The organism is Aeromonas piscicola, assembly GCF_000820005.1.
In the GTDB taxonomy this organism is placed as follows: Bacteria; Pseudomonadota; Gammaproteobacteria; order Enterobacterales; family Aeromonadaceae; genus Aeromonas; species Aeromonas piscicola.
Map to the genome: position 1 here is coordinate 113,760 of NZ_CDBL01000007.1, position 111,342 is coordinate 225,101.

General features: G+C 56.9%; 100 protein-coding genes, 1 tRNA gene, 1 other RNA gene and 2 pseudogenes (1 of these 104 cut by a window edge). 64 read left to right on the plus strand and 40 right to left on the minus strand.

Annotated elements, in window-relative coordinates:
• The 4 genes in view from fliD to BN1128_RS01460 are tightly spaced (at most 25 nt apart) and all read left to right on the plus strand, a layout consistent with a single transcriptional unit that may run on beyond the window.
• Positions 1 to 321, plus strand: partial view of a flagellar filament capping protein FliD gene (fliD, locus tag BN1128_RS01445; RefSeq protein WP_042865813.1) — the final stretch only. 1,089 nt of this gene lie to the left of the window's left edge; 321 of the gene's 1,410 nt are visible here — the last part of the coding sequence; its start codon lies off the left edge, out of view; the stop codon is at positions 319 to 321.
• 25 nt (positions 322 to 346) lie between these two features.
• Positions 347 to 769: a flagellar export chaperone FliS gene (fliS, locus tag BN1128_RS01450; RefSeq protein ID WP_042865814.1), complete on the plus strand. Its 423-nt coding sequence runs from the start codon at positions 347 to 349 to the stop codon at positions 767 to 769.
• A complete protein-coding gene (locus tag BN1128_RS01455; RefSeq protein ID WP_042865815.1) occupies positions 766 to 1,065 on the plus strand; it encodes a hypothetical protein in 300 nt (99 codons plus the stop codon). Before fliS ends, BN1128_RS01455 begins: the two co-directional genes overlap by 4 nt.
• A 9-nt stretch (positions 1,066 to 1,074) precedes the next feature.
• Positions 1,075 to 3,159, plus strand: a complete 2,085-nt coding sequence (locus BN1128_RS01460; protein ID WP_042865816.1) for a motility associated factor glycosyltransferase family protein — start codon at positions 1,075 to 1,077, stop codon at positions 3,157 to 3,159.
• A 63-nt stretch (positions 3,160 to 3,222) separates the two neighbouring features.
• Here BN1128_RS01460 and BN1128_RS24260 read toward each other — a convergent pair.
• The 6 genes and pseudogenes from BN1128_RS24260 to pseF form a co-directional block, all read right to left on the minus strand.
• Positions 3,223 to 4,379 (minus strand): annotated as a pseudogene (locus tag BN1128_RS24260) (IS3 family transposase).
• Between the two features lie 214 nt (positions 4,380 to 4,593).
• Entirely contained in the window at positions 4,594 to 4,872 is a 279-nt protein-coding gene (locus BN1128_RS01470) for a hypothetical protein (protein WP_042865817.1), read from the minus strand.
• Positions 4,869 to 6,161: a motility associated factor glycosyltransferase family protein gene (locus BN1128_RS01475; protein WP_042865818.1), complete on the minus strand. Its 1,293-nt coding sequence runs from the start codon at positions 6,159 to 6,161 to the stop codon at positions 4,869 to 4,871. Before BN1128_RS01475 ends, BN1128_RS01470 begins: the two co-directional genes overlap by 4 nt.
• On the minus strand, positions 6,154 to 7,200 hold the full coding sequence (pseI, locus tag BN1128_RS01480) for a pseudaminic acid synthase (protein ID WP_042865819.1): 1,047 nt from the start codon (positions 7,198 to 7,200) through the stop codon (positions 6,154 to 6,156). The genes BN1128_RS01475 and pseI overlap by 8 nt, the downstream gene beginning before the upstream one ends.
• A 6-nt stretch (positions 7,201 to 7,206) precedes the next feature.
• Positions 7,207 to 8,463, minus strand: coding sequence for a UDP-2,4-diacetamido-2,4,6-trideoxy-beta-L-altropyranose hydrolase (gene pseG / locus BN1128_RS01485; RefSeq protein WP_042865820.1), 1,257 nt, complete (start codon positions 8,461 to 8,463; stop codon positions 7,207 to 7,209).
• The gene (gene pseF, locus BN1128_RS01490; protein WP_042865821.1) at positions 8,453 to 9,148 is read right to left on the minus strand and encodes a pseudaminic acid cytidylyltransferase; all 696 of its coding nucleotides are present in this window, start codon (positions 9,146 to 9,148) and stop codon (positions 8,453 to 8,455) included. Before pseF ends, pseG begins: the two co-directional genes overlap by 11 nt.
• A gap of 165 nt (positions 9,149 to 9,313) precedes the next feature.
• Between pseF and BN1128_RS01495 the strand changes: the two genes are divergently transcribed.
• From BN1128_RS01495 to BN1128_RS24280, 20 genes and pseudogenes are all read left to right on the plus strand, one after another.
• On the plus strand, positions 9,314 to 9,850 hold the full coding sequence (locus tag BN1128_RS01495) for a GNAT family N-acetyltransferase (RefSeq protein WP_156140059.1): 537 nt from the start codon (positions 9,314 to 9,316) through the stop codon (positions 9,848 to 9,850).
• Positions 9,847 to 10,080: a hypothetical protein gene (locus tag BN1128_RS01500; protein WP_042865824.1), complete on the plus strand. Its 234-nt coding sequence runs from the start codon at positions 9,847 to 9,849 to the stop codon at positions 10,078 to 10,080. The genes BN1128_RS01495 and BN1128_RS01500 overlap by 4 nt, the downstream gene beginning before the upstream one ends.
• Positions 10,080 to 10,829: an SDR family NAD(P)-dependent oxidoreductase gene (locus tag BN1128_RS01505; protein WP_042865826.1), complete on the plus strand. Its 750-nt coding sequence runs from the start codon at positions 10,080 to 10,082 to the stop codon at positions 10,827 to 10,829. The genes BN1128_RS01500 and BN1128_RS01505 overlap by 1 nt, the downstream gene beginning before the upstream one ends.
• Positions 10,829 to 12,199 (plus strand): AMP-binding protein, encoded by a 1,371-nt coding sequence (locus BN1128_RS01510; RefSeq protein WP_042865827.1) that lies wholly within the window; start codon positions 10,829 to 10,831, stop codon positions 12,197 to 12,199. Before BN1128_RS01505 ends, BN1128_RS01510 begins: the two co-directional genes overlap by 1 nt.
• Positions 12,199 to 13,257: a LuxE/PaaK family acyltransferase gene (locus tag BN1128_RS01515; protein ID WP_042865828.1), complete on the plus strand. Its 1,059-nt coding sequence runs from the start codon at positions 12,199 to 12,201 to the stop codon at positions 13,255 to 13,257. The genes BN1128_RS01510 and BN1128_RS01515 overlap by 1 nt, the downstream gene beginning before the upstream one ends.
• Positions 13,236 to 14,441 (plus strand): acyl-CoA reductase, encoded by a 1,206-nt coding sequence (locus tag BN1128_RS01520; protein ID WP_042865829.1) that lies wholly within the window; start codon positions 13,236 to 13,238, stop codon positions 14,439 to 14,441. The genes BN1128_RS01515 and BN1128_RS01520 overlap by 22 nt, the downstream gene beginning before the upstream one ends.
• A 171-nt stretch (positions 14,442 to 14,612) precedes the next feature.
• Positions 14,613 to 15,584, plus strand: a complete 972-nt coding sequence (locus BN1128_RS01525; protein WP_244464538.1) for a glycosyltransferase family 2 protein — start codon at positions 14,613 to 14,615, stop codon at positions 15,582 to 15,584.
• A pseudogene (gene glf / locus BN1128_RS26485) lies at positions 15,581 to 16,717 on the plus strand (UDP-galactopyranose mutase); the annotation flags it as partial. The gene BN1128_RS01525 and the pseudogene glf, both read left to right, overlap by 4 nt.
• A gap of 30 nt (positions 16,718 to 16,747) precedes the next feature.
• Positions 16,748 to 17,683: a glycosyltransferase family 2 protein gene (locus tag BN1128_RS26490; protein ID WP_338082121.1), complete on the plus strand. Its 936-nt coding sequence runs from the start codon at positions 16,748 to 16,750 to the stop codon at positions 17,681 to 17,683.
• 11 nt (positions 17,684 to 17,694) lie between these two features.
• Entirely contained in the window at positions 17,695 to 19,164 is a 1,470-nt protein-coding gene (locus BN1128_RS01535) for a glycosyltransferase (RefSeq protein ID WP_167335784.1), read from the plus strand.
• Positions 19,165 to 19,215: 51 nt separating this feature from the next.
• Positions 19,216 to 20,394, plus strand: a complete 1,179-nt coding sequence (locus tag BN1128_RS01540) for a glycosyltransferase family 2 protein (RefSeq protein WP_082030316.1) — start codon at positions 19,216 to 19,218, stop codon at positions 20,392 to 20,394.
• 31 nt (positions 20,395 to 20,425) lie between these two features.
• Entirely contained in the window at positions 20,426 to 21,817 is a 1,392-nt protein-coding gene (locus BN1128_RS25125; RefSeq protein WP_156140060.1) for a methyltransferase domain-containing protein, read from the plus strand.
• A gap of 62 nt (positions 21,818 to 21,879) precedes the next feature.
• Positions 21,880 to 23,886 (plus strand): hypothetical protein, encoded by a 2,007-nt coding sequence (locus tag BN1128_RS25130; protein WP_156140061.1) that lies wholly within the window; start codon positions 21,880 to 21,882, stop codon positions 23,884 to 23,886.
• Positions 23,887 to 23,954: 68 nt separating this feature from the next.
• A complete protein-coding gene (locus BN1128_RS25135) occupies positions 23,955 to 24,914 on the plus strand; it encodes a hypothetical protein (protein ID WP_156140062.1) in 960 nt (319 codons plus the stop codon).
• Positions 24,905 to 25,342: a hypothetical protein gene (locus BN1128_RS25140; RefSeq protein WP_156140063.1), complete on the plus strand. Its 438-nt coding sequence runs from the start codon at positions 24,905 to 24,907 to the stop codon at positions 25,340 to 25,342. The genes BN1128_RS25135 and BN1128_RS25140 overlap by 10 nt, the downstream gene beginning before the upstream one ends.
• A gap of 112 nt (positions 25,343 to 25,454) precedes the next feature.
• Positions 25,455 to 25,985, plus strand: a complete 531-nt coding sequence (locus BN1128_RS24270) for an adenylyl-sulfate kinase (protein WP_082030317.1) — start codon at positions 25,455 to 25,457, stop codon at positions 25,983 to 25,985.
• The gene (locus BN1128_RS01550) at positions 25,972 to 26,760 is read left to right on the plus strand and encodes a class I SAM-dependent methyltransferase (protein WP_042865834.1); all 789 of its coding nucleotides are present in this window, start codon (positions 25,972 to 25,974) and stop codon (positions 26,758 to 26,760) included. Before BN1128_RS24270 ends, BN1128_RS01550 begins: the two co-directional genes overlap by 14 nt.
• A 95-nt stretch (positions 26,761 to 26,855) precedes the next feature.
• The gene (locus tag BN1128_RS01555) at positions 26,856 to 29,180 is read left to right on the plus strand and encodes a PEP-utilizing enzyme (protein ID WP_042865835.1); all 2,325 of its coding nucleotides are present in this window, start codon (positions 26,856 to 26,858) and stop codon (positions 29,178 to 29,180) included.
• Positions 29,181 to 29,187: 7 nt separating this feature from the next.
• Positions 29,188 to 29,781, plus strand: a complete 594-nt coding sequence (locus BN1128_RS24275; protein WP_082030318.1) for a gamma-glutamyl-gamma-aminobutyrate hydrolase family protein — start codon at positions 29,188 to 29,190, stop codon at positions 29,779 to 29,781.
• A 1-nt stretch (position 29,782) separates the two neighbouring features.
• A complete protein-coding gene (locus tag BN1128_RS24280) occupies positions 29,783 to 30,499 on the plus strand; it encodes a phosphocholine cytidylyltransferase family protein (protein WP_082030319.1) in 717 nt (238 codons plus the stop codon).
• 31 nt (positions 30,500 to 30,530) lie between these two features.
• On the opposite strand, the gene pseC is transcribed toward BN1128_RS24280, so the two are convergent.
• From pseC to BN1128_RS01590, 7 genes are all read right to left on the minus strand, one after another.
• Positions 30,531 to 31,658 (minus strand): UDP-4-amino-4,6-dideoxy-N-acetyl-beta-L-altrosamine transaminase, encoded by a 1,128-nt coding sequence (gene pseC, locus BN1128_RS01560; RefSeq protein ID WP_042865836.1) that lies wholly within the window; start codon positions 31,656 to 31,658, stop codon positions 30,531 to 30,533.
• Positions 31,655 to 32,659 (minus strand): UDP-N-acetylglucosamine 4,6-dehydratase (inverting), encoded by a 1,005-nt coding sequence (pseB, locus tag BN1128_RS01565; RefSeq protein ID WP_042865837.1) that lies wholly within the window; start codon positions 32,657 to 32,659, stop codon positions 31,655 to 31,657. The genes pseC and pseB overlap by 4 nt, the downstream gene beginning before the upstream one ends.
• Before the next feature lie 122 nt (positions 32,660 to 32,781).
• Positions 32,782 to 33,630: a cobalamin-binding protein gene (locus tag BN1128_RS01570; protein ID WP_042865838.1), complete on the minus strand. Its 849-nt coding sequence runs from the start codon at positions 33,628 to 33,630 to the stop codon at positions 32,782 to 32,784.
• Positions 33,623 to 34,573: a cobalamin biosynthesis protein CobD/CbiB gene (locus tag BN1128_RS01575; protein ID WP_042865839.1), complete on the minus strand. Its 951-nt coding sequence runs from the start codon at positions 34,571 to 34,573 to the stop codon at positions 33,623 to 33,625. The genes BN1128_RS01570 and BN1128_RS01575 overlap by 8 nt, the downstream gene beginning before the upstream one ends.
• The gene (gene mtnN, locus BN1128_RS01580; RefSeq protein WP_042865840.1) at positions 34,570 to 35,262 is read right to left on the minus strand and encodes a 5'-methylthioadenosine/S-adenosylhomocysteine nucleosidase; all 693 of its coding nucleotides are present in this window, start codon (positions 35,260 to 35,262) and stop codon (positions 34,570 to 34,572) included. The genes BN1128_RS01575 and mtnN overlap by 4 nt, the downstream gene beginning before the upstream one ends.
• Before the next feature lie 140 nt (positions 35,263 to 35,402).
• Positions 35,403 to 36,161, minus strand: a complete 759-nt coding sequence (locus BN1128_RS01585) for a substrate-binding periplasmic protein (RefSeq protein ID WP_042865841.1) — start codon at positions 36,159 to 36,161, stop codon at positions 35,403 to 35,405.
• Between the two features lie 97 nt (positions 36,162 to 36,258).
• Complete coding sequence (locus tag BN1128_RS01590; protein WP_042865842.1) at positions 36,259 to 37,191, minus strand: ZIP family metal transporter; 933 nt, start codon at positions 37,189 to 37,191, stop codon at positions 36,259 to 36,261.
• A 367-nt stretch (positions 37,192 to 37,558) separates the two neighbouring features.
• On the opposite strand from BN1128_RS01590, the gene BN1128_RS01595 reads away from it, so the two are divergent.
• Positions 37,559 to 39,190 carry a methyl-accepting chemotaxis protein gene (locus BN1128_RS01595; protein WP_042865843.1) on the plus strand — a complete coding sequence of 544 codons (1,632 nt, stop codon included), beginning with the start codon at positions 37,559 to 37,561 and terminating at the stop codon, positions 39,188 to 39,190.
• Between the two features lie 377 nt (positions 39,191 to 39,567).
• On the opposite strand, the gene suhB is transcribed toward BN1128_RS01595, so the two are convergent.
• On the minus strand, positions 39,568 to 40,371 hold the full coding sequence (suhB, locus tag BN1128_RS01600) for an inositol-1-monophosphatase (RefSeq protein WP_005310327.1): 804 nt from the start codon (positions 40,369 to 40,371) through the stop codon (positions 39,568 to 39,570).
• 199 nt (positions 40,372 to 40,570) lie between these two features.
• Between suhB and BN1128_RS01605 the strand changes: the two genes are divergently transcribed.
• The 3 genes from BN1128_RS01605 to emrD all read left to right on the plus strand — a co-directional run bounded on the left by BN1128_RS01605 (position 40,571) and on the right by emrD (position 43,330).
• Positions 40,571 to 41,026, plus strand: coding sequence for a hypothetical protein (locus BN1128_RS01605; protein ID WP_042865844.1), 456 nt, complete (start codon positions 40,571 to 40,573; stop codon positions 41,024 to 41,026).
• A gap of 191 nt (positions 41,027 to 41,217) precedes the next feature.
• Positions 41,218 to 41,880, plus strand: coding sequence for a glutathione S-transferase family protein (locus BN1128_RS01610; protein ID WP_042865845.1), 663 nt, complete (start codon positions 41,218 to 41,220; stop codon positions 41,878 to 41,880).
• A gap of 250 nt (positions 41,881 to 42,130) precedes the next feature.
• Positions 42,131 to 43,330: a multidrug efflux MFS transporter EmrD gene (emrD, locus tag BN1128_RS01615; protein WP_042865846.1), complete on the plus strand. Its 1,200-nt coding sequence runs from the start codon at positions 42,131 to 42,133 to the stop codon at positions 43,328 to 43,330.
• Positions 43,331 to 43,507: 177 nt separating this feature from the next.
• Here emrD and ssrS read toward each other — a convergent pair.
• Positions 43,508 to 43,690: non-coding RNA, 6S RNA (gene ssrS / locus BN1128_RS24285), on the minus strand.
• Between the two features lie 16 nt (positions 43,691 to 43,706).
• Positions 43,707 to 44,039, minus strand: coding sequence for a cell division protein ZapA (zapA, locus tag BN1128_RS01620; protein WP_042865847.1), 333 nt, complete (start codon positions 44,037 to 44,039; stop codon positions 43,707 to 43,709).
• Between the two features lie 173 nt (positions 44,040 to 44,212).
• On the opposite strand from zapA, the gene BN1128_RS01625 reads away from it, so the two are divergent.
• The 6 genes from BN1128_RS01625 to gcvP all read left to right on the plus strand — a co-directional run bounded on the left by BN1128_RS01625 (position 44,213) and on the right by gcvP (position 52,706).
• Complete coding sequence (locus tag BN1128_RS01625) at positions 44,213 to 44,782, plus strand: UPF0149 family protein (RefSeq protein WP_042865848.1); 570 nt, start codon at positions 44,213 to 44,215, stop codon at positions 44,780 to 44,782.
• Between the two features lie 203 nt (positions 44,783 to 44,985).
• Positions 44,986 to 46,212, plus strand: coding sequence for a 2-octaprenyl-6-methoxyphenyl hydroxylase (gene ubiH, locus BN1128_RS01630; protein WP_042865849.1), 1,227 nt, complete (start codon positions 44,986 to 44,988; stop codon positions 46,210 to 46,212).
• 100 nt (positions 46,213 to 46,312) lie between these two features.
• Positions 46,313 to 47,548, plus strand: coding sequence for an FAD-dependent 2-octaprenylphenol hydroxylase (locus BN1128_RS01635; RefSeq protein ID WP_042865850.1), 1,236 nt, complete (start codon positions 46,313 to 46,315; stop codon positions 47,546 to 47,548).
• Positions 47,549 to 47,963: 415 nt separating this feature from the next.
• Entirely contained in the window at positions 47,964 to 49,061 is a 1,098-nt protein-coding gene (gene gcvT, locus BN1128_RS01640; RefSeq protein WP_042865851.1) for a glycine cleavage system aminomethyltransferase GcvT, read from the plus strand.
• A gap of 93 nt (positions 49,062 to 49,154) precedes the next feature.
• On the plus strand, positions 49,155 to 49,544 hold the full coding sequence (gcvH, locus tag BN1128_RS01645) for a glycine cleavage system protein GcvH (protein ID WP_042865852.1): 390 nt from the start codon (positions 49,155 to 49,157) through the stop codon (positions 49,542 to 49,544).
• Between the two features lie 285 nt (positions 49,545 to 49,829).
• Positions 49,830 to 52,706, plus strand: a complete 2,877-nt coding sequence (gene gcvP / locus BN1128_RS01650; RefSeq protein WP_042865853.1) for an aminomethyl-transferring glycine dehydrogenase — start codon at positions 49,830 to 49,832, stop codon at positions 52,704 to 52,706.
• 127 nt (positions 52,707 to 52,833) lie between these two features.
• Here the strand turns inward: gcvP and BN1128_RS01655 are convergent, their stop codons facing one another.
• Positions 52,834 to 53,079 carry a helix-turn-helix domain-containing protein gene (locus BN1128_RS01655; RefSeq protein ID WP_042865854.1) on the minus strand — a complete coding sequence of 82 codons (246 nt, stop codon included), beginning with the start codon at positions 53,077 to 53,079 and terminating at the stop codon, positions 52,834 to 52,836.
• Positions 53,080 to 53,209: 130 nt separating this feature from the next.
• Here BN1128_RS01655 and BN1128_RS01660 point away from each other — a divergent pair, with 130 nt between their 5' ends.
• Positions 53,210 to 54,502 (plus strand): MFS transporter, encoded by a 1,293-nt coding sequence (locus BN1128_RS01660; protein WP_042865855.1) that lies wholly within the window; start codon positions 53,210 to 53,212, stop codon positions 54,500 to 54,502.
• 67 nt (positions 54,503 to 54,569) lie between these two features.
• Here BN1128_RS01660 and ahpF read toward each other — a convergent pair whose 3' ends face one another.
• The 3 genes from ahpF to BN1128_RS01675 all read right to left on the minus strand — a co-directional run bounded on the left by ahpF (position 54,570) and on the right by BN1128_RS01675 (position 57,929).
• Positions 54,570 to 56,162 carry an alkyl hydroperoxide reductase subunit F gene (ahpF, locus tag BN1128_RS01665; protein ID WP_042865856.1) on the minus strand — a complete coding sequence of 531 codons (1,593 nt, stop codon included), beginning with the start codon at positions 56,160 to 56,162 and terminating at the stop codon, positions 54,570 to 54,572.
• Between the two features lie 93 nt (positions 56,163 to 56,255).
• Positions 56,256 to 56,822 (minus strand): alkyl hydroperoxide reductase subunit C, encoded by a 567-nt coding sequence (gene ahpC, locus BN1128_RS01670; protein ID WP_017411392.1) that lies wholly within the window; start codon positions 56,820 to 56,822, stop codon positions 56,256 to 56,258.
• A gap of 660 nt (positions 56,823 to 57,482) precedes the next feature.
• Positions 57,483 to 57,929, minus strand: coding sequence for a CBS domain-containing protein (locus tag BN1128_RS01675; protein WP_042865857.1), 447 nt, complete (start codon positions 57,927 to 57,929; stop codon positions 57,483 to 57,485).
• 211 nt (positions 57,930 to 58,140) lie between these two features.
• Between BN1128_RS01675 and queA the strand changes: the two genes are divergently transcribed.
• The 7 genes from queA to nlpI all read left to right on the plus strand — a co-directional run bounded on the left by queA (position 58,141) and on the right by nlpI (position 65,121).
• Positions 58,141 to 59,193 carry a tRNA preQ1(34) S-adenosylmethionine ribosyltransferase-isomerase QueA gene (queA, locus tag BN1128_RS01680; protein ID WP_042865858.1) on the plus strand — a complete coding sequence of 351 codons (1,053 nt, stop codon included), beginning with the start codon at positions 58,141 to 58,143 and terminating at the stop codon, positions 59,191 to 59,193.
• A gap of 70 nt (positions 59,194 to 59,263) precedes the next feature.
• Complete coding sequence (gene tgt, locus BN1128_RS01685) at positions 59,264 to 60,400, plus strand: tRNA guanosine(34) transglycosylase Tgt (RefSeq protein WP_042865859.1); 1,137 nt, start codon at positions 59,264 to 59,266, stop codon at positions 60,398 to 60,400.
• Between the two features lie 50 nt (positions 60,401 to 60,450).
• Positions 60,451 to 60,786, plus strand: coding sequence for a preprotein translocase subunit YajC (yajC, locus tag BN1128_RS01690; RefSeq protein WP_042640690.1), 336 nt, complete (start codon positions 60,451 to 60,453; stop codon positions 60,784 to 60,786).
• A gap of 18 nt (positions 60,787 to 60,804) precedes the next feature.
• Entirely contained in the window at positions 60,805 to 62,658 is a 1,854-nt protein-coding gene (secD, locus tag BN1128_RS01695) for a protein translocase subunit SecD (protein ID WP_042865860.1), read from the plus strand.
• Positions 62,659 to 62,667: 9 nt separating this feature from the next.
• Entirely contained in the window at positions 62,668 to 63,615 is a 948-nt protein-coding gene (secF, locus tag BN1128_RS01700) for a protein translocase subunit SecF (protein ID WP_042865861.1), read from the plus strand.
• A 99-nt stretch (positions 63,616 to 63,714) separates the two neighbouring features.
• Positions 63,715 to 64,083, plus strand: a complete 369-nt coding sequence (locus BN1128_RS01705; protein ID WP_042865862.1) for a rhodanese-like domain-containing protein — start codon at positions 63,715 to 63,717, stop codon at positions 64,081 to 64,083.
• A gap of 90 nt (positions 64,084 to 64,173) precedes the next feature.
• Positions 64,174 to 65,121: a lipoprotein NlpI gene (gene nlpI / locus BN1128_RS01710; RefSeq protein WP_280136097.1), complete on the plus strand. Its 948-nt coding sequence runs from the start codon at positions 64,174 to 64,176 to the stop codon at positions 65,119 to 65,121.
• A 76-nt stretch (positions 65,122 to 65,197) separates the two neighbouring features.
• Here nlpI and BN1128_RS01715 read toward each other — a convergent pair whose 3' ends face one another.
• Both BN1128_RS01715 and ubiU read right to left on the minus strand, forming a co-directional pair.
• A complete protein-coding gene (locus BN1128_RS01715; protein WP_042865863.1) occupies positions 65,198 to 66,070 on the minus strand; it encodes a U32 family peptidase in 873 nt (290 codons plus the stop codon).
• A gap of 14 nt (positions 66,071 to 66,084) precedes the next feature.
• A complete protein-coding gene (gene ubiU, locus BN1128_RS01720; RefSeq protein ID WP_042865864.1) occupies positions 66,085 to 67,080 on the minus strand; it encodes a ubiquinone anaerobic biosynthesis protein UbiU in 996 nt (331 codons plus the stop codon).
• Positions 67,081 to 67,269: 189 nt separating this feature from the next.
• Between ubiU and ubiT the strand changes: the two genes are divergently transcribed.
• On the plus strand, positions 67,270 to 67,809 hold the full coding sequence (gene ubiT, locus BN1128_RS01725) for a ubiquinone anaerobic biosynthesis accessory factor UbiT (RefSeq protein ID WP_042865907.1): 540 nt from the start codon (positions 67,270 to 67,272) through the stop codon (positions 67,807 to 67,809).
• On the opposite strand, the gene BN1128_RS01730 is transcribed toward ubiT, so the two are convergent.
• Entirely contained in the window at positions 67,756 to 68,172 is a 417-nt protein-coding gene (locus BN1128_RS01730; protein ID WP_042865908.1) for a hypothetical protein, read from the minus strand. The two genes, ubiT and BN1128_RS01730, sit on opposite strands and share 54 nt — an antisense overlap.
• Positions 68,173 to 68,352: 180 nt before the next feature.
• Here BN1128_RS01730 and trmJ point away from each other — a divergent pair, with 180 nt between their 5' ends.
• The 20 genes from trmJ (at position 68,353) to BN1128_RS01830 (ending at position 87,397) form a co-directional block, all read left to right on the plus strand.
• A complete protein-coding gene (trmJ, locus tag BN1128_RS01735) occupies positions 68,353 to 69,075 on the plus strand; it encodes a tRNA (cytosine(32)/uridine(32)-2'-O)-methyltransferase TrmJ (protein ID WP_042865865.1) in 723 nt (240 codons plus the stop codon).
• A gap of 93 nt (positions 69,076 to 69,168) precedes the next feature.
• Positions 69,169 to 69,672, plus strand: a complete 504-nt coding sequence (iscR, locus tag BN1128_RS01740; protein ID WP_042865866.1) for a Fe-S cluster assembly transcriptional regulator IscR — start codon at positions 69,169 to 69,171, stop codon at positions 69,670 to 69,672.
• A 57-nt stretch (positions 69,673 to 69,729) separates the two neighbouring features.
• The gene (locus tag BN1128_RS01745) at positions 69,730 to 70,944 is read left to right on the plus strand and encodes an IscS subfamily cysteine desulfurase (RefSeq protein ID WP_042865867.1); all 1,215 of its coding nucleotides are present in this window, start codon (positions 69,730 to 69,732) and stop codon (positions 70,942 to 70,944) included.
• 41 nt (positions 70,945 to 70,985) lie between these two features.
• A complete protein-coding gene (iscU, locus tag BN1128_RS01750; RefSeq protein ID WP_005310405.1) occupies positions 70,986 to 71,369 on the plus strand; it encodes a Fe-S cluster assembly scaffold IscU in 384 nt (127 codons plus the stop codon).
• 15 nt (positions 71,370 to 71,384) lie between these two features.
• Entirely contained in the window at positions 71,385 to 71,708 is a 324-nt protein-coding gene (iscA, locus tag BN1128_RS01755; RefSeq protein WP_042865868.1) for an iron-sulfur cluster assembly protein IscA, read from the plus strand.
• Positions 71,709 to 71,820: 112 nt separating this feature from the next.
• Positions 71,821 to 72,339, plus strand: a complete 519-nt coding sequence (gene hscB / locus BN1128_RS01760; RefSeq protein ID WP_042865869.1) for a co-chaperone HscB — start codon at positions 71,821 to 71,823, stop codon at positions 72,337 to 72,339.
• 28 nt (positions 72,340 to 72,367) lie between these two features.
• Positions 72,368 to 74,215 carry a Fe-S protein assembly chaperone HscA gene (gene hscA, locus BN1128_RS01765; protein ID WP_042865870.1) on the plus strand — a complete coding sequence of 616 codons (1,848 nt, stop codon included), beginning with the start codon at positions 72,368 to 72,370 and terminating at the stop codon, positions 74,213 to 74,215.
• A gap of 1 nt (position 74,216) precedes the next feature.
• A complete protein-coding gene (gene fdx / locus BN1128_RS01770) occupies positions 74,217 to 74,555 on the plus strand; it encodes an ISC system 2Fe-2S type ferredoxin (RefSeq protein WP_005310414.1) in 339 nt (112 codons plus the stop codon).
• Between the two features lie 158 nt (positions 74,556 to 74,713).
• Positions 74,714 to 76,018: an aminopeptidase PepB gene (pepB, locus tag BN1128_RS01775; protein WP_042865871.1), complete on the plus strand. Its 1,305-nt coding sequence runs from the start codon at positions 74,714 to 74,716 to the stop codon at positions 76,016 to 76,018.
• Between the two features lie 103 nt (positions 76,019 to 76,121).
• Positions 76,122 to 77,405 (plus strand): aminopeptidase PepB, encoded by a 1,284-nt coding sequence (pepB, locus tag BN1128_RS01780; RefSeq protein ID WP_042865872.1) that lies wholly within the window; start codon positions 76,122 to 76,124, stop codon positions 77,403 to 77,405.
• Positions 77,406 to 77,688: 283 nt separating this feature from the next.
• Positions 77,689 to 78,117, plus strand: a complete 429-nt coding sequence (ndk, locus tag BN1128_RS01785) for a nucleoside-diphosphate kinase (protein WP_042865873.1) — start codon at positions 77,689 to 77,691, stop codon at positions 78,115 to 78,117.
• A gap of 166 nt (positions 78,118 to 78,283) precedes the next feature.
• A complete protein-coding gene (gene rlmN, locus BN1128_RS01790) occupies positions 78,284 to 79,387 on the plus strand; it encodes a dual-specificity RNA methyltransferase RlmN (protein ID WP_042034400.1) in 1,104 nt (367 codons plus the stop codon).
• Between the two features lie 12 nt (positions 79,388 to 79,399).
• Positions 79,400 to 80,191, plus strand: coding sequence for a PilW family type IVa pilus biogenesis/stability lipoprotein TapF (gene tapF / locus BN1128_RS01795; protein ID WP_098984355.1), 792 nt, complete (start codon positions 79,400 to 79,402; stop codon positions 80,189 to 80,191).
• On the plus strand, positions 80,181 to 81,116 hold the full coding sequence (gene rodZ / locus BN1128_RS01800; RefSeq protein ID WP_042865875.1) for a cytoskeleton protein RodZ: 936 nt from the start codon (positions 80,181 to 80,183) through the stop codon (positions 81,114 to 81,116). The genes tapF and rodZ overlap by 11 nt, the downstream gene beginning before the upstream one ends.
• Before the next feature lie 10 nt (positions 81,117 to 81,126).
• Positions 81,127 to 82,242 carry a flavodoxin-dependent (E)-4-hydroxy-3-methylbut-2-enyl-diphosphate synthase gene (gene ispG / locus BN1128_RS01805; protein WP_042865876.1) on the plus strand — a complete coding sequence of 372 codons (1,116 nt, stop codon included), beginning with the start codon at positions 81,127 to 81,129 and terminating at the stop codon, positions 82,240 to 82,242.
• 139 nt (positions 82,243 to 82,381) lie between these two features.
• Positions 82,382 to 83,659: a histidine--tRNA ligase gene (gene hisS / locus BN1128_RS01810; RefSeq protein WP_042865877.1), complete on the plus strand. Its 1,278-nt coding sequence runs from the start codon at positions 82,382 to 82,384 to the stop codon at positions 83,657 to 83,659.
• Positions 83,660 to 83,662: 3 nt separating this feature from the next.
• A complete protein-coding gene (locus BN1128_RS01815) occupies positions 83,663 to 84,313 on the plus strand; it encodes a YfgM family protein (RefSeq protein ID WP_042865878.1) in 651 nt (216 codons plus the stop codon).
• On the plus strand, positions 84,306 to 85,490 hold the full coding sequence (bamB, locus tag BN1128_RS01820; RefSeq protein WP_042865879.1) for an outer membrane protein assembly factor BamB: 1,185 nt from the start codon (positions 84,306 to 84,308) through the stop codon (positions 85,488 to 85,490). Before BN1128_RS01815 ends, bamB begins: the two co-directional genes overlap by 8 nt.
• Before the next feature lie 74 nt (positions 85,491 to 85,564).
• On the plus strand, positions 85,565 to 87,064 hold the full coding sequence (der, locus tag BN1128_RS01825) for a ribosome biogenesis GTPase Der (RefSeq protein WP_042865880.1): 1,500 nt from the start codon (positions 85,565 to 85,567) through the stop codon (positions 87,062 to 87,064).
• A gap of 99 nt (positions 87,065 to 87,163) precedes the next feature.
• Complete coding sequence (locus BN1128_RS01830; protein WP_042865881.1) at positions 87,164 to 87,397, plus strand: zinc ribbon domain-containing protein; 234 nt, start codon at positions 87,164 to 87,166, stop codon at positions 87,395 to 87,397.
• A 354-nt stretch (positions 87,398 to 87,751) separates the two neighbouring features.
• Here BN1128_RS01830 and mltF read toward each other — a convergent pair whose 3' ends face one another.
• Entirely contained in the window at positions 87,752 to 89,239 is a 1,488-nt protein-coding gene (mltF, locus tag BN1128_RS01835) for a membrane-bound lytic murein transglycosylase MltF (protein WP_042865882.1), read from the minus strand.
• A 149-nt stretch (positions 89,240 to 89,388) separates the two neighbouring features.
• Between mltF and purL the strand changes: the two genes are divergently transcribed.
• A complete protein-coding gene (gene purL / locus BN1128_RS01840) occupies positions 89,389 to 93,306 on the plus strand; it encodes a phosphoribosylformylglycinamidine synthase (RefSeq protein WP_042865883.1) in 3,918 nt (1,305 codons plus the stop codon).
• Positions 93,307 to 93,571: 265 nt separating this feature from the next.
• Here the strand turns inward: purL and nuoN are convergent, their stop codons facing one another.
• The 16 genes from nuoN to BN1128_RS01920 form a co-directional block, all read right to left on the minus strand.
• Positions 93,572 to 95,035: an NADH-quinone oxidoreductase subunit NuoN gene (gene nuoN / locus BN1128_RS01845; protein ID WP_042865884.1), complete on the minus strand. Its 1,464-nt coding sequence runs from the start codon at positions 95,033 to 95,035 to the stop codon at positions 93,572 to 93,574.
• 61 nt (positions 95,036 to 95,096) lie between these two features.
• Entirely contained in the window at positions 95,097 to 96,617 is a 1,521-nt protein-coding gene (gene nuoM, locus BN1128_RS01850) for an NADH-quinone oxidoreductase subunit M (RefSeq protein ID WP_042865885.1), read from the minus strand.
• A gap of 78 nt (positions 96,618 to 96,695) precedes the next feature.
• Complete coding sequence (gene nuoL, locus BN1128_RS01855; protein ID WP_042865887.1) at positions 96,696 to 98,543, minus strand: NADH-quinone oxidoreductase subunit L; 1,848 nt, start codon at positions 98,541 to 98,543, stop codon at positions 96,696 to 96,698.
• Positions 98,540 to 98,848: an NADH-quinone oxidoreductase subunit NuoK gene (gene nuoK, locus BN1128_RS01860; RefSeq protein WP_042034381.1), complete on the minus strand. Its 309-nt coding sequence runs from the start codon at positions 98,846 to 98,848 to the stop codon at positions 98,540 to 98,542. The genes nuoL and nuoK overlap by 4 nt, the downstream gene beginning before the upstream one ends.
• On the minus strand, positions 98,845 to 99,408 hold the full coding sequence (nuoJ, locus tag BN1128_RS01865) for an NADH-quinone oxidoreductase subunit J (RefSeq protein WP_042865888.1): 564 nt from the start codon (positions 99,406 to 99,408) through the stop codon (positions 98,845 to 98,847). The genes nuoK and nuoJ overlap by 4 nt, the downstream gene beginning before the upstream one ends.
• 10 nt (positions 99,409 to 99,418) lie before the next feature.
• Positions 99,419 to 99,961, minus strand: coding sequence for an NADH-quinone oxidoreductase subunit NuoI (nuoI, locus tag BN1128_RS01870; protein WP_042865889.1), 543 nt, complete (start codon positions 99,959 to 99,961; stop codon positions 99,419 to 99,421).
• 128 nt (positions 99,962 to 100,089) lie between these two features.
• Positions 100,090 to 101,058, minus strand: coding sequence for an NADH-quinone oxidoreductase subunit NuoH (gene nuoH, locus BN1128_RS01875; protein ID WP_042865890.1), 969 nt, complete (start codon positions 101,056 to 101,058; stop codon positions 100,090 to 100,092).
• On the minus strand, positions 101,055 to 103,793 hold the full coding sequence (nuoG, locus tag BN1128_RS01880; RefSeq protein WP_042865891.1) for an NADH-quinone oxidoreductase subunit NuoG: 2,739 nt from the start codon (positions 103,791 to 103,793) through the stop codon (positions 101,055 to 101,057). Before nuoG ends, nuoH begins: the two co-directional genes overlap by 4 nt.
• Before the next feature lie 159 nt (positions 103,794 to 103,952).
• Complete coding sequence (gene nuoF, locus BN1128_RS01885) at positions 103,953 to 105,338, minus strand: NADH-quinone oxidoreductase subunit NuoF (RefSeq protein ID WP_042865909.1); 1,386 nt, start codon at positions 105,336 to 105,338, stop codon at positions 103,953 to 103,955.
• A gap of 67 nt (positions 105,339 to 105,405) precedes the next feature.
• On the minus strand, positions 105,406 to 105,948 hold the full coding sequence (gene nuoE, locus BN1128_RS01890; protein ID WP_082030320.1) for an NADH-quinone oxidoreductase subunit NuoE: 543 nt from the start codon (positions 105,946 to 105,948) through the stop codon (positions 105,406 to 105,408).
• Between the two features lie 62 nt (positions 105,949 to 106,010).
• Entirely contained in the window at positions 106,011 to 107,816 is a 1,806-nt protein-coding gene (nuoC, locus tag BN1128_RS01895) for an NADH-quinone oxidoreductase subunit C/D (RefSeq protein ID WP_042865892.1), read from the minus strand.
• 2 nt (positions 107,817 to 107,818) lie between these two features.
• Positions 107,819 to 108,493, minus strand: a complete 675-nt coding sequence (locus tag BN1128_RS01900) for a NuoB/complex I 20 kDa subunit family protein (RefSeq protein WP_042034369.1) — start codon at positions 108,491 to 108,493, stop codon at positions 107,819 to 107,821.
• Positions 108,494 to 108,522: 29 nt separating this feature from the next.
• Positions 108,523 to 108,927: an NADH-quinone oxidoreductase subunit A gene (locus BN1128_RS01905; RefSeq protein ID WP_042865893.1), complete on the minus strand. Its 405-nt coding sequence runs from the start codon at positions 108,925 to 108,927 to the stop codon at positions 108,523 to 108,525.
• A gap of 315 nt (positions 108,928 to 109,242) precedes the next feature.
• A complete protein-coding gene (locus tag BN1128_RS01910) occupies positions 109,243 to 110,121 on the minus strand; it encodes a flagellar motor protein MotB (RefSeq protein ID WP_042865894.1) in 879 nt (292 codons plus the stop codon).
• Entirely contained in the window at positions 110,096 to 110,854 is a 759-nt protein-coding gene (locus BN1128_RS01915; RefSeq protein WP_042865895.1) for a flagellar motor protein, read from the minus strand. Before BN1128_RS01915 ends, BN1128_RS01910 begins: the two co-directional genes overlap by 26 nt.
• A 322-nt stretch (positions 110,855 to 111,176) precedes the next feature.
• Positions 111,177 to 111,264, minus strand: a tRNA-Ser gene (locus BN1128_RS01920).
• Positions 111,265 to 111,342 lie beyond the last annotated feature (78 nt).

Below are 111,342 nucleotides of genomic sequence, written 5' to 3' on the forward strand. Positions count from 1 at the left end.
ATCGACGATACCAAGTTCAGCGAGGCTATCGACAAGAATTTCGATCAGGTAGTGGCGGTTTTTGGCGGCAAGGATGGGGTTGCAGGTCAGCTGGCCAACCAGCTGGAAACCTACTCCAAGACCGGTGGTTTACTTGCTAAACGGGAAGACTCGCTGAATTCCGATCTGCGCGAAGTGAGCCGCAAGGAGTCTGATGTTACCTCCCAGCTGACCAAGTATCAGGAGACCCTGCGTGCCCGCTATGGGAGTCTGGATACCATGCTGGCCAAGATGAACAAGTCGGCCTCATATTTGAATCTGCTCAACACCAAGAGCAGCTAATTTGTAGTCAGGATCGGTGTTTCATATGTATCGGAAAAATATCAAAGCTTATACCACCCAGAGTCTGCAATCCGAGCTGGCTGTAGCAGACCCTTATCGCGTCATCCAGCTGCTGATGCAGGGGTGTCTCGAACGCCTTGCTCAGGCGCGTGGTGCGATTGAACGCCGTGATTTTGAACAAAAATCGCAGGATATTTCTAAAACTTTGGCCATCATCAACGGGTTGCAGGACTCGCTGGATCTCTCCTATGGCAAGGTGCCAGAAGATCTCTTTGCGCTTTATGACTATATGAAGGTGCGGATGATGGATGCCAGCCGCGACATGGATATCGCCATCGTTGACGAAGTGATGGCCCTGATGTTGACCGTGAAAAGCGGGTGGGATGCGATTCCTGTTGAAGAGCGTGACAAGGCGCTAGCTCAGCAAAAAGTGGGCCGGCCGGAATGAGCAATGTCCCGCTATCCGGGCTGATTGAGCATGGTAACCAGCTGTTGGCCCTGCTGGAGCAGGGCGACATGCTTGCGTCAGACAAGCTGACGGCACATTACTTGAGCGCACTTGATGGTGTGTTTCAACACATTGAACTTGGAACTGCATTGAATGTGGAACAGCAACAAGCATTGCTGCAGTTTCAAACCATCCACGACTGGGTAGAAAAAGCGAAGCATCTGACAGAACAAGAGTTGCTGCAGTTTTCCAAGGCTGGTCGAGCCTCTGATCTTTACAAGCTGAATGCAGGTTAGGCATATATAATGGATTTTAATAAAAATATTACTCATGTCGAGAATGAATTATCCCGCCTCGAACTGCAAAAAAGGCAGGAAGCCGCCATGCTGGATGTGCTGCCAGCTCGTTATGAACGCAATATGGCGGCCTTCGAAAAATACATGCCTGGCATTCATGAATTTTTCAAAGATTACCAGCCTGTCAGGCCATTTCGCTTCTTCTGCAATGAGAATGGCATTCCCAACGTCTTGTGGCTTGATGAACAAGTGTCACTCTATGGGGAAGACCCACTTGTCGAGGTTCAAGCACAGATAACTGAGGTGATTGAACAGAGTGTGCTGCAATGTATCGATTTTACCCCTCAGTGGTATTTCGATGATCAAATCCATATAAAATATAATAACGCCATTTCCCAGCTGAAGGTATCCTCTAATCTAGAGGGGTTACCTCTGAGAGATTTGCTTACGGTAGATATACCTCTCTCGCTTATGTATGGGGTGGGATTAGGATACCAGCTTGGCTATCTTTATGAGCGCTGCACTGTACGAAACTTATTTGCATTCGAACCTGATGTCGATATCTTCTATGCATCTCTGTTTTGTTTCGATTGGCATTCTCTACTCGCTTACATGGATCAGGAATCACTTAGTCTACACCTTTTTGTCGGCGTCGATGAAAAACTGTTGGTTTCCGATATGATGGAGGCCTTACATCGTAAAGGGGCATTTTGGTCTGCCGCCTATTTTTCCTTTTGCCACTATCACTCTCCCAAGGTTCATGCCCTTATCGAACAAGTCGAACGCGAGTTTTATCTACTCAGAACTGGTTGGGGCTTTTTCGACGACAATATATTTGCACTGGCTCACAGCCATACTCATTTACAAGATGGTACGCCTTTTCTTAAAAAACATCGCGACACAGCTAGATTTTCCTCTACGCCGGTATTCATTGTTGGAAATGGGCCGTCATTGGATCAGAGTATCGAGTTCATCCGTCAGCATCAAAGTCAGGCTTTGATTATCGCTTGTGGCACTGCAGTGAGTGCCTTGTACAAGGCCAATATCAGGCCAGATATATATGTTGCCGTCGAACGAACTAAGAGTTCTGCGGATTTTTTGCGTATTCTTAATGCCAATGAGTTTCTCAAGGAGGCAGTTTTTCTTAGTGTCGACGTTATTCATCCTGAGTGCAAAGAGTTTTTTCGTAAGACTGGTATAGCATTTAAGCCTAATGAACCTATGTATCAGTTGCTCGGAACTTATTTTGGTCGTGCATTCGAATATGATGCCATCGAGTTCTCTAATCCATTTGTGGGAAATACAGGGCTGAACTACGCAGCTTTGTTAGGGCTCAAAGAAATGTATCTTTTTGGCATCGACAATGGTTATAAATCTGCTGATCAACATCACTCCAAGTTAAGCCTTTACTATAATGACAAGCAGGAAGCAAAATACCAGCAAGATCTGACGGAGACTTTTCCTGGCCGTGGTAATTTTGGTGGTGAGGTTAGAATTAACCATCTATTTGGACTGTCCATACACAATATGGAGCGTCTCTTGCAAGCCTATCCGGATGTACATTGTACCAATACCAGTGATGGATCTTATATCGAAGGTGCTGTGCCTAGTCCCATAGAAGCCATTGTGTCTGATTGGCCTGAATTGGATAAACGTAGTGTAATTGATGAGATCATGGCGCAATGCTTCCAGCCTTTCGATGTGTCTAGCATCGACTTCAAGGCGGCCATCAATGTACCTCTATGTCATGAGTTACTCGAAAAACTACATGATGACTGGATATTTGTACCGAAAACACATAACGATGTGTTGGCACTAATGCAGAAGCACCATGATTATCTTCTTTATGTTTTTATGAGTAATGAACGTCATCTCTATCGTGTTCTCATTGGTTCCATTAACTATTTTTATGCTAATATAATAAGTGTAATGATGTGCTCAACTAGATGTAAAAATGAATTGGAACAAAAAATTGAATCAGCTGTTACTATTCTGGAACAGTTTTTCATTGATGCAAAAAACATCTACGCTGACGCACTTGAACGCCATGATGAACTATATTTCACAGGGCTTGATGTTTTTAAAATAAATTAACGTCATAAGTAGAGGTGTAATTTATGCCTCTACTTAGTTTATTTATACTTGTCTGTGTAGTGGTCAACTAAATCCGGACACTTGGTTAGGCCGATCTTCAGCTTTTGCTGGCGGTATCCCGTCATTGTGTTGATGTGGGCGGCGCCAGTTGTAGTAATCCATCAGGTAATAACTGATATCCCGCTTCGCTTCCCGTAGGCTCATGTATCCCGTTACCGGGAGCCACTCTGACTTCAGGCTTCTGAACAACCGTTCCATCGGGGTGTTATCCCAGCAGTTACCACGATGACTCATGCTCTGGGTCATGCGATAGCGCCACAGTCGTTGCCGAAATGCCCGGCTTGCCATACTGGCTGCCCTGGTCAGAGTGAAACAGCACGCCGGATGGGCAACCCCGCTGCTGATACGCCATCTCCAGTGCTTTGGTTGCCAGCTCTGCATCGTGCTTGTTCGACATCGCCCAGCCCGCGACTCGGCGGGTATGGAGGTCAAGAACCACCACTAGGTAATGCCAACGAGCACCTGCCCAGACGTAGGTGATATCGCCACACCACACCTGATTGGGTTGCTGAACATCAAATTCTCGGGCCAGCAGATTGGGAATGTCCGGTCGTTCAGACCGTGCAACCTTATAACGGTGTGCACCCGGCTGTTTGGATGCCAGCCCGGCTTCCTTCATCAGACTATGTACTTTGAATCGGCCAATCTGACACCCCAACTCCCGCATCATAGACATCAAGGCGCGGCTGCCTGCTGAGCCCCGGCTCTCTTTAAACAACCGGCGCAACTCGCTGCGCATGTTGCATGCGCTCACGGTGAATCGCTCGCCTGCGAGCCAGAGAATCGTAAGAACAGGAAGTGGGAACATCGAAAGCACAGCAGACCGGGGGCCTGCTCCCTTAATCGGTCTATCAGCACGTACGTGTGAATTCGTCCGCCATCAAGAGAGCGGTAACGTTTTTTAGAATGTCCTTTTCGCGATCTAGCCGGTTGATGCAGGCTTCCAGCTCCTAGATTGTCTGCTACTCCGGAGTCAGTGCTTTGCGGATTGAGGTTGTGCTACTGCGTTCGGATTGAAGCTGCTGAACCCAGCGGTGAAGTACTGTTTCACCAACATCCAGTGAACGGCTGGCTTCGGGGACAGAATATCTCTGGTCAAGTACCAGGGATGCGGCTTCGAATTTGAATTCAGCAGTAAATGAGCGACGTAATCTTGTCATTGAACACCTCTGATTATGGTGGCGACTGTACCACCTAAAATGGTGTCCGGGATGATTAGACCACTACACTGTTATATTGCGTGATTCTAGCATCGCTATAAATATATTCCCCACCAAACTTTCCACCTGACATAGGTTTTAAACAAGAGTCTTGTTTATGACACGTTTAAAATGTACACCCTTCGACATCAAAATTAGACTCTTCCTGAATATGTTATAAGGTGCATTTTCCTTCATCATCAGCTTCTACGAAGCTGGGGGACTGAAGCAATGCTGTGAGCTCTCCTTCCAGCCAGTCGGCTAGCCCTAACCAGTCGTGGCGTTCCTGACAGGCCAGCAAGGCGCTGATTATGGTGACCACCTCATTATGATGCTCTGAGGGGATGGCTTGCAGCGCCTGTTCAATCAAAGTTGGCAGGAGCAGGGCACTCTCAACGTGATGACCAAGGCGAAAGTTGTGGGCAAGCGCTTTACACTCTTCTCTAATCTTCATTCTACGAACTCCGGGTGATTGCTGCAGCCAAGCAGTGCTGCACCGTCTCGGCTGCAGTTCCAGAACCGCACACCTGGATGCGCTGCGATATAACGCTCAAGTTCGATCTGGTAGGTAGTAAAATTGGGATTGGTGCTGACTCGTTTGCCATGTCCATCTAGCACCCAAGTCAGTGCTTGACTGGCAATAGGGCCGAGCGCTCCATCCTGCCAACCAGTGTGGGTTTGGTCACCGGGGAAAGCGAAATCACAGCCAAGCAAGATGACCTCTAGGCTACCCATCTTCACTGCTAAATCAACAGTTGGATGGATGACGCTTCCTCCCTGATGTAGTACCCCTCTGGGGTGGGATTGTCGTAACTTGGTATATATAGGGCTAGGAGAATAGGTTACAAGGCGGGGGCCAGGCCAGCTGGATAGAGTGTCATTGGGTACCATGGGAGCATAGACGAGAGGCACATTACCTATTTCCTGGCTGGCCATCTTGTCCGGGGTTAGAGCATCGTCAATACAGACCACTACATGGGGAGTGATACCATGCCGCCGAAGGGGGGCGAGTGCAGTGTCGACACTGAGTACGAGCCAGTCCGGATGGCGAGCGAGTTGCTTAGCCAGGGTTGGCAGATGCTGTGCCAGAGTTGGGCCACTGGCAATGACCAGAGCGGTAGAGTCAACTTGTGTTTTAAACAGGCTGGCGACATCCCCATCATGGTGAATATAAGGCAGGTTCTGCTCCAACCGTTCCTTGATCCGGGGTGAGTCCGGATTAAAGCGTTGACGAACATAACCGGCCATCACTTCGCTCACTAGACGGCCACGGATGCGATATGCGGTATCTTCAGCCAACTCCAGCTCGCTAGGTAGGGCAAAAAAGGGGAGGGAGATCTCTTGTTCATCCCCCGCCAGCTCCAGATGTACTCTAGGATCTTGCAGCCAGTCATCGTGCTCAAGCAGAGCAAGCACCAGAACAAAAAGAGAGCGATGCATAATATGTACATGTAGCCTTTTCAGATGCGGACGGGCGAGCAGGACACGCTGTAAGTCCCCGAGCCCAGTACCGTATATGTGCAATGTTTGCACTTCGGGAAGGCTCGCTGCCTGTAAATTGGCCTCCGCTACACGGTCATGACGGCTGGTCAGTTGTATGCCGTTAACCAGCAAGGTACTGCCAGTTCCCTCGCACAACTCCACCTGTAGATCGCCCAATTGCACCTCGGTAAGGATCGCCGCCAAGGCTGGCCAGCGCTGTTCAATTAGCGCTAGGTGATGGCGTAGCCGCTCTTCATTCATCTTGTTCAATCCACTCCCAGCTCAGCGGCTGATTGGCTGCCATGTCGCGACTGACCCGCTTGCCGATGATTCGATCGTAATCGGCGGGAGGCAGGCCAAGAGCGGGGCGCACCGATTTGATGTGATCTGCGGTGAGCGCCTCTCCGGCCGCAATATCTTTGACCAGATAGAGGGAGCGACGAAAGGCGCGGTTGCCCTGCTCGCTCTGGGTGAGCTGATAGTCGGCCACCCCGAGCGCCGCATGGGCGGTGTTGACCGAGGCAATGAGCTCGGTGAGCTCGACAGGCTCCATGGAGAAGGCGCAATCCGGTCCGCCGTCGGCGCGGGCTAGGGTGAAGTGCTTCTCGATGAGGGTCGCCCCGAGTGCTGTGGCGGCGATGGCGGTCGCCGACCCCAGAGTGTGATCGGAGAGCCCGACCTCGACGCCAAAGCGCTGGCGCAGCATGGGGATGGTGCGCAGGTTGTATTCGGCCGCGGGCGCCGGATAGCCGCTGACGCAGTGCAGCAGCGCCAGCTGGCCGCTGCCATGCTTGAGCGCCATCTCGACGGCGGCGGCGATCTCGGCCTCGTTGGCCATGCCGGTGGACATGATGAGCGGCTTGCCGGTCTGGGCGGCGTAGCGAATGAGGGGCAGATCCACCAGCTCGAAGGAGGCAATCTTGTAGGCCGGGCAGTCGAGAGATTCCAGCAGGTCCACTGCGCTGAAGTCGAACGGGCTGCTGAACACCGTCAGCCCCAGCTCGCGCCCCTTGGCAAACAGGGCCTGATGCCATTCCCACGGCGTGTGCGCCCACTCATAGAGGTCATACAGGCTGTGACCATCCCACAGGCCGCCGTGGATCTGGAACTCGGGCCTGTCGCTTTTGAGGGTGATGGTGTCGGGTCTGTAGGTCTGCAGTTTGACCGCACTGGCCCCGGCCGCCTTGGCGGCGGTCATGATGGCCAGCGCGCGTTCCAGGTTGCCGTTGTGGTTGGCCGAGAGCTCGGCGATCACGTAGGGCGCCTGCGCCGGGCCTATGGATTGATGGGCGATCTGCATCTGTGGTCAGGCTCCTGTGCCAAGTTGCCAGCCTTGCGGCGCCGGCTGCCAGGGGGCAGGGGGCGCTATCTTGGGTGGCTCGGCAAGATAGAGGGGAAATTGGGAGAAAATTATTTGCAAGCGATGTGCCAGCTCTTGCCATTGCTGTGGCGTGAGTGACGGATGAGCCTGCCATACCAGCTGCGGGCCGCACAGGGTCAGGGTAAGCAGATGTTTGTCATCTTGGTGGAACTGCCACTGCTGGCCGTCAGGTTGTAGCTGGTAATCGGCTTGGGGCAGCAGCCAGGCGGTGAGGCGATCCAGCCCCAGCCCATCCACCTGTTGCTGGCCGCGCTGGCGATAGTCATCAGCCTGTCGCTCCAGCCGCTGCAAGGCCTGCATGAGCCGCGCCGGCTCGGCCAGCTCGTCCAGCGTCAGCCGCTCGGCCAGCTGGAAGCGGGCTATCACTACATCGTTGAACTGCTGGTTGTCGACTATGGGCACTGCCAGGGTCGGCAGACCGAGACAGGCCCGCTCCCAGGTCATGCCGCCGGCGGCGCCGATGGTGAAGTCGTGCTGATTCATCAACTGCGCCATCTGATCGCTCTGGCGCAGCAGCGTGATCTTGAGTTCGGGCAACTCGGCCACCCTCTGCTCCAGCTCGGGCCAGAAGGGGTTGGCGCCGCCTGCCACCAGGGTCCACTGGATGGTTCGCGGCCAGGGCAAGCAGGCCAGACTGTTGAGGGTGGTGAGGCAGGCGCCGGCCGGGTCGGCGCCGCCGAAGCAGATGAGCCCTCCCTGCCACTGGCTGGTTTGTTGACGTGCCAGTTGGCGATAGGCGGGCCGCAGCAGGGCATAGTCGGTGCCAAGCAATAGTCGGCAATCGGCCGGGATCAGCGGTTGGTAATCGGCGGCTGTGCGCAGTGGTCCCTGATCCAGCAGCAACTGGCAGTAGTGCGGGCGATCGGCCAGATCGTCGATCACCAGCAGCTGGTCACAGTGGACCGCCAGTTCTTGTTCGACCACGTGGTCAATTTGGTAGTGATCGAACACCAGCCAATCGGGCTGCAAGCTGGGCAGCGGGCCGGCGTCGTCCTGTGTGGTCAGAGAGTGGTGGTGATGGGCATGCAGCAGCGGCAGCAGATGCGCGGGCAAGTCGTGGCAGAGGAAGTGGCACTCGGCCCCCGCCGCCCGTAGCCGATCGGCGATGGCCAGGCAGCGCATCAGGTGGCCCAGCCCGATTTCGGCGCCGGCATCGAGCCGGAAGGCGACGTTAAACGCCATCCTGGCTCAGCACCCGATAGAGCAGTTCGGCCAGGTGCCAGTCTTCCGGCGTATCTATGTCGACCACCCTGTGCCTTGGCAGAATATGGCCGATCCCTTCCCCACCCACCGGGCTGATCCCCCCCAGCCAGGCTGCGCGGCTGCCCCAGTAGAACTGGCCGGCATCCTGGTAGGCGGGCTCCAGATCCTGAGAGCGTTGCGCCATCTGCTCCGGCCAGAAGGGGCTGACTCTGCCCTGTGCGTCCATGCGCACCGCCCGCTGGATGGGGAAGCCGAATTCGGCCACCGTGTAGACGAAGGGCGCCTGGCTGGCGAGCAGGCGGTCGTGGGCGGCGCTCAGATCGCTGGCCTGAATGAGTGGCACTGTGGCATAGATGCAGCAGTAGTATTCCGCCTGAATGCCGAGATCGTCGAGTTGCCGGATTGCATCGATCACCACCGGGGTTGTGCCGGTATGATCGTCGGCCAGGCTGGCGGGGCGCAGGAAGGGCACCTCGGCGCCGAGTTGGCGGGCCAGGTCGGCGATCTCCTCATCATCGGTGGAGACCACAATTCGGCTGAAGCAGCCTGCCGCTCTGGCCGCTTGAATGGCGTAGGCGAGCATGGGCTGGCCGCAGAAGGGGCGGATATTCTTGCGGGGAATGCGCTTGCTGCTGCCCCGGGCCGGAATGATGGCGATGGCCATGGTGCTCTCTCCCTGAGGGACCCGGCATGGTTACCGGTATGATAATTGATGACAACTATTTGATTATTTTTGATATTATACTGTTTTGCCCTCTTATATTATCGCTTTTTTTACTACGGAATTATTCCTTGGTGGTCGATAACATGGGCAAGTGATGGGAAGTGGGTGGTATTGAGCATGAGTTATGGTGTCGAGCTGCGCCCGGTTCAGCCGTGGGACTTGCCCACACTGAGGCGCTGGCGCAATCAGGATGAGGTACGGCTGCAGATGGTCGAACAGGCGCTCATCTCTCCCCGCCAGCAGCGGCAGTGGTTTGCCAGCAGCCGTGAGCGGCCGGATCAGCAGCACTGGGTGCTCTGGTGTCGGGGTCAGCGGGCAGGCTACGTCAATCTGAAGGGGGAAGCGCGCCAGCCATTGCAAGGTCAGCCGGTGGCCGATGCGGGCCTCTATCTGGGCACCTCCAGCGTGCGCCATCCCATGCTGGCCGTTGCCGCCGCCCTGTCCCAGCTCGATCAGGGTTTCGATACCTTCGAGCTCGGCTGCATCCGCACCCTGGTGCGCACGGGCAACGGCGCCGCCCTGCGCCTGAACGAGCAGCTGGGTTATCGCCAACATGGGCAGGAGGGCGACTTTCTCGCCCTTGAACTGCAACCCGCCGATTATTATGCCGCCCGTGAACGGCTACGGAGATTTTTCAGATGACTACAGCGTTGGAACAGGTTTTTGCCGATGCCCTCGGCATAGACGTTGGCACCGTCAGCGACGGGCTGGCTTACAACAGCATTCCCCAGTGGGACTCCGTCGCCCACATGGGCCTGATCGCCCAGCTGGAGGATTGCTACTGCGTCCTGCTCGATACCGATGACATCATCGACATGAGCTCGGTCGCCAAGGCGCGGGAGATCCTCGCCAAATACGGGGTCGCCCTCTGATGCAGGGGCTGCTGCAGGGCAAGCGGGTACTGATCACGGGGGCCGGGCGCGGCATTGGCCTCGCCATCGCCCGCCAGTTTGCCGCGCAGGGGGCTGAGCTGTGGCTGGGGGGCCGCGATGAAGCGGCCATGAGTCAGCTGGCGGCCGCCCTCGGCGCCGAGTTCGGTGTCCCCTGCCAGCCGCTCTGTTTCGATGTGGCCGAGCCGCAGGCGGTCAAGCAGGCCTTTCAGCAGCTGTTTGCCCAGACCCGTCAGCTGGATGTGCTGGTCAACAATGCCGGTGTGCTGGAAGAGGCCCTGCTTGGCATGGTCAATCAGACGCAGTTGGAGATGACCTTCAGCCACAATACTTTCAGCGTTGTCTATTGCAGCCAGTATGCCGCCCGCCTGATGCATCGCAGCGGTGGTGGCAGCATCATCAATCTCGCTTCCCTGATGGGACGGGTGGGCGCCGCCGGGCTCAGCAGCTATGCCGGCAGCAAGGCGGCGGTGATCGGCATCACCCAGTCACTGGCCAAAGAGCTGGCAGCCAGCCAGATCCGGGTCAACGCCATCGCCCCCGGCTTCATCGATACCGAAATGGCGCGTGCCATCCCGGACCAGAAGTTCGCCGAGCGTCTCGCCAGCATCGCCATGGGGCGGATCGGCACGCCGGACGAGGTGGCCAAGGTAGCGCTGTTCCTCGCCTCCGACCTGTCGAGTTACGTGACCGGTCAGGTCATAGGTGTGGATGGAGGCATGTTGGTCTGATGAAGCAACTTCATCCTCTACTCGCTCATCTGCATGAGGATAACCCGGCGCCGGCCTGGCGGGATCTGCTGGATGGCTGGCTCTCCTACGGCGAGCTGGCACATCGGGTGACACAAGTGGCGGCGACTTACCCGAGTGAGCGCAGCCTCGTCTATCTGCCCTTCTTCACCCGTACCACCCATCTGCTGCATTATCTGGCCGCCCTCAGGCTGGGACATGCAGTTATGCTGGCGGATCCCGCCCTGCCATTGGTCCAGCATCAGACCTGCTGCCAGCAGTTCGCCGTGACCTGCCGGGTAAATGAAGAAGGAGAGTTGATCCGTCTCAGGGATACCAGCCCGCTGTTGCACCCCGAGCTGGCGGTGTTGCTGCCTACCTCGGGCAGCACGGGCAGTGCCAAGTGGGTGCGCCTCTCGGGCCGCAATCTGGCGGCCAACGCTGCTTCCATCGCCGACTATCTGGCGCTGACGACGACTGAACGAGCCATCACCAGCCTGCCGCTGTTCTACTCCTATGGCCTCTCGGTGCTCAACAGTCATCTGCTGGTGGGCGCCTCCCTGGTGCAAAGCGAGGGGAGCGTGCTGGATCGCACCTTCTGGCAGCAGGTCGAGCAGCATGGCGTGAGCAGTTTTGCCGGGGTGCCCTTTACCTATCAGATGCTGGCCCGGCTGCGCTTTGACTGGGCCCGGTATCCCTCCCTGCAGACCCTGACCCAGGCAGGGGGACGACTCGAACCCGTGCTGGCGCAGCAGTTTGCCGAACAGGCCCTGCGGCTGGGGCGCCGTTTCTTCGTCATGTATGGCCAGACAGAGGCGACGGCGCGCATGGCCTGGCTGGCGGCGCACGAGGTGGTCACCCATCCGGATGCCATCGGCCGGGCCATTCCCGGCGGCCACTTCTCCCTGCGCGAGCTGGAGGGTGGCAAACCCGGGGAGGGTGAGCTGGTCTATCGCGGTGACAACGTCATGCTGGGCTATGCCAGTGCCGCCGAGGATTTGGCGCAGGGAGCCCTGTTGCAAGAGCTGGCCACCGGCGATCTGGCCCGCAGTGACGAGGCGGGCCGTTACTACATCTGCGGTCGTCTCAGTCGTTTTCTCAAGTTGTTTGGCAAGCGTGTCAGTCTGGCGGAGGTCGAGAGCCAGCTTCATCGCTGGGGCTGGTCGGGAGCCTGCGGTGGGCGTGATGACTGCCTGCTGGTGGTCGTCGAACCCCATGGCGAACTGACGGCTGACGGGTTGCAGCGCGAGCTTGCGCAGTGGCTGCAGGCACCGCCACGAGCGGTGCGGGTGATGCAGATGGCACAGCTGCCGCGTACCGTCAACCACAAGATTGACTATGCTGCCCTGACCAGACTGGCGGAGGAGGCGTGATGGAAAGTTTGCTCGCCGCCCCCATCTTCGACCTGCCCCAGGCCGCCAAGCAGGCGCTGTTGCTGGCGCGGCTCAATGCCCTGACCCGTCACCATGTCGAGCACTGCGCCCCTTATGCCAATGTGCTGCATGCCTTCGGCTGGACGGCAGAGGCTGCCGATTATGGCGAGCTGCCCTATCTGGCGGCCCGGCTGTTCAAGCTGGCTCAGTGGCAGAGCGTGCCCGAGGCCGAGGTGTTCAAGGTGCTCACCTCGTCGGGCACCACGGGGGCGCCGTCACGGATAGTGCTGGATCGGGAGACCGCAGCGTTGCAGAGCAAGGTGCTGGTGAAGATACTGCAGGAGTTTGTCGGCAAGCAGCGTCTGCCCATGTTGCTGGTGGAGCAGCCCGCCCTCATCCAGAACCGCAACGGCTTTTCGGCGCGCGGCGCAGGTGCCCTGGGGCTCTCCTTCCTCGGCCGGGACCACACCTATGCCCTCGACGAGCAGATGCGGCCCAACTGGCCGGTGATAGAGGCGTTTTGCGACAAATACGCCGGTCAGCCTGTGTTGCTGTTCGGCTTTACCTTCATGGTCTGGCAATGCCTGCTGGAGCCCCTGCGCGAGCGCGGACTGCACCTGCCCTTTGAGCAGGGCATTTTGTTTCACAGCGGCGGCTGGAAGAAGCTGCAGCATCTGGCGGTGAACAATCCCGCCTTCAAGGCGCGCTGCCGCGAGCAGCTGGGGCTGGGTCGGGTACACAACTTCTATGGCATGGTGGAGCAGGTGGGCTCCATCTTCGTCGAGTGCGAGCAGGGGCATCTGCATGCCCCCGTGTTTGCCGATCTGCAGGTGTGCGATCCGCTCACCCATCAGCCGCTCGGGGTCGGTAGGTCCGGTTTGTTGCAGGTGCTCTCCGCCATTCCCGGCAGTTATCCTGGCCACAGCCTGCTGACCGAGGATCTCGGCGTGCTGCTGGGGGAGGATGACTGCCCCTGTGGCCGCCATGGCCGTTATTTTCAGGTATCAGGACGCCAGCAAGGCGCCGAGGTGAGGGGATGCAGCGACACCTTCCAGTGACGCCGCCTGCGGCGGCAGAGGGGCTTTGGCAGGCGGGCCCCGAGGTGAGCTTTGTATCACCGGCTGCCAGCTGGCAGACGTTCTGCCCGCAGCCGCTGCCCTGTTTTGCCCCCGTCATCTGCGACTTCGTGGCGGCCCTGTCGACACGCCTGCAGCAGGAGGGGCGGCGTCATCCCGATCTGGCTGCGTTCGGCTTCTGGCTGCGGCCGCGCCAGCTGGCCAGAGAGCGGCAGCGGCTGCAGGGACGGGGACCGATGGGGGTCACGTTTCACCTGGTGCCCTCCAACGTGCCAACTGTGGCCTTCTACTCCTGGTTGATGGCCCTGCTGATGGGCAATCCCTGCGTGGTGCGGCTGTCGTCACGCCGCGATCCGGTGCAGGAGGCCATGCTGGCCATCCTCAATGAACTCTTCAGCCTGAGTGAGTGGCAAGGGATCGCCGCCCGCACCCGCTTTATCCGTTATGACCACGACGAAGGCACCACAGGCTGGTTGTCGGCCCGCTGTCGGCTGCGCATCATCTGGGGTGGCGACGAGACCATTCGCCAGGTGCGGGCCATTCCTCTCTCCCCAAGTGCACAGGAAGTGGTATTTCCGGATCGCCGCTCCATGGCGGTGCTCGACAGCCACTGGCTGGCCGGGCTGGATGCTGTGGGCTGGCAACAAACCCTAGGGGCCCTGCAACAGGACTGTACCCGTTTCAATCAGCAGGCCTGCGCCTCCCCCACCACCCTCTGCTGGCTGGGCGAGCCCGACGACGAGTTGCGCCGCCGTCTGCTGGAGGCCCTGTTTGCGCCCTTTGCCGATGATCCTGCCTTGGTGATGGAGCGGCTCATCCACAGTCAACAAAATGCCGCCCTGGACGGTGAGATGCAGCTGAGCGCATTCCCGGGTGTCACCTTATTGACTCCGGCCGCCTCCCTGCGGCTCGCACACGTCGGAGGAGGTACAGTCGCCGAGTTTGTGGCCGATACCCTGAATGAGCTGCTGTTGCAGCCGTGGGATATGCAGACCTGTGTCTGGGTCGGTGCACACAAGGCGCAGCTTGAGGATGCCTTGCCGAATGCGCCCACCTCACGCATAGACAGGGTTGTGGCGCCGGGACAGGCGCTGGCATTCGAATGGCACTGGGATGGCATTGACATGCTGCAAGTTTGCAGCCGTGGTCTCGTCCAGCATGAATAATCGGGTGTGGCTCACATAAATCCCGCAGCTTCAATGGATTAGCTTGGTCAGGCATATCTCTTGCAGTAAAACCTGACAGAGAGGGGGGAAGGGTTGACAGGGACCGTGCGGTAGCCTTGCCCATTTTCTCTCATCCGCTTCTTTTCTACTCATCTTCTCTTGGATTTCCCTATGAAAGTCAGCGTATTGGTGCCTGTCTACAATCTGGCGCGCTTCATCGAACCCTGCCTGCTCAGCCTGCTCGAGCAGCACACAGATTTCGAGTTCGAGGTGATCGCCATCGATGACGGCTCGAGTGATGACTCCTGGACTATCTTGCAGCGGCTGGCGCGGCAGTGGCCGACACTGCGCATTCTGCAGAACGAACAGAACATGGGGCTGGCCAAGACCCAGAAGCGGCTGCTTGCAGAGGCAAAGGGTGACTATCTCGCCTATGTGGATGGGGATGATCTGGCCCTGCCGGACAAGCTGCAGCGCCAGGCCGAGTATCTGGATGCACACCCGGGTTGCACCCTCTGCTACCACGAAGCCGAGATGTTCGATGATGAGACAGGGGCACGGATCAAGTTGTTTACCCGTGACTACTACAACAGCCAGCATCTCGAACCCGTCATGACGCGAGAGGCCTTGATCCGGTTCGGGGTATTCGTCAATGCCAGCTCCATCATGTTTCGGCGTTATGAGGGGATGGAAAATGCCATCGACGAGGGATGCAAGATCATCCTCGATTACCCCTGGCATATTCTGAATCTCTCTCTCAACCCGGGAACCCTCGACTTTATCCCCGAGCTGCTGGGGCGCTATCGCTTCCACACCCTGAGCTTTGGCGGGCAGACCCGCAAATCGGCCGAGCGTCGTGAGCAGTCGCTGCGCGACCTGCTGCGGGCTTGTGACAATGCCGGTGACTTTGGCGCTGATCCTGTGACCATTGCCCAAGGGCGTGCCCATCACTACTACTCTGCCGCGCTCTATTTCTTGCGGCAGGGAGACTACGCCCGTTTTCTCAACCTGCTTGAGCAGTCGGTGAGCGAGGTGACCATGCTGGCACCGGGCTGGTTTTTCGACGAGCGGCATCAGCTGGCGTGGGAGGGGCGCACCAATCCGGCCAGCGTCGTGCAACAACTGTTTGGAGATGCAGCGTGAGTTATCAGGCGATTGTCATCGGAGCCGGGCTGTCCGGCGCCGTCATGGCGGAGCGAATGGCCAGCCAGCTTGGCTGGAAGGTGCTGTTGCTGGAACAGCGCGACCACATAGGTGGCAACTGCTTCGATGAGTATGACGAGCATGGGGTGCTGATCCATCGCTATGGGCCGCACCTGTTTCATACCGACAAGCAGGAAGTCTGGGATTACCTGTCGCAGTTTACCGCGTGGTTGCCTTACGAGCATCGCGTGCTGTCACGTATCGATGGACAACTGGTGCCCATCCCGTTCAACCTGACCAGCATAGAGCGTTGCTTCCCGGCCGAGAAGGCCGCGGCCATGATTGAGGCTCTTCAGGCCAGATTCGGTGAGGGGGCCAGAGTGCCCATCATGGCGCTGCGGCAGGAAGCTGAGCCTCTGCTGGCTGAGCTGGCTCAGTTCATCTATGAGCGTGCCTTCGTCAACTACACCAGCAAGCAGTGGGGTGTATCACCAGAGCAGGTCTCGCCGGAGGTCACTGCGCGAGTGCCGGTTGTCGTCAATCGTGATGACCGTTACTTCATCGATCCCTGGCAGGCGGTGCCCGAGCAGGGCTACACCGCCATGTTCGAACGCATGTTGGCGAACCCCTTGATTGAGGTCCGGCTATCCACCCCCATGGGAGCCCATGTCTGTCTGGATTGGCAACAGAAACGGATACTGCTGGATGGCATGCCATTTGCCGGACCGCTGGTCTATACCGGCATGCTGGATCAGTTGATACCGGAGGATCACTATGGTCTGCCGTATCGCTCGCTGCGCTTTGAGCACTGTCATCTGCCGCAAGCCCAATTTCAGCCGGTGACCACGGTCAATTACCCGAATGAAGAGGCCTATACCCGCATCACCGAATTCAAGCACCTGACAGGGCAGCAACATCCCGGCACCAGCATCGTTTATGAATATCCCTGTGCCTATGTGCCAGGGCAGGGGTTGGAACCTTACTACCCGTTGTTTACCGACGTGGCTAAACAGAATTATCAGGCCTGCCGCAATGAATTGGCCCAGTTCCCGCAGCTGATAGCCCTGGGTCGCCTTGCCGAGTATCGCTATTTCGATATGGATGATGCGGTTGTAAATGCGCTGTCGTACTTTTATGAATTTGAGAGGTTACGGCCGCCATTAATATCAGTTGTTATGCCAGTCTATAATTGTGAGGATTTTGTTGAAGAAGCAGTTAATAGTATTCTCTCGCAAACGTTCAAAGATTTTGAAATCATCATTATAGATGATGGCTCAACAGATAATACACGTGAAATTCTCCAATTACTTTCAAGACAAGATTCGCGTATAAGACTATACCATCAGAGTAACGAAGGTTTGGTATTCAGCCTGAATAAAGCGATTAAACTTGCACGAGGAAGGTTTATCGCTCGAATGGATGCAGATGACATATCTGTAACGGATAGATTTGAACGGCAAATTGAGTTCATGAACAATCATCCAGATGTATATATATTGGGCGGGTGGGCTAAACTTTTCGGTGAGATAAATGAAGTTTGGCATCACCGACAGGATGACAATTTCATAAAAAATCTGCTCATGTTTAGGACGTCGGGATTTCAACACTCTTCTGTTTTAATAAGAAGAACAGTCTTTGATAAATATGAGTATGAATCTCAATGGCCTCATCTTGAAGATGTTGCCTTGTGGTGCAAGATTGCCGCTAATGAAACATGGAAGTTTCATAACTTGAGGTGCATTCTTGTTCACTATCGAACACATTGCAAACAGGTGAGTGAAATATATCGTGAAACACAATCAGTTGGCTTCGCAAAGGTTAATTTTTCATATGTAAAACAGCTTGGCGGGGATATTCCCTCTCTTGAGTTATGGCGTAAGATAATAGAAGTCTCATCGATGGAGGCATCAGAAGTAGTGGCAGCAGGCGCGCTGTTGAGTGATATTAGGTCAAAGTTAAAATTACCTGATGAGTTTTTTGTAATTGAAGAGCGATGGTTAAAAATTTGCTTGGTAAATGAGGTGTTACGTCACCATTATCAAGCATTTGGACCATGTCGGAATGATTTTATATTCTTGGCTGAATCACAACTAGTTTGATGGATATAATTATGGAAAAAGTGATTGTCTTCGGTGCTGGCGGGCTATTTACAGTATTCTCACCATTTATAAAGTCTAAATACCATCTGGCAGCCATTTCAGATAATGACATAAAGCAACATGGTAGAATAATCGATGGAGTTGAAATAATATCACCCGATAATATTACCCACTTGGATTTTTCGCTTGTTATTGTGACTAGCATGTATTTCAAGGCGATAAAAGAAAAGCTAATAGCTCTTGGCATAGAAGATGATATTATCATTGATGTGTATGATGACCTTTTAATTCGAGAGAGCGTTGCACATCACTTAATTGAACATGATGAATTCATCATGGCAAAAAATAAAATATCATCACTCTCGTTAACGAAAAAAAAATTGATAGTGATGAACTCCTTAGGGAATGGAGGAGCGGAGAGAGCACTATTAAATTTAAGTCAGCGGCTTGAAAATAATAAAAACATATTCGTAGTTGTTATTGAGGGAGGTGGAGAATATTTTAATGACCTTAGTCACTTGGTTTCAACAATAGAGATTTTTTCATCCCCTGAAAACAGGCTGCTTTCTCGTTGTTTGTTTATGCATTTTTCTGCCAAGGAGATATGCTCTCGGTTATTTGGCCGAAACATATATGCTATTGCCATTGCATATATTGAGGGACTTTCTACCAATCTTGTCTCAGGAATCAATAGCAACTATAAAGTCGCTTGTATACATGCAAATTTACTTTCTCATCATGTTAGCGCTCCTTATTACACATCATTGAAAGCAGAGTATGATGCTTATGCTAATATGGACCAGATTATCTTTGTATCTAATTCTGTCAAGGATGGATTCAACAAGAGAATAGGATTGAAAGACTTTGAGTCAAGCATAATAGGAAATATCTTTGATATTGAGGCCATTAATAGCATGTCCAAAATGGATGATAGCTCTCAAGTATTATATCCATATATTATTGCTGTTGGGAGGCTAGTCGAAGTCAAAGGGTTTGATAAGTTGATTCGTGCCTTCACCAAGATTAAAATAAATACCCTAGAAGATCTCAAGCTTGTTATTATTGGGGATGGCCCCCTAAAGTCTGCCTTGGATGATCTAATCTCTTCATTGGGAATGAAAGATCATATATTTTTATTAGGGAAGAAAGAAAATCCATATCCATATATTAAGTCTGCTCAATGTTTAGTCTCGTCTTCAGTTAGTGAGGGACACCCACTATCCATTGGCGAGGCCATAATCCTTGGTGTACCAGTCATTGCAACTAATTGTGAAGGGAATGTAGGGATGCTAGCACATGGCCGTTATGGTTATTTGTGTGACAATTGTGAAAGTGGATTGGTGAGTGCATTAACATATTTTCTTAATTCCCCAATGCATCGGGCGGTATTGCAGTTTAAATCTGTTTGTGGACAAATTCTTTTATCGGGTAAAAACGAAGTCGAAAAATGGAATGAGATTATAAATAAATCAGTATGTTAGTCTGTATAGGATTTATAATCTATCCACAAAATCAATGATTTCGGTGAATATATGAATATGGTAAATAAAATAAATGTCCTTGTATTTGGTACAGGAAGTCTCTATAAGCTGAATAAGAAAGAACTGGTAGATAGATTTAATATCATATCTTTCGTTGATAACAATGTTCATTCTGATTCAAATGAGTTGGATGGTGTTCTTATAATAAGACCAGAAGAGATCATATCTCTTAGTTATGATCTTATAATAATCGCTAGCTCTTTCGAGAATGAAATATATGAACAGTTGCTGAACTTGTATGTACCAACTCAAAAAATAGTTTTGCTCAGATCAATAGTTAAGATTAACCAATCGAAAATAGTATCACATTCAGATAGTAGTAGACTGTTCTATAGGCCAACTGGTATCAATGGTGAAAATCTTGCCATTGTGATTTTATCCTATGGGCGAGTTGATATGACAGTTAGGCTGTTGACGTCAATAAAAGACAGAATGCCAGACTTTTCTGGAGAAGTAATTCTATTTGATAATGGCTCTAAACAAGATGAAATAATTAACTTGAAGAGCTACTTGGACGATTTCACCATAAAGCACAAAATAATATTAAACAATGAGAATTATGGTGTTGCAAAAGGTAGAAACTATGCTCTGCAACATGTCACGAAAGAATGGGCTTTTTTCGTTGATAACGATATTTTCTTTATCGACAATCCGCTTTACTCTATTTGCCAGACTATTATTGACTTTCAAACACCATATATAAATTTACCATTGTTAAATTGTGATGGGAATACAATATATTCATTTGGTGGAAATGTCGTCATTAACGGAGATGATGTCAGCGTTGCACCATTCATTCCTGGAGGATGCCATAGATTAATTGTGGAAAACACCATTGGTTCTGAGATTGTTTTTGGTTCATTCCTATTTGGTGGTTCTGCAATCTATCATGTTAATTCTTTTATTTCTCATGGGATGTTTGATGAAGATATGTTCATTGGTTTTGAAGATGTGATATTTTCAATATCTCTATTAAAAAAAGGCGTTAAGGTTGCAAACATATCTGATTTTTATATGATCCATGATCATGCCAGACCATCAGATGAGGAATACAATAACGTGAGGTACGATTTAAAAACCATAAAAAGTTCAGCTGATGCTGCTTTCTCTAAGTATGGTGTTCGAATGTACTCAGATGATGTTGAAAAGTGGCTTTTGAAGCGTAAGTAAAGTATTTTATTCATCATGGTAAGGATAAGGTATGTTTATTAATAACGGCGATTTTTTTTCTTTTATAGAAGGCAGGGGGGTGTATCTATCTCCATATAATGATCTTTCATTAAATTTAAAAGAGAGAATAGCAGAGCAGTATAATTGTATGTTTTCTGGTTATATTGATGCAAAGAAAGAAGGTTCTAATGTTTATCGTTCATCAGTTATCAGGAAGGATGATGTTGTTATTATCAGCAGTCCGGCATATTGGGGCGATATAGCGAACAGTATTTCACATGAAAACATGTATATTAATACTAAGCATGGTTTTGTAGAGTATCAAAAATATAAACAGGCAATTGCAAGTAAAAAATATAGTGAATTATGTATCAGATTTATCGATAAAAGTTCAGTATCATTTTTAAATGAAATTCTGAGGCTTTTAAAAAATAAATTCTATTCAATCGCGGTTATATCTAACGATATGCCCTTCCCTGAAGAGAGTTTTATTCGATGGGAAAACCATGACATCAATTATAGGGAGTGTTTTTTATCTCTATCTTTAGATAGCATAGTCCATGAGAGATCATTATGTAACCTGTCGGTCTTCTTTTCTGAAGAAATAAATGAAATACCGGTCGTTTTATCTATCGATGATAATGTATCCTATACAAATATAATATATTTCGATGGTGCTTATCCTTTTAGGAGTACGTTAACCGAAAATGAAAATATATATATTGGGCATTCATCCGTGGATGTACCGGTAGCAGCACAATTGATAGATAAAGATATTTCAATATTAACTAATGGTCCTTATATTAAATATGTAGATTTGATTGACTCATCAAAATATGGTATACCTTATAAGTATTTATCTCCAAAAAAATATTACCATTATAATGACCTTGAGGAGACAGATGCTTGGCAATTAGAAGTATATCTTTTTGCTTTAGGACTGATGGTAAAGAATGACTTTTCAAGTATAGCTGACATTGGATGTGGTTCCGCTTATAAACTTATAACTTATTTCAAAAATTATAACACGTTAGGTATAGAACTGCCGGAGAATGTTGCCGCTCTTCGCAATAAGTATCCCGATAGAACTTGGTTGGAAACTGACTTCATCCCCCGAAATCAGTTTAGCTGTGATATTATTATTTTTTCTGATGTTATCGAACACCTTCCTGATCCTGATGATGCTCTAGAGTATATAAAGCAACAAAACTTTAAATATCTAGTTCTATCTACACCAGCGAAAGATTTTCTATATGGAAATAATGATCCATTCTTTTATGGTCCCCCTAAAAATCCAGCACACCAACGGGAGTGGACCATGAGTGAGTTTAGCCATTATATAGGCAGCCACTTTAATATTATAGATCATAGACTTTCAAACTATAACCAGTCCACACAAATGCTAATATGTGAAAGAAATTAACTATAATTTCACGTATTCTGCCTGCCAATATAATATATAATTATGGATTGTTATTTCTCACTATGATAAATATTAAAGTTCAAGACATAAAAAGTGATAGTAATAACTTCAATGAAGGATTTATAGACTTATGCTCCTTAATTAATTATTGTGGGATAGGGAAGAATAGTTTTAAAAAAAATATAGATAACATCTTCGATAATCAATTAAATAAATTGATTGAGCTGTCAAAAGAAAGTAAATTAGTCGGTTTCAGATTATATCCAGCATCTTATACACACAAACTAATTGAACTGGTCCGTGAATTAAAAGAATATTCGTCGACACACGGTGTTATTGCATTTGTGATTATAGCGAAAGAAGAGTTTCTAAGTAATCCAACATGGTATATTGATAACTTATATGACTGTAAGGTCTTTCTGTGCCATGGGAGAGATTTCTCTAAACTAGATTTTTTATCTTCCGTTGTGATACAAGAGCATTATATGTGTTATTCATTTTTCTTGCCTAAAAGCATAAGAAAAATAGGAATTTCACATGGTGTTGACGTTGATGTTAATGTTTCTTTATATGAGTTTGGTGGTGCTTATGAGTTTGACACCCTACTTATTGGCTCTAAGAGGCAGAGTAAATTTGAAAAAAAGAAATATTTAAATGTATACACTAAAGAGGTTATGAAGCATACCTCTGATTCGGTAAAATTAATCCCCTTTGGAGTTCCAAAGTTAGATCGATTCATAAATAAAGCTACCAATAACCCAAAGGATATCATATATCATATATCCCACTTATCTGTAGAGGAGGAATGGGTATTATCCTCTATTGAGAGCACTATTGGTTATATTCTTGATACTTTCCCAAATAATAGACTAGTCTTTAGACCTTACCCTGATGATATATATCATCCAGCATTACAAAAAATATCAAAAATTCATTCAAATAATAAAAGCTTTATATATAGTGTGGCACCTGATTACGTTGATGACTATATAAATGCTGCGGTGATGATAACTCATTATGAGTATCGAGAGCATATATTCATGGCGTCAGGCGGTGTAAATATAATTTACTCTCCTTTTAATCGGATAAAAAACACACATACAGATACAAGGGATAAAACAAGAACTATTTTTGCATCTACCACATGTGAGTTAAAATCAGGCATCGAATATGCAATGGAAAATTCTATTAGTTTAACAAAGAATGAACGGATATTATTTGCTGAAAGCCATGGATATTATAATGTAGGGCGCTCTATATCTACTTTGGCAGAGGTTTTGTCAGGTAACAGTGTCAATATTATTGATAGTTACCCTCTGGAAAATATTGATTTTATATCACCTCAAGTACTTCTAAGATATTTCTCATTGAATAATGAAATACCATTTCATAAATTAATGCTTCTTCTCATAGATAAAAATGATAATGAGCATCGATATCTTATTTTCCTTGCAGAAGCCTGCCGCAGAGCACCTGAGTTTGCCGAAGAGTATTGGCAACTTGGGTTATCTGCTGTTTGTGACGTTCTCTGTAAGATTAATGATTCTATTGACTGTGATAAATTAACATATATGCTTGATATGTGGTGGGATAATGCTGGCGAGGAATTCTTTTCAAGAAGCATAACGACTTTTTTGGGAAGGGGTGGAGAAATTTCAGAACAAGTAGAGACGGTATCGTCTTTAATGACGAATAGGATGAAGCAATTTAACCCAATGCCTTGCTATTATTCTATTGAAAATGTCGACGATGGCCACAGTCTGAAAAGAGGGCGTGTATGCTTGTTTGGCTCTGGAGAAATTAGTAAAAGATTCATAAAATGGAACCGTAAACACAATAATGATTTTTTGATTGATTATGTCTTTGATTCATCGCCAGAAAGAATAGGGAAGCGTATTGGCAATCATCTGATCATGCCTACCAATGCTATCGATTTAAATAGTAGTATGGAGAGCATAATTATATGTTCATATTACTCGATGCTGGATATATATATTCATTTGCGAAAGGAATGTAATTTTAAGGGGGGGATATACGTATGGCATAATAACTACTTTAGCGTATATTAATTATTACAGATCTTCATTGTCATTGTCATTGTAAATAACGATGTTAAAAAATCCTTGATGAGTATTGTATGATATTCGACACGACTATCTTAAGTGGATATAGAGTCGGTACTGACTCTATATGTAAATTTATAAGTAAACATCCTAATTTATATTGTCCTGGTTATTATGGAACATCATTTTGTGTCGATAAGTATAATGATAAAAAATATATAGATTATCTTAAGTGTACACATAATGTATTTATCTGGCATGATCATAATGTCAGCCCATTATTCAATGGTAAGAGGCCTATAAGATACGATAGGCTTTTGCATCCAGTAAGACATCCATATGATCAAGCTAAAGCATGTTACAACGCATCACTACAACAATCTATTATCAAAGATGTGAGCCATCCTTGTATTGAGTCCTATATGTCTAATGCAGGTACTTTTGATTTTAATCATTCATTAAAATATTCTAGGTACTATGATTCATTTAATGACATTAAGATTGTTGAATTCTCTAGATTATCAAATAAATTTTTTATGGAAACAATGAATGATGTTTTGTCTTGGATCGGTGTAGAGCAAATACAAACAAAACTAGAGTTTAATCATGATTATAGGGATGTAGACTTTTTTATCGAAAATATTCCACTAGTTATAAAGGAAGGAGTGGATGGAATCTCCCTGTATTTGGTATGGAAAAATAAGACTATACCGCAAGGTGCATATCTTTTAGGAGAGGTTGTCGGCTGTAAATTTGGTGATCTATATGTTTATATTACAGTTGAAGAAATGTATTCCAAAAGAGGAGCTATAAATATAATAGGAATTGAAAAAATCAAAGGTATAATTGAGAGTAAGGTTGATGAATGGTCAGTATTAGTTTTGCTAAAGTTTGACTTTTATAACGAAAATAAGCTTCGTTATTTACCCGATTCGATAATTCAAAATTTAAATCTCATTTGTCGGCATGATTATCAGAATGTTATTAAAAAATATCCTGAAATAGAAACTATATGGGGTGATGAATGGAGGTAATCGTAAATAAATATTTCTTGGCTGCTTTTAATAGACATTATAACCAAGAGCATAATGATGAAATATATTCTACCGTAATGAAGATTTTTAACGAAATTCTTAATAAACTGCATTCATCAAATGGTGCTCCTGTTTATATGTTCGGTATTGGGCGAGGAGGGTATTCACTAATAACATCTGGGATATTTAACGGTTTGTTATCCGGCATCATTGACAATGACACTAGGAAGTGGGGGAAGGAAATAAATGGTATTTCAATTTTACCTCCAGATATTCTGGTAGAACATCCTGACGCATTAGTTTTTGTTATTAGTGAATGGTCTCATGAAATAGAGTTACAGCTATCTAAAATTGGAGTATCGAATACTATCAATATAATGGGTCTATATTCCGCTTACAAAAAGGCATTGGAGAATATGCCCATATAGGTTACGTTCTATCATATCCATTATATATCCTGAATATATGGTTGAGTACAGAACGATAATTTTTACATTCTAGAGATATTAGATAAGTATTTAATGTTGGGTGACTAATAGCATGGTGATATGGATTACTGGATTATCGGGTGCTGGAAAAACAACGGTGGGAAAGCATCTAGTAAAGAAGTTGAGAACAGAAGGGAAATGTGTTGTCCACTTGGATGGTGATGAACTCAGGCGTGCTCTTTTTTCCGATATTACTGGCGATCCCCACTCACCAATTAATAGATTGAGAATCGCTTATAAGTACTCTGCTCTTTGTGACATGTTGTCTAAGCAAGGTGTAACAGTTGTAATATCTACAATATCACTATTTCACGAAATACATAAATGGAATAGGGATAATATACTAGGATACTATGAAGTATATTTAGATGTTCCTTTGAATGTTCTTTCATCTAGGAATCAAAAAGGACTCTACAAAGACTATGCTGCTGGTCATATAGATAATATATGTGGACTTGATATCCAAAGTGAATTTCCAATGCATCCAGATTTAAAAATTGAATACTCAGAAGCAATTAGTGCAGAAGAAAATGCTGAGCATATATACAATAAAGTAAAGGTGGTTATGAATGAATGTAAATAAAGGTGACTTTACTGGTCTGGCTGAAAGATATTCAAAAAATCGCCCGGATTATAGTGTTTCTGTATTAAAGGCCCTGCTGTCTCTTGTTGATAAGCCTGTGCATGAGATCGATTTCGTTGATGTTGGTGCTGGCACAGGGATTTGGACTAGAATGGTCAGGGAGGCTGGCGTTAAGACTATTATTGCTATTGAGCCTAATGACGACATGAGAAGGTTTGGTATTTCTGATACACCTAATAATACTAAATTTCCCGATGTGATATGGAAGCCTGGCTCCGGTGAAAATACGGGGCTATTATCTGAAAGTTGTGACTTGATCTCTATGGCATCATCATTTCATTGGGCTGATTTTGATAAAGCGACAAAAGAGTTTCATCGGGTTTTAAAAGACAACGGCCGATTCATTGCATTATGGAATCCTCGCCTGATAGAAACCAACCCACTTTTAGTTGAAATAGAGAACTATTTAACTTTCTTAAAAAAGGATATAAACAGAGTATCATCTGGACGATCAGGTATCACTGATACTTTAATGGACAAATTAAACGACAGTCCATACTTTGATGATGTGATATACATAGAAGGACGTCACTCTGTGTACATGACACCAGAGCGTTATTTGGGGGCATGGCATTCAGTTAATGATCTTCAGGCTCAACTTGGTAGCAAGTTATTTGACGAATTTATTAAGTTTGTTGAGTCTAAGATTAAAGGCCTTGATTTTATTGAAGCTGATTACTTAACAAGAGCTTGGTCTGCTAGAAAAGTTGCCTAAACTTTTCTCATTAATGAGAGTTTACATAACTTAATTAAAATAAAAACAGTGGCCACTGTTAAGCTACCGTGGCCATATATTAAATATGGTGACTAATGATGCTTGAATTTGGTACTAAAGCGGAAACATTGGCTGCCTTAAATGGGGTCAGGCTAAGTGCAAACATTCCATTTTCTATATATTTCCCCTATAGAGAGTGGATTGATAATAACCATGCTATAATAAGCTCAGTACACGATAACATTCCTGGTCGATTAATTGTAAGATCTAGTTGTTTGGCAGAAGATAGCCATTTACATTCGAATGCAGGGGCATTTCTCTCTGTTGCGAATGTCGAAATTGATTTTTTGGAATCAGCTATCTCTCAAGTATTTTCATCGTATGGTGATCATCCTGACGATAATGAGCAGGTGTTAATACAGCCAATGTTGGAGCATGTAGTCTTATCTGGAGTCGCGTTTAGTCACGATCCAAGTACTTGCTCTCCTTATAGAGTGATTAACTGGCATGAAGGCGATAACACTGCTTTTATCACATCTGGATGTGGTGGGAAAATATGGATATCATCTAGCATTATCTCTGCGGATAAAATTGAAAACCCTTATATATCACAAGTTATAAAATTAATTGATGAGCTCTTGGTCTATTTTGGCGGTGTACCTGTCGACTGTGAGTTTGCTTTTACTAAGTCGAATGATGGTTTGACTATGTGGCTGTTACAAGCAAGGCCACTTATACTGAGATGTCGGACTGACTCTGATATCGAACACCATAAAAAATTAAAACAGATTTCTGATAAAATTGAATTAGGCATGAGAGAGCACCCATTCTTGATGGGAAAGAGAACGGTTTACGGTGTGATGCCAGATTGGAATCCTGCCGAAATAATTGGGTTAAGGCCAAAACCACTCGCTTTATCACTGTATCGTGAACTTATCACAGATAGCACATGGGCATACCAGCGCAACAATTATGGCTATCGTAATCTCAGAAGTTTTCCTTTAATGCTTCATTTTTATGGCATGCCATATATTGATGTTCGGCTGTCATTCAACTCATTTATCCCCGCTAACTTGCCAGATAATGTTGCTGGAAAATTGGTAGATGCTTATATAAATCGCTTGCTTGAGAAACCTTATTTACATGATAAGGTAGAATTCGAGATAGTCTATTCCTGTTATACGCTCGATCTTCATGAGCGACTGCAATCATTGAAAAATGAAGGTTTCTCTGAACGTGAGATAACGACTATTACTGAGCATCTTAAGGAGCTGACTAACAAGATCATCGATCCAGAGTTGGGGCTCTGGAAAGAGGATGCTAGCAAACTTGATATTCTTAAAGAGAGAAGGGAAAGGCTTCTGCAATCCGGTATCGGGACATTAGATACAATATACTGGTTAATCGAAGATACCAAACGCTATGGCACGTTACCTTTTGCTGGTTTGGCTCGTGCCGGGTTTATTGCGGTACAGTTTCTAAAATCTCTAGTTAGTGTTGGCGTGTTTACCCAACATGATTATGACGCATTCATAAATAGCTTGACCACCGTGAGTGGTCAGCTATCCCATGATAGAGGTATTTTAAGCAAAGAACTATTTTTAAATAAATATGGGCATTTGCGCCCGGGTACATATGATATAGAATCCCCGCGTTATGATGAGGCTCCTGACTTTTATTTTGATTGGAACTCTTCACCATCGAATTCAATATCGATGAATACTTCCTTTTCGTTGACTATTAATCAGATGAAGGCGATCTCTGCGTTGCTTAAAGAGCATGGATTGAAACCAGATGTAGTGGGCTTGTTCGATTTCTTGGAATCAGGTATTGAGTTAAGAGAATGGTCTAAATTTGAATTCACGAGAAATTTATCAGATATTATCACATTAGTCGGCTCCTATGGTGAGTCTTTAGGTTTTAGTAAGGATGACATGTCATACTGTGATATCTCTGTTTTCAAAGAGTTGCAAGTCGGAGCCATAGACCCTGTAGATGTTATCCGACGCTCTATTGATGTAGGAATGAGCAGGTATAAAGATAGTTTGAAAATAATCCTTCCCCCAGTGATTACATCTCCTGATGATGTTTGGGGTTTTGAACTGTCCGAAGCAGATCCTAATTTTATTACTCAAGGTATTACGACAGGGCATGTGGTAACTGATGCCAATAAAGATAATTTCTCTGGAGCGATTATATTTATTCAAAGTGCAGACCCTGGGTATGACTGGATATTTTCATATCCGATAGCAGGCTTGGTGACAGCTTGGGGGGGCGTGAACTCTCATATGGCCATTCGTGCTGGGGAATTGGACATTCCGGCAGTGATTGGTGCAGGTGAGGTTCTGTTTAAAAAGTGGTCATCAGTCAGCAGGATAACAATCAATTGTGCTGCTAAAAAAGTCGATATATTGAGTTGAACTAGACATGTTCAAAATAATAATTACTCAGCGCGTGGATTTTCTGAAGGAACGGAATGAGACTCGTGACGCCTTGGATCAGGATCTCTGTCGATGGGTGATGGCTGCGGGTGGGTTACCTTTCCCTGTGTCTAATGTGCTGGATGAGGTATCGCTTCTTCAATATCTTCATCAAATAAATCCTGATGCAGTTATTCTCTCTGGTGGGAATAATGTCGGTGATTTTCAGTGTAGGGATAATACGGAGACCCTGATATTAGATTGGGCTAATTTACATAAGATCCCTACCTTGGGGATTTGCCGTGGCATGCAGATGCTTGTTACCTGGTCTGGCGGGACATTGAATGAGGTGTCTGAGCATGTGGGGAAAAGGCATGATATATATGGTGATATTTCTGCTAATGTTAACAGCTTTCATCGCTATGGAGCCTCATCTGTTCCTGAAGAGTTCACTGTTATAGCAAGATCAGTAGAAGGCACTATTGAGGCGATTTCACATCGAGATTGGCCATGCGAAGGGTGGATGTGGCATCCGGAACGCGATTTGCCTTTCAGTCTAATATGGCTTGACCGGTTTTATAAATTAGTGACGAGAGGATAACATGACAAGAGCAATTATTTTAGCTGCCGGTCGAGGTAGCCGAATGAAAGAGATGACAGCTGCAAGACCCAAATGCCTTACCATGTTACATGGTAAACCTCTTCTAGAATATCAACTTGCAGCCTTAAAAGGGGCTGGTATTACAGATATCGCAGTTGTAACAGGTTATATGAAAGAGGCTCTCGCATCCTATGAATTAGTAGAATTCCATAATCCAAGATGGACTGAAACAAACATGGTTGCATCACTATGTTGCGCGCGCGAGTGGCTGATGAACAAAGAGTGTATTGTTTCATACTCTGATATATTTTATACCTCCGAAGCTGTAACTGCTTTGCTTAGTAATAATGATGACGTTGCAATTACTTTTGATCCAAACTGGTTGAGTTTATGGCGTCAACGTTTTTCTGATCCCTTATCTGATGCGGAAAGCTTTAAGCTTGATGATGAGCATTATCTTACCGAAATTGGTAATAAGACCACTGATGCTACTTTGATACAGGGTCAATATATGGGGCTCTTAAAGTTTTCACCCGTAGGTTGGGAACAGGTAGAGAAGTATCGTGCAAAGTTACCTATTTCGATGCAAGATAATATGCACATGACCGGAACCTTAAATGCCATGATTCAACAAAATCATATAAAAATTCGTGCTTTTCCTTATGAAGGACAGTGGGGGGAAATTGATTCACCAGAAGATCTAGCTTGTTACGAATAATCATGAGTTACCAGTAGGTAACTCATGATTATCAGAGATATTGTGTCTGATGGATAACCTCCATTAATGCTCCTTCTTGTTCCAATAAGGTAGGGTACAGTGGTAAAGTAATCAGTTGCTCGTAAAAGTATACCGCTTTCCTACAATTACCTGTGTGATAAGGATGACTCCCTATGGGGATATAGTGCACATTTACGCCTATGTCCTGTGCTCTGAGCTGTTCGAACTGCGTTTTACGATATTTAGCTGGAACTTTGATAACAAACAGGTGCCAAGCTGAGAGTCGGTTATTGCGGTCTGATAGGACTTCCAAGTCAAGATGTGGTAATTCAGTATGATAACGTGCGGCAATCTCCCTTCGTTTAGCCAAGAACTCCTCTAACCGAGACATTTGGCTCAACCCCAATGCTGCCTGGATATCTGTCATGCGGTAGTTGAAACCTAGCATTTGCTGCTCGTAGTACCAGGGACCGTCCGGTTCGTTGATGAAGTCTTCCGGTTCACGGGTGATGCCATGGCTGCGCAGCATGCGCATGGTTTTGGCTAGCGCGGGATCATTGGTCATGGCCATGCCGCCTTCGCCGGTGGTGATGATTTTCACCGGATGGAAGCTGAAGACTGTGATGTTGCTGTAGCGGCCATTGCCGGTCGGTTCGCCGTGATAGCGGGCGCCGAGGGCGTGGCAGGCATCTTCTATGATGCGAAAACCGTACTCCTGGCCCAGACGGTGGATCTCTTTCATATCGCAGGGCAAGCCTGCGAAGTGTACCGGAATGACCACCTTGGGCAGGCGTCCTTGCGCCTTGGCGACAGTCAGTTTGTGCTCCAGCTCCAGTGCGCACATGTTGCCGGTATCCGGTTCTATGTCGACGAAGTCGACCTGAGCACCGCAATAGAGTGCACAATTGGCCGAAGCGACGAAGCTAATGGGGGAGGTCCAGACCCAGTCCCCTGGGCCGACACCAAGAGCCAGACAAGCGATGTGCAGAGCGGCCGTACCCGAGTTCACTGCGACGCCAAAGCATGCGCCACAGTAATCGGCTACTGCTTGCTCGAAGCGGGGGACGACCGGGCCCTGAGTCAGAAAATCGGACCTAAGCACCTCGACTACGGCTTCGATATCCGCCTCGCTGATCGATTGTCTGCCGTACGGGATCATTCCATTACCACCTTGTCATTCAACTCTTTTAGCTGGGCTACCGTCAGGAAGTCGCTGTTGTTGCGGGAGTTATATTCGAAACCCTGTTCGACCATGAGACCCTTCTCGCCCACAGCTGTGACTGAGAAGTCATTGTTGCGATTATTGAAATTGATGGTTGGGCCGATGATAAAGAAGTCGTCGAACTCGAAGGTGTGATAGGAGTCGTCGGAAGGGCACATCACTTCATGCAACTTCTCACCGGGGCGAATACCGATAATTTCCTGTGCCAGCTGGGGCGCCATGGCGGTAGCCAGGTCGGTGATCCGTACCGAAGGCAGCTTGGGCACGAAGATCTCGCCCCCTTTCATGCGCGGGAAGTTGTTCATCACAAAATCCACCCCCTGCTGCAGGGTGATCCAGAAGCGGGTCATCTCGGCATGGGTGATGGGAAGCGTGCCGGCGCCCTGGTCGATCCGTTTCTGGAAGAAGGGAACGACTGATCCACGTGAACCCACCACATTGCCGTAGCGCACGACCGCGAAGCGTGTTGGATCCTGACCTGCAATATTGTTGGCCGCCACAAACAGCTTGTCGGAAGCCAGTTTGGTGGCGCCATACAGGTTGATGGGGTTGGCGGCCTTGTCGGTGGAGAGAGCGATCACCTTCTTGACCTGATTGAGCAGGGCGGCCTGGATGACGTTCTCCGCCCCATGGATGTTGGTCTTGATGCACTCCATGGGGTTGTACTCGGCGGCAGGTACCTGCTTGAGAGCGGCTGCATGCACGACGTAATCAACGCCACGCATCGCCATGTTCAGCCGGTTGGCATCCCGCACATCCCCGATGAAATAACGCATGCAGGGTTCGTTGAACACCTGCTGCATCTCGAACTGTTTGAGTTCATCGCGGGAGTAGATGATGAGCCGTTTCGGCTTGTAGCGTTCCAGCACTGTCTTGACCAGCATCTTGCCAAACGAGCCAGTGCCGCCAGTGATGAGTAACGTTTTATCATTGAACATTGCGAACATCTCGTTATGAAAACAGTAGATGAATCATATGCTAGCAAATAAAGTACCAGCATTTTATGCAAAGAGTGTGATCGGCTAATAAAAAGAGCACCAACTATGCCGCCACACTGTGTTCAGTAAGGGCTGGGTTTGTCAAAAGGTAATACTAATGTTTCGTGGCTTGTGGCGATGGCGTCACACACCTGCTGCACGGCATTGAGTGCCCTCGGGGTGAAGCGGTGCAGCTCGTCCGAGTTGATGAGTTGCAGGCGTTGGTGCTTGACCGCATCGATCATGGGCCAGTGCAGCCAGTGACGCAGGGCGCCGGGATCTTGACTCCCCGCCAGGATCAGCGCCGGATTGGCCTTGATCACCTGCTCCAGGCTGACCTGGGGGTAGGGAGTGCGGGCTTTCGCCATCACATTCTCTCCGCCGCACAGTTCGATGGCCTGAGCCGGCCAGGCTGAACCGCTGACGCTGGTCAGGGGGGGATCCCAGAGCTGATAAAACACCTTGATATGCTTGGGCTGGCCGTAGCGTTGCTTGAGTGCGGCCAATCTGGCGAGATAGGCATCAGCCTGGGCATTGGCCGCTTGCTCCAGTTCCAGCCGTTTTCCCAGCGCGCGTATTTCCGTGGCCAGGGAGGCGAAATCCGTGGGCTCGGAGTAGAACACCGGAATACCCAGCTGCTCTAGGGGAGCCAGCATGCGGGATTGGGCCGAGCGCCAGGCCACCACCAGATCCGGTTTCTGGGCCAGCAGGGCTTCCAGGTTGATGCTGCGGTAGTTGGCCACGTGCGGCCGTGCTGTCACCTCGGGTGGAAAGTCGGAGGCATCATCGGTGGCGACGATGCGATCGCCGGCACCGATGGCAAACAGCAGTTCGGTCAGATGGGGGGTGAGGCTGACGATGCGCATCGGCGCAGCCGCCAGCAGTATCTGTGGCCAGCAGAGCAGGCAGATCAGGGCGACATACCTAGCCATGCAGTTGCTCCAGCGCGGTGAAGAGGACGGCCAGTGCCAGCCAGCCCCAGCCAATTTGTTGCAACCGGTTGAGCAAGCGCAGTGCACTGCTGGCATCAGGGTCGCTCACCGCATCGAACACCGGGAAGCGAAACAGGGTGTCCTGGTAATAGCGTGGGCCGCCCAGCCGGATCCCCAGCGAGTGGGAAAGCAGCGTCAGCAAGGCGCCCATGGCAGGGTAGGGCCACCGTATGGCCGTGCGCAGGCGAGCCCCCAGTTGGCGCAACTGGGTCAGGCACAGGGGCAGCGCCAGCAGCAGGATGGCGGGGGTACAGAGCCCCTGGTAAAGCACGGCAGCAGCGCGGCCGAAGTGACTGAATGCCGCTTGCTTGGGGCTCCAGCCCTGATTCATCAATTGGGTGAGTCGCCACAGCAGGGCCCCCTGAACACCCGCCAGTGCAAACCCGAGCAGGGGACCAGCCCACTGTCCTGTCAATCGCAGCGCGCAGGTTTCGCTGACCGCCTTGGCTACCCCCATCACGGAGAGTTTGCCGGTATCGCGCCTGAGCCAGGGGGCGGCCTGCAGACGGGCAACCACCAGCGTCTCCTGACTTGCCAGCGAACGGGTGGCCTTGGCCAGCTCTCGCAGCGGGCGCGACTCTATCATCAGCAGCAGAAACAGCAGATCAAACAACGGTTCCGAGAGAGAGAGGTTGCGCACTGCCCAGAGTCCGGCGGCGCACGGCAGCCAGACGACCAGCAGTGCCAGCAGACCGGCCTGGAATTGCTGCCTGGGCGTGCCATCGGGTCTGTGTACCTTGTGACCGAGGCGGGTCAGCAGGGGCACCAGGGCGGAGAGCCTGAATTGGGCGGGCCAGGGCAGTATGGCTTCCAGCAGCGCGGCCCCGAGCAAAATGGCCGCCGGAGTGGCGGCCATGTGTTCCAGCGTGGCGAGGTCGATCACAGCTTGCCGAGCATCTTGATGATCATCTCGGCCGAATGCTGGCCCGCCACCTCGATGAAGGCGTCGAAGGATTCAACCTGTTCCTTGCCGGCGATGTCCGACATGGCGCGCACCACCAGGTAGGGGACCTTGAACATGTGGCACACCTGGCCGATGGCGGCCCCTTCCATCTCGACTGCCAGCATCTGCGGGAAATCGGCACGGGCCTTGGCGATGGCGTCCGGTTTGCACATGAACTGATCGCCGGTGCAGATGAGGCCAACTTTGGTCTGATGCTTGCCTTGCTCGGCGATACAATCCTGGGCCACCGCGATCAGCTTCTCGTCGCAGGGGAAGGCGGCGGGTTGTTGCGCCATCTGGCCCATCTCGTAGCCAAAAGCGGTTACATCTACGTCGTGGAAGCGCATTTCGCTGGCGATGACCACATCACCTATATGAAGATCCTGGGCGAAGCCGCCAGCGGAGCCGGTATTGATCACGTAATCCGGGGCAAACTTTTCCAGCAGCAGGCTGGTGGCGACGCTGGCGGCGACCTTACCGATGCCAGAGCGAGTCAGGATCACATCTTTGCCCGCCAGCGTTCCCTGATAGAACTCGCAACCGCCCAGTTGCAGGGTCGTTGGCTCGCTCATCTGGCTGCGCAGCAGGGCCACTTCCTGTTCCATGGCGCCGATAATACCTACTTTCATCACTCACCTCGTCTCGATGGCCGCATGGCCGAATAAGTTGTTGTGGATCATAACAAAAGTTGGCGATGGCGCCGAGCATTCCGAGATTGTCGCCAGGAGGAAGATAAAAGGGGAAAGAGGCGGAAGTGATGTGTCCCCGCTCAGCGGTATTGTTCCACCAGCCTGGTCAGCGCGCCGCTATCGGCCAGTTGCTGCAGCGTACTGGCAAACAGGGACAGCCGCGCGGGCGAGGTGTGTTGATGAAACAGTATGTAGAAAGGGGTCTCTTCCATGACGGTGGGGAGTATGCGCACCTGGCCGGTGAGCCTGTGCTGGCGAATATCGAATTCGAAGCCGGGTGAGCGGTAATAGATAAAGCGCCCCCGTTTCATCCGCAGCTTGTCGTAGTTGGCCGTGCTGTTAATCCCGCCGCTGTCGATGAAAAGTCCGCCGATGGCTTGCAGCCGTTCTATGGCTCCGCTGCCGTGGTTGATGAGGATGATGCCCTCCTTGCCGAGGGCCCTGACATCGTCCCAGTGACGAATATGGATGGGGTCGTCGCTGCGCACCGCCAGGTGGTAGCGCACCGTGAAGATGGGCGGTTGCAGATAGATGAAGTGGTTGCGGCGGGCCGGGTTGTCACCGACGCCGCAGATAAAATCGAGCTTGCCGTGCAGCACGCTCTTCTCCAGCCGTTTCAGCGGAAGGAAGACCTGATCGCCCTGGATGCGCAGGGCGGGCTCTCGCTGCTCCATGAGCCGAAACAGGTCGACGCAGATCCCGCCGACGCGTCCATCCGGGTTTTCAATGTATTTTGGAGCCGATTCTGGCTGCGCCGCCGTGTGATAGACCTCTATGGTACTGGCTGCCCATAGCGCAGGGGCAAACAGGAGAAGCAGTGAGGCCACCCAGGATCTCATCTCATGCAGGCCCTCGATGAAGGCTCGGGGAGATCCCGATGCCAGCTATGTCAGTATCGTCAACGAATGAGACATTAGGCTATTTATCAGCATCTTATCAACCCAATGCGGTGTCGAGCGTCATCATGAGGGCAAAGCCGGCCATTAGTCCCAGTGTGGCGTGGGTCTGGTGACCATTGCGGTGGGTCTGCGGGATCACCTCGTGTGAGACCACAAACAGCATGGCGCCTGCGGCCAGCCCCAGCCCTATAGGGTAGGCAATGGCCATGCCGCTGGAGAGGCCCACCCCGAGCAGGGCGCCGAGCGGTTCCAGCAGACCGCTGCCGATGGCGACCAGCACGGCGACCGAGGGTCGAAAGCCGGCGGCGCACATGGCCAGCGCCACCGCCAGCCCTTCAGGAATGTCCTGCAGAGCGATGGCTGTGGTCAACGGCAGCCCCACCGACATGTCCCCCTGGGAGAAACTGACGCCGATGGCCATGCCCTCTGGCAGGTTGTGCAGGGCGATGGCAAACACGAACAACCAGACCCGGGAGCAACTCTCATGGCCGGGGCCGCAGGGGCCCGTCTTGTCATGCTCATGGGGAGTGAACTGATCCAGCCCCAGCATCAGCAGCACCCCCAGCGTCATGCCGGCCACCACCACAGCGGCTGCAAGGAAGCCATCCCCGGTGATCCCTTCCGCTGCCTCGAGTCCCGGCAGCAGGAGGGAGAAGGCACTGGCGGCCAGCATCATGCCGGCGGCAAAACCCAGCATGCAGTCTTCCACCCGTTGCGGCACGGCGCGCAGGAAGAGGGCTGGCAGAGCACCGAGGGCGGTGGCGGCAAAGCCTGCCAGTCCACCGATGAGGCCATAACGGGCTCCCGGGCTGATGTCGCCAGCCGCCAGCATGATGAGACTCTGCAACAGCAGCAGCAACACGGCTGCCAGGGCGATGAGCAGGCCGATCGCAGTCAGCGGGCGAGCCTGCATCTGCTCGCGCAGCTGGATTGACCAGGAGGAAACCGGCAGCGCCGACGCATTATCCATAAACATGACCTCTCTACGGCAGATGAGGATGGCTTGTAACCATCCTGTGCATTACACCCAGCCTGACCTGCTTTGTCCATGCTCGCTCGTCGATTGTCCCCATCGGCTAACTATTTGAAATGATTTGGTCGCTATGAAAAATGCGTGATGAAAGTCTGGTTATGGGGGAAAACAACTTGCTTTCTCGCCGATAAATCCGGTGAAGGAGTGAGCGGTTTTATGGTAAAGTGCCGCCCTCGTGAAACCCGCCCTTCCCTTGGTCTTTCGCAACGCCCCACCTCCCGGCAGGAATGCCCGGGTATCAGCTCATACGGATGTGATCGCCACAGTGCACCTGCTTGTCAGCAGTTGAGGATCACCAGCCACCATGTTTTATAAAAATCTGTCTATCGGCAAAAAAATTGCCGTGGTTTTTGCGGTCATTGCCGCCGTCAATGTGATATTCGGTATTTTTCTTTCCAGCGAGTTGCGCGGCGTGCGCGACCGCGTGCTGAACTTTACCGACTCCACCCTGCCGAGCGTGCTCTCGGTAGAAAAATTGCTCTACGACGTTTCTTATGTGCGTCGTGCCCAGTTCGCCCTGTTGATGGTTGACGATGCCGCCGATCTGCAGGCCCGTCGTGGCCGCATCCAGGACAATGTCCAGAAGGTCGAACGTGCCTTTCGTGCCTACGAGGCAACGGTCGGCGCCGATCATGAGCGTCAGGTGTTCAACCGCGCCAAGCAGGACTGGCAGCAGTACCTGAACTCGGTCAATGCCGTTGATCAGATGCTGGTGCAAGGTCAGCCTGCCGAGGCCAAGGCATTGCTATTCCAGTCCAACGCCGCCTATGGCGCGCTGGAGCAGTCGGTCAACAACCTGGTGGAGGTGAACCTCGGCTTTGTGAAGGAGAACCGTGGCAGCCTGCTCGACAGCGTCAACATGGTGACTAGTTTTGCCATGGTGAGCATCGGCGGCTTGCTGCTGTTCATGATGGCCATGACCTGGTTCCTGACTCGCCAGATCTGCCTGCCACTGCAAGCCGTGGTAGCGCAGGCCAACGCCATCGCCGCCGGCGATCTGACCCATCAGCTGGATCGCCAGCACATAGGCCGCGATGAGCTTGGCATGCTGGCCAAGGCATCCCTCAAGATGCAGGACAACCTGCGTGGCCTGATCGAAGAGGTGGTTGCCGCAGTGACCCAGCTTGGCGCCGCCATCGAAGAGGTTAGCGCCGTTTCCGAACAGTCGGCGCAAGGGATCCAGAGCCAGCAGCAGGAGATCTCTCTGGTCGCTACCGCCATGACCCAGATGAAGGCGACCGTGGCCGACGTGGCCGGCAACACGGAGACCGCCTCCGAGTCCGCCAGCTCTGCCAATGCCCTGGCCCGTCGCGGCAATCAGGATGTGCAGAGCTCGCTGGTGGCCATTACCCGGGTCGCCGAGGAGATTGAACAGGCGGGGACCCTGGTCGCCGAGCTGGAGCGTGAATCAGCTCAGATCAACGTGGTGGTGGACGTGATCCGCGGCATCGCCGATCAGACTAACCTGCTGGCGCTTAACGCCGCCATCGAGGCTGCCCGTGCCGGTGAGCAGGGGCGTGGCTTCGCCGTGGTGGCCGATGAGGTACGCACTCTGGCGGGGCGTACCCAGGCATCCACCGGCGAGATAGTGGCCATCATAGAAACCCTGCAGGCGCGCGCCAACCAGGCGAAAGAGGTGACAGGTCAAAGCTGTGACATGATCCGCCAGTGCGTAGTGCAGAGCGAGCAGACCAGCAATGGCATCCAGCAGATCGAAGAGGCTGTCGCCCAGATTGCCGACATGGCCATTCAGATTGCCAGTGCCTGTGGCGAGCAGGATGCGGTCTCCGATGAGCTGGGTCGCAATGTGGAGCGGATCAATGAATCCTCCAACGAGGTTGCCATCGGCGCCGATCATACCGCTCGTGCCTGTCTGGAGCTGAGTCAGCTGGCCGCCGGTCTGAAGCAGACCATAGGTCGTTTCCGCCTGGCCTGATGAGAGGAGGGTAATGCCGACTTGGTCTAGGCTGAGCCGGCATTGCTTGCTAGATAAACAACAAAACCCGGCGCTTGCCGGGTTTTGTTGTTTTGCAGGGCGCCAGGGGAGGCGGATGCTCAGTGAATGAATCCTGATCTTCACGCTGGGTCTGCAACTGTTGTCGGATGGCAGCGGGCAAGGAATGATGTCGGCAGTGAGGTGTGGTGAAACCCGGTTGGCAGGAAAGGGGTATGAGGATTTGCTTTATGACGCTCATGCCTGCTGGGCGGCAAGGGATGCTCAGCAAGTTATGGAAGGGCCTGGCCTCGTTGCTGTAGCAATAAAAAAACCCGGCCTTGGCCGGGTTTTTTGTGCGTTCGCTGCGAGAGGCTGGCTTATTTGGCCAGGGACTCCGGCAGGTTTTCGCGGATCTTGCCGAGCATCTCTTTCAGGACGCGCGGGTTGGCAACCACTATGTTGCCGGAGTTTTCGTAGTTGTGACCACCCACGAAGTCGGTGACGATGGCACCGGACTCTTTGGCCAGCAGCTCACCGGCTGCGGTATCCCAGGGTTTGAGGCCGATTTCCCAGAAACCGTCGACGCGACCGGCGGCCACATAGGCCAGATCCAGTGCGGCAGAGCCGGAGCGACGGATGTCGGCACATTCGATGAACATGCTCTGGAACATTTTCAGGTACGGCTCTATGTGGTGCTTCTGCTTGAACGGGAAACCGGTGGCCAGTACTGTGCCAGCCAGCTCTTTGGCCTTGCCGACACGGATGCGGTAGCCGTTCAGCTGGGCGCCGTTACCACGGGTCGCGGTAAACAACTCGTCACGGATGGGATCGTAAACGACGGCCTGTTCGGTCTTGCCCTTGACGCGCAGGGCGATGGAAACGGCAAAGTGCGGAATGCCCTTGACGAGGTTGGTCGTGCCATCCAGTGGGTCAATGATCCATTGGTAGTCCGGATTGGTACCGGCAATCTCACCAGACTCTTCAGCTATGATGCTGTGTTCCGGGTAAGATTTTTTGATGGTATGAATGATGGCCGCTTCGGCGTCACGGTCAACGTTGGTCACGAAGTCATTGCTGCCTTTCTGGATGGCCTCGATGTTCTCGGGCTGGGAGAAGGCTTTTACTACTACTTGACCGGCGTTGCGCGCAGCGCGCACGGCGATATTCAGCATCGGATGCATAGGTTCACCACTGGATGTTAAAGAACGGGGATAAAAGGACGCGGTATAATACCAGTCTGTTCGATAATGGCAACCGTTATACGCCTTCTCCCTGACCTTGGCGACTGCCAGATCTGACGGCTCCAATATAGGCTTCTTTTGGTCTAGTCTTATGGCAGCAGCCGAATAACAGGCTGCATTGAGCATAGGGACGTGGATCATGAATTTGTCATTAGTCAGTCAAAAACCGTCGGCAGCGACCACTCAAGGGCTGCTGGCTGCCTTGAGAGCATCAACCGGATATGGCGACTACTTCAACGAGGTGAGTATTGCCCAGCCATCACAGTGGCAGCCGGGTAAAGAAGAGGCGGCCATACTACTGCTCGATGGCGATACCCCCTGGCCCGAGTTTGCCTGGCAGCGCAGCGGTGAGACGTTCGGTTTGCCGGTATTGCCGCTGCTGATGCGCGGCGGGGATGAGACCTTCACCATTCAGGGGCCGGATGTGCGGGATCCGCGTTTCTATTTTGTCTCCAATGGCATAGTGCTGGACGAATCCGAACTGGCCGATCCTGCCTGCAGCAGAGTGCTGTTGAGCAAGCTTGAGTCCTACTTCCCGCTATTGTCCCGCCTCATTTTGCTGCGTCAGCGCCAACCCATGGGGCTGTGCAGCTAGCGTTTCCCTTCCTGCTGTCGGGCTGTTCAAGCGGTGCAATATTTGTCATAACTGACCCGTATTGCGCCGCTTTGCCATGCCGGAGCCTGGGAAAATGTCCGCATGGCGTCTGTCCCGTTGTCTTTACCGATCTGGCATCAGCACAGCAGTGCTCGTCTCTGTGCCAATGTGTGGATCACAAGGAGTTCATGATGATCGATTTTTATACCGCAGCTACCCCCAATGGTTTCAAGGTGGCGATCGCCCTCGAAGAGTTGGGGCTTCCCTATCGGGTGATCCCGCTGGATTTGTCGGCGCTGGATCAGAAAAAGCCCGAGTTTCTGGCCATCAACCCCAACGGACGCATTCCGGCCATCGTCGATCGGGATAACGGCGATTTCGCCGTGTTCGAGTCCGGCGCCATCCTGCTCTATCTGGCAGAGAAGGCGGGCAAGTTGCTGCCGCAGGATCCCAAGCGTCGTTCCCAGGCCATCCAGTGGCTGATGTTCCAGATGGGCGGGGTCGGTCCCATGATGGGGCAGGCCAACGTCTTCTATCGCTACTTCCCGGAGAAGATCCCGGCCGCCATCGAGCGCTATCAGAAGGAGGGACGCCGCCTGTTCGAAGTGCTCGACAGCCACCTGGCACAGCACGAATACCTGGCCGATGAGTACAGCATCGCCGACATCGCCACCTGGCCCTGGGTGCGCATTCATGACTGGAGTGGCATCTCCATCGAGGGTCTGCCGCATCTGCAAGCCTGGATGGCGCGCATGGTAGAGAAACCCGCCTGCCAGAAGGGGATTACTATACCGCCACGCAACGAGACACCGGAGGATCTGGTCAAGCAGGCCCAGCAGATGGTAACACGTTGATTTTTATTGCTGACGGGGCAAATTGCCCCGTTACATTAGAAAAACTAGGGAAAGCTGATTACAAAGATTCGTTCGTTTTTCGTGATCTGAATCACTAAGATCACGCCAAGCCAAGGGAGTGTCCTGCTCCCGGCCGGTGCGGGTTCTCCGCCTTGTATTTTCACCTTTGATTGACTCTGTTTTTTTGGATCCCCTCTGCAGGTTTCTGCCAGGGGTGCGGCAGCTTTTTGATGATTTGCGGGACTGAGATATGTATCGGCACAGTTTTTACCCTCTGTTTTTTCTGACCATCCTGATGGTCGCCGTGGGCCAGATGACCCAGACCCTGTATGTGCCCTCCATTCCCATGATGGCGGGGGACTTCAACGTGGCCTCCGGCCAGTTGCAGGCGGTGATGGCCTGTTACCTCATTCCTTACGGGCTCTCCCAGTTTGTCTATGGCCCGCTGTCGGATCGCATAGGTCGTCGTCCTGTGCTGCTCATCGGCATGATGGTGTTTCTGGTGGGGACTCTGACCATTCAGCTGATCCCGAGCTTCACCGCGCTGCTGGTTGGCAGCCTGATCCAGGGGATGGGCACGGGTGCCGGCGGCGCCATGAGCCGTACCGTGATGCGCGATCGCTACAGCGGCGCCGAACTGAACCGGGCCAACAGCCTGGTGAGCATGGGGGTGATCTTCTCCCCGCTGCTGGCCCCCGTACTGGGTGGCTGGTTGACCGAGCTGTTCAATTGGCGAGCCGGTTACTGGTTCCTGTTCGGCTTTGGTGCCGTGACCACCCTGGCCCTGCTGGCCTGGTTTGGTGAAACCCTGCCGGTGGCGGCTCGTCAACAGCCGCTGCGGGTCGGCGCTGCCTACCGCCACGTGCTGGGCAATCCGCGCTTTCAGGGCAACCTGCTCTGCCTGATGGCGACCTTCGCCGGTCTGGCGGTGTTTGAAGCCGCGGCCGGCGTGCTGCTCGGCGATGTGCTCAAGCTGAGCGCCCGCACCGTGAGCGTGCTGTTCGTGTTGCCGCTGCCCGGCTATCTGTTCGGTGCCTGGCTCTCCGCCAAGCTGAGCTTTCGCCTGAGTCAGGGCAAGCTGATGCGCCTTGGCATCGTATTCCTGGCGCTGGGGTCACTGATCATACTGCTGCCAGGCTTGTTCGGGGTGGTGAGTGCGGCCTCTCTGGTGGGGGGCGCGGCCGTCTATTTCATCGGTAGCGGCATCCTCTATCCGACCGCCACCTCTTGCGCCATCGAGCCCTTCCCGGGTCAGGCGGGTACCGCCGGGGCCATCCTTGGCGGCATGCAGAACCTGGGGGCGGGGATAGTCACCCTGCTGGCGGCCTGCTTCCCGATGGAAGGCCAGGTGACCCTGGGCGTCATCATGACGCTCATGGTCCTGCTGGTGGCCCTGAGCTTTGCCTGGCTGCGGCACCACGGTTCGCCGCACGAGCAGATGGCCGTCTGATCGCCTCGCCACAGTGACAAGCCCGCCCTCGTCGGCGGGCTTTTTATTGGCTCGATTGGGAGCACAGGCTGGGGGGCGGGGTGAACCTGCGCAGACAAGGATGAGCTGTCGCGCTGGGCCTTTGTAAACGTGAGGCAAAGAAAAAGCCCGTCATCTGGATGACGGGCTTTTTGCTGTTGGTACCCCGGAGATGCCGTTGCCGGTTTGGGCCCTTGAACCGTAGGTTCAAGGCGGGAATCGAATCTGACCGCAGGCTTCTCGGTCGTGCCGAGCATGCGCAATAGGCAGAAGGCCGATCCCCTGGTGGGTATGATTATCGGCTCGGGGACTTGAACCGGCTGACAAACATCCCAGGGAATTTTAAAACGGTACGCGATTAGGGCTGCAGGCCCTCGCCGCTGGATTCGCCATACTGTCCGTGCTCGATCAAGGCCGCTTCTATGGTGCGTTGCAGCATCTTGATCCGCTTATCCATGGTCTCAGAGTATTGGTGATTCTTCTCTTTTTCAAGGCAGAGCTCATGACAAAAATTGAGCGCTGCCATGATCGCCAATTGCTCGTTGCTGGAGACCTTGGAACGTTGACGCAGCTCGATGAGTTTGTCAGTCAGCTGGTCGGCGGCCTGGCGCAGGGCATCCTGCTGTCCCAAGGGACAGGATACCTTGTAGGGACGTCCCAAAATGACGATTTCTACGGCCTCTGTGCTCATGCCTTCCTCAATACGGCGGTGCTGATTTCCGCCTTTATCCACGTGGACAACTGGGCGGGACTATATAGCGCAGATGCAGAAGTTTCAAGGCCTTGCTGGCTCTGGAAGGGGGAGAATGCTAGGATCCTGACCATTAATTTTGCATATTTGCCTGAACTTTGAGCGGATCTTCGATGAGCAAAACGAACCCCCTGAAATACACGGCCGTGGCCGACCTGATGGAACAGCATGAGCTGATGGCAACGGCGGTGGAGGCCCATGGCGTGATCTGCGGTCTCGTCTGTGGTGGCGTGGCACTGGATGACAAGAGCTGGTTGCCGCCCTTCAACGATCTGGTCAACGACGGTTTCGGCTTGCCGGCCCCGGTGCGCCAGGTGATGACAGATCTCTATCACGAGATAGTCGAGAGCCTGATGGCCCAGAAGGGCGTCGAGCTGCTGCTGCCAAGCGATGAGGCGCCGCTCGATGAGCGCATCGATTCGCTGGTGGACTGGTCACAGGCATTTCTGGCCGGGTTTGGCGTGGCACAGCAGGAGCTTTCCAGGGCGTCCGAAGAGTTGCAGGAGATGATCCAGGACATCGCCAGCATCACCCAGGTCTCTGCCGAGTTCGATCAGGAAGATGATGAGAACGAAGCCTCCTTCCTGGTGCTCTACGAGCATGTGCGTCTGGGGGTCATGATGACCTTCGAGGAGTTTGGCAAGCGTCCAGATACCCCGATCGCGCCGCCGACCCTGCACTGATCGCTCCTGCGACAGAAACAGCATAAAACAACGCAGAGCGCCCCGGTGGCGCTCTGCTTTTATCCGGCTGTATGGGGGAACCAGCTCAGCATTTTTTCAACCAGATCATGGCCGTGACGCCGTTTTTTGCCCGCGGCCTCGCATCCCGGCCCCCCGCTTTGTGATAGCATGAGGTCACGTTCCCAGCTTCTTCCTCTCATCTCATGTCTCAATCTGATCTGGTTCACGTCGACGTGGCTATCGTCGGCGGTGGAATGAGCGGCGCCGTGCTGGCGCTCTCTCTTGCCGCGTTGCGAGGTGCCGACGGCGAGCCCCTGCAGATCCTGCTGCTGGAGGCGAGCGCCCCCGAGCTCAATGCCCATCCCGGTTTCGATGCCCGCGCCATCGCGCTCTCTGCAGGCACCTGCGAGGCGCTTGCCCGCCACGGACTCTGGCCTCGCTTCGCCCCTCACTGCACCCCCATCACCCAAATCCATGTCTCGGATCGGGGTTACTGTGGCCAGGCCAGGTTGTTGGCGGTGGAATATGGTTTGCCCGCGCTCGGTCAGGTGATTGAGCTGTCGGCGGCCGGCATGGCACTGCAACAGGGGATGGCGGCCTGCCCTCACATCCATATGCTGTGCCCGGCCCAGCTCTCGACCATTGAGCCGCTTGAGGGGGGCGTGACCCTGACGCTGGCCAGTGGCGAACGTTACCAGACCCGACTGCTGGTGGCGGCCGATGGCGGCAACTCCTTCGTGCGCCAGCACTTCAAGATGGCGGTGACCCGCCACGACTTTGAGCAGAGCGCCATCATAGCTACCGTCAAGACCGCCGAGGATCCTGCCGGTCGGGCGTTCGAGCGTTTCACCCAGGGGGGGCCGCTGGCTTTGCTGCCGATGCAGGATGGGCTCTCCTCCCTGGTGTGGAGCGTCGGGCGGGATCAGGCGGATGAACTGATGGGGCTGGATGAGGCCGCCTTTCTCGCCCGGCTGCAGCAGGCGTTTGGCTGGCGGCTGGGGCGCTTCGAGCGGGCCGGTCAGCGCCACGTCTATCCGCTGGTGCAGACGGCCACCGACTACCCGCTGGCCCAGCGCACCGTGCTGGTGGGCAATGCCGCCCACCTGCTGCACCCCATAGCAGGGCAGGGCTTCAACCTCGGCATGCGCGATCTTGACCTGCTCACCCAGGCGGTCGCTGGCGCGCTCGCGGCGGCGGAGGACATAGGCAGCTTTGCGGTGCTGAACGGTTACTGGCAACTGCGCAAGGAGGATCAGGCCCGGACCATCTGGCTCACCTCCTCCCTGGCCCAGCTTTTTTCCAATGGCCACGATCCGCTGGTGGCGGGCCGCAACCTGGCGCTCTCCCTGATGGGGCGGCTGGCTTGCTTCAAGGCGCCGCTGGCCTCCCGTACCCTGGGGTTTGTGGCCGACCTGTGCCGTAGTAAATGAGGTGCGCCGCCCACCCGCGGCGGTCAATCGCGAATTGAAAGGGGCTATGCCAACGGGCGTCCCCTGCTGACCCGGCGGTCAGCCACGAAAGGAACAGATGATGCAGATGCAAAACGTGGATGTGGTGATTGTGGGGGGCGGCATGGTGGGCCTGGGGCTCGCCGCCGCGCTCAAGCAGAGTGGCCTCAAGCTCGCCATCGTGGAGGGGCAGTTGCCCGATCCTGCGCTTGGGGACGCGCCGGACAACCGGGTCAGTGCCCTGAGTCTGGCCAGCCAGCGCATATTGCAGCAGGTTGGCGCCTGGACCGGGATAGCGGCGCGCCGCCTGCAGCCCTACGAGAAGATGCAGGTGTGGGAGCAAGACAGCTTCGGCCAGATTGGCTTTGATGCCGCCGGTCTGCGCCAGGCGGCGCTCGGTCACATAGTCGAGAACCGGGTCATCCAGCTGGCGCTGCTGGAGGCGATTCTTGGTGGCAATGCAGGGGAGGCAGACAACATCCAGCTGCTGAGCCCGGCCCGGGCCGCCAGCCTGCAAAGTGGCGAGGCGGGGTCGCTCCTGCTGCTGGACGATGGCCGCGCGCTGTCGGCCAAGCTGGTGGTGGCCGCCGATGGCGCCCACTCATGGGTGCGCCGGCAGGCGGACATTCCGCTCACCAGCTGGGATTACGGCCATCACGCCCTGGTGGCGACGGTGCGCTGTGCCGAGCCCCATGAGGCGGTGGCCCGCCAGATCTTCACCCCGGAAGGCCCGCTCGCCTTCCTGCCCTTGTGGCAACCGGATCTCTGCTCCATCGTCTGGTCCGTGCCCGCCGCCCGTGCCGAGGCGCTATGTCAGTGCGACGACGAACAGTTCAACCGCCAGCTCACCACCGCCTTCGATGGCCGGCTGGGGCTGTGCAAGGTGGAAGGGGCGCGCAGCGCCATCCCGCTCACCGCTCGCTATGCCCGAGACTTCGCTCGCGAGCGGCTGGTGCTGGTGGGGGATGCGGCTCACACCATACATCCGCTGGCGGGGCAGGGGGTCAACCTGGGCCTGCTGGATGCGGCGGCGCTGGCGGAGCAGATTGTGCAAACGCATCGTGCCGGTAGGGACATAGGCCTGCTGGCCAACCTGCGCAGCTACGAGCGCTGGCGCAAGAGCGAGGCGGCCCGCATGCTGGCGGCGATGGAAGGGCTCAAGCGACTGTTCAGCGGGGCCAACCCCCTCAAGAAGCTGGTACGCGGGGTGGGATTGTGCGCCTTCGATGCGCTGGCGCCGTTCAAGCAGGGGGTGATCCGGGCCGCCATGGGGCTCGATGGCGAACTGCCTGCGCTGGCCAAGGGTGAAAAAATCTAATGCTACTCAGGTTTTTTTACAACAAAACTAATGTGATGAGGCTGATGACCCATTTTGGGCATCAGCCTTTAATCTGGGTGGTGGGCGAAACGTTTTTCTTCAAATTGTGACGAAACGGTAAAAATCAAAATTTAATCTCGTGTGAGTCGCTGTTCGACTGTTTTTATCACTGTTTTTACCTTAGTGTCTGGGGTCTGTTTACTGGCGGTGGATTAGTTTTTTTTGAGCGGCAGGCTCGCCCGCTTGTCATATAATCCGCTGCGTTCAAGGAATCACTCTTGCCCCGCGGGGCTGGAACGAGCACAGACTCCGACTGTCTCTTCTCTTTCTGTTGCACAGGCGATTGAATGTCCTGTTGGCTGTCAGGGGAGGGCGGATTGCGAGTGTTGTCGCGAACGCTTAAGGAAACACAGCGATGATCCAGACTACAGTACTGCATCCCAAGCACCTGGAAGCCGGCGCCAAAATGGTGGACTTCCACGGTTGGGAAATGCCCATCAACTACGGCTCCCAGCTGGAAGAGCACCATGCGGTGCGCACCGATGCCGGCATGTTCGACGTCTCCCACATGACCATAGTCGACTTGACCGGCGAACGGGTCAAAGCCTTCCTGCAACACCTGCTGGCCAACGACGTGGCCAAACTCACAGTCCCGGGCAAGGCCCTCTACAGCGGCATGCTCAACCCCGATGGTGGCGTCATTGATGACCTCATTACCTATTATCTGACCGATACCTTCTACCGTCTGGTGGTGAACTCCGCCACCCGCGAGAAGGATCTGGCCTGGATCCGCCACCACGCCATCGATTTTGCCGTGAGCGTGACCGAACGTCCCGAGCTCGCCATGATCGCGGTACAGGGCCCCAACGCCAAGGCCAAGGCGGCCAAGGTGTTCACCCCTGAGCAGAACGCGACAGTGGAAGGGATGAAGCCCTTCTTCGGCGTGCAGGCAGGGGATCTCTTTATCGCCACTACCGGTTACACAGGTGAAGACGGTTATGAAATCGTGGTGCCGCAAGAGAAGGCGTGCGACCTGTGGCAGGCGCTGCTGGATAACGGCGTGGCGCCGTGCGGACTGGGCGCGCGGGATACCCTGCGCCTCGAAGCCGGCATGAACCTCTACAGCCAGGATATGGACGAGAGCATCAGCCCGCTCGCCGCCAACATGGCCTGGACCCTGGCCTTCGAGCCGGCCTCCCGCCAGTTTATCGGTCGCGCCGCGCTGGAGGCACAAAAAGCGGCGGGTACCCAGCCCAAGCAGGTCGGTCTGGTGATGGAAGAGAAGGGCGTACTGCGTGCCGGCATGCCGGTCACCTTCACCACCGCCAGCGGCGAGAAACGGGAAGGTGTGATCACCTCCGGCTCTTTCTCGCCGACCCTGGGCTACAGTATTGCCCTGGCGCGAGTGCCTCGCGACATCGGCGAGCAGGCCGAGGTGGAGATCCGCAAGAAGCTGGTCACCGTCAAAGTCACCAAGCCCGCTTTCGTGCGTAACGGCCAGAAGCTGGTGTAACAACCCCATTGCGGCGAAGGGGCAGCCCTTCGCCAGTACCCCTTGTACGCGGTCCAGGTACAAGTGATCCAAGTGAATAAGAAGGAAGCACAAATGAGCCATATCCCGAGCGAACTGAAATATGCCACCTCCCACGAGTGGATCCGTGTTGAAGCCAACGGCGAGGCCGTGGTCGGTATCACCGAGCACGCCCAGGATCTGCTGGGAGACATGGTGTTTATCGACCTGCCGGAAGTGGGCAAGCAAATTGGCGCCGGCGATGACTGCGCCGTGGCCGAGTCGGTCAAGGCCGCCTCCGACATCTACAGTCCGGCGAGCGGCGAAATCATCGCCGTCAACGAAGAGCTGGAAGGCAGCCCGGAGCTGGTCAACTCAGACCCCTACGGCGCCGGCTGGCTGTTCCGCATCAAGCTGGATGACGCGGGCGAGCTCGCCAACCTGCTGGATGCCGAAGGCTACCAGAACGTGGTGGACGAAGAGTAATGCCCCCGGGCCCTGCCAACACGGCAGGGCCCGTTTGTATGACCGCAAGCCGGACACACGCCGGCTGGTGGAAGGGTGAAGTCGCCCGCGCCCGCCGTTTGTCAGCCTGGCCTTGCCAGGAGGCAAGCTGGCCGGTAAGCAACAAGGCGATCCCCTGTCGATGCTGCCGCAGCATCCGGTGCCGCACCCTGTCTGCGGGACCCAGAACATGAGTGGAGTCGGTATCAGCCGGCTATCAGGAACATCAGGTCTTGGTTATCAGGACTTAATACCAGGAATAGGGAAATGACCCAGTCACTGTTTGAACTCGAGCAAAAAACCGATTTCATCCGCCGCCACATAGGCCCGGGTGAGGAAGAAGTGCGCGCTCTGCTGGCCGTCGTGGGCGCAGAGAGCCTGGACGATCTGATTGAGCAGACGGTCCCCGCCGCCATTCGCCGGCCGGGCCCGCTCGGTATCGGCGCCTCCATGACCGAAGTGGAGGCACTGGCCAAGCTCAAGGGCTACGCCGCCCAGAACAAGATCGCCAAGAGCTACATCGGCATGGGCTATCACGACACCCATGTGCCCCATGTCATCCTGCGCAACGTGCTGGAGAACCCTGGCTGGTATACCGCCTATACCCCGTATCAGCCCGAGCTGGCTCAGGGCCGTCTCGAAGCCCTGCTCAACTTCCAGCAGCTCACGCTGGACTTGACCGGCATGGATCTGGCCAGTGCCTCCCTGCTGGATGAAGCCACCGCCGCTGCCGAAGCCATGGCGCTGGCCAAGCGCATGGCCAAGTCCAAGTCTCATCTCTTCTTCGTGGCCGATGACGTGCATCCCCAAGTGATCGACGTGGTCAAGGAGCGCGCCGTGCACTTTGGCTTCGACGTGGCCGTCGGCCCTGCCAGCGAGGCGGTGAGCGAAGAGGTGTTCGGTGCCCTGTTCCAGTACCCCACCACCACGGGGGAAGTGAAGGATGTACGGGCGCTGGTCGCCGCCGTGCAAGCCCAGAAGGGGCTGGCCTGCGTCAGCGCCGACCTGCTCTCCCTGTTGCTGCTCAAATCCCCGGGTGAACTGGGCGCCGACGTGGTGTTCGGCTCCGCCCAGCGCTTCGGTGTGCCCATGGGTTACGGTGGCCCTCACGCCGCCTTCTTCGCCACTCGCGATGCCTACAAGCGTTCCATGCCGGGCCGCATCATAGGCGTTTCCAAGGACGCCCGTGGCAAGAGTGCCCTGCGCATGGCGATGCAGACCCGCGAGCAACATATCCGCCGCGAGAAAGCGAACTCCAACATCTGTACCGCTCAGGTGCTGCTGGCCAACATGGCGAGCTTCTACGCCGTCTACCACGGCCCGGTAGGACTGAAAACCATCGCCTCTCGCGTGCATCGTCTCACCAGCATCCTGGCGCTGGGGCTTAAAACCAAGGGCGTGGCCCTCAAACACGCCAGCTGGTTCGATACGCTTACCGTGCTGACGGGCGACAAGGCGGCACTGATCGCCAAAGCAGAAGGGCTGGGCATCAACCTGCGCGCCGATCTCGATGGTGCCGTGGGTGTGTCGCTCTCCGAGACCACCACCCGCGCCGATGTGGCCGAACTGTTCGATCTCTTCCTCGGCAAGGGCCACGGCCTGGATGTGGAGGCGCTCGACAAGGCGGCCCAGACCCATCACGGCATACCGCAGGATCTGCTGCGCACCGACGCCGTGCTGACCCACGAGGTGTTCAACAAGTACCACTCCGAAACCGAGATGCTGCGCTACATCCACCGTCTCGAAGCGAAAGATCTGGCGCTCAACTACGCCATGATTTCGCTGGGTTCTTGTACCATGAAGCTCAACGCCACCGCCGAGATGATCCCGGTGACCTGGCCCGAGTTCGGCAAGCTGCACCCCTTCGCCCCGCTGGCCCAGGCCAAGGGCTACCAGCTGCTGCTGGCAGACCTCGAAGACTGGCTGGTGAAGGTGACAGGTTACGATGCGGTCTGCATGCAGCCGAACTCTGGCGCCCAGGGTGAATACGCGGGCCTCCTGGCCATCAAGAAGTACCACGAGTCCCGTGGCGACGGTCATCGCGATATCTGCCTCATTCCGGCCTCTGCTCACGGTACCAACCCGGCCTCAGCCCAGATGGCGGGTCTGCGGGTCATAGTCACAGCCTGTGACAAGTCCGGCAACGTGGATCTCGACGACCTGCGCGCTAAGGCCTCCGAGGCGGGGGAGAAGCTTAGCTGTCTGATGGTGACTTATCCCTCCACCCACGGGGTGTACGAGGAGACCATCAAGGAGGTGTGCGACATCGTTCACCAGCACGGTGGTCAGGTCTATCTGGACGGCGCCAACATGAACGCGCAAGTTGGCCTCACTGCGCCGGGCTTTATCGGCGCGGACGTCTCCCACCTCAACCTGCACAAGACCTTCGCCATCCCTCACGGCGGTGGCGGTCCGGGCATGGGCCCCATAGGCGTGAAGAAACACCTGGCACCCTTCGTGGCCGGTCATGCCGTGGTCAAGACCGACAAGGAGAGCCGCAACAACGGCGCCGTGTCGGCGGCACCGTTCGGTTCGGCCAGCATATTGCCCATCAGCTGGATGTACATCGCCATGCTGGGCGACGAAGGGCTGAAGAAATCCACTCAGGTGGCCATCCTCAACGCCAACTATCTGGCCAAGAAGCTGGGTGAATCCTTCCCCGTACTCTACTCGGGTCGCAACGGCCGGGTGGCTCACGAATGCATCCTGGATATACGCCCGCTGAAAGAGGCGTCCGGCATCAGCGAGATGGACGTGGCCAAGCGGCTGATGGACTACGGCTTCCACGCACCGACCATGAGCTTCCCGGTGGCGGGCACCCTGATGGTCGAGCCGACGGAATCCGAATCCAAGCGCGAGCTGGATCGCTTCGTCGAGGCAATGACAGCCATCCGTGCCGAGATTGCCAAGGTGCAGGACGGTCACTGGAGCCTCACCGACAACCCGCTGGTCAACGCGCCCCATACCCAGGATGACGTGATGGACAGCGAGTGGGCTCGTGGCTACAGCCGCGCCGAGGCGGTCTTCCCGTCCGACGCCGTGCGCGCCGCCAAGTTGTGGCCCTCAGTCAACCGCATCGACGACGTCTACGGTGATCGCAACCTGTTCTGCGCCTGCATCCCGACCGAGGATTACGCCAAGTAATCGCGGTGCAGAGTGAATGAGGGTTAGCTACCCGATAAAACCAAGGCCACCCCAGCGGGTGGCCTTGTTGTTTGTGGCGCATATCTGACATGACATCACGCCGGAGTCTTCGCAGCCTCGGGCTGCGTCAGGACTTGGCCGGTGCAAGCAGGGCCAGTGCTTTGGCCAGGGCATCGACGGATTCCTGATGCTTGCCCGCCTTGTGCAGGGTTTCCCCTTCGGCGCGCAGCCTTTTCACCTCGGCCAGTTGCTCTGCACTGAGGGCCGGGCCTTTGGCGAGGGCGTCATCGATGCTCTTCATGTCTGCAGGGCAGTGAAAGGCGAGGGCGTTGCCGGCAAAGAGCAGGCCGATCATCAGCAGTTTGGTTTTCATGTTTGTTACCTCAAGGAGGGGGCTCATCAAGGATAGCGCGCCCCTTGCAGGGCCGGTTGGGTTGATGTGGGCAGGAAGCAAGCGGTACCATAACTGTTTAGCTCATTAATGAGCCACACAGGGAGACTCAATGTCACTCACAAGGTTGCTGTCACCCTTGGCCAGTCTGGTGATTTTTATCCTGGGCCACGGCATGTTCAATACCCTGCTGACGGTGCGCCTCTCGGCCGAGCAGGTGTCGGTGCAAGCCATAGGCCTGGTGTCGGCCGCCTATTTTGGCGGTCTGGTGCTGGGCGCTTTCGTCAATGCGCGCCTCATCATACGGGTCGGCCATATCCGGGCTTATGCGGCCTACGCCTCCCTGCTCTGTTTTCTGTTTCTGCTGCACGGCATGGTGGTGGAACCCGTCAGCTGGGCGGCGCTGCGGCTGGTGGGGGGCTTTGCCACCGGCGGCCTGTTCGTGGTGCTGGAGTCCTGGATGCTGGTCTCTAGTTCCCCGGCCAATCGGGGGCGGCTGATGTCGCTCTACATGATCCTGCTCTACGGATCACTGGCCATGGGCCAATTGGTGCTCAAGTGGGTGGATCCCATGGTGCTGACACCGTTTGCCCTGTGTGCCATGGCGGCCACCCTGTCGGTGGTGCCGCTTGCGCTCTCCCGGGTGGCGACACCGGCCATGGTGGCGCCCCAACCTGTCGGGGTGATCGAGCTGGTGCGGCTCACCCCGGCGGGCATGGGCAGCAGTTTCACCTCCGGTCTTATCCTCGGCGCCATCTACGGTCTGTTGCCGCTTTATTTTACCGATAGCGGTGCTTCGCTTTCGCGGGTGGCGGACATGATGGCGCTGGTGATCCTGGGGGGCATGTGCCTGCAGTATCCCATTGGCCGGGTCTCTGATCGCTATGACCGGCGGCTGGTGATCCTGCTGCTCAGTGCCGTGCTGACCCTGCTCGCTTTGCTGATGGTGTTGTTGCCCGAGGATTGGCGCGAGCCGATCGCCGGCGTCTTGGTGTTCTTGCTGGGGGGGATGGCGTTCTCCATTTATCCCCTGAGTCTGAGCCATGCCTGCGATGAGCTGCGCCCGGATCAGGTGCTGGGGGCCAATCAGGGATTGCTGCTCGCCTACAGTTTGGGCGCCATGATAGGGCCATTGCTGGCGCCTTTTGTCATGATGCAGTTCGGGCCACAGGGGCTGTTTGTCTACTTTGCCCTGTGCGGCGCCTTGCTGACGGCTTATCTGGGCTGGCGCAAGCGGCAGCGGGCCCCCATTCCGCTGGCCGAGCATCAGGTGTTCATGCCGGTACCGCCCAATACCCCCATGACAGCGGAGCTGGAGCCGAGAACGGATCTGGCGGGGGAGGCTGTCCCTGCCAGTTATGCCACGCCTGAGTCGTCCGGGCCGCAGGATATGAAGGCCAGCTAGCGGTCACTGAATCACGTGGATAAAAAGCCGACTCCAGGGAGTCGGCTTTTTATTTGCAACGGGACTATCAGGCGGTCACGGCATCGGCCTTGGCGGATGTCTCGGTGGCGTCCGGCGCCGCATTGCGGATGAGGTAATCAAATGCCCCCAGCGCTGCGGTCGCCCCTGCGCCCATGGAGATGATGATCTGCTTGAACGGCACCGTAGTGGCGTCACCGGCAGCATAGACCCCGGGCAGGGAAGTGGCGCCCTTGGTGTCGATCTCGATCTCGCCGAAGCGGGTCAGTGCCACCTCGCTCCCCTTGAGGAACTCGGTGTTCGGCACCAGACCGATCTGGACGAAGATACCGGCGACCGCCAGGTGCTTGATCTCACCCGTGGTGCGGTCCTCGTAATCCATACCCACCACCTTGCTGCCGTCACCGATCACTTCCGTGGTGCGGGCGCTCATGATGATGTCGATGTTGCCCATGGAGCGGGCTTTCTTCTGCAGCACCTCGTCGGCGCGCAGGGTATCGGCAAATTCCACCACTGTGACGTGCTCGACGATGCCGGCGAGATCGATGGCTGCTTCGATACCGGAGTTACCGCCACCGATCACTGCCACCCGCTTGCCCTTGAAGAAGGGACCGTCGCAGTGGGGGCAGTAGGCTACGCCCTTGGTGCGGTATTCGAGTTCGCCAGGCACGTTCAGGTCACGCCAGCGGGCACCGGTCGCCAGGATCACGGCGCGGCTCTTCAGCGTGGCACCAGAGGCCAGCGCCACATTCACATAGCCGTCCTTGCTGATGGCTGCGGCACGCTGCTCGGTGATCACTTCCACACCGTACTGCTTGACGTGCTGCTCCAGGCTTGCAGCCAGCTTGGGACCTTCGGTGTAGGGCACGGAGATGAAGTTCTCGATGCCGACCGTGTCCATCACCTGACCACCAAAACGCTCTGCGACGATGGCGGTACGAATGCCTTTACGGGCGGCATAGATGGCTGCTGCGGCACCAGCCGGGCCACCACCCACTACCAGCACATCGTAAGGCGCTTTTTCATTGAGCTCTTCAGCCTTGCGTTCTGCGGCGCCGGTGTCGAGCTTGGCAATGATCTCTTCCAGCGAGATACGGCCCTGGCTGAACGGCTGACCGTTCATGTAGACGTTCGGCACCGCCATGATCTGGCGCTCGTTCACTTCGTCCTGGAACAGGGCACCGTCGATCATGGTGTGGGTGATACCGGGATTCAGGGTCGCCATCAGGTTCAGCGCCTGTACCACGTCCGGGCAGTTGTGGCAGGAGAGGGAGATATAGGTCTCGAAGTGAAATTCGCCCTTCAGCTGCTTGATCTGCTCCAGCACGGCCGGATCTGTCTTGGAAGGGTGGCCGCCGCTTTGCAGCAAGGCGAGCACCAGAGAGGTAAATTCATGACCCATGGGGATGCCGGCAAAATGAACGCGCGGGGCTTGGCCCTGTGGTGCAACGCTCATGGAAGGCTTGCGGGCATTGCTGCCATCAGTCATGGCAATTTTGGGGGACATCTCGCTGATCTCGGTGGCCAATGCCAGCAGCTCTGCGGATTTGTCACTGTCGTTGCCGGACACGCTGATCTCGATGGGATTGACGATGTACTGCAGATAGGTGTTCAGCTGTTGTTTGAGGTTGGTATCCAACATCTTCGAATTCCTTCTTAATGATTGCGGGTCGGCGTTTTGTCAGGCCAGAAAGCAGACCGGCCCTTGAATGGGCCGGTCTTGGAAGCGGGAGGCTTAGATTTTGCCTACCAGATCCAGGGACGGGGCCAGGGTGGCATCGCCTTCTTTCCACTTGGCCGGGCACACTTCACCCGGGTGGGAAGCAACGTACTGGGCCGCTTTGACTTTGCGCAGCAGTTCCAGCGCGTCACGGCCGATACCGCCAGCGTTGATCTCAACGATCTGGATGATGCCCTGCGGGTCGATGACGAAGGTACCGCGGTCAGCCAGACCGGCTTCTTCGATCATGACGCCGAAGTTGCGGGTGATGGCGCCAGTCGGGTCACCAATCATCGGATACTGGATCTTCTGGATGGTGTCGGAGGTGTCGTGCCATGCCTTGTGGGTGAAGTGGGTGTCGGTAGAGACAGAGTAGATCTCGACGCCCAGTTTCTTGAATTCGGCGTAGTTGTCAGCCAGGTCACCCAGCTCGGTCGGGCAAACGAAGGTGAAGTCAGCCGGGTAGAAGAACACCACGGACCACTTGCCTTTCAGGTCAGCGTCAGACACCTGAACGAATTTGCCATTGTGGTAGGCGGTAGCATTGAACGGCTTGATTTCAGTGTTGATGTAGGTAGACATGTATTAGCTCCTTGGTGATGTACATATGCCTGTCTGGTATTGAAGAGTCTGTCCGGACCAGGCGTTTAACGTTCAATGGATTCATCATAGGGGCTTCTCCTAATCGGTTAAAGCCGCAATTTTGAATCACTTCAATCTATCTATTAGATAGCCTGCCGCTGCTGTACCTAACATGAATATTTCTGACGTGCAGAGGTAACCCCTTGTCGAGATTCAACATCTGTGCGGCTCCCTGGTTTTTCAAGGGTCGAATGGGCATCTTTCTCAGGGGGGATTGGGCGTGGCGGTGGCGTGCTGCGTGGAACACGTAAAAAGAGGGGGCCCTGGGACAGGGCAGGATAGTGCAGATAAAAAAATCCCGGCGCTGTCGTGAGGACAAGGCCGGGTCATCAAACAAGGAATGGCTATATAAACAAAAGCTTTACAGCAAAGACTAACTACGGGGTGTGCAAACTTGCAGACATATGAGAGGAAGAGGCTGGGTGCACAATCCCTCGTCTCCCCCTCGGCAACTATTGCATGGGGAGATAATAGTGTGATGCAGATCACAAAGCAAGGTTGTGATGTAAATTTTCAATCAAAATGAAAGTATTTCAGCTTTATTGCCGATTTCATGTGCTGAAAACGCTTTTATTGTAATTTTATTACATGATTTCAAGATCAGAAATCGCTGGGCGGCTCCTGTTCTTCCATCAGTTCGAGCAGGTTGATGGCAACCGCAATGAAATCCGACTCCGTGACTATGCCTATCAGCTTGCGCCCCTTGAGCACCGGCAGACAGCCATATTTGTGCCGCTGCAGGTAGAGGGCCGCCTCCTTGATACCCGCGTGGGGATCCACGCTCGCCACCTGGCGGGTCATGATCTCGTCGAGCTGGACGCTGTCGGTGAATTCCGCTTCCCGCTCCGGGTTGATGAGCAGCAGTTTGGACTCGCGGGTGGCCAGGATGTCGGTGAGGGTGACCAGACCCAGCAGATGATGGTGTTCGTCGACGATGGGAATATGGCGGATCCGCTCCTGCTGCATCAGATCCATCGCCTGCTTGACGCTGTTTTCCGGACCCAGGGTGAAGGGATGTTCTGTCATGATATCGGATAAGGTCATCATGGTGGGCCTCCTTGTGTATCTGCTTTCACCCTAGCCCAGCCCCCGCAGGCAAAACATGATCAGGGTCAATACAGACCATTAAAGAATCATTAACGCGCAAGCGTTCACAAAAACGAGCGCTATCCCTTGTCTCTCTTGGGTTTTTGGTCTTTTGGGTTGCCTTGGAAGAGGGGGATAACTAGACTAGCCGCCGATTCCCCCGAGGTGAAAGATGCAAGTATCCGATTTTCATTTTGATCTGCCAGACGAGCTGATTGCCCGCTATCCGATGGCAGAGCGTACCGCCAGCCGCCTGTTGCAGCTCGATGGTCAAAGCGGCGCCCTGCGCCATGGTCAATTTGTGGACGTGCTGGACCAGCTCAACCCCGGCGATCTGCTGGTATTCAACAACACCCGTGTCATTCCGGCGCGCATGTTTGGCCAGAAGGCCAGCGGCGGCAAGCTGGAGGTACTGGTGGAGCGCATCCTGGACGAGCACAGCGTGCTGGCTCACGTGCGGGCCTCCAAGGCGCCCAAGCCGGGCACCCGGATGATCATGGATGGTGGGGTGGAAGCCGAGATGCGGGCCCGCCACGATGCCCTGTTCGAGATCCATTTTCTCGACCCGCGCCCGGTGCTGGAGATTCTGGAAGCCATAGGCCACATGCCGCTGCCGCCTTATATCGACCGTCCCGATGAGGACGCCGACAAGGAGCGCTACCAGACCGTTTACAATCAGAAGCCGGGTGCCGTGGCGGCGCCGACCGCCGGCCTGCACTTCGATGAGCCGCTGCTGGCAAAGATCCGCGCCAAGGGGGTTGAAACGGCCTTCGTCACCCTGCATGTAGGGGCGGGGACCTTCCAGCCGGTGCGGGTGGACAAGATTGAAGATCACCACATGCACTCCGAGTATGCCGAAGTGCCTCAGGAGGTGGTGGATGCCATAGCTGCAACTCGCGCCCGGGGTGGCCGGGTGATTGCGGTGGGGACCACCTCGGTACGCTCCCTGGAGAGCGCCGCCAAGGTGACCCTGGCCCAGGGCAAGCCGTTGGCGCCGTTTTTCAGCGACACCGACATCTTCATCTTCCCAGGCTACGAGTTCCAGATTGTCGATGCCATGGTCACCAACTTCCACCTGCCCGAATCCACCCTGATCATGCTGGTCAGCGCCTTCGCCGGGTACGATCAGGTGATGGCGGCTTATCAGGCGGCTGTGACCGAGAATTACCGTTTCTTCAGCTACGGGGACGCCATGTTCGTCACCCGTCGCCGGGCAGTGGCATAAGCCTCGCCCTTTATACCGGGCCTTTGGGCTCTCTATTGTCAGACTGTTTATCTGACGCAACGAGGTAGCAATGAAATTTGAACTGAAAACCACCGACGGCCGTGCCCGTCGCGGTCAACTGGTATTTGAGCGCGGCACAGTGCAGACCCCAGCCTTTATGCCGGTCGGTACCTATGGCACCGTCAAGGGGATGACGCCGGAAGAAGTGCGCGAGACCGGTGCCCAGATCCTGCTTGGCAACACCTTCCACCTCTGGCTGCGGCCGGGGCAGGAAGTGATGCGCGCTCACGGCGATCTGCATGACTTCATGAACTGGCAGGGCCCGATCCTGACCGACTCGGGTGGTTTCCAGGTGTTCAGCCTGGGACACATTCGCAAGATCACCGAGGCGGGCGTGCACTTCCGTCACCCCATCAATGGCGAGAAAATCTTCCTCGACCCCGAGAAATCCATGGAGATCCAGTACGATCTGGGCTCCGACATCGTGATGATCTTTGACGAGTGCACCCCGTACCCGGCCACTTACGAAGAAGCGCGCAAGTCCATGGAGATGTCCCTGCGCTGGGGCAAGCGCTCGCGCGACAAGTTTGATGCCTTGGGCAACAAGAACGCCCTGTTCGGTATCATTCAGGGTTCCGTGTATGAAGAGTTGCGGGATGTGTCCCTCAACGGCCTGCTGGAGATCGGCTTCGACGGTTATGCGGTTGGCGGTCTGGCGGTGGGTGAGCCCAAGGAAGACATGCACAGGATCCTCGAGCATGTCTGCCCGAAAATTCCGGCTGACAAGCCGCGCTACCTGATGGGCGTGGGCAAACCGGAAGATCTGGTGGAAGGGGTGCGCCGCGGGGTCGACATGTTCGACTGCGTGATGCCGACCCGCAATGCCCGCAACGGCCATCTGTTCACCACGGACGGGGTGGTCAAGATCCGCAACGCCAAGTATCGCAGCGACACCAGCACTCTGGATGCCGATTGCGATTGCTACACCTGCAAGAACTACACCCGCAGCTATTTGTACCATCTGGACAAGTGCAACGAGATCCTCGGTGCCCGTCTGAACACCATTCACAACCTGCGTTATTACCAGCGTGTGATGCAGGGTTTGCGGGACGCGATCGAGCAGGGTAAATTAGACGACTTTGTAGCTGAGTTTTACCGTCGGCAAGGGAAGCCTGTGCCTCCGTTAGCTGAAAATGACGTGAAATAACAACGATATATAAGCTAGTTATCAAATCTACATCAATAAGAGGTTGTTAAATGAGCATTATCTCCAAGGCGTATGCAGAAGGCGCAGTTCCGGGTGCACAGGGTGGTGGTATGGAAATGATCATCATGCTGGCCGTGTTCGGCCTTATCTTCTACTTCATGATCTATCGTCCCCAGGCCAAGCGCGCCAAGACTCATCGTGACCTGATGAGCTCCCTGGCCAAGGGTGATGAAGTGCTCACTTCCGGTGGCCTGGTTGGCAAGATCGCCAAGGTGTCCGCCGATAGCGAATACATAGTGCTGGCCCTGAATGATCAGACTCAAGTCACCATCAAACGTGATTTCGTCTCTGCCGTTCTGCCCAAGGGTTCTATTCAGTCCCTTTAATCTCCCGAGGAGCACAGCGTGTTAAATCGCTATCCGCTGTGGAAATACCTGATGGTGGTCTTCGTGATCGCCATCGGTTTTCTATATGCAGCCCCCAATCTTTACGGCGAAGACCCGGCCTTGCAGATCTCTGCCAGCCGGGGTGCCGAAGTCAAGCTAGAGACGCTTGATCTGGTGAAAGAGACGCTCGAAGCGGCTCAGATCCCGGTCAAGCATGCTGCGTTCGAGCACGGTTTCATTCTGATCCGTTTCAAGAACACCGAAGAACAGCTCAAGGCGCGCGATGTCGTCGCCAACAAGCTGGGCGACAACTTTATTACCGCCCTCAACCTGGCGCCCTCCACACCTGCCTGGCTCGAAGCCATTGGTGCCAACCCGCTCAAGCTGGGTCTTGACCTGCGCGGCGGTGTGCACTTCCTGATGGAAGTGGACATGGCCGAGGCGCTGACCAAGCAGCAAGAGCAGATGGTGCAGGATTTCCGCGCCGAGCTGCGTACCCAGAAGATCCGTTATTCCGGCGTGCGTCGGGCCGGTGATCAGGTACAGGTGCTGTTCCGCGATGAAGCGGATCAGGCCAAGGCGGTGTCTCACCTGCGTCGTCAGAACCCTGATCTGACCTTCACCACAGAGCAGAAGGGGGATGAGTTCATCCTGCTGGCGAGCCTGAGTGAAGCCAAGATCAAGGAAGTGAAGAAGTACGCCCTCGAGCAGAACATCACCATCATCCGTAACCGGGTGAACGAGCTGGGAGTGGCCGAGCCGCTGGTACAACAGCAGGGTGCCGAGCGCATCGTGGTGGAGCTGCCCGGTATTCAGGACACGGCCCGAGCCAAGGAGATCCTGGGCGCGACCGCGACCCTGGAATTCCACATGGTCGATGAGACTGCCGACATCCAGGCCGCTGCCGATGGCCGCGTGCCGCCGAGCTCCAAGGTTTACAACGATCGCAACGGCCGTCCCGTGGTGCTGCAAAAGCGCATCATACTGACCGGCGACCACATAGTGGGTGCCCAGTCCGGTTTCGATGAATACAGCCGTCCCCAGGTCAACATCAAGCTTGATGGCCAGGGTGGCAACAAGATGGCCAACTTTACCAAGGACAACGTCGGTAAAGGCATGGCCACCGTGTTCATCGAGTACAAGCCGGTCGGTCAGCCGGGTCCGGACGGCAAGCGCAAGTTCCGCAAGCAGGAGGAGGTGATCAACGTCGCCACCATCCAGTCGCGCCTTGGCAGCCAGTTCCGCATCACAGGTATCGACAACGCCAACGAAGCCCATAACCTGGCGCTGCTGTTGCGTGCCGGTGCCCTGATAGCCCCGATCCAGATCGTCGAAGAGCGCACCATAGGCCCGAGCCTGGGTCAGCAGAACATCGACAGCGGTATGGAAGCCATCGGCTGGGCCATGCTGGTGATCGTGCTGTTCATGGGGATCTACTACCGTGCATTCGGTTGGGTGGCCAACCTTGCCCTCACCATGAACCTGGTGCTGATTGTCGGCATCATGTCGATGATCCCCGGGGCCACCATGACACTGCCGGGCATTGCCGGTATCGTCCTGACGCTGGGCATGGCGGTGGATGCCAACGTGCTGATCTACGAGCGTATTCGTGAAGAGATCCGCAACGGCCGCGGAGTGCAGCAAGCCATCCATCTGGGCTTCGACCGCGCCTTCTCGACCATAGCCGACTCCAACGTGACCTCGCTCATCACCTGTGTGATCCTGTTCGGTATCGGTACCGGCGCCATCAAGGGCTTCGCCCTGACGCTGGGCATTGGTCTGAGTGCCTCCATGTTTACGGCCATCACGGTATCCCGCGCCATTATCAACCTGGCCTGGGGTGGACGGCGCATCGACAAGCTGCCGATCTAAGGAAGAGACATGTTTCAGATTCTACATTTTGAAAAGCCGATCCCCTTCATGCGCTTCGCCAAGTCGGGAATGGTGTTCTCTGCCCTGCTGACGATGCTTGCCCTGTTCTGCCTGTTCGATCGGGGTCTGAACTGGGGTCTGGACTTCACCGGTGGTACCACCATAGAGGTGGGGTTCCAGCAGTCGGTGAGCCTGGACAGGATGCATGAGGCGCTGGATGAGCAGAAGATTGAAGGGGCGACCCTGCAATTCTTCGGCTCCAGCCGCGACGTGCTGGTGCGCATGACCCCGAAAGAGGGGGTCAAGGTGGAGCAACAGGGTAACGAAGTGCTGGCAGCGGCCAAGCTGATCGATCAGGGCGCCGTGCTCAAGCGCGTCGAATTCGTCGGCCCCTCCGTGGGTGACGAGCTGGCGACAGACGGTGCCCTGGCCATGCTGGCCTCCATCCTCTGTATCCTGGCCTACGTGGCGGTGCGCTTCGAGTGGCGTCTGGCCATGGGGGGCATACTCTCCCTGGCGCACGATGTCATCATCACCCTTGGTATCTTCGCCTACTTCCAGTACGAGTTTGACTTGACCGTGCTGGCGGCCTTGATGACGTTGGTGGGTTACTCCTTGAACGACACCATAGTGGTGTTCGACCGTTTGCGGGAGAACTTCCGCAAGGTGCGCAAGGGAAATACCAGCGAAATCATGGATCTCTCCATGACCGAGACCCTGAGCCGTACCATCATTACTTCGGGGTTGACCTTCGTGGTGGTGGTGGCGCTGCTGCTCAAGGGCGGTCCGTTGATCCACGGTTTTGCCATCGCCATGGTGATCGGGGTGGCCTTCGGCACCTACTCCTCCATCTATGTGGCGAGTGCCTCTGCCATGTTCTTCGGGGTCAAGCGGGAGCACATGCTGCCGACCCAGGTGGAAAAAGAGGGCGCGGATCAGCAAGAGATCCTGCCGTAAACGACAAGGGCGCCGCGAGGCGCCCTTTCTCTTATGGCCCGGGTGAGTCATTATGCTCCCCGTTACCCATCTCCTATCATCCAAGGCAAGGAGCAAGCCATGCAACACAATCCCCGTTTTCTGGCGCTGGTAGAGGCCGTTCGCACTCAGGTGCAAGAGACAGACGTGCATCAGATCAAACGCTGGCAGGATGAGGGGCGCGCCTTTTATCTGATCGACGTGCGCGAAGAGAGCGAGTGGGCAAGGGGTCATCTGCCGGGGGCGAGTTATCTCGGCCGTGGCGTGATCGAGCGCGACATCGAGACTCGCTATCCGGATCCAGCCACCGAGCTCTACCTCTATTGTGGTGGGGGATTTCGCTCCATCCTGGTGGCGGATAACCTGCAGAAGATGGGTTATAGCCGGGTTGTCAGCGTAGATGGTGGCTTTCGGGGCTGGTGTGATGCCGGATACCCTGTCGAATCCTGATTTATTTGAGGGAGAGAGGATCAGCCACATGACAAAGTGTCGGTTGACCTTTACCATATGCGGGGTCAAGCGTAAGCGTCGGAGTGTTCATTGAACGTCAGGAAAGGGATTGGATACCTCCTTGGTATCCTGTTGCTGCTCCCCATGTGGGGTTGCAGCAGTAGCAGTCAGGTTGAAGCGCCTCAAGTTCCCAAGCCGCAACCCGCTTCACTGGTATTGGCGACCCCCCTGCAGGTCTCTTACCAGAGCGAGTTGGCGTTGGCGCGACTCGGGCAGATGCTCGGTGAGATGGAATTGACCACCGAGCAACGGGCTGAACTGTTTTATGAGCGTGCAGTGGTGTTTGACCGGGTCGGCTTGCGCTCCTTGGCGAGGCTGGATTTCAACCGGGCCTTGCGGGAGAAACCGGATTTTGCCGAAGCCTACAATTTCATCGGCGTTTATCTGGTGCAGCAGCAGAATTATGACGAAGCCTACGAGGCATTTGATTCCGCCCTCGAGCTGGCTCCCGATTATGACTATGCCTATCTCAACCGTGGCATAGCGCTCTATTACGGCAATCGTCCCGAGCTGGCCGCAGCCGATATGAAACGCTTCTATGAAGCGCAGCCGGAAGATCCCTATCGGGTGATCTGGCTCTATCTGGCCGAGCAGAAGCTCAATGCACCGGCCGCTATGAGCCGGATGCGCGAGCGTCTAAACAAGTATGACGACGACGCTTGGAACTGGGATCTGGTTCGCCTCTACACAGGCGAGCTCAATGCGACCCAGTTGATGGGCAACGTGGTGAAAGGGGTGAAGGACAATCGGGAGCTTGCCGAGCGCCTGTGTGAAACCTACTTCTACCTCGGCAAGTTTGAACTGGCCAAGGGCAACCGCAAGGAAGCCATCAGCTACTTCAAGTTGGCACTCGCCAACAACGTGTATGACTTCATCGAGCACAGATATGCCTTGCTCGAGCTGGAGCTGATGGCGCGCAAACCCTTGCCGCCGGGTGCCCAGAGCGCACAGGGCAAGAGCAGCAAGCAGGCCTCCTGAATGCTGGTTCTCGCGATGTAAAAAAGGCCTCATTGTGAGGCCTTTTTGCTGTCTGCACTCTGGCATGGGTGTGGCGTTATTCCACCAGACTCATACCGGGGATCTGGCGCCAGTAACCGTTGCAGTCCCGCTCCCGTTGCAGGGACAGGGGGGCCTGACCTTGCTGGTTGGCCTTGAAGCGATCCAGCATCTCAAGGGTGCCCAGTCCCTCGGGGGAGAGGCGCACTACGTCCACCAGACCGTCCATGCCGCTGATCTCGTTGCCCAGGTTGTAACAATAACCCGACTGGGTCTGGATACCGTTGAGATTGAACACCTTCTGCCCCTCGCGGCTGCTGGCCAGCCGGCCTGTGGGGTAGTGGATGCAGGCGAGTTCGCAGTTGTCCTTGGGCTTGTCGAGGGAGCGGGCGGTGAAGCAGCGCGCCGAGTAGGCAAGCGGCAGGTGGCCGTAGGCGAACACCTCCACTTCGAACTGCTGGCGAGCGCTGCCCAGATCCTGATTGAGCTGCACCAACCAGTCGCGCGACAGCTCCACCGGCATCACCCAGCGTGTCATCCCCTGTTTGAGCAGCATGCGCAGCACGTCGGCGTTGTAGGCATTGATGGCCGGGCCGCAGACAAACGGGATCCTCGCTTCCCAGGCAAGTTGCACTGTGCCGAGATCGTTGGCCTCGACCATGAGATCGCCATTGTCGACCAGCCGTTTCACCTCCTTGAGCTCGGAGGGGGCCGAGATCAGCGCCAGGGTGGAGAGCACAACCTGCTTGCCCGAGGTCGCCACCTGGCGGGCGAGGGAGATCCAGTCATCTACTTTCAGTTCGCGGCGCTTGCTGCAGACGGTTTCCCCCAGATAGATGATGTCCGCCTGGCTCTGTGCTGCGGTGTCGTAAAAGGCCTGGGTGTCGGCCTTGGGCCAGTAGAAGAGCAGAGGCCCGAGAGAGAATTGCATGTGGTTGAGCTCCTTTATTGCCACTGACGATGATAGGCACCCAGGGTAGTCTGACTCCCCTCGGAGACGCGGGCGAGCTGGGCATCCCACTCGGCTTTGACGCTATAGCCCTCGGGATTGGCTTGGTAGGCGTCGATGGCGGCGCGCCAGACCCGGGTGACCTGCTCCACGTAGGCGGGGCTGCGCTGGCGCCCCTCGATCTTGACCGACTGGATCCCGGTCTGGAACAGTTCTGGCAAGAGCCCTAGGGTGTTGAGGCTGGTCGGCTCCTCCAGGGCATGGTAGGTCTGGCCATCCACCTCGAAGCGGCCCTTGCACAGGGTCGGGTAGCCGGCATTTTCACCCGGTCCGTAACGGTCGATCAGCACCTCGTTGAGGCGGGACTCGAGGCCCGCCGGCGTCTCCTCCCAGCGCACAAACTTGGCCGGTGAGCAGGCACCCACGGTATTGGGACTCTCGCCGGTCATGTAGGAGGATAAGTAGCAACGCCCCTCCGCCATGATGCAGAGGCTGCCGAAGGCGAACACCTCGAGACCGACGTCGGTCTCGCGGGCTAGCTGTCTGACCTGATGCATGGAGAGCACCCGTGGCAGCACCACACGGCCGACTTTGAAATGCTGCTGATAGAAGCGGATGGCGGCGGCATTGGTGGCGCTGGCCTGCACCGAGACATGCAGTTCCATGTCCGGATGGTGGCGGCTGGCGTAATCGAGCACGGCGAGATCGGCGATGATAAGGGCGTCGGCACCGAGCGCCACACCCCGGTCCACCGCCTGCTTCCATCTGGTATCCGAGCCCGGGTGGGCGAAGGTATTGATGGCGATATGCAGCTTGCGGCCATGCTGGTGCACGTAGTCCACTGCCTTTTCCAGCTTGCTGTCGGTGAAGTTGAGACCGGCAAAGTGGCGGGCATTGGTGTCATCCTTGAAACCGATGTAAACCGCATCGGCCCCATTATCCACGGCTGTTTTCAGTGCCGGCAAACTGCCTGCTGGACAGAGTAATTCCATCGGGTACGCTCCGAGAGGGCAAAAATGCAAAAGTGGCCCGATTGTATTCATCGATGCCTTCCTACTTTTTGACCTGAGGCAGCTTTGTGTGGCTTTACCCTTCTTGAGGTAAGTCGGCACAAGTTTGATTTCCAACAGGATCCGGAGTCTGGCCCTGTGTTTGAATGCGCAAAAAACTGGGAGTTTATCGTGTTTCAACAACTGCAATGTCGCCTGGTCGAACAGGCTCCCCGCTTTCTGCGCCACCCCCTCAAGCTGGTGCCGTTTGCGCTGCAGCAGAACTTGATGGAGCGCCTGCTGGCGCGAGTGTTCAAGGAAGCCATCCAGGATGGTGACTTCGAGTTTCTGGCCGGCAAATGGCTCAAGGTCGAGGTATTGGATCTCGAGCTGTGCTGGTTCATCAGCGAACAGGCTGGAAAACTGGTGGTGGCCTGCCATTGTGAGCGGGCGGATGTCTGCTTCAGCGGCACCACCAACGACCTCATACTGATCGCCGGTCGCAAGGAAGATCCCGATTCCCTCTTCTTTCAGCGCAAGCTGAAGATTGAAGGGGATACCGAGCTGGGACTGGAGGTGAAGAACCTGATGGACAGCCTGGATCTGGATGGTTTGCCGAGCCTGATGCGCTACCCGCTGATGGATCTTGCCACCTTCATCGAACGGGCGCGCACCGCGTCAGCGCAGGAGCCGCACTCTGCGCCGACGAGCGGTGTCCCGTCTCAGGTGTGATGTCAGGCCACCGGCATGGTGGCGGTAGTGACTGCGCGCCCACAGGCAGCGACAGGCCCAGACACAAGGGATCAAGGCCAGCAGGGCAGTAGCGTTGGGGAGTCGGGAAAGCAACAGACCCAGCGCCAGCCAGACGAAGGGCTGCGCCTCGTACAGCCACTCCGGCTGGAACCAGCGTTTGGTCGGAAAGATGACCAGATCGGTGCGCCGATAGCTGGAGCGCATCATCCAGATGACGGCGCCTGCGACAAACAACAGGCTGCCTGCCAGCCAGAGCAAGGGGGTCTGGGTAAGCGTGAGCGTGCCGACCGCGGTCAGCAGATAGCAGACTGGTAACCTCTCATAAAGCCAGCGCGGGCACATGTTGCCTCCGTTCATAGATCCACTCATCCTCCAAGTTTAGCCTGCGGTCAGCCTCTGCTCATGATGCTTTGTTCTACACAATGATGGTTTTGTTGTGAAATGGCGCGCCTTTTACGGTGCCAAAATAGCGATTGGCTATGTTACAATTGCGCGCCATTTTTGACTGAAGATTGACTGGGCATGTTGGATCAGATTCGTATCGTGTTGGTAAACACTTCTCACACCGGCAACATGGGCTCTGCGGCGCGCGCCATGAAGACTATGGGACTGACTCAACTGGTGTTGGTTGATCCACAGGCCCTGCCAGATGACAACGCCATGGCCCTGGCGGCAGGGGCCAGCGATGTCCTGGCCAATGCCCGCATAGTGTCGACGCTGGATGAAGCCATTGCCGATTGTGGTCTGGTCATAGGCACCAGCGCCCGTTCCCGGACCTTAAGCTGGCCCATGCTGGATCCTCGCGAAGCGGGGGAGAAGGCGGTGGTGGAGGGTGTGAAGCATCCGGTTGCCCTGGTGTTTGGCCGTGAACGCACTGGCCTCACCAACGACGAGCTGCAGAAGTGCCACTACCACGTTGCCATTGCGGCCAACCCCGAATACAGCTCCCTCAATCTGGCCATGGCGGTGCAGACCATCTGTTACGAAGTGCGGATGCACTGGTTGCAGGGTCAGGCTCCCGAGGTGGAGAGCGAGGCGGATTATCCCAGTGCCGAGCAGCTGGAAGGCTTCTATCAGCACCTGGAGCAGACCCTGCTCAAAACGGGTTTCATCGCCGATGACCATCCGGGGCAGGTGATGAGCAAGCTGCGTCGCCTGTTCAATCGAGCCCGTCCGGAAACGGTGGAACTCAACATTCTGCGCGGCATTTTGACCTCGGTACAGAAGCCGAAACCGCAGGATTAAACCTGACTGTATTACTCAACCATATACTTGACTGTTTTAGTCGGGTATGTGACCATATGCCCATATTGATTGGTTCGCAAGACGGTAAGGCATATGAGACTGACCTCAAAAGGACGTTACGCTGTGACTGCCATGCTCGACGTGGCGTTGCATGCAGAGCAGGGGCCCGTGCCTCTGGCTGATATTTCAGAACGCCAGGGCATCTCCTTGTCCTATCTGGAACAACTGTTTGCCCGCCTGCGCAAGCATGGTCTGGTGAGCAGCGTACGTGGCCCGGGTGGCGGCTATCGCCTCGGTCTGGCCCCTGACGCCATCTCGGTCGGTCAGGTGATCACCGCGGTCGACGAGTCGGTGGATGCCACCAAGTGCCTCGGCAAAGGCGGCTGCCACGGCGGCACTCAGTGCCTCACTCACTCCCTGTGGCGTGATCTCAGCGAGCGCATTTCCAGTTTCCTGGGTGATATCACCTTGGCGGAGCTGGTGGGTCAGGCGGATGTGCGCCGGATCGCCGGCAAGCAAGACGAACAAATGAAAACCGTGTTGTCCCTGGTTGATCGGGCAGAACGCGGCGATGTGAGCTTGAAAGTCCAACTATAAACAAACGTGCTTTCCACAGTCGGTCGATGTGTGACCCTGGCTGTAACGGAGAAAAACATGAAACTGCCTATTTACCTTGATTATTCGGCAACCTGTCCGGTGGACCCGCGTGTCGCAGAAAAAATGATGCAGTGTCTCACCATGGATGGCCTGTTCGGCAATCCAGCATCCCGTTCCCACCGCTTTGGCTGGCAAGCCGAAGAGGCGGTCGACCTGGCCCGTAATCAAGTGGCAGAGCTGATCGGTGCCGACCCGCGCGAGATCGTCTTCACCTCCGGCGCGACCGAATCCAACAACCTGGCCATCAAGGGCGTTGCCCATTTCTATGCTGGCAAGGGCAAACACATCATCACCTCCAAGACAGAGCACAAGGCGGTACTCGATACTTGCCGCCAGCTGGAGCGTGAAGGCTATGAGGTGACCTACCTCGAGCCGATGCCGAACGGCTTGTTCACTCTGGAGCAGATTGAAGGTGCCCTGCGCGATGACACCATTCTGGTCAGCATCATGCATGTGAACAACGAGATCGGCGTGGTGCAGAACATTGCCGCCATCGGCGATCTGTGCCGCTCCCGCAAGATCCTGCTGCACGTGGACGCAGTCCAGAGCGTGGGCAAGATCCCGGTGGATGTGGAAGCGCTGAAAGTTGACTTGCTCTCTGTTTCTGCGCACAAGGTATACGGCCCGAAAGGGATCGGTGCCCTGTTTGTGCGCCGTAAGCCCCGCGTTCGTCTGGAAGCCCAGATGCACGGCGGTGGTCATGAGCGTGGCATGCGTTCCGGCACCCTGCCGACCCACCAGATCGTCGGCATGGGCGAAGCCTTCCGCATCGCCAGGGAAGAGATGGTGAGTGAAGGTCAACGCATCATGGCCCTGCGTCAGCGTCTGTGGGATGGCATCAAGGACATCGAAGCTGTTTACATCAACGGTGACCTGGAACAGCGTGTGCCGGGCAACCTGAACGTCAGCTTCGCCTATGTGGAAGGGGAATCCCTGATCATGGCGCTGAAGGATCTGGCGGTCTCTTCCGGCTCTGCCTGCACCTCGGCCAGCCTGGAGCCCTCCTATGTGCTGCGTGCACTGGGTCTGAACGACGAGCTGGCGCACAGCTCCATCCGTTTCAGTCTGGGTCGCTTCACCACAGAAGAAGAGATTGATTACGCAATCAAGCTTATCCGTGACTCCATCGGTCGTCTGCGCGAGATGTCTCCCCTGTGGGAGATGTACAAAGACGGCGTCGATCTGAACACGGTCGAATGGGCTCATCACTGATCCACAGGATCAGTGATCAACGGAATTAGCAGGAGTTAGATATGGCTTACAGTGAAAAAGTAATCGACCACTACGAGAATCCCCGCAACGTAGGTGGCTTCGACAAGAACGATCCCAACATTGCGACCGGCATGGTTGGCGCCCCGGCTTGTGGCGACGTGATGAAGCTGCAGTTGAAGATCAGCGACGACGGCATCATCGAAGATGCCAAGTTCAAGACCTATGGCTGTGGTTCCGCCATTGCCTCCAGCTCTCTGGTGACCGAGTGGGTCAAGGGCAAGACCCTGGACGAAGCCGCCGGTATCAAGAACACCGACATCGCCGAAGAGCTGGCCCTGCCACCGGTGAAGATCCACTGCTCCATTCTGGCTGAGGACGCCATCAAGGCCGCCATCGCCGATTACAAGCAGAAGAAAGGTCTCTAAGGTCAGGAGCGCAGTATGGCCATTACCATGACAGATGCCGCAGCGGCACGGGTTTCCTCTTTTCTGACCAACCGGGGCAAGGGCATTGGCCTGCGCCTCGGCGTCAAGACCACCGGCTGTTCGGGTCTTGCCTATGTGCTCGAGTTTGTCGATGAGCTGGCGGATGAAGATCAGGTGTTTGAGCAAAACGGTGTCAAAGTCATCGTCGATGCCAAGAGCTTGATCCATCTGGATGGCACCGAGCTGGACTTCGTCAAGGAGGGGCTCAACGAGGGCTTCCAGTTCAACAACCCCAACGCCAAGGGCGAGTGTGGTTGTGGCGAAAGTTTCAGTGTCTAACCGATTTGACGTACGGCATGGCTTGCCGCTTGAACTGGCCGGAAACGGCCAGTTCAACATCGCCAGCGCCAAGGGCGAGTGTGGTGGTGGCGAACGTGTCTAAGAGGCTTGCATGAATCATTTCGAGCTGTTTGGGCTGGTTGAAGGCTTCGAGCTCGATACCCGTCAGCTGGCGGATACTTACCGTCAGTTGCAAACCCAGTTCCACCCTGATCGTTTTGCCACGGCTCCCGAGCGGGAGCAACTGGTTGCGGTGCAACGTGCCGCCCAGATCAACGATGCATTCACCACCCTCAAGGCGCCCCTGCGCCGAGCCGAGTATCTGCTCTCCCTGCGCGGAACCGAACTTCGTGGCGAGCAGCAAACCCTGCAAGACACTCCCTTCCTGATGCAGCAACTGGAGTGGCGTGAGCGGCTGGCCGACCTGAAAGGGGAGCCCGAGCCTGAGCGCGCCATCAAGGATTTTCGCCACGAAATCAGGCATGATCACCAGTTGTTGATGCAACGCCTGACTCAGGATCTCGCCGCTGGCAATGATGTGAGCGCGGCTGATTGCGTTCGCAAACTCAAGTTTGTCGACAAGCTCCTCGAAGAGCTGGAACGATTCGAAGACTCGCTGTTCGAGTCTTGATCCTTTAACGCTGGAATTTTGATTACCCATGGCATTACTGCAAATCGCCGAGCCCGGCCAGAGCGCCGCACCTCATCAGCATAAACGTGCCGTTGGCATCGATCTTGGCACCACCAATTCTCTGGTCGCGGCAGTGCGCAGCGGCCACGCCGATACCCTCTGCGACGAGCAGGGTCGGGATCTGCTGCCCTCCGTGGTGCACTATCAGGTTGATGCTATCCGTGTCGGCTTTGACGCCAAGCGTGAAGCCTCACTTGATCCGCACAACACCATCGTCTCCGCCAAGCGGATGATGGGCAAGGCGCTGGCCGATATCGATACCCGCCAGCAGCCTTATGAGTTCGTGGCCGCTGACAACGGCATGCCCCAGTTGCAGACCCGTCAGGGGCTGGTCAACCCGGTGCAGGTCTCAGCCGAAATCTTGAAGAAATTGGCTGAGCGTGGCGCCGCGGCACTGGGCGGCGAGCTGGATGGCGTTGTCATTACAGTGCCCGCCTATTTCGATGACGCCCAGCGTCAGGGCACCAAGGACGCGGCCCGTCTGGCCGGTCTGCACGTGCTGCGCCTGCTCAACGAACCCACTGCGGCTGCGATTGCCTACGGCCTCGACTCCGGCCAGGAAGGGGTGATAGCGGTCTACGATCTCGGTGGCGGTACCTTCGACATCTCCATCCTGCGGCTGCATCGCGGCGTGTTCGAGGTGATGGCCACTGGCGGTGACTCGGCGCTGGGGGGCGATGATTTCGATCACCTGCTGGCGGACTGGATCAAGGCGCAGGCCGGTCTTGAAGGTCAGCTGGATGCCAGCACCCAGCGCGAATTGCTAGATGTGGCCGCCACCGTCAAACACGGCCTGACCGATGCCGATCTGGTGCCCTGTGCCTTTGCCGGTTGGCAGAGGGAGGTGAGCCGTCACTTGTTTGAGGAACTCATCACACCGCTGGTCAAGCGTACCTTGCTGGCCTGTCGCCGAGCCTTGCGTGATGCGGGGCTGGAGCAGGTAGAAGTGCTGGAGGTGGTGATGGTCGGTGGCTCTACCCGGGTGCCGCTGGTACGCGAGCGAGTGGGGGAATTCTTCCAGCGTACGCCGCTGACCAGTATCGACCCGGACAAGGTAGTCGCCATTGGCGCCGCCATCCAGGCCGATATCCTGGTGGGCAACAAGCCTGATGCCGAGATGCTGCTGCTGGACGTGATCCCGCTCTCCCTTGGTCTTGAGACCATGGGTGGCCTCGCCGAGAAGGTGATCCCGCGCAATACCACGATTCCGGTGGCCCGTGCCCAGGAGTTCACCACTTTCAAGGATGGCCAGACCGCGATGGCAATCCACGTGGTGCAAGGGGAGCGTGAACTGGTGGCCGATTGCCGTTCCCTGGCCCGTTTCACCCTGACCGGCATTCCACCGATGGCTGCGGGTGCCGCCCACATTCGCGTCACCTTCCAGGTGGATGCGGATGGTCTGCTGTCGGTCAGTGCCATGGAGAAATCCTCCGGCGTGCAGGCCGAGATCCAGGTCAAACCTTCCTACGGGCTGGGGGAGGAGGACATACTCACCATGCTGAGTGCCTCCATCGCCAATGCCCAGCAAGACATGGATGCCCGCATGCTGGCAGAGCAGCAGGTGGAGGCCGACCGTGTGGTCGAAAGTCTCAATGCTGCCCTGGCCGCCGATGGCGATGCGCTGCTGAGCACCGCCGAGCGTGCTGCCATCGACAGTGCGATCACCCATCTGCTGTCCGTGCGCGCCGCAGGGACAACCAATCAAATCAAAGATGCCATCGAGGCGGCGGACGCTGTCAGTGGTGAATTTGCAGCCCGCCGGATGGACGCCTCCATCCGCAAGGTGCTGACCGGACAAAACGTCAACAAGGTGTAATATGCCAAAACTGATTATTCTGCCCCATCCCGAGCTCTGTCCGGACGGTGCCGCGCTCGAAGGCAAGAGTGGAGAGACCATCCTGGATGTGGCGCTGCGCAATGGCATCGAGATCGAGCACGCCTGCGAGAAGTCCTGCGCCTGCACCACCTGTCATTGCGTGGTGCGAGAAGGGTTTGACTCCCTCGAGCCGAGCGATGAGCTGGAAGATGACATGCTGGACAAGGCATGGGGACTGGAGCCGGAATCACGCCTCAGTTGCCAGGCCAGACTGGCAGACGAGGATCTGGTGGTGGAACTGCCCAAGTACACCATCAACCTCGCCTCAGAACGCCATTGATGGCACCTTAATTACACATGAGTGAATTGAGCGTGCAGCATCCCATGGTGCAGTAATGATATGGTGAAGGCCGTGACCCTCGAGGGGAACGGCCTTTTTTGTGCTCGTTATTTCCCTATTCATTAATGAAAGTGCCAATAAAAAGGAAGCAAGTGAAGATGGCTGACATGATGAAGGTAGTGTTGTCCACCCAGGCCGCGGCCGCCCAGTGGGGCGAAGGCGCCCTGCTCAGTTTCAACGGTGACGAGGCCCACATTCATTTGGGCTCTATCGCCCAGGAAAATGACGCCTTGCGCACCATACAGCGTGCGGCCCGCCGTATCGAGTCCAGCGGCATCAAGCGGGTGAAGCTGGTCGGTGATGATTGGGATCTGGAACGCCGTTACGCCTTCGCCCAGGGCTTCTACGCCGCCAAGGGCGTGCGTGAACTGGACCTCGGTGAGCAGAGTGTTTCTGATGCCCGCGAGCTGGATGCGCTGATCAAGGCGAGCCGCTGGGTGCGCGAGGTGACCAACGGTTGCCCGGAAGCCATTTATCCCATGAGCCTGGCGGAGTCCGCCCTGCTGCTCATTCGTGGCCTGGGTGGCGATCAGGTGACTGCCCGTATCACGGCTGGCGAGGCGCTGCGTGAGGCGGGTCATATCGGGATCTGGTCGGTGGGCCGTGGCAGCGAGCGCGAACCCGTGCTGCTGGAGCTCGACTACAACCCGACCGGGGATCGCAACGCTCCCGTGGTGGCCGCCCTGGTGGGCAAGGGCATCACCTTCGACTCCGGTGGCTACTCCATGAAGTCTTCTGACAACATGCTGCCGATGAAGTCCGATATGGGCGGCGCCGCCATGGTGACCGGTGCCCTGGCGCTTGCCATCAGTCGCGGCCTCAAGCACAGGGTCAAGCTCATCCTCTGCTGCGCCGAAAACCTGGTCTCCGGCCATGCCTTCAAACTCGGCGACATCCTCACCTACAAGAACGGCATCTCGGTCGAGATCCAGAATACCGATGCCGAAGGGCGTCTGGTGCTGGCCGACGGCCTGATGGCCGCATCCGACAGTGGTGCCGCCTATATTCTCGATGCTGCCACCTTGACCGGCGCCGCCAAGACGGCGCTGGGTCGCGACTACAACGCCGTGTTTGCCCTCGATGAGACCGAGCAGCAACGCACCCTGGCGGCCGCCAAAGCCGAACAGGAGAAGGCCTGGGCCCTGCCGCTGGAACCCTGGCATGTGGGCCAGCTCACCTCCGCGTTTGCCGAGCTGGGCAACGTGGCCTCCGCCGAAGGCACGGCCGGAGCGACCACGGCGGCCGCCTTCCTGTCCCGTTTTGTGCGTGACGATGGCAAGGGCTGGGTACACCTGGATCTGGCTGCCTCCTATCAGAAATCGGGCAACGATCTGTGGGCGACCGGTGCCAAGGGCCACGGCCTGCGCACGATCGCTCGCTGGCTGCAGGAGGTGACTGAATGAGTGTCTGGCTGAATCAAGAATTTGGTGATGGTTTGGGACAACCGGCGCAAAAAGCCACGGCCTGCTTACTATCGGTAGCCCGCAGGCTGCAGGAGGAGACAGCATGAACGTCTGGTTAAGTCGCGAGTTTGCGCCGGCCGAGTGGGGAGAGGGGGCGCTGCTCTCTCACCGCGCCGATGGCATGGTGATCCACCTGGTCACCGCCACGCCGCTGCTCGATATCCAGCAGGCGGCGCGTCGACTGTGCAGCCAGGGGATCCAGAAAGTGGCCCTGGCCGGTCATTGGGAGCGCGAGCAGCAGTGGGCCTTCGCCCAGGGGCTGCAGACCCCCAAGGCCGAAGTCGAGCTGCAGTGGGCCACCTCGTCCGAAGAGGACAGGGAGGAGCTGGAGGCGCGCTGGCTGTGCGGACGCTGGGTCCGCGAGATGACCAATGCCACCCCGGAGCAACTGGGGCCGCTGGAGCTGGCGGTGGAGGCGGCGGCCTTCATCACCGAGCTGGCGCCGGACAGGATCAGTCATCGCATCCTGAAAGGAGAGGCGTTGCAACAGGCAGGCTGGGTCGGTCTCTATCAGGTTGGCCGTGGCAGCGATCGCGAGCCCGTGCTGCTGGAGCTGGACTACAACCCGACCGGGGATCGCAACGCCCCGGTGGCGGCGGCCCTGGTGGGCAAAGGCATCACCTTCGACTCCGGTGGCTACTCCATGAAAACCTCCCAGGGCATGCTCACCATGAAGCATGACATGGGGGGGGCGGCCATAGTGACCGGTGCCCTGGCGCTGGCCATACTGCGCGGCCTCGACAAGCGGGTGAAGCTCATCCTCTGCTGCGCCGAGAACCTGGTCTCCGGCCATGCCTACAAGCTGGGTGATATCCTTACCTACAAGAACGGCACTACGGTCGAGATCGTCAACACGGATGCCGAGGGGCGCCTGGTGCTGGCCGACGGCCTGCAACTGGCAAGCGACAGCGGGGCGCCGCTTATCATAGATGCAGCCACCCTGACGGGCGCCGCCGTCATGGCGCTGGGGGGGCGTTACAACGCCCTGTTTGGACTGGACAAGGGACTGGTGAGCCGCGCCATGGTTTACGCCGATGCCGAGCAGGAGCCCGCCTGGCCACTGCCGCTGGAGCCCTGGCACCGCCAGCAGTGCCCGTCTCACTATGCCGACACGGCCAACAGCCGCCCTGTGCCGGGCGGTGGCCCGGGCGGCGCCTCCAACGCGGCGGGCTTCCTCTCCCGCTTCGTCGGCAATGAAGGACGGGGTTGGTTGCACGTCGATCTGGCCGCATGTTTCAGCGACAACGGTGACAGCCTGTGGGCGCCGGGCGCCAACACCCAGGGTATGCGCACCATAGCGCATACCCTGCTGGCGGAAGCGCGCTGAGCAGGATGGCAATCGTCAAGGAAGGGCACCTGAGGGTGCCCTTTTCAGCAGTGCTGCATTAGTGAGCAATAGGCAGGGTTTCAGGGGCTTAACACGGCTATCGTGCACAAGCGCACATTTTTTCTTGCCGCACTGGACCAAGATGAGTGGTGATGTTGTTTTAAGGACGTGTTTGTTTAATAAGAAGTTGCTTTTTTGTGTGTTATTTCGGTTTTTGTTTACGTATAATCGCCGCCGAACATGGATTCTAACAATAAAACTCTGTAGTTAAGGAAAGATCTCAATGGCCATCGAACGTACCTTTTCTATCGTCAAGCCGGATGCAGTCAGCAAAAACTTGATCGGTGCCATCTATAACCGCTTCGAGAGCGCGGGTCTGAAAGTCATCGCCGCCAAGATGCTGCATCTGAGCAGCGAGCAAGCCGCCGGTTTCTACGCAGAACACCAGGGCAAGCCTTTCTATGACGGATTGGTCAGCTTCATGACCTCTGGCCCTGTGATGGTACAGGTGCTGGAAGGGGAAGAGGCCATCCGCCGTCACCGTGAAATCATGGGGGCGACCAACCCGAAAGAGGCCCTGGCCGGTACCCTGCGTGCCTGCTACGCCGAGAGCATCGACCGCAACGCGGTACACGGCTCCGACGCTCCGGCCTCTGCCGCCCGTGAAATTGCCTACTTCTTCTCCGACGACGAGATCTGCCCGCGCGGCTGATCTTGCCCTGAGATGATCAAGGGAGCCTCGGCTCCCTTTTGTTTTTTGGCCTTTTGGTCAATATCCTCTTATTCTCCAGCTGGAAAGCCGGACCCATTATTTGTACAATGCCGCCCCCTGACTTCGTCAGCCAATAATTTATGTAGTTTGTGGACTGAGGCCTTTGATGAGCGAAATAAAAACCAACCTGCTGGATCTTGATCGGGATGCCATGCGTGCCTTCTTCGTCGAACTGGGCGAGAAGCCATTCCGGGCAGATCAGATCATGAAGTGGATCTATCACTTCGGTTGTGATGATTTCGATCAGATGAACAACGTCAACAAGGTACTGCGCGAGCGCCTGAAGGCGATCGCCGAGATCCGCGCGCCGGAAGTTAGCCGTGAACAGCGTTCCGCGGACGGCACCATCAAGTGGGCGCTGCAGGTCGGCGGTCAGGAAGTGGAGACCGTCTACATCCCGGAAGAAGACCGAGCCACCCTGTGCGTCTCTTCTCAGGTAGGTTGTGCGCTGGCGTGCAAGTTCTGCTCCACGGCCCAGCAGGGCTTTAACCGTAATCTGAAAGTGTCCGAGATCATCGGCCAGGTATGGCGCGCCGCCAAGATAGTCGGTGGCAAGCGCCCTATCACCAACGTGGTGATGATGGGCATGGGGGAGCCGCTGCTCAACCTCGCCAACGTGGTGCCGGCCATGCGTCTGATGATGGATGACTTCGGCTACGGTATCTCCAAGCGCCGCGTGACCATCTCCACCTCGGGTGTGGTGCCGGCGCTGGATATCCTCGGCGATCAAATTGACGTGGCCCTGGCCATTTCCCTGCATGCGCCGAACGACAAGCTGCGTTCCGAGATCATGCCGATCAACGACAAGTACAACATCGAGGATTTCCTCGCCGGTGTGCGCCGTTATCTGGCCAAGTCCAATGCCAATGGCGGCCGCGTGACGGTGGAGTATGTGCTGCTCGATCATATCAATGACGACATGCAGCATGCCCACGAGCTGGCCAAGGTGCTCAAAGACACCCCGAGCAAGATCAACCTGATCCCGTTCAACCCCTTCCCGGGCAACCCCTATGGCAAGCCGAGCAACAGCCGCATCGACCGTTTCTCCAAGGTGCTGATGGAATATGGCTTCACCGTCATCGTCCGCAAGACCCGTGGTGACGACATCGACGCCGCCTGCGGTCAGCTGGTGGGAGAGGTGATAGATCGCACCAAACGCACCATGAAAAATCGGATGCAACAGGATGGGATTTCCGTCAAAATGGTTTAAATTGCTAAGCCATTGTATAGTCAGGGAATGGATACACGTACATTGATCGTAGTGGCAGCGCTCTGTGCGCTGCCAGGCTGTGTTACCGAGACCACTTACGCTGGCCAGAATTCGACCCAGCGTGAAGTGGGTCCCGACCTCAAGGCGGCTGCCCAGACCCGTCTGGACTTAGGTATTCAATATCTGCGACAGGGCAATGCCGAACAGGCCAAGTTCAACCTTGATCGCGCCCTCCAGTACGACCCCGACAACCCTCAGGTCTATATCGGCTTCGCTTACTTCTACCAGCAGGTAGAGGATTACAAGGCGGCCGAGGAGAGCTACAAGAAAGCCCTCGCCATGGATCCGTCCAATGCTGACGCAATGAACAACTACGGTGCCTTCCTGTGCAACCGTGGTCGCTTTGATGAGGCGGAGAAGGCATTCCTGCAGGCGATCAGCCAACCCAATTACATCAAGATTGCCGATACCTATGAAAATGCGGCACTTTGCGCCGCGCAAAATCGCAGAAATGATAAAGCAAGCGAGTACTATCGCTTGGCCTTGGGGTATAATCCCCGCAATCCAAGGTTATTGCTGGACATGGCTGAGCTTTCCATGAAAGATGGCAAGCTGCCTGATGTACAGGCCTATCTCGCTCGTTTCGCCGATGCGTCAGACGAGAACGAGAGCAGTCTCTGGTTGAGATTGCGGCTGGCTCAGGCCATGGACAAACCGGCACTCCTTCACCAATTCGGGACTGAGCTGGTAAGGCAATATCCCTCTTCGCAACAAGCCAAGCGTTACTTAGCCAATGACTACTGAACAGCCACACGATTTTCAAGACGACTCCCAGGCAGCAGGCCCAGGCCAGCTGCTGCGCAACGCCCGTGAACAGCTTGGCTGGACACGAGAACAGGTTGCGTCCCGCATTCACCTTCGTCTGACCCTGATTGCTGCGATCGAATCAGATACGTATGACAAGCACACTTCCCATACCTTTATCCGGGGCTACCTGCGTACCTACGCCAAGCTGGTCGGCATCCCGGATGAAACCATTCTGGCCGCCTACGACAAGCTGGGGTTGACGCCTCCCGACAACATCGACATGCAGAGCTTTTCCCGTCGCTCGCGCCAGCAGGCAAACGACAGCCGGCTCAAGGTGGTGACCTGGCTGGTGATCCTGGTGCTGATCGCGCTCTCCGTCGCCTGGTGGTGGCAGAGCACGGCGCGCCGCTCCGCCGGTGACGAAGCGTTAGCGGCCACTGAAATGAGTGCAACCGCCAACCCGCAGGGCGCGACCCTCTCTTCTGCGACGGATGTGGTTGACCCAGTGGTTATGCCAGCCGCCTCCGATGCGATGGCAACGGCCGCAGAGCCGATCGTGAGCAGCGCTGCTGCCACGGCGCCGCAGGCTGAGGCCAGCAGTGCCGCCGTGGCGACTGTGACCTCTGCGAGTGTGGCGACGCTGCCGGTCGCTGACGATGCGACCACGGATCCCGCCAAGGCGCCTCAGCTCAAGATGAGTTTCACCGCCGACTGTTGGCTGGACGTCAAGGACGCCAAGGGCAAGACACTGTTCAGCGGCCTGAAGAAGGCAAATGATCAACTGGTATTGGAAGGACCCGAGCCGCTCAAGTTCATCATTGGCGCGCCCATGGCGGTCAATATCGAATATCAGGGCAAGTCCATCGACATGAGCCGTTACAACAACGGCCGGACTGCTCGCCTCTCACTGCCGCAGGAGTAATCTGTCCGCCATGTCCGCTCACGAATCTCCCATCATTCGTCGTAAATCCAGGCAGATCATGGTCGGTAACGTACCGGTTGGGGGCGACGCCCCCATCACGGTTCAGACCATGACCAACACCAAGACCACGGACGTGGCCGCCACCGTCGAGCAGATCCGGCGGATAGAGCGGGTTGGTGCCGACATAGTCCGGGTCTCGGTACCCACCATGGAAGCGGCGGAAGCCTTCAAGCTCATCAAGCAGCAGACTCGTATCCCCATCGTTGCCGACATCCACTTCGACTACCGCATCGCCCTGAAAGTGGCCGAGTACGGCGCCGACTGCCTGCGTATCAACCCGGGCAACATCGGCAACGAAGAGCGGGTGCGCGCCGTGGTCGATTGCGCGCGCCACTACAACATCCCGATCCGTATCGGCGTCAACGGCGGCTCTCTTGAGAAAGACATTCAGGAGAAGTACGGCGAGCCGACCCCGGAGGCACTGCTCGAGTCGGCCATGCGCCACGTGGATTACCTGGATCGTCTCAACTTCGACAACTTCAAGGTGAGCGTCAAGGCGTCTGACGTCTTCCTGGCCATCGGGGCCTATCGCCTGCTGGCCAAGCAGATCGAGCAGCCGCTGCACCTTGGCATCACGGAAGCGGGCGGTTTTCGCGCTGGCGCGGTGAAATCCGCCGTCGGGCTCGGCATGCTGCTGGCCGATGGCATAGGCGATACCATCCGTATCTCGCTGGCGGCCGATCCGGTGGAAGAGATCAAGGTAGGCTTTGATATCCTCAAATCCCTGCGCATCCGTTCCCGCGGCATCAACTTCATCGCCTGTCCCTCCTGCTCCCGTCAGGAGTTCGATGTGATCGCCACCGTCAATGCCCTGGAAGAGCGACTGGAAGACATCATCACCCCCATGGATGTCTCCATTATCGGCTGTGTGGTGAACGGCCCGGGCGAGGCGCTGGTCTCCGATCTGGGGCTGGCGGGTGCGGCCAACAAGAGCGCCTTCTACGAGGGCGGTCAGCGGGTCGACCGGCTGGACAACAAGGATCTCATCCCGATCCTGGAGCGCCGTATTCGCGCCCGGGCGGCCATGCTGGATCCGGCCAACCAGATCCAGGTGGACGAGGGTTGAGCCAGTGCGGGGCCACCTAGGGTGGCCCTGTCTTTAGGTTGCTGATTTTAAATCCCGTATTGGAGCGCCCTGATTTTACCTCGGGGTCGAAAATCCCTATAATGCGGCCAAATTTCACGTCTTTTTCTCGAGTATCAACGTGGCAAAACAGATCCAAGCTATTCGCGGTATGAACGATTGCCTGCCGGAGCAGAGCCCGGTATGGCAGAAAGTAGAACAGATACTGCGCCAAGTGGTCGCCAGCTATGGCTACAGCGAAGTGCGCATGCCGATCGTCGAGCAGACTCATCTGTTCAAGCGTGCCATCGGTGAAGTGACCGACGTGGTCGAAAAAGAGATGTACAGCTTCGAAGACCGCAACGGTGACAGCCTGAGCCTGCGTCCGGAAGGGACTGCCAGCTGCGTCCGTGCCGGTATCGAGCACGGTCTGCTCTACAACCAGGAACGCCGGATGTGGTACATGGGTCCCATGTTCCGCCACGAGCGTCCCCAGAAGGGCCGTTACCGCCAGTTCCATCAGTTCGGGGTCGAGCTGTTTGGCATCAACGGGCCGGATATTGACGCCGAACTCATCATGCTGACCCACCGTCTGTGGCGTCTGTTCGGCATCAGCGATCACGTCACCCTGCAGCTCAACACCCTGGGCCAGAGTGCCGAGCGCGCCGCCTATCGCGATGCGCTGGTGGCTTACCTCGAGCAGTACAAGGATCAGCTTGACGAAGAGAGCCAGCGCCGCATGTACAGCAACCCGCTGCGGGTGCTCGACTCCAAGGATGCCAAGGTACAGGCCATTCTGGTGGATGCCCCGCGCCTGTTCGATCACCTGGGTGAAGAGAGCCTGGCTCACTTCGAGGGGCTCAAGCGCCTGCTCACCTCCGCCGGTATCCAGTTCGAGGTGAACGAGCGTCTGGTGCGCGGCCTTGACTATTACAACCTGACCGTGTTCGAGTGGGTCACCAGCAGCCTGGGTGCCCAGGGCACCGTTTGTGCCGGTGGCCGTTACGACGGCCTGGTGGAGCAGCTTGGCGGTCAAGCGACCCCGGCCGTGGGCTTTGCCATGGGCATGGAGCGCCTGGTGCTGATGCTGGAGACCCTGGAGCTTAATGCCGATATCCGCCCTGCGGTGGACGTCTATCTGGCCATGGTGGGCGAGGGGACCGAGCAGGCTGGCTTCGCGCTTGCCGAGCGTCTGCGTGATGCCCTGCCAGACCTGCGCCTGATGAGCCACTGCGGTGGCGGCAACTTCAAGAAACAACTCAAGCGTGCCGACAAGTGCGGCGCGGCCATTGCCCTGATCCTTGGTGAAACCGAGGTGCAAAACGGGGAGATCACCATCAAATATCTGCGTGGCCAGGCCGAGCAACAGACCGTCACGGTCGACGCCGCCATTGCCCTGCTGGCAGCCAAAGGAGAGTAAGCAGTGGAAGTTTATACCACCGAAGAACAACAGGTTGAGGTCATCAAGAGCTGGTGGAAAGAGAACGGAACCTCGGTGCTCGCAGGAACTGTTATCGGTCTGGTTGGACTCTTTGGCTGGCGTTATTACAACGAGCGTCAGCAGACCAACCAGGAAGCCGCTTCCCAGGCTTACAACGAGATCTCGGCCCAGCTGGCCAAGGGGGATGCCGCCGCCTTCGAACAGGTACAAGGCTTCATCAGTGCCCACCAGGGTGACTCTTATGCCGAGCTGGCCGCCCTGCAACTGGCTGCCGCTGCCGTCAAGGCAAACAAGCTGGACTTGGCTGCCGAGCAGCTGACCCAGGTGGCAAACAATGGTGACGAGAGCATTCGTCCCATCGCCGCCCTGCGTCTGGCCCGGGTCCTGAACGATCAGGGCAAGGCTGACGAGGCCCTGGCCCAGCTTGGCAAGATCAGCAATGACGCCTTCAAGGCCCAGGTGGCGGAAGTGCGTGGCGACATCCTGCTCAAACAGGGCAAGGCCGAAGAGGCGCGCGATGCCTATCAGGCGGCGGCCGATGCCGGCGGCCTGCAGGGCAGCGCCGAGCTCAAGCTGAAGATGGACGATCTGGCGCTGCCAGCCGTGACCACGGGTGGAGCTCCGGATGCGTAATCTGTTCAAGATGGTGGCGTTGGGGGCGGCAGTCTCCTTCGCCCTGCAGGGGTGCTCCCTGTTCAGCTCGGAAGAAGATCTCAATCCCATGGCGCCTTTGCCCGTGGTTGAATCTGCCTTCAGCGCCGACACGGCCTGGTCCTCTCCCGTCGGGGATGGCATAGGCGACTTTTACTCCCAGCTCAAGCCGGCGGTAGAAGAGGAGCGCATCTATGCCGCGGCCCGCGATGGCGATGTGACTGCCTTCGATCGTGCCAGCGGCAAGGAGCTGTGGAGCGTGGACTTGGCTGACCTGCCTATCAACGCCGACAAGCGCAGCGCCCGCCTCTCCGGCGGTCTGGTTTCTCGCTACGGCAAGCTGTTCCTCGGCTCCGAGAACGGGGTTGTCTACGCCCTGAACGAAGAGAACGGGGAAGTGCTGTGGCAGACCACGGTACCGGGTGAAGTGGTGGCAAGCCCCGCCGTCGAAGACGGTCGTGTGGTGGTGTTGACCACCTCGGGGCGCCTGGTGGCGCTCGATACCGATGAAGGCAAGCTGCAGTGGACCCTGGCGGAAGAGCAGCCGCCGCTGACCTTGCGCAGTGCCGGTGCCCCCATCATCACCAACGGCGCCGTGCTCTATGGCCGTGCCGATGGCAAGGTGGGCATAGCCCTGCTGAGCAATGGTCAGCCTGTACGCCAGTCCAAGGTGGCCGATCCGCGCGGTGCGACCGAGCTGGATCGCATGGTGGACGTGGATGCGACGCCGCTGATCGCTGGCGATGAGCTCTATGCCATCGCCTACAATGGTCAGCTGATGGCACGCAAGCTGATGACCGGTGACGAGGTGTGGAAGCGCAAGTATTCCGGCTACCGCGACATGGCGGTGACCGGCAATGCCATCGTGCTGACCGACAGCCGCAGCCATCTGTTTGCCGTTGACAGGCGCAACGGGCTTGAGCTGTGGTCCAATACCCAGCTGGAAAACCGCACCGTGACTGCCCCCGTCATCCTGGGTGACTATGTGGTGGTCGGCGATGTGGAAGGTTACCTGTATTGGCTGGATCGTACCGACGGTTCCATCAAGGCCATGCAGCAGCTCGACAGCAGTGGTCTCTACGCGGCCCCTCTGGTGGACGGTGACACCCTGTATGTGCAGAGCCGTGGCGGCAAGTTGTACGCTATCAAGCGTCCCTGATCGTCCGATAATGTGAATATCCGGCTCCTGGTCTTCGGACCCGGAGCCTTTGTCGTCTTGAGAATGAGGCTTTTATGACTCCTGTAGTAGCCCTGGTGGGCCGCCCCAACGTGGGGAAATCCACCCTGTTTAACCGCTTGACCCGTACCCGGGATGCCCTGGTGGCCGACTTCCCCGGTTTGACCCGGGACCGTAAATACGGTCAGGCGAAGTTGGGCGAGCTGGAATTTATCGTGGTGGATACCGGCGGTATCGATGGTACCGAAGAGGGGATCGAGCTGAAGATGGCCGAGCAGTCCCTGCTGGCCATCGAAGAAGCTGATGTGGTGCTGTTCATGGTGGATGCCCGTGCTGGTCTGACCGCTGCGGATCAGGCCATCGCCGAGCACCTGCGCAAGACCCACAAGACGGTGTTTCTGGTGGCCAACAAGACAGACGGCATCGACGGTGACTCCGCCGTGTCCGAGTTCTACGGTCTGGCGCTGGGAGAGGTCTACCAGATCGCTGCCGCCCACGGCCGTGGCGTGCTGAGCCTGCTGGAACTGGCGCTGGCACCCCATCTGGAAACCCTGGTCGAAGCCGCTGCCGAAGAAGATGCGCAGGATGAAGAAGAGGAGGACTTCGACGAAGAAGCCCTGCTGCGCATGGTAGCCGCCGGTGATCTCGATACCCGGGAAGACACCAAGGAGACCCCGTTCGCCGACTTGCCCATCAAGTTCGCCATCGTCGGTCGCCCCAACGTCGGCAAATCGACCCTGACCAACCGCATGCTGGGTGAAGACCGCGTCATCGTCTATGACATGCCGGGCACCACCCGCGACTCCGTCTATGTGCCGATGGAGCGTGACGAGCAGAAGTACGTCATCATCGACACCGCCGGTGTGCGTCGTCGTGGCAAGGTGCATGAGACGGTGGAGAAGTTCTCCGTCATCAAGACGCTCAAGGCTATTGAAGATGCCAACGTCTGCCTGCTGGTGATCGATGCCCAGGAGACCATCACGGATCAGGACTTGAGCATCCTCGGCTTCGTGCTCCACTCAGGCCGCTCCGTGGTGCTGGTGGTGAACAAGTGGGACGGCCTGGACCAGAAGGTGAAAGAGGACGTCAAGAACGAGCTGGACAGACGCCTGGGCTTCATCGATTTTGCCCGTGTTCACTTCATCTCCGCCCTGCACGGCAGCGGTGTCGGCCACCTGTTCGAATCCATTCAGGAGGCGTACCAGTCCGCCACCCGCCGTACCAGCACCGCCATGCTGACCCGCATCATGCAGATGGCGCAGGAAGATCACCAGCCGCCCATGGTGAACGGTCGCCGCGTCAAGCTCAAATATGCCCACGCCGGTGGTTACAACCCACCGCGCATCGTGATCCACGGCAACCAGTTGAACGACCTGCCGGATTCGTACAAGCGGTATCTGATCAACTACTTCCGCAAGTCGCTCAAGATCATGGGCTCCCCGATCCGGGTCGAGTTCCAGGAGTCGGCCAACCCGTTCGAGGGTCGGAAGAACACCATGACCCTGAGCCAGGAGCGTCAACGCAAGCGCCTGCTCAAGGCCAAAACCAAGAAATAAGGCCCAGCGGCTGCCCTCACCGGCAGCCGTTTTTTCTTGGGGCGAGGGGCATCTGCTGTGGGGCGGCCCACAGCACATTCACTTTGAGAGGAGTCGAGTATGAGCACCCTGATATGCCCGGCCTGCAGCGCCGAGCTGGACAGCCGCAGTCCCGAGATCGGCTGTGGCCAGTGCCAGGCCCGTTATCGCATCCGGGCCCTGTGTCCGACCTGCCAGCAGGAGCTGGAGCGGCTCAAGGCCTGCGGCGCCGTGGATTACTTCTGCAACCACTGCAACAGCCTGGTGTCAAAGCGCGCGGTGCGCTTTGAGGTGAGCCCGGCAGGGCAGGCGTGAGGCAATAAAAAACCCGGCAAATGCCGGGTTTATTCTGTGTGTTCTGCTATCAGCAAGGTGTAGGAGCGGTTTCTGCGCCATATCTTGCGTTTGATGTCATTGAGCTTGAGTTTGCGTCTGGGGCTCCAGGCGCACTTTGCTTTTCTGACCAGTGTCGTTCTTCTACGAGCTCGCATCTTGGTCTCCTCCCATTGGATGGCCATCCCGGCCTCGATGAATGGAGCCCATCTGAAAATGCTGTCATCCAGCTGACAAGCTGCTGAAATCAGGCGATAAAAACAGTTTCGGACAGGCCCCGGCACATCCGGATGGTAACAGAGAACCTACCGGTAAAACAAACTTGTCAACAAGGGCTCAACGCAGGGTGATCTGTTTGACCACTTCGGCGATGACGGTGGGGGGTTCAGCACTCTGTGGCTCGCTGCTGTCGTCATCCAGTTCCTCGCGGCGGTGGGCCTTCTGCTGCTCGTTGTCGAGCCAGAGCAGGCTCTGGTAATACTGACGCACGTTGTTGACGTAGTTGCGCGCCTCGCCGCCCCGGGCATAGCCGTAGCGCGCCTTGCGGTGCCAGCGCGCCTGCTGCAGCAGGGGCAGCACCTCTTTCACGTCGCTCCAGGCATCGGGGTTCTTGCCGAGCTCCTTGGTCAGGCGGCGGGCATCCATCATGTGGCCGTAGCCGATGTTGTAGGCGGTGAGGGCAAACCACACCTTCTCGTCATCGGGCACGGAGGCGGGTACCTTCTCCATCATCTGCTGCAGATAGCGGGCGCCGCCCTTGATACTCTCCTCCGGATGCAGCCGGTTGTTGACCCCCATCGCCTTGGCGGTGGGTTCGGTCAGCATCATCATGCCGCGCACGCCCGTGTAGGAACGCGCCTCCGGATCCCAGTGGGACTCCTGATAGCTGATAGCGGCCAGCAGGCGCCAATCCACCACGCTGGCGTGGGTCTTGAACAGATCCTGATACTTGGGCAGCAGGCTCTTGGCCCGCTGCAGGAAGGTGCGGGTGTCGACGAAGTCGAAGTTCTGTACGTGGCCGAAGTACTTCTCATCCAGCTTGGCGATGGCGCCATCCATGAAGCGCTGGCCGAAGAAGTCGATGATGCTGGCGTAGAGGCTGTCATCGGGCAGCTTGGTCATGGCCCAGGCCACCGTCTGGTTCTTGGAGAGGGTCAGCCCCTCGGTGAGCTCGGGGTAGTAACGCTGGGTACGGGCCAGCACAGTATCCTGCACCACTGTGTAATCAATCTTGCCGTCGGCCACCTGTTTGAGCAGCTCTTCCACGTCAGCGTCCCGGTTGGTACTCCACTTCAGGTTGGGGTGCTGTTTGCTGAGCTCCTTGAGCAGGTCTTCCCCGGTGGAGCCGGCAGGCACCACTATCGAGCCCTTTAGATCACCTATCCCCTTGGGCTTGGGCGAGCCGTTGCGATAGACCAACTTGGGGGATACCTGATAAAAACCGGGGCCGAAGCGAAACAGGGCACGTCGCTCCGGGGTGACCACGATGGCGGCGGCGGCGAGATCCAGCTTGCCCTTCTTGAGCAGCTCGACCAGTTCGGCGGTGGAGTAGACGGGGACTATGGTGAGCTTGACGCCCAGCCAGTCGGCATAGCTTTTCGCCAGCTCGTAATCGAAGCCCTGGGCGGTCTCGTCACGCTGGTAATAGGAGGTGGGGCCATAGATGGTGCCAACCCGGATCTCGCCCCGTTGGCGGATCTGTTCCAGCTGGCTGGAGGGGGTGTAGAAGTCACAACCGACCAGGGTCAGCAGCAACATCAGCCCGATAAACAGTCGAAAAATGCAGCGCAAGTAGGTGAGTACCCTTGTTGAAAAAATCGGCATTTGTCAAAAAAGAGGGACCTTTATACCAGAGAGTGTGCACCGAGTCACACTTGGCAAATCAAGAAAAACGTTTGTCCGGCGTCAGCCTGATCCCTATAATACGCGCGTCTCAATTCCCCCCCACTTTAACACTTGGTGAGAAAGGTCATATGGATATCTTGCGTGGTGCCCCAGCACTGTCTGATTTTCGTGTCCAAAAACTGCTGCAACGCTTCGCACAGATGAGAAAGGAGAGTGGAGTAGAGAGCGGAGTAGAGATAGAGGATGTCTATGCCGAATATGTGCACTTCGCCGAGCTCTCGAGCCCGCTGTCACCGCCCGAGCGAGCGACATTGGGCCAGCTTCTGCACTACGGCCCGACCATCCCCGAACACACCCCCAGCGGTCAGCTGTTTCTCGTTACCCCTCGCCCCGGCACTATCTCCCCCTGGTCTTCCAAAGCAACCGACATAGCCCACAACTGCGGCCTGACCCAGGTCAAGCGGCTGGAGCGTGGCATCGCCTATTACGTGCAGGCCAAGGGCGAATTGACCCAGGCCCAGTGCGCTGACGTTGCCGCCGTGCTCCATGACCGCATGATGGAAGTGGTGTTTGCCGAGATGAGCCAGGCGAGTGCCCTGTTTGCCCACCAGGCGCCGCGCCCCTTTACCCAGGTGGATGTGCTGGCCGGTGGCCGCAGCGCCTTGGCCTCGGCCAACGTGGCGCTGGGGCTGGCCTTGGCCGATGACGAAATCGACTATCTGGTGGAGAACTTCACCCGGCTGGGTCGCAACCCCAACGACATCGAGCTCTACATGTTTGCCCAGGCGAACTCCGAGCACTGTCGTCACAAGATCTTCAACGCCGACTGGACCATAGACGGCGAGCAGCAGCCCAAGTCGCTGTTCAAGATGATCAAGAACACCTTTGAGCAGACGCCGGATCATGTCCTGTCTGCCTATAAAGACAACGCCGCCGTGATGGAAGGGAGCCAGGGTGGTCGATTCTTCCCGAGCCCCGCCAGCGGTGAGTACCAGTATCATCAGGAACGTGTCGACATCCTGATGAAGGTGGAGACCCACAACCACCCGACCGCCATCTCCCCCTTCCCGGGGGCAGCCACCGGCTCCGGTGGTGAAATCCGCGACGAGGGCGCAACCGGCCGTGGTGCCAAGCCCAAGGCGGGTCTGGTGGGCTTTACCGTCTCCAACCTGCGGATTCCTGGTTTCGAGCAGCCCTGGGAGCAGGACTTCGGCAAGCCGAGCCGCATCGTCAGTGCCTTTGACATCATGCAAGAGGGGCCGCTCGGCGGCGCCGCCTTCAACAACGAATTCGGTCGCCCGGCCATTCTCGGTTACTTCCGTACCTTCGAAGAGGAGGTGCCGAGCCACAACGGCATCGAGGTGCGTGGCTATCACAAGCCCATCATGCTGGCGGGCGGCATCGGCAACATCCGCACCGATCATGTCCAGAAAGGGGAGATCCCGGTCGGGGCCGCCCTGATAGTGCTGGGTGGTCCGGCCATGAACATAGGTCTGGGTGGCGGCGCAGCCTCTTCCATGGCCTCCGGCCAGTCTGCCGAAGATCTCGACTTTGCCTCGGTCCAGCGTGACAACCCCGAGATGGAGCGCCGTTGCCAGGAGGTGATCGATCGCTGCTGGCAGCTGGGGGACGACAACCCCATCGTCTTCATCCATGACGTGGGGGCCGGTGGCCTCTCCAACGCCATGCCGGAGCTGGTCAATGACGGTGAGCGTGGTGGTCGCTTCGATTTGCGCGCCATCCAGAGCGACGAGCCGGGCATGAGCCCGCTGGAGATCTGGTGCAACGAATCCCAGGAGCGTTACGTGCTGGCGGTGGCGCAGGACAAGTTGCCGCTGTTCAAGGCGCTGTGCGAGCGTGAGCGCGCGCCCTATGCCGTCATCGGCACCGCCACCGAAGAGAAGCACCTTACCCTCTCTGACAGCCACTTTGACAACCAGCCCATCGACTTGCCGCTGGACGTGCTGCTGGGCAAGGCGCCCAAGATGCACCGTGATGTTGTCACCCTGCCTGCCCAGGGCAAGCCGTTGCAGCTCGATGGCACCACCCTCTCCGAGGCGGCCGAGCGGGTACTGCGTCTGCCGACCGTGGCGGAGAAATCCTTCCTCATCACCATCGGCGATCGCAGCGTGACCGGGCTGGTCAACCGTGACCAGATGGTCGGTCCCTGGCAGATCCCGGTGGCCGATTGCGCCGTTACTGCGGCGACCTACGACAGCTACCACGGCGAAGCCATGTCCATGGGCGAGCGCACCCCGGTGGCGCTGCTCTCCCACGCCGCATCCGCCCGCATGGCAGTAGCCGAAGCCCTGACCAACCTGGCACCGACTCACATTGGATCGCTCAAGCGGGTCAAGCTCTCCGCCAACTGGATGGCCGCTGCCGGTCACCCGGGTGAGGATGCCGGCCTCTATGAGGCGGTCAAGGCGGTGGGCGAGGAGCTCTGCCCGGCCCTTGGCATCACCATACCGGTGGGCAAGGACTCCATGTCGATGAAGACCCGCTGGCAGCAGGATGGCAAGGAGCAAAGCGTCACCTCGCCGCTCTCCTTGCTCATCACCGCCTTTGCCCGGGTGGAAGATGTTCGCAACACTGTGACGCCGCAACTGCGTACCGATCTGGGTGAGACCGACCTTATCCTGATTGACCTTGGCAACGGCAAGCAGCGCCTCGGCGCCTCGGCCCTGGCTCAGGTCTACCGTCAGCTGGGTGACAAGGCGCCGGATCTCGACAATCCGGTGCAACTGAAAGGCTTCTTCAACGCCATTCAGGCGCTAGTGGCCGATCGCAAACTGATCGCCTACCACGACCGCTCCGATGGCGGCCTGTTCGTCACCCTGACCGAGATGGCCTTCGCCGGTCACTGCGGTCTCGATATCCAGCTGGACCGCATCGGTGGCGAACTGTTGCCGGCGCTGTTCAATGAGGAGCTGGGCGCCGTCATCCAGGTGCGTCGCGACGACAAGGAAGCCGTGATGACACTGCTGGCCGGTCACGGCCTGGCCGCCTGCTCCCATGTGCTGGGCACGGTGCGCGAGGGGGATCTCATCACCCTGCAGCGCGCGGGCCAGGAAGTGTATCGCGCCAGCCGTACTGCTCTTCGCACCCTCTGGGGCGAGACCAGTTGGCAGATGCAGCGCCTGCGCGACAACCCGGTGTGCGCCGACAGTGAACATGCTGCCCGTCAGGATGCCACCGACCCGGGTCTGCAGGCCAAGCTCAGCTACAACCCGTCCGAGGATGTGGCCGCGCCCTATATCGCCAAGGGGGTCTCCCCCCGTCTGGCGGTGCTGCGTGAGCAGGGGGTCAACTCCCATGTGGAGATGGCGGCTGCGTTTGACAGAGCCGGCTTTGCCGCTGTCGACGTCCATATGAGCGACATTCTCTCTGGCCGGATCAAGCTGGAAGAGTTCCAGACCCTGGTGGCCTGTGGCGGTTTCTCCTACGGCGACGTACTGGGAGCCGGTGAGGGCTGGGCCAAGTCCATCCTGTTCAACGACAACGCCCGTGAGCAGTTCCAGCGCTTCTTCGAACGTGGCGATACCTTGTCGCTGGGCGTGTGCAACGGCTGCCAGATGATGTCCAACCTGCGCACCCTGATCCCGGGGGCCGATCTGTGGCCGCGCTTCGTGCGCAACCGCTCCGAGCGCTTCGAGGCGCGCTTCAGTCTGGTAGAGGTACAGGACTCTCCGTCTGCCTTCTTCGCCGGCATGGCGGGCTCCGTGATGCCCATTGCCGTCTCCCATGGGGAAGGGCGAGTGGAGGTGCGCGACGCCGCTCACTTGAGCGCGCTGCAAGCCAGTGGTCTGGTGGGTCTGCGTTTCGTCGACAACCGTGGTCAGGTGACCGAGCAGTACCCGGCCAACCCGAACGGTTCGCCGGATGGCATCAGCGCCGTGACCACCACAGACGGTCGCGCCACCATCATGATGCCGCACCCGGAGCGGGTGTTCCGCACCGTGGCCAACTCCTGGCACCCGGACAACTGGGGCGAGGACGGAGCCTGGATGCGGATGTTCCGCAACGCCCGGGTGCAACTGGGTTAATCCCGCAGCGCAATCTGCAACAATAAAAAAACCGGCCAGCAGGCCGGTTTTTTATTGGCAAAGCACAGCCGCTTGCGAGGTGAGGGTAGCGCATTGTCACGGGGTAGGGCCTCGGACAGCTGATGATGATCTTTGTTTCCTGCTTCGTGGGTTTAGGCGGTCTGACAACTGTGCTGGCAAGCTATGGATATTCGTGGCATGCCCATTATGCAGATAAAAAAACCGGCCACTTGGGCCGGTTTTGTGTTTCTGGCAGAGGCGCGACTTAGCGCAGTACCACGTGCTGGAACCCCTGTACCAGGCTGATGACGGGTTGGGGGTAGATGCCCAGTGCCACCACTATGATGGCGGAGAGCAGGACCACCATGCCGCCCGAGGAGACGGCCCAGTCGGCCTTGGCATCGCGCAGCTGCATGCCGGGTTCCCGCAGATAGAGGGTGACCATGACGCGCAGGTAGTAATAGAGACCCAGGGCGCTGCCCAGCACTATGGCGCCTGAGAGCCACCACAGCTTGGCATCGACCGTCACCCCGATCAGGTAGAACTTGCCGATGAAGCCCAGCGTCATGGGGATACCCGCGAGCGACAACATCATCACCGTCATGACGGCGGTCAGGTAGGGGCGCTTCCAGAACAGACCACGGTAGCTGTGCAGGGAGTCCGCATCCTTGCCGCGATAGGGGCTGGACATCATGCTGATGACGCCGAAGGCCCCCAGGCTGGTGAACAGGTACATCAGCAGGTAGACGCCGGCTGCTTCTACTGGCATCTGGCCGAGGCGACTGGCGACGATCACCGCCAGCAGATAACCGAAGTGGGAGATGGAGGAGTAACCCATCATCCGCTTGATGTTGGTCTGCAGCAGGGCCAGCAGGTTGCCGATGACGATGGAGACGACCGCCATGGCGGCCAGCAGCCAGTGGATCATGGGATCTGCCGCCGCAGGCACAGCCAGATAGAAGCGCAACAGCACGCAGAACACGGCTATCTTGCTGACGGTGGCCAGGAAGGTAGCCACTGGCGCCGGGGCGCCTTCGTACACGTCAGGTGTCCAGAGGTGGAAGGGCGCTAGGGAGAGCTTGAAGGCAAACCCCACCAGCATCAGCCCCAGACCACCCATCAGCAGCGGGTGGTGAGCCGGGGTGGTGGCCAGGGTCAGGCCCAGATCGCTGAAGCTCAGACTACCCGCCTGGGCGTAGAGCAGCGCCATGCCAAACAGCAGAAAGGCAGTGGCGGCGGCGGAGAGCACCATGTACTTGATGCTGGCTTCCAGCGAATGGCGCTCGCGGTAGGCGTAGCCCACCAGACCGAACATGGGCAGGGTCAGCATCTCGATCCCGATGAACAGGGAGGCGAGGTGGCGGGAACCGGCCAGCACCAGACCGCCAGCGGTGGCGATCAGCAGCAGCAGGTAGAACTCTTCCCGGTTGTCAGGATAGCCCTTGAGCCAGGAGCGACCGAAGGTGCAGGTGGCCAGGGCGCCGATGAGTACCAGTCCCATGTAGAAGACGGCGTAACCGTCTATCTGCAGCAGCGGGGTGACTCCCTGATCGCCTTGCGCCATCACGATGGGCAGGGAGAAGAGCGCCAGGTTGAGGCCCGCTATGGTGACGACGAAGGCGGTGTCGTCACAGCGCCGCCAGGCGATGGCCAGCATCAGGGCCAGCATGGCCCCCGTGGTCAGCAGCAGGGGCAACAGGGCCAGCAGTTGAGAAGCGGTGAATGTCATTGCAGTGCTCCTGTAATGGACAAGTAAGGCAACAGGACCAGCGGTCGGGAAACAGTCAGGTTCATTGCAATGCTCCAGCGGACGGCAGTGCGTACCAGTGCAGCACGCTCATCAGGCTGCTGCCTGCGGTATCGAGCACCGGCTGGGGATAGACACCGAGCAGCACCAGCAGGCCGGCTATGGTCATCATCATCACCAGTTCGCGGCGATCCAGGCCCTTGAGCACCTTCTCGTCCTTGGGCGCGCCGAAGCAGGCACGTTGCAGCATGATGAGGGAGTAGACCGATGCCAGTACCAGACCGAAGGTGGCGATGACGGTGATGATGGGAGCGACCTGGAAGCTGCCGATGAGGATCAGGAACTCGCCGACGAAGTTGCCGGTACCCGGCATGCCAAGGGAGGCCACCGAGAAGAACAGCATGACGCCGGGCAGGTAGCGCAACCGGCCCCACAGGCCGCCCATCAGGCGCAGATCACGGGTGTGCAGCCGCTCGTAGAGCTGACCGCACAGGATGAACAGACCGGCGGCGGAGAGGCCGTGGGCGATCATCTGCACCACGGCGCCTTGCAGCGCCAGCTCGCTACCCGAGTAGATGGCGATCATCACGAAACCCATGTGGGAGATGCTGGTGTAGGCCACCAGCCGCTTGATGTCGGTCTGGGCGAACGCCACTATGGCGCCGTAAACGATGCCGACCAGGCCCAGCAGCATGGCGTAGGGGGCGAACTCGGCAGAGGCCTCCGGGAACAGCGGCAAAGCGAAGCGCAGCAGACCGTAGGCGGCGGTTTTCAGCAAGATGCCGGCCAGGTCCACCGAGCCTGCGGTCGGCGCCTGACTGTGGGCATCCGGCAGCCAGCCGTGCAGCGGCACCAGCGGCATCTTGACCGCGAAGGCGATGAAGAAGCCCAGCATCAGCAGCCACTGGACGCCCTTGCTCATCGGGGTGTTGAGCAAGTCCTGATAGTCAAAGGTGAACACGCCGGTGGCGGCGTGGTGGGTCAGCACCAGACCCAGGATGGCGACCAGCATGATGAGGCCGCTGACCTGGGTGTAGATGAAGAACTTGGTGGCCGCGTTGATCCTGGACTTGCCGTCGGTGACCGAGTGGCCCCACAGCGCGATCAGGAAGTACATGGGGACCAGCATCATCTCCCAGAAGAAGAAGAACAGGAACAGATCCAGCGCCATGAAGACGCCGAGCACGCCCCCCAGGATCCAGAGCAGGTTCAGGTGGAAGAAGCCGATGCGCTGTACGATTTCCTTCCAGGAACAGAGGATGGCCAGCACGCCGATGAAGCAGGTGAGCATCACCATCAAGAGCGACAGGCCATCCACCGCCAGATGCAGGGAGATGCCGAAGCGGGGGATCCAGGGCAACTGCAGTTCGGCGGCCCAGGCGGACACGCCAGTCTGGGTCGCAAGGGAAAAGTCACCGCTCCACCAGATGGCGCCGGAGAGCAGCAGGCAGGCGCTCATGGACAGCAGGGCGACCCAGCGCACGAAGTATTCACCGAAGCGCTCCGTCTGCCAGCAGAGCAGACCGCCGATGAAGGGTATTAACAAGATCCAGAGTAAGGTCACGATATCAGCTCTCGTCTATGTTCTAGTCACTGTGCAGGCCCGTGGGCTTGCTGCGAGTTCAGGGGCTGCATCACGGGATCAGCCGAGCAGCAGCAGGGCCAGGATCAGGGCGGCGCCCATCCCCATGGAGGCTGCATACCAGCGCAACTTGCCGGAAACGGTCCAGGCCAACAGCTGGTGGCCACTCTGTGCCAGCCAGGCCGGCAGGTTCATCATCCAGTCCAGCGGATCCTTGCCGAGCAGGCGGGTGCTGAGCAGGTAGGGTTTGACCCACAGCTGATCGTACAACCAGTCAAAGCCCCAGGCATTGAACCAGAGGGTGCTGAGCAGGCGGCCAGGCGCGCTGTTCGCCACGCTGGTGGCCAGCCGACGCTCACCCAGAAACAGGAAGGCGGCCAGGGCTATGCCCGCGATGGCGACTATGCCGGAGGCTATCTCCAGCGTGTGACGACCCGCTTCTATGTGATCTCCCGGACCGGCTGGCAGCACCCCGGCCAGCGGCGGCACTATCAGGGCCCCGATCCCGGTGGAGAGCACCAGCAGCACCAGCAGTGGCAGCTGGTGGGCCAGGCCGTGGCCGGCGTGGGCCTGCGTCTGCACCTTGCCGTGGAAGGCGATGAAGATGAGGCGGAAGGTGTAGAGGGAGGTCAGGAAGGCCCCCACCAGACCGGCCCACAACAGCGTGCTCTGGCCAGATGCCTGCACCTGCCACAGGATGGCGTCTTTACTGTAGAAACCGGCCGTGACTAGCGGCAGCGCGGCCAGCGCCGAGCCCCCTACCAGGAAGCAGGCATAGACCAGCGGCAGACTCTTGCGCAGGCCCCCCATCTTGAAGATGTTCTGCTCATGGTGGGTCGCGACTATGACGGCACCGGCGGAGAGGAACAAGAGCGCCTTGAAGAAGGCGTGGGTCATCAGGTGGAAGATGGCCCCTTCCCAGGCGCCGACCCCGAGGGCCAGGAACATGTAGCCTATCTGGCTCATGGTGGAGTAAGCCAGGATCCGCTTGATGTCGGTCTGTACCAGGGCTGCAAAACCCGCCAGCACCAGGGTAATGGCGCCGACCAGCGCCACCAGATGCAGGATCTCGGGGGCCAGCAGGAAGAGGCCGTGGGTACGGGCGATGAGATAAACACCGGCGGTCACCATGGTCGCGGCGTGGATCAGGGCAGAAACCGGCGTCGGGCCCGCCATGGCATCCGCCAGCCAGGTTTGCAGCGGCAGCTGGGCCGATTTACCGACGGCGCCGCCCAGGAGCATCAGGCAGGCCAGCGACAGGGCAGGGGAGCCCTCGGCAAACACCACGGGGGCGCGCACCAGCAGCTCATGGATGTTGAGGGTGCCCAGCTCCCGGTAGAGGATGAACAGGCCGATGGCGAGGAAGACGTCGCCGACCCGGGTCACCACGAACGCCTTGAGGGCGGCCGCCCCGTTGGCCGGGTTGCGGTAGTAGAAGCCGATCAGCAGGTAACTGCACAGCCCCACCCCTTCCCAGCCGAGGTAGACGAACAGCAGGTCATCGGCCAGCACCAGGAACACCATGCTGGCGATGAACAGGTTGGTATAGGTGAAGAAGCGGGAATAGCCCTCTTCCCCGCGCATGTACCAGGAGGCGAACAGGTGGATGAAGAAACCCACCCCGGTCACCACCCCCAGCATGGTCAGCGACAGGCCGTCCAGCGCCAGGCGGAAGGTGGGATTGAAGCTGCCCACCGACATCCATTGCCACAGGGTCTGGGTATAGACACCGCCGACCGGCATGGTATTGAGGAAATCGATACCGACCCACAGGGTGGTGAGGGCCGACAACCCTATGCTGCCGACGCCGATGAGCGCCGAGCTGCGCTCGCCGAAACGGCCGAGGGAGAAGGCCAGCACCAGCCATCCCAGCAGCGGGAATAGAAAAGTCAGGTATAAGAGGCTCATCCGCGCATCTCGCTCACAGTGTCCACGTTGAGGGTGTGGTAACGACGATAGAGCAGCAGTAGTAAAGCGAGGCCGATACTGGCCTCCGCTGCCGCCAGAGAAATCACCAGTATGTACATGATCTGGCCATCGGCCTGGGCCCAGCGGCTGCCAGCCACCACGAACGCCAGCGCGGACGCATTCATCATGATCTCGATACTCATGAGAATAAACAGCAAGTTACGGCGGATCAGCAGACCGCACAAACCGATGCAAAACAGCACGGCGGCCAGCAGCAGACCGTGTTCCATGGGGATGCCACTCATTGCTGACCTCCTTCTTGAGATGGACTTGGTGCTGGGCGCCCGGCCGTTTTGGGAACGGAAAGCACTTCCCCGCTCTTGTCTTCACGGCCCAGGTGGTAGGCGGTCACCAGACCCGCCAGCAGCAGGATGGAGGCGAGCTCCACCGCGAGCACGTAAGGGCCGAACAGGGCAATGCCGACCTCTTTCGCGCTGACGTCGGTCAGACCAAGCTGACCCCCTGTCACGCCGAGGATGCCGTAGGCCAGAAAGCCCAGCAGGACGAGAGAGAGCAGGCCCGGACCCACCCAGGTGGTGGGGGTGAGCCAGTTCTTCTCCTGATCCTGGGACGATCCCAGGTTCAGCATCATCACCACGAACACGAACAGCACCATGATGGCGCCCGCGTAGACGATCACCTGCAGTGCACCCGCGAAGGAGGCGCCCAGACAGAAGAAGATCATGGCCACGGCGATGAGCGAAATAATGAGATTGAGCAGCGCATGCATGGGATTGCTGGTGCTGATCACCCGCAGCGTGCTGTAAACGGCTACCAGGGCCGCGGCATAAAATGCCAGTTCCATGATTGACTCCTCAGGGCAGCAGGCTCTTGACATCGATAGGTTTGGCTTCGTGCTCGGCATCCCCTTTCGGCTTGCCATCGATAGCCATACCGCTCATGCGATAGAAGTTGTAATCCGGGTATTTGCCGGGCCCGCTGATCAGCAGATCTTCCTTCTCGTACACCAGATCCTGGCGGCGGTATTCGCCCATCTCGAAATCCGGCGTCAGCTGGATAGCGGTGGTGGGGCAGGCCTCTTCGCACAGGCCGCAGAAGATGCAGCGGGAGAAGTTGATGCGAAAGAACTCCGGATACCAGCGACCATCGTCCCGCTCTGCTTTCTGCAGCGAGATGCAGCCGACCGGGCAGGCCACGGCGCACAGGTTGCAAGCCACGCAGCGTTCGTCACCGTCCGGGTCGCGGGTCAGCACGATACGCCCACGGAAACGGGGAGCGGCATAGACAGTCTCTTCCGGGTAACTCAGGGTTTCGCGTGGTCGCCAGGCATGGGAAAACACCATGCCCAGACTGCGAAGTTGGGTACCGACACCCTTGATTATGCTAACAATTTTCATAGTCGTGCCTCACTGCACATTCATCAGCACCACAGCCCCTGAGCCTTGCATCCCGAGCGGGGTGCAAGGCGCGAGGCAAGCAGACGTTCCAGCCAAACGGCATCACAATGTTCATATCCATTCCGGCCTCACTGCGCACTCATCAGCACCACGGCACCCGTGATCAGCATGTTGATCAGGGTCAGCGGCAGGCAGACTTTCCAGCCAAAGGACATCACCTGGTCAAAGCGCGGACGGGGCAGAGAGGCCCGCAGCAGGATGAAGAACACCATGAAGCAGGCGGTCTTCAGGGCAAACCAGATGAAGGGCGGCAACCAGGGACCGTGCCAGCCACCGAAGAACAGGGTCACTATGAGGGAGGAGATCAGCACTATGCCGATGTACTCGCCCACGAAGAACAGACCCCATTTCATGCCCGCATACTCGATGTGATAGCCGTCGGCGAGCTCCTGCTCGGCCTCCGGCTGGTCAAACGGGTGGCGGTGGGTGACGGCGACGCCGGCAAACAGGAAGGTGATGAAGCCCAGGATCTGGGGCACCACGTTCCACAAGCCCTCCTGAGCCTCGACTATGTCTCTCAGGTTGAAGCTGCCGGTCTGGATCACTATCCCCATCAGGGAGAGCCCCAGGAACACCTCATAGGAGAGGGTCTGAGCCGAGGCGCGCAAGCTGCCGAGCAATGAGTACTTGTTGTTGCTTGACCAGCCTGCGAACAGCACGGCATAGACCGCCAGTCCCGCGATGGCCAGTATGTAGAGCAGGCCCACGTTGAGATCCGCCACGCCCCAGGTGGGGGTGAGCGGTACCACGGCAAACGCCAGAATAAAGGCGGTGAAGGCGATGATGGGGGCCAGGATGAAGATCCGGCGATCCGCGAACGGCGGGATCCAGTCCTCCTTGAAGAACATCTTGACCATGTCGGCCGCCAGCTGCAGCAGGCCGAACGGGCCCACCCGGTTGGGGCCGTAGCGATCCTGCCACAGCGCCAGCAGGCGACGTTCGATGAAGCTCATGAAGGCACCTGCCCCCACGATCCCCACCAGCACGATCAGCGCCTTGCCGACGTCAATCAGCAGATCCATCAGGGAATCACTCATGCGATCGCCTCCTGCAGGTTGTTGATGTAGGCCTGTTGCAGTGCGGTCGGCAGACCGTTCACCCCGAGCGGCAGACCCAGCAGACCCTGTGCCAGGGCATCGCTCAGCCGCAGCTTGAGGCGCCAGTGGTTGCCACCCCAGGAGAAGCTCACCTGATTGCCCGCGTTGAGGGCAAGGCGAGCCGCATCGGCCGGGTTCAGCACCAGCTCGGGCTCATTCATGCGGGCCTGGATGACGGGGCTGCGAGCGGAGAGTTCCTCGCCGCCAAACAGCTGGTCATAGTTGACCACCTGCAGGGCTTCCTGGGCCACGAAGGGGGCAGGTATGGCATCAAACCAGCCGAGATTGTCTTCACCCGGTTCCAGCAGACGGCGACCGGGATCACCGGCGCGCAGCTTGCCGCCCACCTCGTCCTGGAACTTGTTCCAGGCCGATGGCGAGTTCCAGCCCGGCGCCCAGGCAAACGGCACCTGCTGCATCGGCTGACGGGCACCGGCATAGCCTTCCATGGAGAAGTTGAAGGGGGAATCCGGATCCTGGGCCACTCTCGGCTCGCTGACGTTCTGATCCGCCAGCATGGAGGTGCGGCCGCTGTAGCGGTGCGGCTCACGGGCCAGCTTCATGCCACGGATCCGCAGCCCTGCGTTGGGCGAGGCTTCCAGCATGGGGGCGAGCAGCGGCGTCGAGGCGGCGCAGGCGCGGCTGATCTCGTCAAGGTTCTGCCAGCGCAGGGGCTGGTGATCGAGCGCCCCTTGCAGCGCTGCAAGCCAGCGCCACCCTTCCCGGATCTGGATGTCGGCGTTGTAGAAGGCCGGTGCATAGACCTGGAAGTAGCGCTGGGCACGGCCCTCCATATTGACGAGAGTGCCATCGGCCTCGGCAAAGCTGGCGGCAGGCAGCACCAGATCGGCCTTCTGGGCTGTCTGGGTATCCTGATGATCAACCACCAGCAAGTGTTGCAGGCGGGCGATGGCCGCATCGACCCGATTGCGCGGGGCACGGCGATAGAGATCATTCTCCAGGGTTACCAGCGCCAGGTTATCCTGGGCTTCGATACGCTCAAGGGCCGCTTCCAGCGATTTGCCTGCCGACTTGCCTGCATCCAGCATGGCCAGACCCAGACTGTTGGCCTCTTGCGCCACCAGTGCCAGGCTGACGTCCTGACCACGGCCCTTGAGGGCGCGGGCGATATTGCTGGCGGCGTCGATCAGTGCCGGGGTGCGGGCTCCCGAGCCTGCGATGATGAGCGGCTTCTTGGCGTTGACAAGCAGGTCGGCCCAGCGAGCGGCTTGCGCCTGCTGCTCTTGGCCAAGATCAGACAGGGCCGGCGCCGAGCTGTCGAGCAGATGGGCGATGGCAAAGCCGAGGCGGGCCTGATCCGCGTGGGGGGCGTGCAGTTTTTCTGCCGCCACGTCGTCGAGGCGGGTGCTGTCCAGGCTGGTGATGAGCAGCGGGTAGCGCTCATTCTGGCCCAGGGTCTGCACCGCGGCGACCTGCCACAAGTCCACCTTCATCTTGCGGGCGATTTCGCGCGCCTTGCCCTTGACCGACTGGCGCAGCGCCAGGGCGATGCGGGCGGCGCTCATAGTGACATCTTCACCCAGCACCAGAATTGCGTCGGCCTCTTCCATGTCCCGCAGGCTCGGCGTGCGAATGCCGCCGTGTTGCAGTATGTGCAACATCTTTTGCAGACACGCCCACTCGCTCTGCTCGACGCCGCAATAGAAGTTGTCGGCACCCACCAGCTCGCGCAGGGCGAAGTTGCTCTCCAGCGAGGCGCGGGGAGAGCCGATGCCGATGACGCCGGCCGCGGTGCGCAGGGCGTCGGCGGCACGGTTCAGGGCGCCGTCCACCGTGATGGCCAGCTTGTCGTTGCCATCACGCAGCAATGGCTGACGCGGGCGATCCGCCAGATTGACGTAGCCATAGCCAAAGCGGCCGCGATCGCACAGGAAGTAGTGGTTGAGGCCACCGTGGAAGCGGTTCTCGATACGGCGCAGCTCGCCGTAGCGCTCGCCTGGGCTGATGTTGCAACCGACCGAGCACTGCTGGCAGATGCTGGGGGCAAACTGCATGTCCCACTTGCGGTTGTAACGCTCGGAGTGGGTCTTGTCGGTGAAGACGCCGGTGGGGCAGACCTCCACCAGGTTGCCGGAGAACTCGCTCTCCAGGGTGCCATCTTCGACCCGGCCGAAATAGACGTTGTCGTGGGCGCCATAGACACCCAGATCCTCGCCGCCGGCGTAGTCCTTGTAGTAACGCACGCAGCGATAACAGGCGATGCAGCGGTTCATCTCGTGATTGATGAAGGGCCCCAGTTCCTGATTCTGGTGGGTGCGCTTGGTGAAGCGGTAGCGACGGCTGTTGTGGCCCGTCATCACCGTCATGTCCTGCAGGTGGCAGGCGCCACCCTCCTCACATACCGGGCAATCGTGGGGGTGGTTGGTCATCTGCCACTCCACCACGCACTTGCGAAACTCTTTCGCCTCTTCGTCTTCGATGGAGATATAGGTGCCATCGGTAGAGGGGGTCATGCAGGACATGACCAGGCGGCCGCGCTTGTCGTCGGCATTCTGATACTGCTTGACCGCACACTGGCGGCAGGCGCCGACGCTACCCAGCGCCGGATGCCAGCAAAAATAGGGGACGTCCAGCCCTAAGGAGAGACAGGCTTGCAGCAGGTTGTCTGCCCCGTCTACCTCGTACTCTTTACCGTCTACAAAAATGGTGGCCATACAACTTCCCTGACATCAATTAGATAAAACGCGCAGATTGGATTAGCCGGCAGGCGTAATCAGACAATGGCGTCATCAAACATTCGTGAACTCTGGTTTGCACCGGTTTTGCATGAGACGGCCGATCAGGCTTCGCCCATCGGCCCTGCGATCCTCGTCTTACCAGCGTTCACCCAGCAGATTGGGCTGGATCCCTTTGAGCAGCTTGTGATTATCCTGCGGTCCCTTGATCCCGGCCTCGAATTCAGCGCGGAAATACTTGAGAGCGCTGCCAAGCGGCTCGACGGCACCAGGGGCGTGGGCACAGAAGGTCTTGCCGGGCCCCAGGAAGTTGCACAGTTGCTCCAGGGTCGCCAGATCCCCTTGCTGACCCTCGCCCCGCTCCAGCGCCCGCAGCAGCTTGACGCTCCAGGGCAGGCCGTCGCGACAGGGAGTGCACCAGCCACAGGATTCGCGGGCGAAGAACTCTTCCATGTTGCGCAAGAGCCCCACCATGTTGATGCTGTCATCCACCGCCATGGCGAGGCCGGTGCCCATGCGGGTGCCGACCTTGCCGATGCCGCCGGCATACATCTGGGCATCCAGATGCTCGGGCAGCAGGAAGCCGGTACCGGCCCCGCCCGGTTGCCATGCCTTGAGGCGGTAGCCGGGCTTCATGCCACCGGCGTACTGCTCGAACAGCTCACGGGCCGTGATGCCAAACGGAAGCTCCCAGACCCCAGGGTTGTTCACCTTGCCGGAGAAGCCCATCAGCTTGGTGCCGTGATCTTCGGAGCCCGGCAGCGCCAGCCCCTGATACCAGGCAACCCCGTTGCCTATGATGGCGGGCACGTTGCACAGGGTCTCGACGTTGTTGACGCAGGTAGGCTTGCCCCAGACGCCGGAGACGGCAGGGAAGGGGGGTTTGGCGCGCGGGTTGGCGCGGCGCCCTTCCAGGGAGTTGATGAGCGCCGTCTCTTCGCCGCAGATGTAACGACCGGCGCCCGTGTGGACGAACAGCTCGAAGTCAAAGCCCGAGCCCAGGATGTTCTTGCCAAGCAGGCCGGCGGCCTTGGCCTCTTCCACCGCGCGGCGCAGGTTGATGGCGGCATCCACGTACTCGCCACGCAGGAAGATGTAGCCGCGATAGGCCTTGAGGGCCTTGGCGGAGATGATCATCCCCTCGATCAGCAGGTGGGGCAGTTGCTCCATCAGCAGCCGATCCTTGTAGGTATTCGGCTCCATCTCGTCGGCGTTGCAGAGCAGGTAACGTATGTTCATGCTCTCGTCTTTGGGCATCAGACCCCATTTCACGCCGGTGGAGAAGCCAGCGCCACCGCGTCCCTTGAGGCCGGCATCCTTGACGGTGCCGACTATCTCATCCGGGCTCATCTGGCCGAGGGCTTTGCGGGCCGCGTCATAGCCCTGCTTGCTCTGGTATTCATCCAGCCAGACAGGCTGGCCGTCGTCACGCAGCCGCCAGGTGAGCGGATGGGTCTCGGGGGCGCGCGCGATCAGGTTGGCCGTGCCGATGGAGGCGAGAGGCGTGGTCGGCCGTGGGCTCATGGACATAGGTTGGCCTCCGGGGTCTTGTACCGTTCATGGCGCATGGGCAGATTGCCCTCGTGAAGACTCATGGGTAGGCCTCCAGGGTCTTGAGCAGGCTGATGGCATCGAGCCCGCCATAGGTGTCGTCGTCGATCATCAGCGCCGGCCCCTTGTCACAGTTGCCGAGGCAGCAGACGGGCAGCAGGGTGAAGCGGCCGTCGGCGCTGGTCTGGCCGGGGGCCAGATCCATCACTTCCTTTAGGCCGGCCAGCAGCCCTTCGTGGCCGTTGATGTAACAGACCATGCTGTCACAGACCCGGATGATGTGACGTCCGACCGGCTGGCGGAAGATCTGGCTGTAGAAAGTTGCAACCCCTTCCACGTCGCTGGCGGGAATGCCGAGTTCGGCAGCGATGGCATGGATGGCACCGTCCGGTACCCAGCCGCGGGCCTGCTGCACTATCTTGAGTGCTTCTATGCTGGCGGCGCGGGGATCTTCGTAGTGGTGTATCTCATGCCGGATGGCATCGCGTTCGGCCTGGCTCAGGACGAAGCCGTCCCCCTTGCCCTGGCACTCACTTTGCCCCTCCGGGGTCTGATTGTTTTGGCACTGACATTGCTGGCTCATGGCTTAACCTTTTGTGGCTTGTCCTTTTTGTCGCGTAACGGTTGTTTAGTAACAGCAGTTACTCAACGATCCACATCCGACATAACGAAATCGATACTGCCCAGGTAGGCGATGAGATCCGACACCATGCTGCCCCGGATCACCGAGGGGATCTGTTGCAGGTGAGCAAAGCTCGGGGTGCGGATCCGGGTCCGGTAGCTCATGGTGGAGCCATCGCTGGTCAGGTAATAACTGTTGATCCCCTTGGTCGCCTCTATCATCTGGAAGGATTCGGCGGCCGGCATCACCGGGCCCCAGGACACTTGCAGGAAGTGGGTGATCAGGGTCTCTATGTCTTGCAGGGTGCGATCTTTGGGCGGCGGCGTGGTGAGCGGGTGATCCGCCTTGAATGGCCCCTCCGGCATGTTCTTCACACACTGCTCTATGATGCGCAGGCTCTGGCGCATCTCTTCGAGGCGCATCATGCCGCGATCGTAAACATCACCGTTGGCACCGACCGGCACCTCGAACTCGAACTGATCGTAGCCGGAATAGGGGCGCCATTTGCGCACGTCGAAGTTGAGGCCGGTGGCTCGCAGACCACCCCCCGTGATGCCCCACGCCAATGCCTGCTCTGTGGTATAGGGAGCGACGCCTATGGTGCGGCCGCGCAAGATGCTGTTGCGCATGGCGGCCTTCTCGTAATCCATCAGCCGCTTGGGCAGCCAGTTCAGCAGGTTATCCTGGATGAGACGAGCCCAGCCCACCGGCAGATCGTGCGCCACGCCGCCGATACGGAACCAGGCCGGGTGCATGCGCGCGCCCGTGATGGCTTCGATGATGGTGTAGATCTTCTGCCTGTCGGTGAAGGTGAAGAAGACGGGGGTCATGGCACCCACGTCCTGGATATAGGTCCCGAGGAACAGCAGGTGGCTCTGGATGCGGAACAGCTCAGCCAGCATCACCCGGATCACGTCGACCCGGTTTGGCACCTTGATGCCCGCCAGCTTCTCGACCGCCAGCACATAAGGCAGGTTGTTCATGACGCCACCCAGGTACTCGACCCGGTCGGTATAGGGGATGTAGCTGTGCCAGGATTGACGCTCACCCATCTTCTCGGCACCGCGGTGGTGATAGCCGATGTCGGGCACGCAGTCGCGGATCTCCTCGCCATCGAGCTGCAGCACCAGCCGGAAGGCGCCGTGGGCGGAGGGGTGGTTGGGGCCCAAGTTCAAGAACATGTAGTCCTCGTTCTCGTTGCCCCGGTTCATGCCCCACTCTTCGGGTTTGAACAGCAGGTTGTCCTGCTCCTGATCCTGTTTGACCGCATCGAGCATGAAGGGATCGAACTCGGTGGCGCGCGCCGGATAGTCCTTGCGCAGCGGGTGACCCTGCCAGCTTTTGGGCATCATGATGCGGGTCAGATGGGGGTGACCATCGAAGTTGATGCCCATCAGATCCCACACTTCCCGCTCGTACCAGTTGGCGTTGGGGAAGTGGCGGCTGATGGTTGGCAGGCTCAGGTCGCTCTCTTTAAGCGGCACCTTCAGCATCACATCGGCGTTGCGGTCGATGGAGATGAGGTGATAGAAGACGGTGAAGTCGCTCTCGGGCAGGCCGTCGCGATGGCTGCGCATCCGCTCGTCGGTGGCGCTGAGATCAAACAGCATCACGAACGGGGAGGGGAGCTTGCGCAAGAAGCCGATGACGTCCAGCAGCAGCTCGCGGGAGAGCCAGATCACGGGCACGCCGGTGCGGGTGGTCTGAACGGTGAAGCGCTCGGCGCCAAAGTGGGCAAACAGCTCGCCGACCACCTGGGCATCCTGGTGATCGCTCGGTTGCCACTGGGCCATGGTGTAGTTACTGGGGAATTCTCGAGTCAGTTTCATGATCAGATCTCATCCGGCGTGCGCAGGTTGGTAACGTTGATCCGCTCGCCGCGCTTGCGTTCCTTCTCGGCCTGCATCTGGGGACGGTAGATCCCCTGATCGCCCACCACCCAGGAGAGGGGGCGGCGTTCCTTGCCGATGGAGTCCTGCAGCAGCATCAGGGCCTGCAGGAAGGCCTCGGGACGGGGCGGGCAGCCAGGAATGTAGACATCGACCGGCAGGAACTTGTCCACGCCCTGTACCACTGAGTAGATGTCATACATGCCGCCCGAGTTGGCGCAGGCGCCCATGGAAATGACCCACTTGGGTTCGAGCAACTGTTCGTACAGGCGCTGGATGACAGGCGCCATCTTGATGAAAGGCGTCCCTGCTATCACCATGAAATCTGCCTGACGCGGCGAGGCTCGAATAACCTCGGCGCCGAAGCGGGCTACGTCATGGGGGGAGGTGAATGCGGTACACATCTCCACATAGCAGCAGGAGATGCCGAAGTTGTAGGGCCAGAGGGAATTCTTGCGACCCCAGTTTACGGTGTCTTGCAACACCTCCTCGAGACGCCCCATCATGATGCCGCGTTCAGCCTGTTGCGCCAGCGGATCATCGACTGTCTGGCGCTGTTCCTGAGGGTAGCGCTCAACCGGCGCATCTGGGTCAATCCGGGTCAGGGTGTACTTCATGGTGCAACCTCAAAGGGAATATCGGTAATTCAGTCTGGCTTCTTGTCAGTCAGAACGCGTTTCTTTGGTGCCCAGTCGAGGGCGCCGATGCGCCACAGGTAGATAAGACCTACCAGCAGCAGGGTGATAAAGATGGCGGCTTCGATAAAGCCGACCCAGCCACTCTCCCGAACGGAGACGGACCAGGCAAACAGATAGAGTGCCTCGACGTCGAAGATGACGAAGAACATGGCGACCAGGTAGAACTTGGCGGAGAAACGCAGACGGGCATTGCCAACCGAATCTATGCCCGATTCGAAGGGCTTGTTTTTGGCTCGACCGTAGGCACGGCCTCCCAGCAAGGCGGCCAGACCTATCATGATCAGGCACAGGCAAATGGCTGCAACGACATAGATAGCAAAAGCCCAATGCTGGACAGCAATATCAGCAAACATATAGGTTTTCCCTAACCGAATTAATCATGTGACTTAACAAGGGTGTTACGCATTATGCCACTTCCATACTGATTTACATGTCATTTCAAAGGATTAATTATTAATCATGGGGAGAAAAATCGTATTTTGCTAGCAAGGTCAATTTTCTCATTTGAGAATCATTTTCAATGGTGCGAATAGACTCGGAAAACGGTATGCCACAGGGGCCTGTACAAGCGTGGCATGCGGGGAAAATAGGGGGTTCTGGTCGGATGAGTGGGATGAGAACGGCTGTGATGAGATGCAAAGAAAACCCCGCTGGGCGGGGTTTGCTGATCAGGGTTTTAGGATGGGGAGCGCCTCTTCGGCGGCCTTGCCCTGAGAGAGGGTGATCTCGACCCGGCGGTTGGCCTGTCGATGCTCCGGCGTGTCGTTGGCATAGCGGGGCTGGGCATCGGCCACCCCCTGAGCTATGACCCTGGTTGCGTCCAGCTTGGGGTTGGTGAGCAGGGTATGGACGATGGAGGCCGAGCGCAGCACAGACAGTTCCCAGTTGCTGCGATAGAGCTCTATCGGCGCCTGTGAGTTGTCCGTGTGGCCTGTCACCACCACCTTGCCCGGGATGTCTGCCAGTATGCCGGAGATCTTGTTGACCAGCGGGATGAACTGGGGCTGCAGGAAGGCCGAATCGGCCGGGAACAGCGCCTTCTCGCCGATGCGGATCACCAGTTGGCTGCCAAGCTGCTCCACCTCCAGATCCTTGGATTCAATCTGTGCCTTGAGTTGCTGCTCGAGTTTCTTCTTGGTGACCTGTACCCACTCCTGTTCCTTGGTCTTGTGCGGCCAGGCCTCGGTGGCACTCGGTTTCTCCGAGGCCCCTATGGTTTCGTTGAAGGGATCTGCCGCCGCAGCCGGTGCCTCTTTTTCCAGCACGGTTTCTTTATCCGGGCTGCTGGGTGCCGTTCTGGATTCCGGCTCCAGGATCCCGGTACCGCCCTGCATCACAGGGGAACCGGCCGGTGGAGAGATAAGGCCGATTTTACCCAGCGACTCGATGAAGCCCTGGATCAGCACCCGGGTCTCGGACTGTTTGGCCATGGCAAAGGAGTAGAGCACCACGAACAGGGCGAACAGCAGGGTCATGAAGTCGGCATAGGAAACCAGCCAGCGTTCGTGGTTCTCCGGCGCTTCAGGCTTTTTCTTTTTGGCCACCATGGCCTCCCAGATAAGGTTCGAGGGTAACTTGTAACCGGGCTTGTGACTCGCCATCCACGATGCAGAGGATGCCGGTCAAGGTCATCTCCTTGTAGTGGCGGATATCATGGGCAAACCCCTTATAACGGTTACCGAAGGGAAGAAAGATCAGGTTAGCGGCACCCACCCCGTAGATGGTGGCGATGAAGGCCACCGCGATGGCACCACCCAGTTTGTCAGGGGCATCCAGCAGGCCCATGGCGTGGATCAGGCCAAATACCGCACCTACTATCCCCATGGTAGGGCAGTAGCCACCCATGGCCTCATAGAATTTGACTGTCTGCTCGAGATCCTCATGCTCGAACTCGATCTCGTTCTCCAACACCTCGTGGATCTTGGTCTTCTCGTAGCCATCGACCATCATCTGTACCCCTTTTTGCAGGAAGGGATCCTTGATCTCATCGATCATGCCCTCCAGGGCCAGCATGCCGCTGCGTCTGGCGTTGCCGGCCAGTGTCTCCAGCAACTGCGCCTGCTCCAGCATGTCGAGCTTGGGGGGGGCAAGCAGCCACTTGAAGCGCTTGAAGGTTTTACCGACGACGGAGAAGGGAAACTGGGTCAGTGCGGCACCAATCGTACCGCCTATCACTATGAGGAAGGCTGGCAGATCGAGCAGGGCACTGGGATGGCCCCCCTCGATGATGTTACCGCCAAGGATACAGATTATTGCAAAAAGAAGGCCAATCAAGCTCATTTTTTGTACGTCCCTGGATATTGATAATGGCTAGTGTAGCTATTTAAGTATCAGTTTTTCAAAATGATATCCAATCGGTGAACAATAAATCAGAGCCGGGTCCGGCGGGAAAATATTTTACGGCGCGGGGCGGAACACCTGTCTGGACTGGGCGAGAAACCAGGCATGCTCATACTGGGTGGGCAAGGGCGCCTGATAGGGAGAATATCCCTAGGATAATGCCTGTGTTTTTCGGGAGGAGGGTGAGAGCATTAGCCTATCGAGAGCCGATGGCGCAGGCCAGAAAGCAAAAAACCGACCATCAGGTCGGTTCTTTTTAATTTGGCGGTGAGGGAGGGATTCGAACCCTCGATACGTTGCCGTATACACACTTTCCAGGCGTGCTCCTTCAGCCACTCGGACACCTCACCAAATTTTTGACCAAGGTTTAACGTGTTTGGCCAACACTGCGTTCGCTGCGCTGGAACGGGGCGTAATTTAGGGGAAAG

What these genes read in the sequence shown, in the direction of transcription:
- BN1128_RS25130 (WP_156140061.1), top strand. Translation starts at nt 21,880, where the DNA reads ATGATAAATATTAAAGTTCAAGACATAAAAAGTGATAGTAATAACTTC.
- BN1128_RS01585 (WP_042865841.1), bottom strand. Translation starts at nt 36,161, where the DNA reads ATGAGATCCTGGGTGGCCTCACTGCTTCTCCTGTTTGCCCCTGCGCTA.
- ahpC (WP_017411392.1), bottom strand. Translation starts at nt 56,822, where the DNA reads ATGTCTACCTACATCAACACTGAAATCAAGCCGTTCAATGCTACCGCC.
- iscR (WP_042865866.1), top strand. Translation starts at nt 69,169, where the DNA reads ATGAGACTGACCTCAAAAGGACGTTACGCTGTGACTGCCATGCTCGAC.
- emrD (WP_042865846.1), top strand. Translation starts at nt 42,131, where the DNA reads ATGTATCGGCACAGTTTTTACCCTCTGTTTTTTCTGACCATCCTGATG.
- suhB (WP_005310327.1), bottom strand. Translation starts at nt 40,371, where the DNA reads ATGCATCCGATGCTGAATATCGCCGTGCGCGCTGCGCGCAACGCCGGT.
- gcvH (WP_042865852.1), top strand. Translation starts at nt 49,155, where the DNA reads ATGAGCCATATCCCGAGCGAACTGAAATATGCCACCTCCCACGAGTGG.
- nuoG (WP_042865891.1), bottom strand. Translation starts at nt 103,793, where the DNA reads ATGGCCACCATTTTTGTAGACGGTAAAGAGTACGAGGTAGACGGGGCA.
- fliS (WP_042865814.1), top strand. Translation starts at nt 347, where the DNA reads ATGTATCGGAAAAATATCAAAGCTTATACCACCCAGAGTCTGCAATCC.
- ndk (WP_042865873.1), top strand. Translation starts at nt 77,689, where the DNA reads ATGGCCATCGAACGTACCTTTTCTATCGTCAAGCCGGATGCAGTCAGC.
- tgt (WP_042865859.1), top strand. Translation starts at nt 59,264, where the DNA reads ATGAAATTTGAACTGAAAACCACCGACGGCCGTGCCCGTCGCGGTCAA.
- nuoF (WP_042865909.1), bottom strand. Translation starts at nt 105,338, where the DNA reads ATGAGCCCACGGCCGACCACGCCTCTCGCCTCCATCGGCACGGCCAAC.
- ahpF (WP_042865856.1), bottom strand. Translation starts at nt 56,162, where the DNA reads ATGTTGGATACCAACCTCAAACAACAGCTGAACACCTATCTGCAGTAC.
- mltF (WP_042865882.1), bottom strand. Translation starts at nt 89,239, where the DNA reads ATGCCGATTTTTTCAACAAGGGTACTCACCTACTTGCGCTGCATTTTT.
- nuoL (WP_042865887.1), bottom strand. Translation starts at nt 98,543, where the DNA reads ATGAGCCTCTTATACCTGACTTTTCTATTCCCGCTGCTGGGATGGCTG.
- nuoN (WP_042865884.1), bottom strand. Translation starts at nt 95,035, where the DNA reads ATGACATTCACCGCTTCTCAACTGCTGGCCCTGTTGCCCCTGCTGCTG.
- BN1128_RS01515 (WP_042865828.1), top strand. Translation starts at nt 12,199, where the DNA reads ATGGAAAGTTTGCTCGCCGCCCCCATCTTCGACCTGCCCCAGGCCGCC.
- BN1128_RS01715 (WP_042865863.1), bottom strand. Translation starts at nt 66,070, where the DNA reads ATGCAATTCTCTCTCGGGCCTCTGCTCTTCTACTGGCCCAAGGCCGAC.
- nuoJ (WP_042865888.1), bottom strand. Translation starts at nt 99,408, where the DNA reads ATGGAACTGGCATTTTATGCCGCGGCCCTGGTAGCCGTTTACAGCACG.
- zapA (WP_042865847.1), bottom strand. Translation starts at nt 44,039, where the DNA reads ATGAGCACAGAGGCCGTAGAAATCGTCATTTTGGGACGTCCCTACAAG.
- BN1128_RS25135 (WP_156140062.1), top strand. Translation starts at nt 23,955, where the DNA reads ATGATATTCGACACGACTATCTTAAGTGGATATAGAGTCGGTACTGAC.
- hscB (WP_042865869.1), top strand. Translation starts at nt 71,821, where the DNA reads ATGAATCATTTCGAGCTGTTTGGGCTGGTTGAAGGCTTCGAGCTCGAT.
- iscA (WP_042865868.1), top strand. Translation starts at nt 71,385, where the DNA reads ATGGCCATTACCATGACAGATGCCGCAGCGGCACGGGTTTCCTCTTTT.
- trmJ (WP_042865865.1), top strand. Translation starts at nt 68,353, where the DNA reads ATGTTGGATCAGATTCGTATCGTGTTGGTAAACACTTCTCACACCGGC.
- mtnN (WP_042865840.1), bottom strand. Translation starts at nt 35,262, where the DNA reads ATGAAAGTAGGTATTATCGGCGCCATGGAACAGGAAGTGGCCCTGCTG.
- BN1128_RS01505 (WP_042865826.1), top strand. Translation starts at nt 10,080, where the DNA reads ATGCAGGGGCTGCTGCAGGGCAAGCGGGTACTGATCACGGGGGCCGGG.
- nuoI (WP_042865889.1), bottom strand. Translation starts at nt 99,961, where the DNA reads ATGAAAATTGTTAGCATAATCAAGGGTGTCGGTACCCAACTTCGCAGT.
- queA (WP_042865858.1), top strand. Translation starts at nt 58,141, where the DNA reads ATGCAAGTATCCGATTTTCATTTTGATCTGCCAGACGAGCTGATTGCC.
- rlmN (WP_042034400.1), top strand. Translation starts at nt 78,284, where the DNA reads ATGAGCGAAATAAAAACCAACCTGCTGGATCTTGATCGGGATGCCATG.
- der (WP_042865880.1), top strand. Translation starts at nt 85,565, where the DNA reads ATGACTCCTGTAGTAGCCCTGGTGGGCCGCCCCAACGTGGGGAAATCC.
- gcvT (WP_042865851.1), top strand. Translation starts at nt 47,964, where the DNA reads ATGATCCAGACTACAGTACTGCATCCCAAGCACCTGGAAGCCGGCGCC.
- hscA (WP_042865870.1), top strand. Translation starts at nt 72,368, where the DNA reads ATGGCATTACTGCAAATCGCCGAGCCCGGCCAGAGCGCCGCACCTCAT.
- BN1128_RS01510 (WP_042865827.1), top strand. Translation starts at nt 10,829, where the DNA reads ATGAAGCAACTTCATCCTCTACTCGCTCATCTGCATGAGGATAACCCG.
- BN1128_RS01660 (WP_042865855.1), top strand. Translation starts at nt 53,210, where the DNA reads ATGTCACTCACAAGGTTGCTGTCACCCTTGGCCAGTCTGGTGATTTTT.
- pseC (WP_042865836.1), bottom strand. Translation starts at nt 31,658, where the DNA reads ATGATCCCGTACGGCAGACAATCGATCAGCGAGGCGGATATCGAAGCC.
- fdx (WP_005310414.1), top strand. Translation starts at nt 74,217, where the DNA reads ATGCCAAAACTGATTATTCTGCCCCATCCCGAGCTCTGTCCGGACGGT.
- BN1128_RS01500 (WP_042865824.1), top strand. Translation starts at nt 9,847, where the DNA reads ATGACTACAGCGTTGGAACAGGTTTTTGCCGATGCCCTCGGCATAGAC.
- BN1128_RS01625 (WP_042865848.1), top strand. Translation starts at nt 44,213, where the DNA reads ATGAGCAAAACGAACCCCCTGAAATACACGGCCGTGGCCGACCTGATG.
- pepB (WP_042865872.1), top strand. Translation starts at nt 76,122, where the DNA reads ATGAACGTCTGGTTAAGTCGCGAGTTTGCGCCGGCCGAGTGGGGAGAG.
- BN1128_RS01535 (WP_167335784.1), top strand. Translation starts at nt 17,695, where the DNA reads ATGGAAAAAGTGATTGTCTTCGGTGCTGGCGGGCTATTTACAGTATTC.
- ubiU (WP_042865864.1), bottom strand. Translation starts at nt 67,080, where the DNA reads ATGGAATTACTCTGTCCAGCAGGCAGTTTGCCGGCACTGAAAACAGCC.
- BN1128_RS24280 (WP_082030319.1), top strand. Translation starts at nt 29,783, where the DNA reads ATGACAAGAGCAATTATTTTAGCTGCCGGTCGAGGTAGCCGAATGAAA.
- BN1128_RS01475 (WP_042865818.1), bottom strand. Translation starts at nt 6,161, where the DNA reads ATGAATGAAGAGCGGCTACGCCATCACCTAGCGCTAATTGAACAGCGC.
- BN1128_RS01520 (WP_042865829.1), top strand. Translation starts at nt 13,236, where the DNA reads ATGCAGCGACACCTTCCAGTGACGCCGCCTGCGGCGGCAGAGGGGCTT.
- BN1128_RS25140 (WP_156140063.1), top strand. Translation starts at nt 24,905, where the DNA reads ATGGAGGTAATCGTAAATAAATATTTCTTGGCTGCTTTTAATAGACAT.
- BN1128_RS01900 (WP_042034369.1), bottom strand. Translation starts at nt 108,493, where the DNA reads ATGAAGTACACCCTGACCCGGATTGACCCAGATGCGCCGGTTGAGCGC.
- rodZ (WP_042865875.1), top strand. Translation starts at nt 80,181, where the DNA reads ATGACTACTGAACAGCCACACGATTTTCAAGACGACTCCCAGGCAGCA.
- BN1128_RS24270 (WP_082030317.1), top strand. Translation starts at nt 25,455, where the DNA reads ATGGTGATATGGATTACTGGATTATCGGGTGCTGGAAAAACAACGGTG.
- ispG (WP_042865876.1), top strand. Translation starts at nt 81,127, where the DNA reads ATGTCCGCTCACGAATCTCCCATCATTCGTCGTAAATCCAGGCAGATC.
- BN1128_RS01470 (WP_042865817.1), bottom strand. Translation starts at nt 4,872, where the DNA reads ATGAAGATTAGAGAAGAGTGTAAAGCGCTTGCCCACAACTTTCGCCTT.
- pseG (WP_042865820.1), bottom strand. Translation starts at nt 8,463, where the DNA reads ATGGCGTTTAACGTCGCCTTCCGGCTCGATGCCGGCGCCGAAATCGGG.
- ubiH (WP_042865849.1), top strand. Translation starts at nt 44,986, where the DNA reads ATGTCTCAATCTGATCTGGTTCACGTCGACGTGGCTATCGTCGGCGGT.
- BN1128_RS01915 (WP_042865895.1), bottom strand. Translation starts at nt 110,854, where the DNA reads ATGAGCTTGATTGGCCTTCTTTTTGCAATAATCTGTATCCTTGGCGGT.
- gcvP (WP_042865853.1), top strand. Translation starts at nt 49,830, where the DNA reads ATGACCCAGTCACTGTTTGAACTCGAGCAAAAAACCGATTTCATCCGC.
- BN1128_RS01460 (WP_042865816.1), top strand. Translation starts at nt 1,075, where the DNA reads ATGGATTTTAATAAAAATATTACTCATGTCGAGAATGAATTATCCCGC.
- BN1128_RS01675 (WP_042865857.1), bottom strand. Translation starts at nt 57,929, where the DNA reads ATGATGACCTTATCCGATATCATGACAGAACATCCCTTCACCCTGGGT.
- bamB (WP_042865879.1), top strand. Translation starts at nt 84,306, where the DNA reads ATGCGTAATCTGTTCAAGATGGTGGCGTTGGGGGCGGCAGTCTCCTTC.
- BN1128_RS01705 (WP_042865862.1), top strand. Translation starts at nt 63,715, where the DNA reads ATGCAACACAATCCCCGTTTTCTGGCGCTGGTAGAGGCCGTTCGCACT.
- yajC (WP_042640690.1), top strand. Translation starts at nt 60,451, where the DNA reads ATGAGCATTATCTCCAAGGCGTATGCAGAAGGCGCAGTTCCGGGTGCA.
- BN1128_RS01655 (WP_042865854.1), bottom strand. Translation starts at nt 53,079, where the DNA reads ATGAAAACCAAACTGCTGATGATCGGCCTGCTCTTTGCCGGCAACGCC.
- BN1128_RS01910 (WP_042865894.1), bottom strand. Translation starts at nt 110,121, where the DNA reads ATGGTGGCCAAAAAGAAAAAGCCTGAAGCGCCGGAGAACCACGAACGC.
- purL (WP_042865883.1), top strand. Translation starts at nt 89,389, where the DNA reads ATGGATATCTTGCGTGGTGCCCCAGCACTGTCTGATTTTCGTGTCCAA.
- BN1128_RS01590 (WP_042865842.1), bottom strand. Translation starts at nt 37,191, where the DNA reads ATGGATAATGCGTCGGCGCTGCCGGTTTCCTCCTGGTCAATCCAGCTG.
- BN1128_RS01745 (WP_042865867.1), top strand. Translation starts at nt 69,730, where the DNA reads ATGAAACTGCCTATTTACCTTGATTATTCGGCAACCTGTCCGGTGGAC.
- nuoE (WP_082030320.1), bottom strand. Translation starts at nt 105,948, where the DNA reads ATGAGCCAGCAATGTCAGTGCCAAAACAATCAGACCCCGGAGGGGCAA.
- BN1128_RS01555 (WP_042865835.1), top strand. Translation starts at nt 26,856, where the DNA reads ATGATGCTTGAATTTGGTACTAAAGCGGAAACATTGGCTGCCTTAAAT.
- nuoH (WP_042865890.1), bottom strand. Translation starts at nt 101,058, where the DNA reads ATGAGTGATTCCCTGATGGATCTGCTGATTGACGTCGGCAAGGCGCTG.
- BN1128_RS24275 (WP_082030318.1), top strand. Translation starts at nt 29,188, where the DNA reads ATGTTCAAAATAATAATTACTCAGCGCGTGGATTTTCTGAAGGAACGG.
- BN1128_RS01610 (WP_042865845.1), top strand. Translation starts at nt 41,218, where the DNA reads ATGATCGATTTTTATACCGCAGCTACCCCCAATGGTTTCAAGGTGGCG.
- nuoK (WP_042034381.1), bottom strand. Translation starts at nt 98,848, where the DNA reads ATGAGTGGCATCCCCATGGAACACGGTCTGCTGCTGGCCGCCGTGCTG.
- nuoC (WP_042865892.1), bottom strand. Translation starts at nt 107,816, where the DNA reads ATGAAACTGACTCGAGAATTCCCCAGTAACTACACCATGGCCCAGTGG.
- pseF (WP_042865821.1), bottom strand. Translation starts at nt 9,148, where the DNA reads ATGGCCATCGCCATCATTCCGGCCCGGGGCAGCAGCAAGCGCATTCCC.
- BN1128_RS01550 (WP_042865834.1), top strand. Translation starts at nt 25,972, where the DNA reads ATGAATGTAAATAAAGGTGACTTTACTGGTCTGGCTGAAAGATATTCA.
- BN1128_RS01605 (WP_042865844.1), top strand. Translation starts at nt 40,571, where the DNA reads ATGAATTTGTCATTAGTCAGTCAAAAACCGTCGGCAGCGACCACTCAA.
- BN1128_RS01540 (WP_082030316.1), top strand. Translation starts at nt 19,216, where the DNA reads ATGAATATGGTAAATAAAATAAATGTCCTTGTATTTGGTACAGGAAGT.
- BN1128_RS01905 (WP_042865893.1), bottom strand. Translation starts at nt 108,927, where the DNA reads ATGTTTGCTGATATTGCTGTCCAGCATTGGGCTTTTGCTATCTATGTC.
- iscU (WP_005310405.1), top strand. Translation starts at nt 70,986, where the DNA reads ATGGCTTACAGTGAAAAAGTAATCGACCACTACGAGAATCCCCGCAAC.
- pepB (WP_042865871.1), top strand. Translation starts at nt 74,714, where the DNA reads ATGGCTGACATGATGAAGGTAGTGTTGTCCACCCAGGCCGCGGCCGCC.
- pseI (WP_042865819.1), bottom strand. Translation starts at nt 7,200, where the DNA reads ATGCAGATCGCCCATCAATCCATAGGCCCGGCGCAGGCGCCCTACGTG.
- BN1128_RS01595 (WP_042865843.1), top strand. Translation starts at nt 37,559, where the DNA reads ATGTTTTATAAAAATCTGTCTATCGGCAAAAAAATTGCCGTGGTTTTT.
- BN1128_RS01570 (WP_042865838.1), bottom strand. Translation starts at nt 33,630, where the DNA reads ATGGCTAGGTATGTCGCCCTGATCTGCCTGCTCTGCTGGCCACAGATA.
- secF (WP_042865861.1), top strand. Translation starts at nt 62,668, where the DNA reads ATGTTTCAGATTCTACATTTTGAAAAGCCGATCCCCTTCATGCGCTTC.
- BN1128_RS01455 (WP_042865815.1), top strand. Translation starts at nt 766, where the DNA reads ATGAGCAATGTCCCGCTATCCGGGCTGATTGAGCATGGTAACCAGCTG.
- BN1128_RS01730 (WP_042865908.1), bottom strand. Translation starts at nt 68,172, where the DNA reads ATGTGCCCGCGCTGGCTTTATGAGAGGTTACCAGTCTGCTATCTGCTG.
- BN1128_RS01830 (WP_042865881.1), top strand. Translation starts at nt 87,164, where the DNA reads ATGAGCACCCTGATATGCCCGGCCTGCAGCGCCGAGCTGGACAGCCGC.
- BN1128_RS25125 (WP_156140060.1), top strand. Translation starts at nt 20,426, where the DNA reads ATGTTTATTAATAACGGCGATTTTTTTTCTTTTATAGAAGGCAGGGGG.
- BN1128_RS01525 (WP_244464538.1), top strand. Translation starts at nt 14,613, where the DNA reads ATGAAAGTCAGCGTATTGGTGCCTGTCTACAATCTGGCGCGCTTCATC.
- pseB (WP_042865837.1), bottom strand. Translation starts at nt 32,659, where the DNA reads ATGTTCAATGATAAAACGTTACTCATCACTGGCGGCACTGGCTCGTTT.
- BN1128_RS01635 (WP_042865850.1), top strand. Translation starts at nt 46,313, where the DNA reads ATGCAGATGCAAAACGTGGATGTGGTGATTGTGGGGGGCGGCATGGTG.